The organism is Ruoffia halotolerans (assembly GCF_014049385.1).
In the GTDB taxonomy this organism is placed as follows: domain Bacteria; phylum Bacillota; class Bacilli; order Lactobacillales; family Aerococcaceae; genus Ruoffia; species Ruoffia halotolerans.
In genome coordinates this window covers 1-115343 of sequence record NZ_JACAOA010000001.1, presented here as the reverse complement: position 1 = coordinate 115343, position 115343 = coordinate 1, and the positions used below count along the sequence as shown (strand labels likewise).

At 35.9% G+C, this 115343-nt stretch carries 101 protein-coding genes, 1 tRNA gene and 3 pseudogenes (1 of these 105 running past the window's edge); 85 read left to right on the top strand and 20 right to left on the bottom strand.

From position 1 onward, the window contains the following. The 10 genes and pseudogenes from mutY to HW423_RS00480 form a co-directional block, all read left to right on the top strand. Positions 1–323 carry the 3' portion of an A/G-specific adenine glycosylase gene (gene mutY, locus HW423_RS00525; protein ID WP_218930008.1) on the top strand. Its footprint begins 862 nt before the window's first position, so the window shows 323 of its 1185 coding nt (coding positions 863–1185); its start codon lies off the left edge, out of view; it ends in the stop codon at positions 321–323. Between the two features lie 20 nt (positions 324–343). Continuing rightward, positions 344–2074 carry an ABC transporter ATP-binding protein gene (locus HW423_RS00520; RefSeq protein ID WP_218930007.1) on the top strand — a complete coding sequence of 577 codons (1731 nt, stop codon included), beginning with the start codon at positions 344–346 and terminating at the stop codon, positions 2072–2074. Continuing rightward, positions 2074–3828 (top strand): ABC transporter ATP-binding protein, encoded by a 1755-nt coding sequence (locus HW423_RS00515; RefSeq protein WP_218930006.1) that lies wholly within the window; start codon positions 2074–2076, stop codon positions 3826–3828. The genes HW423_RS00520 and HW423_RS00515 overlap by 1 nt, the downstream gene beginning before the upstream one ends. Positions 3829–4165: 337 nt before the next feature. Next, complete coding sequence (locus tag HW423_RS00510) at positions 4166–4717, top strand: DUF402 domain-containing protein (RefSeq protein ID WP_138405463.1); 552 nt, start codon at positions 4166–4168, stop codon at positions 4715–4717. Between the two features lie 274 nt (positions 4718–4991). Further along, positions 4992–6941, top strand: a complete 1950-nt coding sequence (pulA, locus tag HW423_RS00505; protein WP_218930005.1) for a type I pullulanase — start codon at positions 4992–4994, stop codon at positions 6939–6941. Between the two features lie 391 nt (positions 6942–7332). Continuing rightward, positions 7333–7803 (top strand): annotated as a pseudogene (locus tag HW423_RS00500) (phosphoribosyltransferase family protein); the annotation flags it as partial. Between the two features lie 119 nt (positions 7804–7922). Next, positions 7923–8420, top strand: coding sequence for a flavin reductase family protein (locus HW423_RS00495; protein WP_218930003.1), 498 nt, complete (start codon positions 7923–7925; stop codon positions 8418–8420). A gap of 386 nt (positions 8421–8806) precedes the next feature. Continuing rightward, positions 8807–10615 (top strand): glutamine--fructose-6-phosphate transaminase (isomerizing), encoded by a 1809-nt coding sequence (gene glmS, locus HW423_RS00490; protein WP_218930002.1) that lies wholly within the window; start codon positions 8807–8809, stop codon positions 10613–10615. 101 nt (positions 10616–10716) lie between these two features. Then, positions 10717–11304, top strand: a complete 588-nt coding sequence (locus HW423_RS00485) for an acetate uptake transporter (RefSeq protein WP_235956165.1) — start codon at positions 10717–10719, stop codon at positions 11302–11304. Between the two features lie 173 nt (positions 11305–11477). Beyond that, positions 11478–12239, top strand: a complete 762-nt coding sequence (locus tag HW423_RS00480; RefSeq protein ID WP_218930000.1) for a VOC family protein — start codon at positions 11478–11480, stop codon at positions 12237–12239. Positions 12240–12325: 86 nt separating this feature from the next. On the opposite strand, the gene HW423_RS00475 is transcribed toward HW423_RS00480, so the two are convergent. From HW423_RS00475 to HW423_RS00460, 4 genes are all read right to left on the bottom strand, one after another. Further along, positions 12326–12613, bottom strand: coding sequence for a nitroreductase family protein (locus tag HW423_RS00475; protein WP_218929999.1), 288 nt, complete (start codon positions 12611–12613; stop codon positions 12326–12328). Between the two features lie 7 nt (positions 12614–12620). Next, on the bottom strand, positions 12621–12836 hold the full coding sequence (locus HW423_RS00470) for a nitroreductase family protein (protein ID WP_218929998.1): 216 nt from the start codon (positions 12834–12836) through the stop codon (positions 12621–12623). 224 nt (positions 12837–13060) lie between these two features. Continuing rightward, positions 13061–14869, bottom strand: coding sequence for a muramidase family protein (locus HW423_RS00465; protein WP_218929997.1), 1809 nt, complete (start codon positions 14867–14869; stop codon positions 13061–13063). Between the two features lie 317 nt (positions 14870–15186). Then, positions 15187–16827, bottom strand: coding sequence for a phosphoenolpyruvate carboxykinase (ATP) (locus HW423_RS00460; protein ID WP_218929996.1), 1641 nt, complete (start codon positions 16825–16827; stop codon positions 15187–15189). A 343-nt stretch (positions 16828–17170) separates the two neighbouring features. Between HW423_RS00460 and HW423_RS00455 the strand changes: the two genes are divergently transcribed. Both HW423_RS00455 and HW423_RS10980 read left to right on the top strand, forming a co-directional pair. Next, positions 17171–17371: a cold-shock protein gene (locus HW423_RS00455; RefSeq protein ID WP_218929995.1), complete on the top strand. Its 201-nt coding sequence runs from the start codon at positions 17171–17173 to the stop codon at positions 17369–17371. Positions 17372–18033: 662 nt separating this feature from the next. After that, on the top strand, positions 18034–18372 hold the full coding sequence (locus HW423_RS10980; RefSeq protein ID WP_235956163.1) for a GyrI-like domain-containing protein: 339 nt from the start codon (positions 18034–18036) through the stop codon (positions 18370–18372). Positions 18373–18443: 71 nt separating this feature from the next. On the opposite strand, the gene HW423_RS00445 is transcribed toward HW423_RS10980, so the two are convergent. Then, complete coding sequence (locus HW423_RS00445) at positions 18444–19202, bottom strand: NADPH-dependent oxidoreductase (RefSeq protein WP_218929994.1); 759 nt, start codon at positions 19200–19202, stop codon at positions 18444–18446. A gap of 196 nt (positions 19203–19398) precedes the next feature. On the opposite strand from HW423_RS00445, the gene dhaK reads away from it, so the two are divergent. The 17 genes from dhaK to HW423_RS00360 all read left to right on the top strand — a co-directional run bounded on the left by dhaK (position 19399) and on the right by HW423_RS00360 (position 37095). Beyond that, positions 19399–20391: a dihydroxyacetone kinase subunit DhaK gene (gene dhaK, locus HW423_RS00440; protein WP_218929993.1), complete on the top strand. Its 993-nt coding sequence runs from the start codon at positions 19399–19401 to the stop codon at positions 20389–20391. 12 nt (positions 20392–20403) lie between these two features. After that, positions 20404–20985, top strand: a complete 582-nt coding sequence (gene dhaL / locus HW423_RS00435; RefSeq protein ID WP_218929992.1) for a dihydroxyacetone kinase subunit DhaL — start codon at positions 20404–20406, stop codon at positions 20983–20985. Then, entirely contained in the window at positions 20985–21359 is a 375-nt protein-coding gene (gene dhaM / locus HW423_RS00430; protein WP_138405103.1) for a dihydroxyacetone kinase phosphoryl donor subunit DhaM, read from the top strand. The genes dhaL and dhaM overlap by 1 nt, the downstream gene beginning before the upstream one ends. A 17-nt stretch (positions 21360–21376) precedes the next feature. After that, positions 21377–22090 carry an MIP/aquaporin family protein gene (locus tag HW423_RS00425; RefSeq protein ID WP_138405104.1) on the top strand — a complete coding sequence of 238 codons (714 nt, stop codon included), beginning with the start codon at positions 21377–21379 and terminating at the stop codon, positions 22088–22090. 41 nt (positions 22091–22131) lie between these two features. After that, positions 22132–23649, top strand: coding sequence for a glycerol kinase GlpK (glpK, locus tag HW423_RS00420; protein WP_218929991.1), 1518 nt, complete (start codon positions 22132–22134; stop codon positions 23647–23649). Continuing rightward, on the top strand, positions 23649–25484 hold the full coding sequence (glpO, locus tag HW423_RS00415) for a type 1 glycerol-3-phosphate oxidase (protein WP_218929990.1): 1836 nt from the start codon (positions 23649–23651) through the stop codon (positions 25482–25484). The genes glpK and glpO overlap by 1 nt, the downstream gene beginning before the upstream one ends. A gap of 136 nt (positions 25485–25620) precedes the next feature. Further along, entirely contained in the window at positions 25621–26916 is a 1296-nt protein-coding gene (locus HW423_RS00410) for an alpha-amylase family glycosyl hydrolase (RefSeq protein ID WP_218929989.1), read from the top strand. Positions 26917–27032: 116 nt separating this feature from the next. Next, positions 27033–28280, top strand: a complete 1248-nt coding sequence (locus HW423_RS00405; protein WP_218929988.1) for an extracellular solute-binding protein — start codon at positions 27033–27035, stop codon at positions 28278–28280. A gap of 88 nt (positions 28281–28368) precedes the next feature. Next, on the top strand, positions 28369–29676 hold the full coding sequence (locus HW423_RS00400) for a carbohydrate ABC transporter permease (RefSeq protein ID WP_218929987.1): 1308 nt from the start codon (positions 28369–28371) through the stop codon (positions 29674–29676). 2 nt (positions 29677–29678) lie between these two features. Continuing rightward, positions 29679–30527, top strand: coding sequence for a sugar ABC transporter permease (locus tag HW423_RS00395; RefSeq protein WP_218929986.1), 849 nt, complete (start codon positions 29679–29681; stop codon positions 30525–30527). Between the two features lie 16 nt (positions 30528–30543). Then, positions 30544–31371, top strand: coding sequence for a hypothetical protein (locus HW423_RS00390; RefSeq protein ID WP_218929985.1), 828 nt, complete (start codon positions 30544–30546; stop codon positions 31369–31371). A 51-nt stretch (positions 31372–31422) separates the two neighbouring features. Beyond that, complete coding sequence (locus HW423_RS00385) at positions 31423–32529, top strand: ABC transporter ATP-binding protein (protein ID WP_218929984.1); 1107 nt, start codon at positions 31423–31425, stop codon at positions 32527–32529. 165 nt (positions 32530–32694) lie between these two features. Beyond that, positions 32695–33843 carry an N-acetylglucosamine-6-phosphate deacetylase gene (nagA, locus tag HW423_RS00380; protein WP_218929983.1) on the top strand — a complete coding sequence of 383 codons (1149 nt, stop codon included), beginning with the start codon at positions 32695–32697 and terminating at the stop codon, positions 33841–33843. A gap of 18 nt (positions 33844–33861) precedes the next feature. Next, a complete protein-coding gene (locus tag HW423_RS00375) occupies positions 33862–34779 on the top strand; it encodes an aldo/keto reductase (RefSeq protein ID WP_218929982.1) in 918 nt (305 codons plus the stop codon). A 70-nt stretch (positions 34780–34849) separates the two neighbouring features. Further along, a complete protein-coding gene (locus tag HW423_RS00370; RefSeq protein ID WP_218929981.1) occupies positions 34850–35350 on the top strand; it encodes a PTS sugar transporter subunit IIA in 501 nt (166 codons plus the stop codon). A gap of 116 nt (positions 35351–35466) precedes the next feature. Further along, entirely contained in the window at positions 35467–36294 is an 828-nt protein-coding gene (locus HW423_RS00365) for a metallophosphoesterase (protein ID WP_218929980.1), read from the top strand. A gap of 96 nt (positions 36295–36390) precedes the next feature. Beyond that, positions 36391–37095 carry a FadR/GntR family transcriptional regulator gene (locus HW423_RS00360; protein ID WP_218929979.1) on the top strand — a complete coding sequence of 235 codons (705 nt, stop codon included), beginning with the start codon at positions 36391–36393 and terminating at the stop codon, positions 37093–37095. Between the two features lie 82 nt (positions 37096–37177). Here HW423_RS00360 and HW423_RS00355 read toward each other — a convergent pair. Beyond that, positions 37178–37363, bottom strand: a pseudogene (locus HW423_RS00355) (IS3 family transposase); the annotation flags it as partial. A 4-nt stretch (positions 37364–37367) separates the two neighbouring features. Between HW423_RS00355 and HW423_RS00350 the strand changes: the two are divergent. Further along, positions 37368–38393 (top strand): annotated as a pseudogene (locus HW423_RS00350) (glycoside hydrolase family 3 N-terminal domain-containing protein); the annotation flags it as partial. Between the two features lie 210 nt (positions 38394–38603). Beyond that, positions 38604–39068, top strand: a complete 465-nt coding sequence (locus tag HW423_RS00345) for an S-ribosylhomocysteine lyase (protein ID WP_218929978.1) — start codon at positions 38604–38606, stop codon at positions 39066–39068. A 63-nt stretch (positions 39069–39131) separates the two neighbouring features. On the opposite strand, the gene HW423_RS00340 is transcribed toward HW423_RS00345, so the two are convergent. Further along, positions 39132–41417, bottom strand: a complete 2286-nt coding sequence (locus HW423_RS00340; protein ID WP_218929977.1) for a glycogen/starch/alpha-glucan phosphorylase — start codon at positions 41415–41417, stop codon at positions 39132–39134. Between the two features lie 89 nt (positions 41418–41506). Next, positions 41507–43147 (bottom strand): 4-alpha-glucanotransferase, encoded by a 1641-nt coding sequence (malQ, locus tag HW423_RS00335; protein WP_328803103.1) that lies wholly within the window; start codon positions 43145–43147, stop codon positions 41507–41509. A gap of 247 nt (positions 43148–43394) precedes the next feature. On the opposite strand from malQ, the gene HW423_RS00330 reads away from it, so the two are divergent. Further along, entirely contained in the window at positions 43395–44393 is a 999-nt protein-coding gene (locus HW423_RS00330) for a LacI family DNA-binding transcriptional regulator (protein WP_218929975.1), read from the top strand. 70 nt (positions 44394–44463) lie between these two features. On the opposite strand, the gene HW423_RS00325 is transcribed toward HW423_RS00330, so the two are convergent. After that, positions 44464–45309 carry a DUF368 domain-containing protein gene (locus HW423_RS00325; protein ID WP_218929974.1) on the bottom strand — a complete coding sequence of 282 codons (846 nt, stop codon included), beginning with the start codon at positions 45307–45309 and terminating at the stop codon, positions 44464–44466. A 175-nt stretch (positions 45310–45484) separates the two neighbouring features. Here HW423_RS00325 and HW423_RS00320 point away from each other — a divergent pair, with 175 nt between their 5' ends. The 3 genes from HW423_RS00320 to gloA all read left to right on the top strand — a co-directional run bounded on the left by HW423_RS00320 (position 45485) and on the right by gloA (position 46731). Further along, positions 45485–45751: a glutaredoxin gene (locus HW423_RS00320; RefSeq protein WP_138405436.1), complete on the top strand. Its 267-nt coding sequence runs from the start codon at positions 45485–45487 to the stop codon at positions 45749–45751. A gap of 124 nt (positions 45752–45875) precedes the next feature. Next, entirely contained in the window at positions 45876–46283 is a 408-nt protein-coding gene (gene cdd / locus HW423_RS00315; RefSeq protein ID WP_218929973.1) for a cytidine deaminase, read from the top strand. Between the two features lie 67 nt (positions 46284–46350). Then, positions 46351–46731, top strand: a complete 381-nt coding sequence (gene gloA, locus HW423_RS00310) for a lactoylglutathione lyase (protein ID WP_218929972.1) — start codon at positions 46351–46353, stop codon at positions 46729–46731. 68 nt (positions 46732–46799) lie between these two features. Here the strand turns inward: gloA and HW423_RS00305 are convergent, their stop codons facing one another. Next, positions 46800–47960, bottom strand: a complete 1161-nt coding sequence (locus tag HW423_RS00305; RefSeq protein WP_218929971.1) for an ABC transporter substrate-binding protein — start codon at positions 47958–47960, stop codon at positions 46800–46802. Between the two features lie 1035 nt (positions 47961–48995). Between HW423_RS00305 and glgB the strand changes: the two genes are divergently transcribed. The 10 genes from glgB (at position 48996) to HW423_RS00255 (ending at position 63599) form a co-directional block, all read left to right on the top strand. Further along, positions 48996–50903: a 1,4-alpha-glucan branching protein GlgB gene (glgB, locus tag HW423_RS00300; protein WP_218929970.1), complete on the top strand. Its 1908-nt coding sequence runs from the start codon at positions 48996–48998 to the stop codon at positions 50901–50903. Positions 50904–50974: 71 nt separating this feature from the next. Next, the gene (locus HW423_RS00295) at positions 50975–52126 is read left to right on the top strand and encodes a glucose-1-phosphate adenylyltransferase (protein WP_218929969.1); all 1152 of its coding nucleotides are present in this window, start codon (positions 50975–50977) and stop codon (positions 52124–52126) included. Continuing rightward, the gene (gene glgD, locus HW423_RS00290) at positions 52110–53258 is read left to right on the top strand and encodes a glucose-1-phosphate adenylyltransferase subunit GlgD (protein WP_235956162.1); all 1149 of its coding nucleotides are present in this window, start codon (positions 52110–52112) and stop codon (positions 53256–53258) included. Before HW423_RS00295 ends, glgD begins: the two co-directional genes overlap by 17 nt. A 10-nt stretch (positions 53259–53268) precedes the next feature. Beyond that, on the top strand, positions 53269–54705 hold the full coding sequence (glgA, locus tag HW423_RS00285) for a glycogen synthase GlgA (protein WP_218929968.1): 1437 nt from the start codon (positions 53269–53271) through the stop codon (positions 54703–54705). 309 nt (positions 54706–55014) lie between these two features. Further along, a complete protein-coding gene (locus tag HW423_RS00280) occupies positions 55015–57141 on the top strand; it encodes a transglycosylase domain-containing protein (RefSeq protein ID WP_218929967.1) in 2127 nt (708 codons plus the stop codon). 124 nt (positions 57142–57265) lie between these two features. Then, positions 57266–57625 carry a YlbF family regulator gene (locus tag HW423_RS00275; protein ID WP_218929966.1) on the top strand — a complete coding sequence of 120 codons (360 nt, stop codon included), beginning with the start codon at positions 57266–57268 and terminating at the stop codon, positions 57623–57625. A gap of 119 nt (positions 57626–57744) precedes the next feature. Next, a complete protein-coding gene (locus HW423_RS00270) occupies positions 57745–59016 on the top strand; it encodes a metallophosphoesterase family protein (protein ID WP_218929965.1) in 1272 nt (423 codons plus the stop codon). Continuing rightward, entirely contained in the window at positions 59006–61891 is a 2886-nt protein-coding gene (locus HW423_RS00265; RefSeq protein WP_218929964.1) for an ATP-binding protein, read from the top strand. The genes HW423_RS00270 and HW423_RS00265 overlap by 11 nt, the downstream gene beginning before the upstream one ends. A 170-nt stretch (positions 61892–62061) precedes the next feature. After that, positions 62062–63003 carry a 3'-5' exoribonuclease YhaM family protein gene (locus tag HW423_RS00260; protein WP_218929963.1) on the top strand — a complete coding sequence of 314 codons (942 nt, stop codon included), beginning with the start codon at positions 62062–62064 and terminating at the stop codon, positions 63001–63003. 29 nt (positions 63004–63032) lie between these two features. Then, positions 63033–63599 carry an SRPBCC domain-containing protein gene (locus tag HW423_RS00255; RefSeq protein ID WP_218929962.1) on the top strand — a complete coding sequence of 189 codons (567 nt, stop codon included), beginning with the start codon at positions 63033–63035 and terminating at the stop codon, positions 63597–63599. A 40-nt stretch (positions 63600–63639) separates the two neighbouring features. Here HW423_RS00255 and HW423_RS00250 read toward each other — a convergent pair whose 3' ends face one another. Beyond that, on the bottom strand, positions 63640–65625 hold the full coding sequence (locus tag HW423_RS00250; protein WP_218929961.1) for a DUF438 domain-containing protein: 1986 nt from the start codon (positions 65623–65625) through the stop codon (positions 63640–63642). Then, complete coding sequence (locus HW423_RS00245) at positions 65618–65860, bottom strand: DUF1858 domain-containing protein (protein WP_218929960.1); 243 nt, start codon at positions 65858–65860, stop codon at positions 65618–65620. Before HW423_RS00245 ends, HW423_RS00250 begins: the two co-directional genes overlap by 8 nt. Positions 65861–66006: 146 nt before the next feature. On the opposite strand from HW423_RS00245, the gene HW423_RS00240 reads away from it, so the two are divergent. The 12 genes from HW423_RS00240 (at position 66007) to HW423_RS11350 (ending at position 80614) form a co-directional block, all read left to right on the top strand. Next, a complete protein-coding gene (locus tag HW423_RS00240) occupies positions 66007–66366 on the top strand; it encodes a metal-sulfur cluster assembly factor (RefSeq protein ID WP_138403990.1) in 360 nt (119 codons plus the stop codon). Between the two features lie 171 nt (positions 66367–66537). Continuing rightward, on the top strand, positions 66538–68796 hold the full coding sequence (gene pflB, locus HW423_RS00235; protein WP_218929959.1) for a formate C-acetyltransferase: 2259 nt from the start codon (positions 66538–66540) through the stop codon (positions 68794–68796). A 41-nt stretch (positions 68797–68837) separates the two neighbouring features. Beyond that, a complete protein-coding gene (gene pflA / locus HW423_RS00230; RefSeq protein ID WP_218929958.1) occupies positions 68838–69608 on the top strand; it encodes a pyruvate formate-lyase-activating protein in 771 nt (256 codons plus the stop codon). A gap of 313 nt (positions 69609–69921) precedes the next feature. Beyond that, positions 69922–72564, top strand: a complete 2643-nt coding sequence (adhE, locus tag HW423_RS00225; protein WP_218929957.1) for a bifunctional acetaldehyde-CoA/alcohol dehydrogenase — start codon at positions 69922–69924, stop codon at positions 72562–72564. Between the two features lie 295 nt (positions 72565–72859). Beyond that, on the top strand, positions 72860–73453 hold the full coding sequence (locus tag HW423_RS00220; RefSeq protein ID WP_218929956.1) for a helix-hairpin-helix domain-containing protein: 594 nt from the start codon (positions 72860–72862) through the stop codon (positions 73451–73453). Positions 73454–73487: 34 nt separating this feature from the next. After that, complete coding sequence (locus HW423_RS00215; protein WP_218929955.1) at positions 73488–74681, top strand: DUF998 domain-containing protein; 1194 nt, start codon at positions 73488–73490, stop codon at positions 74679–74681. Between the two features lie 87 nt (positions 74682–74768). Next, the gene (locus tag HW423_RS00210) at positions 74769–76040 is read left to right on the top strand and encodes a metallophosphoesterase (RefSeq protein WP_218929954.1); all 1272 of its coding nucleotides are present in this window, start codon (positions 74769–74771) and stop codon (positions 76038–76040) included. 55 nt (positions 76041–76095) lie between these two features. Then, positions 76096–77007 (top strand): AEC family transporter, encoded by a 912-nt coding sequence (locus tag HW423_RS00205; protein WP_218929953.1) that lies wholly within the window; start codon positions 76096–76098, stop codon positions 77005–77007. Between the two features lie 84 nt (positions 77008–77091). Further along, complete coding sequence (locus tag HW423_RS00200) at positions 77092–78237, top strand: AI-2E family transporter (protein WP_218929952.1); 1146 nt, start codon at positions 77092–77094, stop codon at positions 78235–78237. A 143-nt stretch (positions 78238–78380) separates the two neighbouring features. Then, a complete protein-coding gene (locus HW423_RS00195) occupies positions 78381–79724 on the top strand; it encodes an MATE family efflux transporter (RefSeq protein ID WP_235956180.1) in 1344 nt (447 codons plus the stop codon). Positions 79725–79843: 119 nt separating this feature from the next. Further along, positions 79844–79909 carry a MerR family DNA-binding transcriptional regulator gene (locus HW423_RS11460; protein WP_218930052.1) on the top strand — a complete coding sequence of 22 codons (66 nt, stop codon included), beginning with the start codon at positions 79844–79846 and terminating at the stop codon, positions 79907–79909. A gap of 6 nt (positions 79910–79915) precedes the next feature. Next, positions 79916–80614 (top strand): MerR family transcriptional regulator, encoded by a 699-nt coding sequence (locus HW423_RS11350; RefSeq protein WP_328803102.1) that lies wholly within the window; start codon positions 79916–79918, stop codon positions 80612–80614. A 17-nt stretch (positions 80615–80631) separates the two neighbouring features. Here the strand turns inward: HW423_RS11350 and HW423_RS00180 are convergent, their stop codons facing one another. Continuing rightward, positions 80632–81570 (bottom strand): IS30 family transposase, encoded by a 939-nt coding sequence (locus HW423_RS00180; RefSeq protein ID WP_218929949.1) that lies wholly within the window; start codon positions 81568–81570, stop codon positions 80632–80634. Between the two features lie 189 nt (positions 81571–81759). On the opposite strand from HW423_RS00180, the gene HW423_RS00175 reads away from it, so the two are divergent. From HW423_RS00175 to nrdG, 4 genes are all read left to right on the top strand, one after another. Continuing rightward, a complete protein-coding gene (locus HW423_RS00175) occupies positions 81760–82596 on the top strand; it encodes a hypothetical protein (protein WP_218929948.1) in 837 nt (278 codons plus the stop codon). 90 nt (positions 82597–82686) lie between these two features. Then, a complete protein-coding gene (locus HW423_RS10970; RefSeq protein ID WP_235956161.1) occupies positions 82687–82926 on the top strand; it encodes a VOC family protein in 240 nt (79 codons plus the stop codon). Between the two features lie 526 nt (positions 82927–83452). Further along, entirely contained in the window at positions 83453–85696 is a 2244-nt protein-coding gene (nrdD, locus tag HW423_RS00165; RefSeq protein WP_218929947.1) for an anaerobic ribonucleoside-triphosphate reductase, read from the top strand. Then, the gene (nrdG, locus tag HW423_RS00160; protein WP_218929946.1) at positions 85693–86265 is read left to right on the top strand and encodes an anaerobic ribonucleoside-triphosphate reductase activating protein; all 573 of its coding nucleotides are present in this window, start codon (positions 85693–85695) and stop codon (positions 86263–86265) included. The genes nrdD and nrdG overlap by 4 nt, the downstream gene beginning before the upstream one ends. 47 nt (positions 86266–86312) lie before the next feature. Here the strand turns inward: nrdG and HW423_RS00155 are convergent, their stop codons facing one another. Beyond that, positions 86313–86996, bottom strand: a complete 684-nt coding sequence (locus tag HW423_RS00155) for a YggS family pyridoxal phosphate-dependent enzyme (RefSeq protein ID WP_218929945.1) — start codon at positions 86994–86996, stop codon at positions 86313–86315. A gap of 337 nt (positions 86997–87333) precedes the next feature. Here HW423_RS00155 and HW423_RS00150 point away from each other — a divergent pair, with 337 nt between their 5' ends. The 5 genes from HW423_RS00150 to HW423_RS00130 are packed head-to-tail and all read left to right on the top strand — an operon-like array spanning position 87334 to position 90930. After that, positions 87334–87765: a MarR family winged helix-turn-helix transcriptional regulator gene (locus tag HW423_RS00150; RefSeq protein WP_218929944.1), complete on the top strand. Its 432-nt coding sequence runs from the start codon at positions 87334–87336 to the stop codon at positions 87763–87765. Positions 87766–87779: 14 nt separating this feature from the next. Continuing rightward, positions 87780–88745 carry a VOC family protein gene (locus tag HW423_RS00145; protein WP_218929943.1) on the top strand — a complete coding sequence of 322 codons (966 nt, stop codon included), beginning with the start codon at positions 87780–87782 and terminating at the stop codon, positions 88743–88745. Between the two features lie 48 nt (positions 88746–88793). Further along, positions 88794–89708, top strand: a complete 915-nt coding sequence (locus tag HW423_RS00140) for a VOC family protein (RefSeq protein ID WP_235956158.1) — start codon at positions 88794–88796, stop codon at positions 89706–89708. Then, positions 89695–90309 (top strand): flavin reductase family protein, encoded by a 615-nt coding sequence (locus HW423_RS00135; protein WP_218929942.1) that lies wholly within the window; start codon positions 89695–89697, stop codon positions 90307–90309. Before HW423_RS00140 ends, HW423_RS00135 begins: the two co-directional genes overlap by 14 nt. A 15-nt stretch (positions 90310–90324) precedes the next feature. Next, positions 90325–90930, top strand: coding sequence for an alpha/beta hydrolase (locus HW423_RS00130; RefSeq protein WP_218929941.1), 606 nt, complete (start codon positions 90325–90327; stop codon positions 90928–90930). A 33-nt stretch (positions 90931–90963) separates the two neighbouring features. Here the strand turns inward: HW423_RS00130 and HW423_RS00125 are convergent, their stop codons facing one another. Further along, complete coding sequence (locus HW423_RS00125) at positions 90964–91647, bottom strand: YwaF family protein (protein WP_218929940.1); 684 nt, start codon at positions 91645–91647, stop codon at positions 90964–90966. A 158-nt stretch (positions 91648–91805) separates the two neighbouring features. On the opposite strand from HW423_RS00125, the gene HW423_RS00120 reads away from it, so the two are divergent. Further along, positions 91806–92171, top strand: coding sequence for a DUF1622 domain-containing protein (locus HW423_RS00120; RefSeq protein WP_218929939.1), 366 nt, complete (start codon positions 91806–91808; stop codon positions 92169–92171). Between the two features lie 87 nt (positions 92172–92258). Here the strand turns inward: HW423_RS00120 and HW423_RS00115 are convergent, their stop codons facing one another. Both HW423_RS00115 and HW423_RS00110 read right to left on the bottom strand, forming a co-directional pair. Then, the gene (locus HW423_RS00115; protein WP_218929938.1) at positions 92259–92705 is read right to left on the bottom strand and encodes a VOC family protein; all 447 of its coding nucleotides are present in this window, start codon (positions 92703–92705) and stop codon (positions 92259–92261) included. Next, on the bottom strand, positions 92706–93902 hold the full coding sequence (locus HW423_RS00110; protein ID WP_218929937.1) for an amidohydrolase: 1197 nt from the start codon (positions 93900–93902) through the stop codon (positions 92706–92708). 374 nt (positions 93903–94276) lie between these two features. Between HW423_RS00110 and gcvT the strand changes: the two genes are divergently transcribed. From gcvT to HW423_RS00075, 7 genes are all read left to right on the top strand, one after another. After that, positions 94277–95392 carry a glycine cleavage system aminomethyltransferase GcvT gene (gcvT, locus tag HW423_RS00105; protein WP_218929936.1) on the top strand — a complete coding sequence of 372 codons (1116 nt, stop codon included), beginning with the start codon at positions 94277–94279 and terminating at the stop codon, positions 95390–95392. Between the two features lie 14 nt (positions 95393–95406). Beyond that, complete coding sequence (gene gcvH, locus HW423_RS00100) at positions 95407–95787, top strand: glycine cleavage system protein GcvH (RefSeq protein WP_218929935.1); 381 nt, start codon at positions 95407–95409, stop codon at positions 95785–95787. A 56-nt stretch (positions 95788–95843) separates the two neighbouring features. After that, the gene (gcvPA, locus tag HW423_RS00095) at positions 95844–97199 is read left to right on the top strand and encodes an aminomethyl-transferring glycine dehydrogenase subunit GcvPA (RefSeq protein WP_268951444.1); all 1356 of its coding nucleotides are present in this window, start codon (positions 95844–95846) and stop codon (positions 97197–97199) included. Further along, a complete protein-coding gene (gcvPB, locus tag HW423_RS00090; RefSeq protein WP_218929933.1) occupies positions 97192–98664 on the top strand; it encodes an aminomethyl-transferring glycine dehydrogenase subunit GcvPB in 1473 nt (490 codons plus the stop codon). The genes gcvPA and gcvPB overlap by 8 nt, the downstream gene beginning before the upstream one ends. Positions 98665–99012: 348 nt before the next feature. Further along, positions 99013–99534, top strand: a complete 522-nt coding sequence (locus HW423_RS00085) for a GNAT family N-acetyltransferase (RefSeq protein WP_218929932.1) — start codon at positions 99013–99015, stop codon at positions 99532–99534. A gap of 13 nt (positions 99535–99547) precedes the next feature. After that, positions 99548–100186: a DsbA family oxidoreductase gene (locus HW423_RS00080; protein ID WP_218929931.1), complete on the top strand. Its 639-nt coding sequence runs from the start codon at positions 99548–99550 to the stop codon at positions 100184–100186. A 32-nt stretch (positions 100187–100218) separates the two neighbouring features. Then, positions 100219–101607, top strand: a complete 1389-nt coding sequence (locus HW423_RS00075) for a L,D-transpeptidase family protein (RefSeq protein WP_218929930.1) — start codon at positions 100219–100221, stop codon at positions 101605–101607. Between the two features lie 74 nt (positions 101608–101681). Here the strand turns inward: HW423_RS00075 and HW423_RS00070 are convergent, their stop codons facing one another. Together HW423_RS00070 and trpS are read right to left on the bottom strand one after the other, a co-directional pair. Beyond that, complete coding sequence (locus tag HW423_RS00070; protein ID WP_218929929.1) at positions 101682–102779, bottom strand: FUSC family protein; 1098 nt, start codon at positions 102777–102779, stop codon at positions 101682–101684. Between the two features lie 234 nt (positions 102780–103013). Beyond that, entirely contained in the window at positions 103014–104000 is a 987-nt protein-coding gene (trpS, locus tag HW423_RS00065; protein ID WP_218929928.1) for a tryptophan--tRNA ligase, read from the bottom strand. A gap of 376 nt (positions 104001–104376) precedes the next feature. On the opposite strand from trpS, the gene spxA reads away from it, so the two are divergent. The 8 genes from spxA to HW423_RS00025 all read left to right on the top strand — a co-directional run bounded on the left by spxA (position 104377) and on the right by HW423_RS00025 (position 112247). Then, positions 104377–104775, top strand: a complete 399-nt coding sequence (gene spxA, locus HW423_RS00060) for a transcriptional regulator SpxA (RefSeq protein WP_218929927.1) — start codon at positions 104377–104379, stop codon at positions 104773–104775. Between the two features lie 168 nt (positions 104776–104943). Further along, positions 104944–105636, top strand: coding sequence for an adaptor protein MecA (locus tag HW423_RS00055; RefSeq protein ID WP_218929926.1), 693 nt, complete (start codon positions 104944–104946; stop codon positions 105634–105636). A 110-nt stretch (positions 105637–105746) separates the two neighbouring features. After that, entirely contained in the window at positions 105747–106835 is a 1089-nt protein-coding gene (locus tag HW423_RS00050) for a competence protein CoiA (protein WP_218929925.1), read from the top strand. Positions 106836–106905: 70 nt separating this feature from the next. Next, complete coding sequence (gene pepF / locus HW423_RS00045; RefSeq protein WP_218929924.1) at positions 106906–108708, top strand: oligoendopeptidase F; 1803 nt, start codon at positions 106906–106908, stop codon at positions 108706–108708. A 285-nt stretch (positions 108709–108993) separates the two neighbouring features. Continuing rightward, positions 108994–110310, top strand: coding sequence for a CitMHS family transporter (locus HW423_RS00040; protein ID WP_218929923.1), 1317 nt, complete (start codon positions 108994–108996; stop codon positions 110308–110310). 33 nt (positions 110311–110343) lie between these two features. Then, positions 110344–111336 carry an isocitrate/isopropylmalate dehydrogenase family protein gene (locus tag HW423_RS00035; RefSeq protein WP_328803101.1) on the top strand — a complete coding sequence of 331 codons (993 nt, stop codon included), beginning with the start codon at positions 110344–110346 and terminating at the stop codon, positions 111334–111336. A gap of 102 nt (positions 111337–111438) precedes the next feature. Beyond that, positions 111439–111510, top strand: a tRNA-Arg gene (locus HW423_RS00030). Between the two features lie 167 nt (positions 111511–111677). Next, a complete protein-coding gene (locus HW423_RS00025; RefSeq protein ID WP_218929921.1) occupies positions 111678–112247 on the top strand; it encodes a Gx transporter family protein in 570 nt (189 codons plus the stop codon). A 56-nt stretch (positions 112248–112303) separates the two neighbouring features. On the opposite strand, the gene HW423_RS00020 is transcribed toward HW423_RS00025, so the two are convergent. Continuing rightward, positions 112304–113062 carry a hypothetical protein gene (locus HW423_RS00020; RefSeq protein WP_218929920.1) on the bottom strand — a complete coding sequence of 253 codons (759 nt, stop codon included), beginning with the start codon at positions 113060–113062 and terminating at the stop codon, positions 112304–112306. A gap of 225 nt (positions 113063–113287) precedes the next feature. Between HW423_RS00020 and HW423_RS00015 the strand changes: the two genes are divergently transcribed. From HW423_RS00015 to HW423_RS00005, 3 genes are all read left to right on the top strand, one after another. Then, positions 113288–113719: an HIT family protein gene (locus HW423_RS00015; RefSeq protein ID WP_218929919.1), complete on the top strand. Its 432-nt coding sequence runs from the start codon at positions 113288–113290 to the stop codon at positions 113717–113719. 14 nt (positions 113720–113733) lie between these two features. Beyond that, a complete protein-coding gene (locus HW423_RS00010) occupies positions 113734–114087 on the top strand; it encodes a YtxH domain-containing protein (protein WP_218929918.1) in 354 nt (117 codons plus the stop codon). Positions 114088–114214: 127 nt separating this feature from the next. Beyond that, positions 114215–115267 carry a peptidylprolyl isomerase gene (locus HW423_RS00005; protein WP_218929917.1) on the top strand — a complete coding sequence of 351 codons (1053 nt, stop codon included), beginning with the start codon at positions 114215–114217 and terminating at the stop codon, positions 115265–115267. Positions 115268–115343 lie beyond the last annotated feature (76 nt).

Here is a 115343-nt window from a genome sequence, read left to right as displayed (position 1 = left end):
TGGAAGGCGCAACGAGTTCGGAATTGATAGAACCTTTAGTGGACCATTTAGATGAGAGCATTGATGTCGGCGAACTGAAGCTAGACCGATCATTGATAATGGAGGAAGAAGAAGGCTTTGAACTTCTACCAACATTTGCCAAAGTGAAGCATGTATTCTCACATCGGATTTGGCAAGTACAAGTGATTCCGTTTTTATTAGATGGGGCACCGGATTTGAGTGAGGAAGATTTCAAATGGGTAAGCATTCAAGCGCTAGAATCCCTACCAGTATCAACTTTACAACAAAAATTGTTTAATAGTATCGTATCAGATCGAGAATAAAGAAAAAGTAGAGGAATAATATGAGTAGATTATTTAGATATTTTGAAGGCCACAGGCTTAGTAGTATCTTCGGACCTTTAATGAAGTTAGTCGAAGCAGTTTTAGAATTGCTAGTCCCAATGATTGTAGCATTAATTATTGACGTTGCCATTCCAACAGGAGATGTGACGAATATAATCAAATATATTTTGGTGATGTTTGGTATTGCTGCAGCAGGACTAGCCTTTTCAATTACAGCACAGTTTCTATCAGCAAAAGCAGCTGTAGGTTTTGCTGAAAATTTAACCAATGATTTATTTGAATTTGTTTTACAATTACCAAAAGAAGTGTATGGAACGATTTCTCCAGGGAGTATCGTCACTCGATTAACAAGTGATACGTTCAAAATTCAAAGTGGATTGAATACATTTTTCCGCTTATTCCTTCGTTCACCTTTTATTGTATTCGGTTCTTTAATTATGGCCGCACAAATTGATGGACGAATGACACTTATATTTTTAGCTATGATTGCCATTTTATTTGTTGTAGTAGGTGCCATTATTTATTTAGCAAATCCATTATATACACAAATACGAGAGCAATTTGATTTGTTAGTGACATTAACACAAGAACAAATGAAGGGCATGCGAGTAATCCGCGCTTTTCAACAAAAAGACCGTGAAGTGAATGAATTTAAAGCTCAAAATAAAAACGTCACTACAGACCAAATACGTGTAGGTTTCATTAATGCCTTCACTAATCCACTCACTTATATAGTGGTGAATGTTGCTTTAATTATTGTCCTTTGGCAAGGTGGTAATTTTATTAATTCCGGATCATTGACCCAAGGTCAGCTAGTCGCTTTAGTGAATTATTTATTAGCTATCTTAGTGGAATTAGTGAAGATTGCATTAGTCATTACACAATTAAATCGAGCATACTCAAGTGCTAAACGTGTAGTGACTGTCTTTGAACAACCACTAGAATCTGAAGAGTTTGAGAATAGTAGCCAGCAAAATGAAGAGAAGCATACAGTTTTAAGTTTTCAAGATGTGACTTTTACATACCCGAATGCAACGAAACCATCGCTATCAAATATTGATTTCTCAATTAAAGAGGGCGATTTTGTTGGGATTATCGGTAGTACTGGTTCTGGTAAATCAACCTTACTTCAATTAATTACAAAAACTTACGATGCCCAAGAGGGTGGCGTTTTCTTCCAAGAAGAATACTTTAATACGGATTCAAGACGTGCCTTAAGAGAGAATATAAGTGTTGTTCCAAGTAATGTAGCCTTATTTAAAGGAACAATTCGAAGTAACTTATTATTAGGAAATCCTGAAGCGACGGAAAAGATGATGTGGCAAGCACTAGAAGATGCGCAAGCATTGGACTTTGTTCGCTCATATCCAGAAGGTTTAGATAAAGAAGTCGCTACTTTTGGACGTAATTTCTCTGGTGGTCAAAGACAACGTCTAACGATTGCACGATCACTAATTAAACCGTCATCATTATTAATCTTTGATGATTCAACAAGTGCATTGGATTATGTTACTGAAGCAAATTTTCAAAAAACATTGAAAGAAAAGTATAACGACCGTACGATTATAATGATTTCTCAAAGAACACATAGTTTACAACAAGCTAATAATATCGTGGTCTTAGAAGAAGGAAGTCAAATTGGTTATGCTACCCACGATGAGTTACTAGCAAATAACCCCGTGTACCAAGAGATTTTACCAATCGCAAAATGTGAAGGAGGTAGTAGATAATGGAGAACACTAATAAGAGCAGTTCGAGTATTTTGAATCGATTATTCTCTGATTTATCAGGACACAAATTGCTTGTTGTTCTATCGTTAATATCAACAGTTATCCAAGTAGGATTGACTGTTTACCTCCCAATTTTAATTGGACAAGCCGTGAACCAGACGATTGGTGAAGGACAAGTGAACTTTGATGTCTTGTTACAAACCCTTATGAATATGGGGATTGTGATTGGACTCAATGCGATTGTTCAATGGGTTAATCCAATTTTATTCAACAAAATTACATATGAAGTAATTGAATCGCTTCGTAACCGAGTGCTTGAAAAAGTTCACTCATTGTCATTAAATTTTATAGATCAACGCAGTACCGGAGATTTGGTGAGTCGAGTTACAACAGATACCGAGCAATTAGGTGACGGATTGATAATGATATTCAACCAATTCTTTATTGGAATTTTAACTATTTTCATCACCATCTTTACGATGGCACAACTTGATTTAACCATGATGTTACTTGTTGTTGTGTTAACGCCGATTTCGTTATTCATCTCCCGCTTTATTGCTAAGAAAAGTTACTCGCTCTTCCGACAACAAACGAAGGCACGTGGGGAACAGGCGGATTTTATCGAGGAAAATATTCAACAAGCTGATATTGTTAGGTTGTTTAATTCTCAAGAAGAAGCGACGGAAATTTTTACTAAACTCAATGCTGATTATAGTGAAAAGTCTAAATGGGCAATTTTTTACTCGTCGACAATTAACCCAGGAACGCGTTTTATTAATGCTTTGATATACGCAGCGTTAACTTTTTTAGGAGCCGTTCGAATTGTAAATGGAACATTCACTGTAGGGGAATTAACGACATTTTTAAATTATGCGAACCAATATACGAAGCCATTTAACGACATTTCAAATGTGCTCGCGGAAATTCAAAGTGCTCTGGCTTGTGCGGATCGACTATATACAATTATCGATCAGTCAGAAGAGGTAGAAACTGGACATAGATTGATTGATTCAAGTAATGTCGATGGAAAAGTAAACTTTAATCGTGCTTCATTTAGCTATACAAAAGATAAAGAGTTAATTACTGACCTGACTTTATCAGTTAAAGCAGGTGATACGGTGGCAATTGTTGGACCAACGGGCGCAGGTAAATCAACTTTAATTAATTTACTGATGCGTTTTTATGACTTAGATCAAGGACAAATTTTAATTGATAATGAACCAATTACCGACTTTACTCGCGAATCCGTTAGAAAGCAATTTGGGATGGTACTACAAGAAACTTGGCTAAAAGGTGGAACAATTCACGACAATATCGCCTACGGTCACCCAACTGCTTCTCGAGCTGAAGTCGTGAAAGCAGCCAAAGCAGCTCACGCCCATCGTTTCATTGAATTGTTACCAGATGGATATGACACAATCTTAACAAGTGGTGGTGCTGGGTTATCAACGGGCCAACAACAGTTACTATCAATCGCGCGAATTTTTGTTTCAATTCCGACAATGTTAATTCTAGATGAAGCAACGTCGTCTATTGATACAAGAACGGAAATTCTAATTCAAGAAGCGTTTGATCGCTTGATGAGAGGGCGCACGAGTTTTATTATCGCCCACCGCTTATCAACAATCATGAATGCGGATATGATATTAGTTATGAAAGATGGTTCCATCGTTGAACAAGGAAACCACGATACCTTAATGAAGGCACGCGGCTTGTATTATACAATGCAATCATCTCGCTCGCCCGAGCAATAAAAATAAACCTTACTATGTATGAGAAATCATATGTAGTAAGTTTTTTTTGATGGGTGTGGTAGTTGGGTGTGCGTCGTGAGGGAGACGAATGCGGATTTCTGGGTTAACAGGACATGTCATGAGGTGACAAGGGAAATTAACATACTAAACCAAAATTACCAATCAATAAAGCAGTGACTACAGTGATAAATTATAAATCAAATCAACTTTTTATATAAAACGTCAATACTTAAATCATTTTGTAACACAAGTGTAAGTATTATGTTATAATAATCGAGAATAACCATACAGTCGATAGACTGGAACGTATTATATTATATTGAAAGTGGGTTAAGTGATGAAACAACCGAAAGAAGGTGAATTCATCACTATTAAAAGTTATAAACACGATGGATCGTTGCACAGGACATGGCGCGATAATATGGTCTTAAAAACTAGTGAGCAATCAATTATTGGTTGTAATGATCATACATTGGTTGTCGAATCAGATGGGCGTAGATGGGTTACACGTGAAGTTGCACTCGTCTACTATCATAAGCATTTTTGGTTCAATATCATCGCAATGTTACGTAAACGAGGTGTTACATATTACTGTAACTTAGCCTCACCATATGTGATGGATAACGAAGCCTTGAAATATATTGATTATGATTTAGATATCAAAGTTTTTCCAGATGGGGAGAAACGTTTATTGGATTTAGATGAATATGAAATACATGGGCGTCGGTATCATTATTCAGATGAGATAGATCGCATTATCAAATACCAAATACAAGAATTAGTGAGATGGATTGACGAAGGTCGCGGACCATTCTCTCAAGAATTTATTGATATTTGGTATGAACGTTATTGTCAACTAACACATCGCAACAAAATAAATAATAACTAAATAGTAGTGAATTCGCTTAACGGGAGATTATTGAATCGCCATTGAAAGAGCGATATGCGATGATATCCCACGATACTGAGCCTCTTAGAAGATAACTATCTTTTAAGAGGTCTTTGTTTTGACAGAATTTATATTTTGTGTATTATATACTAACTATGATTAAAAATATATCGCCCAAAAATCACCCACAAACTAACATAAATTAAGATAATTGAGATGAATTAAACCAACTGAAACTTTTGCCTGATAAGAAAGAAATTATAGGAGTAATTTAATGAAACAATATAATCCAACGTCTCAAAGTGAAATAAAATATGATTATAATTATTTAACTACAATTATAAATCAAATTAGTCATGATTCAGTCTTTGTTGAAAGGAACTATTATCCAGGAAAACTCGGCGCAATTTATAGTAAAGACAAAACTGAATTCAAATTATGGGCTCCAACCGCATCTCAAGTTGAAATTTTAATTTATGATGGTCATTATGGTGTATTAAAAGAAAATATCGTAATGGCGCGGTCTAACGATGATAAGATATTTACCCATACAATTGAAGGGGATAATCATGGTCTAACGTATCGTTACCGGTTAATATTTTTTGATGGAAGAGTAAATACGTCAAATGATCCATATGCGAGAGCTGTGACTGTCAATGGCCAACGCTCAGTTGTTGTTGATTTGGACAGAACGAATCCTGATAACTGGGGGGAGAGAATGCCCGAGATGGATGATATTAGTAAAGCAGTGATTTATGAACTGCATTTGCGCGACTTCACAGTAGACTCGGATAGCGGTGTCACTCATAAAGGAAAATTTCTTGGGGCTATTGAAGAGAATGCAACGAATCCCAACGGCTCATCAACTGGTATCGACTACTTAAAAGAATTAGGTGTGACTCATGTGGAGTTTTTACCTTTATTTGATTACCAAACCGTAGATGAGACCGTCGAAAAGCCACGCGAATATAATTGGGGTTACGACCCACAAAATTATGGTGCACCAGAGGGATCTTATTCAACCAATCCTTATGATCCATTTACACGAATTAAAGAAATGAAACAAATGATACAAGCCTTTCATGATGCGGGCTTGCGAGTGATTATGGATGTTGTTTATAATCACGTATATGAAGTGGACAACCATAGTTTTCATCTCACTGTACCGGGTTACTTTTTCCGATATAATGACGTTGGACAGTTTACGAATGGAACGGGTGTCGGAAACGATACAGCTTCAGAACGTTATATGATGCGCAAGTACATTGTTGACAGTGTATCTTATTGGGCTAAAGAATATCATATCGATGGTTTCCGGTTTGACTTAATGGGAATCCATGACACAACCACTATGAATACCGTGCGAAAAGCATTGGATGAAATTGATCCAAGTATCTTACTTTTCGGTGAGGGCTGGGATTTATACACACCCTTAAGTGAAAATATGGTAGCCAATCATAATAATGCAGTATTAATGCCAAGAGTCGGGCAATTTAACGATGGCTTAAGAGAAGCATTAAAAGGAAATGACTTCGAAGCAACCGCTCGAGGCTTTATTAATGGAGCTTGGCATATGGAACAACAAGTTGCTCAAAATGTCTTGGCCGGTGTTGACTTTGGTTCATACAACGATCCTCAACAAGTGATACAATATGTTGAAGCGCATGACAACTTCACCTTGTATGATAAATTAAGAGCAGCGGATCCGAATTTAGATGAGAACACTATTACGAAACGCCATGAATTAGCGACGACAATTATTCTGTTATCACAAGGAATACCTTTCATTCATGCGGGACAGGAGTTTCTCAGAACGAAAAATGGTATCCGAGATAGCTACAATAAACCAGATGCAATTAACAAACTTGATTGGTTAAGACAAGATGAGTATCGTGAGTCAGTCGAGTTAGTTAAAAATCTTATTAAATTAAGAAACCAAGAACCTTTATTCCATTTATCAACTTATGAAGAGATTAAAGAAAGAATTGAAGTAACTAGAGCAGATTACCAAATTGTTCAATTGACTTATAGAGGTGACGGTTATAAGCTGTTTGTAACATTCAATGCTCAAGGAAATATGTTAAATGTTCCAGTTAAAAAAGGTGAGTATATTAAAAAAGTGAATAATCGCCGCGTTTATCTAGATGATAACAATTTAACAGGCGAAATTGATAATGTACTTATCGATTCTTACACCACTTTAGTCTTAAAGAAATTCGACTAATCACTCATTTATAGAACAGACCACTACATTTGTTAGATATATCTATGCAAAAAATATAGTGGTTTTTTGTGCAGTATTTATGACTCATGAAGAATCGATAACGTCAGTTGTTATATCTTTTTACTAAAGAGTGTTCGTGTTTTTAAAAGAGATGGATTCGAAAGCGTAAGTAATTGAACTTTTTTAATATTATCACGAAATATACTGATACTATGGTATATTTTAAGTATTCATAAACATATTTTATGTGACAGTGGATAAAGATAATAACCAGGCGTTATATTGCTATTACAGAATTGTAGGCGATATCTTTAGAAAAGTATTTGTGAGTTATTCAAGAAAGGGGATAGATGATTCGATTCATTGATACAGAAGATGCGCAAAGCAATTAACAGAAAAGATAAGGGTGAAACCTTCAAAAAATGCAATAGTATTGGCGATGCCACGTGGTGGAGTACCATTAGGGCTGACAATAGCCGATGAATTTAATATTCCATTAGATGTCATCTTAGCCAAAAAGATAGGCCACCAAATGAACTCTGAATTTGCAATTGGAGCGATAGCAGAAGGTGGCGAACCACTTATGAATGACGATAAATATGTTATCCTAGTTGACAATGGAATAGCGACTAGGCATACAATGTTTGCGTCAATCGAGTCTGTCTGCTCTAAAAAACCATTAAGTAATAGTGCGGCGGTTCCGATTATTCCTGAAGACACATTTAAAGCTCTGGAAAAAGTCGAGGATAATATTTACTTCGTACAAATTCCAGAAGCATTTTTAGGCTCAGTTAGTGCCTACTATGATAACTTTCCGCAATTTGATGGTTATAATGTCCAACATTTACTAGTAAAAAAATAATCCGATTATTTAACGCGCACCCCCTTAAATTTAGGGAGGATTGTTTTTGTTTACAAACATTCCAATATATGTTAGATTGACCTGGAAACGATTTAATAAATAAAAAGGGAGGTACAAAGTTGGAAGATAATACAGTTCAGTTATTTAAAGATGCAATGGCAAATTACCCCTCAGGCGTTGTGATTGTTACGACGACAAATGATGAAGGACTCCCTGTGGGCATTGCTGCTAACTCTTTCACATCACTTTCGATAGACCCGCTATTAGTATTATGGTCAATCGGTAATAAGTCATCATCTTATGATATATTCAATCATAGCAAGCAATTTGCGGTTCATTTATTAGCTGGAAGCCAACTGGAACTTGTAAATACTTTTTCGCGCAAAGATATTGATCGCTTCGAACAGATTGAGTGGAGTTTATCAGAAAGTGGCTTACCTATTATTGAAGGCGCTTATGCGACGTTTGAATGCGATACCTTTGAAACAATAGTGGCGGGCGACCATGCGATTATTACTGGAAGCGTCAAGCACATCACAACAAATATTCAAAATCCATTGCTATACCACCAAAGAAGAGTCGGACCATTACCACTTACATTTCATGGAAATATATAGATAGACACCTCGAGTTGCTTAAAAGTTTCTCGAGTTTTTTTGTTTATATCTGAATTAATTGACTGAAATTAAATCGATTTACAATGTTGTTAATACTATATAGTTAAGGTTATCAGCTTAAATAAATAAAAATTATTTTGACAAATGGACTTCTATAAGATAAAGTAATATAGCTTTTAGAAAATAATTAAAAGGAGTATAAACATATAGGATAGCGCCAGGCCTTAAATATAAGGTGACGAGGATTGAACTTATCGAGATTTCGGCGGATGGTTCAAGGTAGTGTAATCTTTAGAGTTAATAAAAACCATTGTGTAAATATTGGTACAGAGATTAACTTACACACCTAAAAGCAAAATAATTAGGTGAAAAGAGGAAATAAATCAATGTGTGGAATTGTAGGATTTATTGGAGAAGGTAACGTACAAGAAGTTTTAATTGGTGGTTTAGAAAAATTAGAATACCGTGGATATGATTCAGCAGGAATTTTTGTTGTTGATAAAGAAGCCAATGGGCATCTATTTAAAGAAGAAGGTCGCATTGCGAAATTAAAAAGCGAAGTCAACTTTGATTTACAATCTGTAGTTGGAATTGGACATACACGTTGGGCTACTCATGGACCAGCAGCAACTTATAACGCTCATCCACATCGCTCAGCCAACCAACGATTTGTTCTTGTTCATAACGGTGTTATTGAGAATTATAAAGAGATTAAGGAAGAATATTTACAAGGTGTTGAATTATCTTCTGATACAGATACTGAAGTGGCGGTTGCTTTAATTGAATATTTTGTAGAAGCGGAAGAATTATCAACGAAAGAAGCCTTTAAAAAAGCTCTATCAGTGATCAAAGGTTCGTATGCTTTTGGTTTAGTAGATCAATTAGATCCAAACGTTCTTTATGCTGCTAAAAATAAAAGTCCTTTATTGATTGGTAAAGGTGATGGCTTCAATGTCATCGTCTCAGATGCGATGGCAGCCATTGAACATACAAATGAGTATATCGAAATTAAAGATAATGAAATGATCACAATTACTCAAGATAACGTAATCATCGAAGACGTTGAAGGTAATGTTATTGAGCGTGAGTCATATATTGCCGAATTAGATGCCAATGATTTAGAAAAAGGTGCTTATCCTTTCTATATGATTAAAGAAATCGATGAACAACCTGCAGTATTACGCCGTTTGGTTCAAGAATATCAAAATGATCAGCACGAGTTTGAAATCGATACAGATTTAACAGATGACTTGTTAAACAGTGACCGTGTGTACGTTATCGCTGCAGGTACAAGTTATAATGCGGGTTGGGCAAGTAAAGCCATCATGGAAAAAGTAGCTAAAATCCCAACTGAAGTACATTTAGCAAGTGAATTTGCTTACGATATTCCATTACTAAGCGAAAAACCGTTCTTTATCTTCTTAACTCAAAGTGGTGAGACGGCAGATAGTCGCCAGGCCTTAGTGAAAGTAAATGAATTAGGTCATCCATCATTAACAATTACAAATGTTAAAGGATCTACACTTTCACGTGAAGCAAGTCATACTTTACTACTTCATGCTGGGCCTGAAATTGCAGTTGCTTCAACAAAAGCTTATACTGCTCAAATTACAGTGATGGCAATTTTAGCGGATGCGCTTCGTGCATTAAAATCTGAAGAAGCATCGTTTGATATGGCTAAAGAAATTGGTCTAGCAGCTTCAGCAATGGAATCAATCTTATCAGAACGCGATGATATAAAAACTTGGGTTGACTCAAACTTAATGGAAACACGTAATGCTTTCTATATTGGACGTACTGCAGATTATTACGTAGCGATGGAAGCGGCTTTGAAATTAAAAGAAATTTCTTATATCCAAACTGAAGCATTTGCCTCAGGAGAATTAAAACATGGTACCATTGCTTTAATCGAAGAAGGTACACCAGTCATTGCTTTGATTAGTGGCGAACTAACTTCAGCTCATACTCGCGGTAATATCGAAGAAGTAAAAGCTCGTGGAGCGAATACGATGGTAATTTCAACACATGCTTTATCTAGAGAAGATGATCAATTCATTGTTTCTAACTTGAACGAGTTATTAGCACCGCTAGTTATGGTGGTTGTAACACAGATGATTGCATACTATACAGCCTTAGGTCGCGGTCTAGATGTGGATAAACCACGTAACCTTGCTAAAAGTGTAACAGTTGAATAAGCTTTATTTAAGTAAACCTTAATAATCATTGCTAAAGGCCAGTATAATAGGTACAATAAGAGACAGTGTGTAAAATATTGTATTGTACTGGAGATATGGAATTGGAAAAAGAAAAAAATGTTTTATTTAGTGAGATTACTGCAAACCCGGCACCTTTAGGGTTAATGGGCTTTGGTATGACAACAATACTGTTAAACATTCATAATGCAGGCTTCTTCCCGCTAGATTCAATGATCCTAGCTATGGGACTTTTTTATGGTGGCTTAGCACAAGTTGTTGCGGGTATTATGGAATTTAAGAAGAATAATACATTTGGAACGACAGCTTTCACTTCATACGGATTCTTTTGGATGGCTTTAGCAGCTCTGAACATCCTTCCAGAAATGGGATATGGAGTACCAGCTAATTCACTTTCAATGGCTGCATTTTTATTTATGTGGGGCTTCTTCACAGTGTTTATGTTTATCGCTACTTTACGCATCTCAAAAGCATTACAAGTAGTCTTTGGAACATTGACACTTTTATTCTTCTTATTGGCAATCGGTAACTTTACCGGATCGACTTTAATTTTAACAATCGCAGGTTATGAAGGAATTATTTGTGGATTTACTGCAATTTATGCAGCAATGGCACAAGTAATTAATGAAACATATGGTAAAGTGGTATTACCAATTGGCGAAGTACAATAAGTAATTAAGTTTATAATTGGGCTACTTTTGATCAGTAATTTACTGATTCAAGGTAGCCTTTTTCGCATTATTTCGAACAATATAATGAAAGGGCTTTCTCTAGACATCCTCATTCATTCATTATACACTTTGAACAGATAGTCACTTTGTCAATTTTAAAGGAGCATATTGTAATGAGACAATTAATTTCAGCTCTATGGTTTGATAAGGAAGCAGAAGAAGCATTTAATGGTGGTGAACACGTTGATTTTAACTCATCAATATCGATCATGGTTTCGATGGATACAGCTAAAGAAGTTGATGCTTTATATGCGAAGTTATCCGTCGGTGGTGTGGATCTAATGCCGTTAGATAGTTATCCTTATAGTGAACGTTATGCCTGGGTTCAAGACAAGTACGGTGTGACATGGCAAATTATGGTTGATGAAAATAGTGCGGTAAATCAAAAGCTCAAGATAAATTTATTATTTAGTGGTGAGAGTTGTGGTAAGGCAGAAGATGCTTTAAATTATTATCATGAAGTTTTTAACCAGTCAGAAATCGAAGCGGTATCTTATTATAATGAAGACGAAGCCGATGATCGCCACGCAAAAGTAAATTATAGTGAATTGTCTATTAATGGTCAAAAGTTAACATTGATGGATCATGGAATGGGCGGCGGCTTTAATTTCAATGAAGCTTATTCATTGATGATTCTGTGCGGTTCACAAGCGGAAGTCGATTATTACTGGGATAAACTATCCCATGATTCAGACTTCGAGCAATGTGGTTGGGTGAAAGACCAATTTGGTGTCCATTGGCAAATAATACCTGTGAGGTTATATGAACTGATGAAAAATGGTTCAGAAGAACAGAGGCGGGTCACACAAGCGATGTTAAATATGAAAAAACTCGATATTGAAGCATTAGAAAATGCAATGTATGAGTTGAGTTAAACAAAAGGCGATTTCCCAATTTGGGAAATCGCCTTTTGTTTGGTAGATTATTCACCGATAACAGTCACACGTACTTCGTCATCAATTTATTCTTTTTCGCCTGGTGTACCTTCGATTGAACCAAATGGCATTTGTGCAACCATTTCGTATGAAGCAGGCAAGTCTAATATTTCTTTAAATGATTTATCAAAGCCTTGTTCAAAACCAATATTCATATGTGGTAAGCTAGCTCCTAAGTTTAATTCAGCTAAAGCAACCCACATTGAGAATTGCATATTTGCATCGTTGTGATGTTTGTAAGTATCTGCACGAACAACTTCACCTAGACCAGCTTTAACTGCATCACGGTCTTCGAAGAATAAGATTGTACTCACTGCGCCTTTAGCACCTTCCATAAACGCTCAAGAACATATCCCACATAGTACCTTGCATAACATCTTTTTGAACATCTAAGATATGGTCCCAGAATTTAACGATATCTTCGCCAAATAATACAACTAGACGAGTTGTTTGGCTGTTACTTGCAGAAGGAATTTCTCTTGCTCCTTCGCGAATGCGACTAACAATTTCCTCTTTTGTTAAAAGTGTTTGAATCAAAGATATCAATATTCGAATGTTAAATGAAAATAATTAATTCGAATTCGACATAAAATCTAAAATTAGCTTATTATAGCTGTTTTGTTAACTTTATTTCATACGTTTCTAATTTTGAAAACTTACGCATAATTTTTTTGAATTGATTTTTTAGTATTATAATGAACGGATAATATTATATTTAAATAAAAAAATACTCCATTTCGGGAGTATTTCATTGTTATAAACTATTTAGGTTGGAAGTATAGAACAAAACTCCCTTTAAAGTAATTCACAAAATAATTTATGTGTTCATTATAATCAAAATTTTTTTCAGCATAAGTTACTGCACTGTTAACTGTTGGGAAATATTTTTCCACTAAAGTCATGCCAGGCATATAAGCTAGGTCACCAGGTTTGGGTGCAACAAATTCAGGTGTTTCTGGATCTTCTTCAGATCCGTTAGGGATAAGTAATACATCCCCGATTTGTAGGTTATTGTTAGTTAAATCATTTGCATATTTAATGGCTTCAACGGTAGTTCCAAATTGTTGTGCGATTTTGTATAAGTAATCTCCTGCTTGAACTGTGTAATAAGTTTCAGACGGAGTTTCTTCGTCGTCATCATTGTCTTCTTCAGAACCCTCAGGGATAAGTAAGACATCGCCAATTTGTAAGTTGTTGTTAGTTAAATCATTTGCTTGTTTAATGGCTTCAACGGTAGTTCCAAATTGTTGTGCGATTTTGTATAAGTAATCTCCTGCTTGAACTGTGTAGTAAGTTTCAGACGGTATTTCTTCGTCGTCATCAACTTCTTCAGATCCGTTAGGGATAATTAATACATCCCCGATTTGTAGGTTATTGTTAGTTAAATCATTTGCATATTTAATGGCTTCAACGGTAGTTCCAAATTGTTGTGCGATTTTGTATAAGTAATCTCCTGCTTGAACTATGTAATAAGTTTCAGACGGAGTTTCTTCGTCGTCATCATCATCTTCTTTAGAACCCTCAGGGATAATTAATACATCCCCGATTTGTAGGTTATTGTTAGTTAAATCGTTTGCTTCTTTTATGGCTTCTACAGTTGTACCGAATTGTTGTGCGATTTTGTATAAGTAATCTCCTGCTTGAACTGTGTAGTAAGTTTCAGACGGAGTTTCTTCGTCGTCATCATCATCTTCTTCAGAACCGTCAGGGATAAGTAATACATCCCCGATTTGTAGGTTATTGTTAGTTAAATCGTTTGCTTCTTTAATGGCTTCTACAGTTGTACCGAATTGTTGTGCGATTTTGTATAAGTAATCTCCTGCTTGAACTGTGTAGTAAGTTTCAGACGGAGTTTCTTCGTCATCATCAGCGTCTTCTTCAGATCCGTCAGGGATAAGTAAGACATCGCCAATTTGTAAGTTGTTGTTAGTTAAATCATTTGCATCTTTAATGGCTTCAACAGTTGTTCCAAATTGTTGTGCGATTTTGTATAAGTAATCTCCTGCTTGAACAGTGTAGTAAGTTTCAGATGGTGTTTCTTCGTTACCATTATCTTCATCGTCATCTTCAACAGAATCAGAAGGGATGAATAAGATATCTCCAATCTGTAAATTATTACTTACAAGATTGTTTGCTTCTATTAAATCTTCAGTTGTCATTCCAAAGCGATTTGCTATTTTATATAAGTAATCCCCAGGTTTAACTACATAATAATGACCATTTTCCGAACTAGGTTGCACCGTTTGAGTTTCATCAACCGTATTATCAGTCTTTTTATATGTCGTTTCTTGAGTTATTTCAGAAGAAGTTTCTTCTGCAGTCTTTTCCTCATTAGGAGATTGAACAATTAATTGATCTCCAATTTGTAAATCATTTGAGGATAAATTATTCCATTCAATCAATTCATCTACGGTCACATCGTATTGAGGAGCAATATTATATAAATACTCCCCAGCCTCAACAGTATGAGTTGCTTGTTGAGCCTGAACATCTATTGGACCAATGCCTAGTACTGCTACTACCGCCAGTGCGCTCATCGATGTTGTTAAAATTTTTCTTTCTAATTCCATTTCAATTGCTCCTTTTCTTAAAGCTTATTGTTACGTAAGTGTTACATTAATGTTAACTATAATACAGGACCATGTCAATTGATAAACACGAAAACTCTTACAATATTCTTAAACTTCTTAAATAATTCATAAATATTAACAAAAAATAGAATTTAAAGTGTATTTGCTGAGTGAAAAAGAATGATGAGCAATCTAATTTCCCATGTCACTGAACGGCGCGTCTTGTTAACCGTCCAATTTCCCGTGTCATTTGATGACCTGTTCCATTAACAAAAAAATCCCCATTGTCATTTCATGACAATGGGGGTATTCAAATCCTAGCCTAATGAATCAACTAACTCTTTTAGTGCTTGAGTAATTTCTTCAGGTAAGCTATCTTCAGGATTTTTTTTGTTGTAATTTTGAATGTAGTCTAAACGAACTTGCATTCTGTCTTTTAATAATTTTGTATATTCAGGATCATCGAATGGAACAGGGAACTTATCTAATGGAAGGAACTCGAAACTTTTAATTGATCCAAAGTTTTCAAACTCTGCTTTACCTTTAACAATTGCTTCGATAACTCCGAGCGAGTCTTCGGGAGTTACTTTTTCACCAAGGAATTCGCCTGTGTTGATGATATAGGCATCTACGCCGTCTTCAAATAATGACTTAAATTTGTCAAAATCTTCAACTAATGGATATGCCCGGAATGGATTTGCGTAAGGTTCAATAACTAATTGGTCTAAACTATCTGTTGTGTTCTCAGCACTTGTTCGTTTTGTAGCTAAAGTACAACCAAATGTTGATGCAAGTAGTGGATCCGTTATTTTGATTAAAGGTGGTAATGCGTCATCTTTCATAATCCAGTAGATAGCATTAATTGGATCTTCAATCTTATCAACCCGGTTAGGTGTCGAATATCTAGACTTCACAGTACGTCCATTCCCATTTCGAATATCTTCTGTGACAAGCACACGTTCATTATTTTCATTTAATGTAACTCCAACGTTTTGAACAGTGACAAAATAATCTTGTTCCACATGTCCAGTAGGGTAGTCACTTGTCTTATCAAAGTATGATGGCTCTAAAGCGACAGATGATCCGTCTTCAGTACTAATAATAAATGCATCGTCATGAAGGACTTCGATTTCGTATTTGTCGTCGTGTTTGGCATGAGTTAAAGTAGATTTCCCTGAACCAGACAGTCCAAAGAAAGAAGCAACATGATTTTCGATGTCTTTTGACTTAAATTTCTTTAAACCACCATGACAAGCCACGTAGTTATTACGATGAGCAGATGCCCAAGCCAGCGTTAACGTTCCTTTTTTAATTTCACCAAAGTAGTTCATACCTAAGATACAGGCAGCATTTTGATCTGCGTCAATATATGACAAGCCCAGAGGATAATCAGGATGAGTCCAATCAGGATCATAGAAGATATAAATATCATTCTCGTCATATTCCTTAGAATTTTGGTAACGATTTGCATACGACTCATTTAAAATTTGGAAGTTCATTAACCAAGAATACATATTATTACTTTCTTTTTCTGGCATTGTAATATGAGCGCGCACCATAAAGTCTTCATCCAAACCAACGATACCGGTCGTTTTTATAAAGGGTCTAAAGCCCGCATCGTAAATCGCCTCACGAACAATAGGGAAGAGTTCTTTATCTTCCTTTGAATCTAATCCCACGATTCGTCTGGCTTGTGCGGTTCTACCTACTGTAGCACCATCATTTATAAGTAAAATATTTGCGTCTTGCGGCAAATCTAATTCCTCAGCATGTTTAACCGTGGCATCTAATACAATTGTTTGCGGTGCATTTTTGGCCAATTCATACGCATCTTTGACAGAAGTAATTTCTCGTGTATTATTTGAATAAAAGGCAGTTTCAACGGTTGTCTTTAAAGAAGAGAAGTGCGGGTTACTTTTGCGAATAGTTTCAGTCGAGTGATTCCTAATAGTTCCCATAATTACCAACCTTTCAAATTTTATTTAAATAATATTGCTGACATAAAGAAACGTAAAATATTAAAACATTCCTATATAAATTTATTATATCCCTGTTCAAGTCTTTTGTTAAGCGTTTTCAACTATTTAATTAAAAAATCAGCTCTGACATAGAATTGTAAAAAGTTAAAACTATTTTGTTAAAAAGCTTTACATTTTCTAGATCCAATGTTATAGTATTAATTGTAGTATTATTAGTTAACAAATTAATTGGCTTTTTATTCATTTTAGATTAAATCCAACAATTTTAAAACGATATATTGCAAATACAACGTGCATAAAGCACACATGGAGGAAATTTTTTATGAATACAGGTACAGTTAAATGGTTTAACGCAGACAAAGGTTTCGGATTTATCGAACGCGAAAATGGTGGAGATGTTTTCGCACATTTCTCAGCTATCCAAGGTGAAGGGTTCAAAACTTTAGAAGAAGGACAACAAGTTTCTTTTGATATCGAAGAAGGACAACGTGGAGAGCAAGCGACTAACATCGTTAAACTATAATTCACATTAAAAATTCAGGGCAGCCTACCAATAGGCTGCTTTTTTATTTTGTAATAATTTCCTAAATGCGACATTATTTGTATTAGGAATATCAAGTGGAAGCCAAAGATACTCGTTATTATATAGATGTGAGGAGGAATAAGATGTTACAGAGTTTTAATGAAATCATGGGCTATGTAGAATTGCATATTGAAGGAGATTTAAAAGTTGACGATCTCGCAAAAAAGCCGGCTTGTCCGCCTTTCATTTAAGAGAACATTCTCATTCATTGTAGGTATTTCAATCGGCGAATATATAAAAAATCGAAAATTTACACTCGCTAATGAACAACTCACCGAAAAGAAAATGTTACAGATGTAGCATTAAGATTTGGTTATCAATCCGTGGACGGTTTTTCAAGATCTTTTCGGGAGTCGAGTGGTTATCTTCCTTCCGAAGTCATTAAGAATAACATTTAAAAGTCGTATTCCAAACTCACATTCTATATAGATATTCGAGGAGGAGAAACAATAAAATTTTAAATCAAACATAAAGAAGCGTTTAATATCGTTGATGTTAAAGCAACAGTACCCATTCAATTTGAAGGCGAAAATAATCATATTGCCAATTTAGCCAACTCCATTACAAAACAACAAAAAGCAGAAATGCACTAACTAAAAGGATTGTATCCAAATAAAGTCGTCAACGCATCATTTAATTTTGATGACAAACGATTTGATGAAAAAGGGGAACTCACTCATATGATTGGCTTTTTAACTACAGAGGACAATACCTTTGAGGATTTAGAACAAGTAAATGTGGAAAAAAATACGTGGGCAATATTTCCAAATAAAGGACCTTTCCCTAAAACATTGCAAGATACATGGGCGAAGATATATTCTGAATGGTTACCATCATTGAAATTTGAATTAGTCGAAGCGCCTGAAATTTCGTTTACACAATTTGATCGTTTCCAAGATAACGTTTATAGCGAAATTTGGTTTGCAGTCAAAGAAAAATAGAACCACCAAATTCACACTTTAATAGCCCAGTCTTCCAATCAATCAGGAAGACTGGGCTATTTTTGTACCAATTATTCATCAACCATTAAATCAAAGCCTTGCTTCTCCACAACTTGTAGCAATTTTTGACGCAATGGATTCGGTGTGCTTAATTTACGAACTAGTTGATCTGTATATGTATCAGACCGGCGATTTTTTTCACGGGTATCATAATAATACGACATCTCTTCATCATAATCTTTCAGTTCAGTAGTTATATTAGCCACATAAGGATATGAATTTTTTCCAACTTTAAATTTCAAGTCCATTCTCGGCTTTAATTGAGGATTGTCATCAGGATAACCAAACAACATGCCTACTATTGGGAACGTTAATTCAGGTAGCTCTAAAATATCGATAATTTCTTGCGGGTCATTTAGAATACTCCCTAAGTAAACTGCACCGAGATCGTATGATTCAATAGCATTTGTTATGTTTTGGGCAGCTAAGTAAGCATCCGCCACACCTTGGAAGAAGACATCCATCGTTCGGTAACTCTCACCTTCATAACCTTTCTCTTCAGCAATTTGCTTCATACGGAAAGTATCCACCACAAAGATTAATAATTCAGGTGCTTCGGCTACATAAGCTTGTTTACAAACTTCAGCAATTTGATCCTTTTTCGCTTGGTGTGTGATACGAATCACGGAAAAAGTTTGCATTCCAGAACTTGTCGCTGTTCGGTTCATAATAGTGAATAAATTATTTCTTAAGTCGTCATCAACCGGCTTATCTTTAAAGAAGCGCATCGTTCTGTGTTCTAATTGATGATTTGTTGTATAATTTTGCATTTGGTTATGACCTCTTTCTTCTAAACATTGAAATAATCGTAGCACAAATATTTTCATAAAACTTTTACGAAGCTTAGAAGTCCACCTTAAGGCTTACATAAACTATTTTAATAAGCAAGAATGGTTGAAATAATTGCTATAAGCGTTTTCATCTAGTAAGATTAAGACATCAAAAGAATAAGGAGAGTGTCGTTTCATGAAGAAAATTATGAATAATCCGAGTCAAATTGTTGATGAAATGTTAGAGGGATTAGCATATGCACACAATGAGATTGTAGAAAGATTATCTGGGTTTGATGTGATTGCCCGTACTTCTGAGAAAAAGAATCGAGTGGCAGTTGTATCTGGTGGTGGTGCAGGTCATGAGCCATCGCACGCAGGTTTCGTAGGTGAGGGTATGTTATCAGCAGCGGTAAGTGGTCCAGTATTCACTTCCCCAGCACCAGATCAAATTCTAGAAGCAATTAAGGCAGCAGATGAAGGTGCAGGAGTTTTCTTAGTAATCAAAAATTACTCAGGAGACGTAATGAACTTCGAAATGGCACAAGAATTAGCTGAAATGGAAGACATTGAAGTAGAAACAATTATTGTAGATGATGATATTGGAGTCGAAGACTCACTGTACACTCAAGGTAAGCGAGGGGTAGCAGGTACAGTTTTAGTGCATAAGGTAGTTGGCTACTTTGCTGATCAAGGGAAGTCTTTAGCAGAAATCAAAGAAATAGCAGATGCACTTGTACCAAATATTCATACAATTGGTCTCGCTTTAACTGGGGCAACAACGCCTGAAGGTGGTAAGCCAAGCTTTAATTTAGCTGATGATGAGATTGAATATGGTGTTGGTATACACGGTGAGCCAGGCTATCGTTCTGAGAAGCTAAAACCTTCAAAAGACTTAGCTACAGAACTAGTTACTAAATTATTAGAATCATTCGAGATTAAAGAGGATGAGTCGATTGGTGTCTTCGTTAACGGTATGGGTGGTACGCCATTAATGGAACAATATGTCTTTATGAATGATGTTCGTGCAATACTCGAAGATAAAAATATTGATGTTCGCTTCAAAAAAGTAGGCGACAATATGACGTCTCTTGAGATGCAGGGACTTTCATTAACAGTGATTAAGTTCGAAGACGAGAAATGGTTAGAAGCATTAAATGCACCAGTGAAAACAATTGCTTGGAAATAGGAGAGATGGTTTATGGAATTAGAAGTAGTATTAAAATGGATGGAACTTTTCAATGAAAAAGTTCAAGCAGAAAAAGTTAAATTAACAGAACTAGACACACCTATTGGTGATGCAGACCACGGGAATAATATGTCCCGTGGGATGAAAGCTGTTATGGAAGGCTTAGAAACCGATCAACCAGAAACAGCAGCAGACGCTCTAAAAGTGGTAGCAAAAAATCTCTTGAGTAATGTTGGAGGGTCTGCGGGTCCTTTATATGGTTCTGCAATTTTAGGTCTAGCTAAAGGTGTGCAAAATGAAGCAGAGTTGGCAGAGTCAATGAATGATGGATTGGAGGCAATAAAAAAACGTGGTAAATCCACTGAAGGCGAAAAGACAATGATTGATACATGGTCACCCGTTGTGAAAGCACTCAAAGAAGGAACTTTAACTTCTAATGTGATCCAAGATGCCGTTGAGAACACAAAAGATATGAAAGCAACGAAAGGAAGAGCTTCCTACGTTGGCGAGCGTTCAATTGGACATATTGATCCTGGTGCATACTCCTCAGGATTATTATTTGAAGCATTTATAGAAGCAGGAGGTATAGAATAATGTCGGAATATGGAATTGTCATTATGTCACATTCGAAAGATATAGCTCAAGGAATTCATAATTTATTAGATGAAGTAGCGAAAGATGTCAGTATTACCCATGCTGGTGGAGACGAAGATGGCGAGATTGGAACAACGTTTGACGCCGCTTCAGAGATGATTGAAAAGAATCCAAAAGATAAACTGCTCGCGTTTTTTGATCTTGGAAGTGCAAAGATGAATTTAGAAATGGCAGTCGAAATGTCAGATAAAGAAGTGAAAGTATATGAAGTTCCAGTAGTTGAAGGAGCATATACAGCCGGTGCACTCTTACAAGCAGAGGCAGACATAGAAGTAATTGAAGCACAGCTTGATGAGTTAAAAATAAACAAATAAAAAAATGGAGGTAGGCAATTATGGATTTTGTAGGAGAATTATTAGGGACGTTTATATTGGTATTATTAGGTAATGGTGTTGTTGCAGGTAATGTGTTAAAAGGAACTAAGGGCGAAAACACAGGTTGGATTATGATAACACTTGGTTGGGGTCTTGCGGTAACTTTAGGGGTACTTGTGTCAGGTTTCTATAGTCCAGCTCACTTAAACCCAGCAGTTTCGATTGCTTTCGCAGTCCTAGGACAAGTATCTTGGGGTACAGCATTTATGTATATTATTGCTCAAATGATTGGGGCAATGTTAGCGCAAGTCGTTGTTTGGTTACAGTATTTACCACATTGGGATATGACACCAGATCCAGAAACTAAATTAGCTGCATTCTCGACAGCACCCGCTGTTCGTGATACAACGTCAAACTTCATTGGTGAAGTTGTTGGTACAGCAGTCTTAGTGATTGGTGTAATGGCAATGGGACCAAATAACTTATCATCAGGTTTTGGACCATTCGTCGTTGGTGCAATTGTAGCTTCCATCGGACTTTCACTTGGTGGAACAACCGGTTATGCGATTAACCCAGCTCGTGACTTAGGGCCACGTATCGTTTATCAATTCTTACCAATGAAAAACAAAGGAAACGCTGACTGGGGTTATGCTTGGATTCCAGTATTAGGACCAATCGTTGGTGGTATCGTTGGAGGTTTAATTTATAATCTAGTTTTAGCAGGTATTTAATTTTTTGAGACGCATTGAGTTTAAAAAAGGAGAGAATATGAATGGCTGAAAAATATATTATGTCAATCGACCAAGGGACAACAAGTTCACGTGCAATTATTGTTAATAAAAAAGGTGAAATCGTTGGAAGTGGCCAGGAAGAATTCGAACAAATTTACCCACAAAGTGGTTGGGTAGAGCATGATGCGAATAAGATTTGGAACAATGTACAAGCGGTAATTTCAAAAGCAATTATTGAAAGTGAATTACAACCAGAAGACATTGAAGCCATCGGTATCACAAATCAACGTGAAACGACTGTTATCTGGGATAAAGAAACTGGAAAACCAATCTACAATGCCATTGTGTGGCAATCTCGTCAAACGGCTTCAATCGCTAATCAATTAATTAAAGATGGACATACAGATACGATACAAGAGAAAACCGGATTAGTTATCGATGCGTACTTCTCAGCAACTAAAGTTCGTTGGATTCTTGATAAAGTTGATGGCGCACAAGAACGCGCTGAAAACGGCGAATTATTATTCGGAACAATTGATTCATGGTTAGTTTATAAATTAACTGGTGGAGACGTTCACGTCACGGACTATTCAAACGCAGCTCGTACGATGTTATTTAATATTCATGATCTAAAATGGGATGACGAAATCCTAGAGTTATTAAATATTCCAGCATCAATGCTTCCAGAAGTTAAATCAAACTCTGAAGTTTATGGATACACTAAGACATATCATTTTTATGGACAAAAAGTGCCAATCGCAGGGATGGCAGGGGATCAACAAGCAGCCTTATTTGGACAAATGGCTTTTGAACCAGGTATGGTTAAAAATACTTACGGAACAGGTTCATTTATGATTATGAATACGGGTGAAGAAGTTAAAGCTTCTGAGAACAACTTAATTACTACAATTGGTTACGCCATTGATGGTAAAGTGCACTATGCATTAGAAGGATCGATCTTCGTTACAGGAGCAGCGATTCAATGGTTACGTGATGGTCTTGAGTTATTCAAACAATCACCTGAAACTGAAGAGATGGCATATAAATCAAAAAGTGAAGATGAAGTATATCTAGTACCAGCATTTACTGGTTTAGGTGCGCCGCATTGGAACTCAGAAGCACGAGGTTCAGTTTATGGCTTAACGCGCGGTACTACTAAAGAAGACTTAGTTAAAGCAACATTACAGTCAATTGCTTACCAATCACGAGACATATTAGAAACAATGAAGAAAGATACTGGTTTAGAGATTGAGGAATTACGTGTTGATGGTGGGGCAGCAATGAACCAATACTTAATGCAATTCCAATCTGATATTGCGAACGTAAAGGTTGTACGTGCAAAATTATTAGAAACGACTGCTCTAGGTTCAGCTTACTTAGCTGGTTTAGCTGTAGGTTATTGGAAAGACCAAGAAGAACTAAAACAATTAATTGAAGTCGGGGAAACATTCGAACCAGATATGGCAGACGACAAGCGTAAAGCCTTATATGAAGGATGGGAAAATGCAGTAGACGCAACAATATATTATGCTAAGAAATCTCAAGGAGGAGATGAGTAGTGGCAGTTCTATCATATCGCTCAAGATCTGAAGTAATTGAACAGTTACAAGCAGATACATTTGATTTAGTAATCATTGGTGGCGGTATTACTGGGGCTGGACTGGCGGTACAAGCAGCGGCGAGTGGAATGAAGACGGCCTTGCTCGAAATGCAAGATTTTTCTGAAGGAACAAGTAGCCGTTCAACGAAATTAGTACATGGTGGCTTACGTTACTTGAAACAATTTGATGTAGAAGTTGTATCTGAAACAGTTCAGGAACGTGCAGTTGTTCAAGGCATTGCCCCGCACATACCGAAACCAGATCCAATGTTACTACCATTATATGACGAACCAGGCGCATCTTTTTCTCAATTAGAGTTAAAAGTGGCGATGGATTTATATGACCGTTTAGCTGGTGTCGAAGAGACGGACTTTGCGAATAAACTCTTATCAAGAGAAGAGGTTATCGAAAGACAACCAAACTTGGCCAAAGAAAATTTAATTGGCGGTGGATTTTACTTAGACTATCGCAATAATGATGCACGCTTAGTTATTGAAAACATTAAGCAAGCCCATGAAGATGGTGCAGCGGTCTTGAGTCGGGCAAAAGTGACAGGCTTTGAATATGATAATCAACAAAGAATTCAGTCTGTCATTGTTAAAGATATGTTAAATCAAGAATCATTTAAAGTGAAAAGTCAGTTAGTTATTAATGCAACCGGACCATGGAGTGATACAATTCGAGCACTTGATACGGAAGTTGAATCAACACCTCAAATGCGCCCAACTAAAGGGGTTCATTTAGTGGTCGATTCTAAGAAGCTACCTGTTAATTCACCCATATACTTTGATAGTGGTGAAGGTGACAAACGAATGGTATTCGTACTACCAAGAGAAACTAAAACGTATTTTGGAACAACCGATACAGATTATGATGGTGATTTAAAACACCCTCAAGTCAGCTTACATGACGTTGAGTATTTACTTGAGATTGTGAATCGCCGTTTCCCAGAAGCGAAGATTACAATTGATGATATTGAAGCGAGTTGGGCAGGTCTTAGACCGCTCATTTCAGGAAATAGTGGATCGGATTATAATGGTGGGCATAATGGCGCATTATCAGATGAAAGCTTTGACGAATTAGCTTTATTATTCACTGAATATAATGAAGGAAGAGTTCCAAGAGTCGAAGTTGAGAAGGGAATTCGTGACGCGAATCGTAATAATGCAGAGTCTGGAAACGACCCATCCGCCATTTCTCGTGGAAGTGATTTATCTGTCAGTGAAACTGGACTTCTGACCCTTGCTGGAGGAAAGATAACTGACTACCGAAAAATGGCCGAAGGCGCGATGAAAGTTATTATCGATACATTGAACAAAAAGACCGATAAAGAATTTACTTTAATTGATTCTAAAGCGTACCAAGTGTCTGGTGGACATTTTGACAAAACGCGTGTCGATGAATCCATTCAAGAATTTGCTAAATTATACGAAGAAGCTGGTTTGAATTCAGAAGAGGCTGATTACTTAGCAAACCTGTATGGTTCAAACGCTGAACGTGTATTACAATATTTAGATCAAGCTAAAGAATATGCAGATAAATTATCATTGCCAGTCAAAGATGCAATAAGTTTACTCTATGCAATTCATGAAGAAGCAAACCTAACAAGTGAAGACTTCTTCTTAAGACGGACAAACTACATGCTCTTTAGATCGGATGAGATGCATAGCTTAGTTGAGCCAGTCCAAGCAATCATTACTGAAGAGTTAGGATTAAGTTCAGAAGAAAGTGAAAGACAAGCCCAAGAATTAGAAGAATCAATGAGTGAACATGCACTCAAAGATTTAAAATAGTTAAACTCAATCATCCCCTTTGTAAAGATTATAACTCAGGTTAATTATTTTTTATTTAACATTTAACTTTACAAAAGGGGATTATTTTTGTTAAAATTTATGCAAACGTTTTACTAAACGAAGAAAGGAAAATTGAATGGCAAAACAAACAAGTATTAACTTAAGAAAGTTTGTAATTTACAGTATCTTTGTTAGAAATTTTACTGAAGAAGGTACATTCAAAGCTGTCGTTTCTGAGTTAGATCGAATCAAAGATTTAGGAACAGATATCGTCTGGTTTCTGCCGATGTATCCTATAGGTGAGAAGAACCGCAAAGGAGAAGATGGCTCACCATATGCGATTAAAGATTACCGCAGTGTCGATCCAAATTATGGTACAATGGAAGACTTCGAAGAATTAATCGAAGAAATCCACAAGCGTGGGATGAAAGTTATGATTGATATTGTCTATAATCATACATCGCCTGATTCTATTCTTGCTAATGAACATCCTGACTGGTTTTATAAAACAGCCGAAGGTCATTTTGGAAACCGCGTCGGTGATTGGAGTGATATTGTTGATTTAGATTATAAACATCCTGAACTATGGAATTACCAAATTGAAACACTAGAACAATGGGTTAAACGTGGGGTAGATGGTTTTAGATGTGATGTTGCACCTTTAGTACCGATTGAGTTTTGGTTACAAGCACGGGAAGCCGTGGAGGAAATTAATTCAGAAGTGATTTGGTTATCCGAATCAGTTCATCCTGGTTTTATTCGCGAATTAAGATCAAAAGATATGATTGCACTAAGTGACAGTGAAATTTATCAAGCCTTTGATATGACTTATGACTATGATGTTCATGATCATTTTGAACTATATATAGAAGGTAAGATTGGTATCGAAGCATATATTGAACGTCTTAAAGTACAAGATTACACGTATCCTTGGAATTATGTGAAGATGAGAAACTTAGAAAACCATGATCATCTACGAATTAGACATCGTATTCCAAAAGACAGTGAATTGATGCAATGGACGGCTTTCACCTTTATGCAAAAAGGATCGTCGTTAATTTATAACGGACAAGAAGTATTAGCGGAGATGACACCAAGTTTATTTGATCGCGACCCAATTGATTGGGGCAGCGGACATGACATTAGCGATTTTCTAGCTAAGTTAGCCCATGTTCAGAAAGAATATGTGCCTTTAGATGGTTTATATTCACTTGAAGCAGATAATGATACTAATACAGTGACTTTAAATTTTAAAAATGCTCAACAGACATTCTATGGAGTGTTTAACTTAAAAGACTCAGAAGGGTCCATCGATTTCCCTGTTGCAGATGGCGAATATACGAATTTAATATCAGAAGAAAAAGTAACAATTACTGACGGAAAGCTAGATATAGCCAATACCCCTCTAGCTTTACTTGTGAATAATTACTAATTATGAAATAAATGTGAATTTTCTACTTGAAAACGCTTGATTTACGCAAACGATTGCGGTATTATAATTATAGTAATTTAAGCGTTTACAAAAACGCAAAAATAGGAGGGAAATCAATGAAGTTTGATTGGAAAAAAATTATTACTGGTGCTACAACTGCGATTCTAGGAGCATCTTTTGCTGCAAGTGTATTACTACCTGCACAGGAAGTATTAGCACAAGAGGAAACACTCATTGTCTCTGCCGCTGGTCATTATGACTATGTTATTGAAAATATCGAAGCTTTTGAAGAAGAGCATGGTGTAAGTGTTGAAGTTTGGGACACAGACATGTTCGAAGTATTAGACGGTTTAGCATTAGATGGGCCAGCTGGAACAGGAGCGGACGTAGTTATCGCACCTTATGACCGTATCGGTTCATTAAGTATGCAAGGTTTAATCCAACCTGTGACTCTAAATGAAGACGCAGGCTACGATGAAACGGATCAGCAACAAGTAACAATGGACGGTCAAATTTATGGAGCGCCAACTGTTATTGAAGCACTGGTAATGTTCTATAACACTGAATTACTAGATGCTGCACCTGAAACATTTGAAGAATTAGAAGCGATTTCTCAAGATGAGCGTTTCGCGTTCGAAGGCGAAGAAGGACGTAACGTTGGTTTCTTAACTAACTGGGTTGACTTCTATATGACTTATGGTCTATTAGCTGGTTACGGTGGATATGTATTTGGTGAAGATGGAACAAATACTGAAGACATCGGATTAAATAGTGAAGGTGCTATCGAAGCAATTGAGTACGCAACAAACTGGTACCAAAATACTTGGCCACAAGGTATGTTAGACATAACAAGTGCAACAGATTTCATTAACCAATCATTCATGGAAGGTAAAACTGCTGCAGTAATTACTGGACCTTGGATGGCAAATGATTTCAATGCCTCTGGAATTCCTTATGCTACTACAACAATCCCAACATTACCTAATGGTGAAGAATACAAACCATTTGGTGGAGGGAAAGCATGGGCAATCTCAGCCTTTACTGAAAAAACTGAATTAGCACAAGAGTTCTTAAACTGGGTAACTAGTGAAGAGCAACAAACAATTATGTACGAACGCTTAGGCGAAGTTCCTGCGAACCAAGTAGCTCGTGAGCAAGCAGCTCAATCAGACAGCGAGTTAACAGCAGCTGTAATTGATGTATATGAAAACGCAGTACCAATGCCAAAAATCCCTCAAATGGCCGAGGTATGGGTAGGAGCTGAAAGTTTAATGTTTGATGCAGCTTCCGGAACTAAAACTGCAGAAGAATCGGCAAACGATGCAGTAGAGTTAATTACGCAAACAATTCAACAAAATTATTAATACTGAAATTAACTAACAATGTCTGGTTGGCCTACGCCAGCCAGATTTTTTAATCATTAGTTTGGGAAGTATTAGAGGAGGCTTTATGATGGAAGTAGAAAAAAAGTCAATTAAAAATGAGAAATTGGCGGCTGCCTTATCGATCATCCCAGGTCTAGGGCAACTTTATAATAAGCAAATTATAAAAGGTATCTTATTTTTAGCTGTTGCTATTTTATTCGTTTATGAATTAAATGTATTTGGAATTCAAGCCATATATGATTTAGTAACACTTGGAACAACACCGATGGAAGATCATTCATTATTTATGATGATTCGAGGAACATTACAAGTATTAGTTACAGTCATATTTTTATTTTTCTACATATACAACATATATGATGCGAAGAAAGTGGCGTCACACTGGAACACTGGTATTCACGTAAATAAAACTTTCCGTGAACTATTCGATAATGTATATAAAAATGGATTTCCATACTTACTAATTGTACCGGCATATTTAGCAATGATCTTTGCAATTATATTCCCAGTTCTTGTGACGATATTTATAGCTTTTATGGATTATAGTATTATGAATATGCCACCAGCTAAATTATTAAATTGGGTAGGCTTGGAGAACTTTCTAAAAATATTCACTTTAAGTACTTTTCGTGATGCTTTTACATCGGTATTCTCTTGGACAATTATTTGGACACTTTGTGCGACAACATTACAAATTGTTTTAGGAGTGTTTACAGCAGTTATTGCCAACCAACCGTTCATTAAAGGTAAACGTATTTTTGGGGTTATTTTCCTATTACCGTGGGCTGTGCCTGCGTTCATTACAATTATGTCATTCTCGAATATGTTTAACGATTCAGTTGGAGCCATTAACACGCAAGTTATTCCCTTTCTAAATAACTTTATTCCATTCATGGATATTGGGCGTATTGCTTGGAAGACAGATCCTTATTGGACCAAAGTTGCAATTATTATGATTCAAGGCTGGTTAGGTTTCCCTTATATTTACGTTATGACGACAAGTATTTTACAAGCGATTCCTGAAGATTTATATGAAGCAGCCAAAATTGATGGTGCCGGAGCGTTTAGACGATTCCGTGACATTACAATGCCGACAGTCTTTGCTGTAGCAGCTCCAGTATTCGTCACTCAATATACTGGGAATTTTAATAACTTCACTATGATCTATCTATTTAATGATGGTGGACCCGGGAGTGCGGGTGGTGGGGCCGGGCAAACGGATATCCTAATTTCTTGGATATTTAAGTTGACGACGAATAATTCCCCTCAATATTCACTTGCAGCAGCTTTGACAATCATCGTGTCATTTATCGTTATTGGTGTGACGCTGATTGTATTTAAACGGACAAATGCATTTAACATGGAGGATGAATAATTATGAAGAAGAAAGGTTCAGCGAAAGCAAAAAGACTCATCGGACAGATCTTAACGTATTTATTTATGATTGTCTTATCGATTATTATCATGTACCCGCTTTTAGTAACAGCGAGTTCGGCCTTTCAGGCAGGTAACATCACGTCCTTTTCATTAGATTTAAATGCAACATGGACTTTAGATAACTTTAGAAGACTTTTCGAAGAGACGATGTACGGTAGATGGTATGTCAACACATTGATCGTAGCCTTCAGTACAATGATTGTACAAGTTACCATTGTTACTTTAGCGGGTTATGCATACAGTCGTTACCGTTTTATGGGACGCAAAAATAGTTTAATGATGTTTTTAATTATCCAAATGGTTCCAACAACCGCGGCTTTAACAGCCTTCTTCGTAATGGCTTTCTTATTAGATGCGATTAATGAGTTTTGGTTCCTATCATTCCTTTATATTGGTGGGGGTATTCCAATGAATACTTACTTAATGAAAGGATACTTTGATACAGTACCTTATGACTTAGACGAATCCGCAAAAATTGACGGTGCCGGACATATTAGAACGTTCTGGGAGATTATAACACCATTAGTCAGACCAATGATAGCCGTTCAAGCTTTATGGGCATTCATGGGACCTTTCGGGGATTTCATGTTAGCTAGATTTTTATTAAGAAGCCAAGAATCATATACGGTCGCTGTTGGTTTACAAACTTTTATTAATGACACACGAAATCAACGTGTCGCACTATTTGCCGCTGGTGCAATCTTAATTGCGGTCCCAATCTCCATCCTATTCTTTATGTTACAAAAGAATTTTGTATCTGGATTAACGAGTGGCGGTACTAAAGGTTAGATAAGGAATGATTTATATGGCGCATGTATTTCCAATTAATTTTTTTATCACTGCATTCTCTGCAGTAAAAAGTTTTACACATAGACAGTATTTAAAACATTGGCAAAAGTTAATTGTCATGATTCTGCTAGCTTCGTTAATGATGATACCTTTATCATTACAGTTGGGTAGAACAACTAGCGCAGACTTAACAAACTACGTACCTGAAGTGATGGATTATATCGATGAATCAGTCGTTCGAGAGTTAAATGCTCTTGAAAATAATGGAACAGATCTTGGGATTACGGAAGAAAAAATCATTAAAGAAAATGACGAACTTATTATTGGCTTAACACCTTCAATCGAAGCAGCTGAAACATTATTGAGTGATCGAGGAGGTATTATTTATACTTCTGATCAAACCATCTTTGGTGAAGACATCTCATCTCTGTTTTATCAACCTTATACAGGTGACAAGCCGATGAATGAAGTTGAAGACGTAGAGAATCTAAAAGAATTGATGTCACAACAATGGTTTTGGAGTAATCGAACCTCAATTGTATTAATGAATTATATTCAATTAAGTGTTCTTATCTTAGTAAGCCTGTTATTATTAATATTAGGATCAAGTTTCTTCCTATCCTTTATGCGAAAAAATGAAACGTATGACATTAATTCATTTTCAGAAGCTTTAACCATCGTCTTAAATTGTTTAGGATTACCAACTGTCATGGCTATGGTGATTGGTTTAATCAGTGGAAATCCAACAACCATGCTGACGGTTCAAGGATTATTGTTTGTTCTGATGTTAATGTGGGTTTATTGGAAGACACATTTTAATGATGCTTATGTACAGAATAATTAAAGGATAATTAAAGGATTGCTACTATCAAAAAACTAAAGGAGTTATACTATAATGGTTAAGTTAAATTTAAATAATATTTATAAACAATACCCAGGAAATGATACTTATTCTGTTTCTGACTTTAATTTAGAAATAGATGATAAAGAGTTTATCGTCTTTGTCGGACCATCAGGATGTGGAAAATCAACAACACTTAGAATGATTGCTGGTCTTGAAGACATTACAAAAGGCGAGTTAGTTATTGACGATGAAGTGATGAATGATGTTGAGCCAAAAGATAGAAACATCGCTATGGTCTTCCAAAACTACGCTCTTTATCCACACATGACTGTATTTGATAATATGGCTTATGGTTTAAAATTACGTAAATATTCAAAAGATGAAATCAAAAAGCGTGTTGATTCAGCAGCTGAAACTTTAGGTTTAACGGAGTTCTTAGAACGTAAACCAGCAGCTTTATCTGGAGGGCAAAGACAACGTGTGGCACTTGGTCGTGCGATTGTTCGTGACGCAAAAGTGTTCTTGATGGATGAGCCTTTATCAAACTTAGACGCGAAGTTACGTGTTCAAATGCGTACTGAAATCGCTAGATTACATAACACATTAAACACAACAACGATTTACGTTACCCATGACCAAACGGAAGCGATGACTTTAGCAACACGCATTGTCATTATGGATCGTGGGCTTATTCAACAAATTGGTTCACCAAGAGAAGTATATGATCACCCAGTGAATATGTTCGTGGCTGGATTTATGGGGTCACCTGCAATGAACTTCTTTAATGTAACTTATTCAAATGGACGGATCACCGATGGTAAAGAAATTGATGTTGAAGTATACGAACCTGCTCGTCGTCTATTAGAAGAGAAAGGATACGAAGGAAAAGATGTCGTATTCGGCATTCGTCCAGAAGACATTAATGCAGAGCAAGTGGCACTAGACTTATATTCTGGAGCACGTGTTAACGCTGAAGTTGTAGTGTCTGAGTTAATGGGATCTGAAACAATGCTTCATTCGAAAGTAGGAGATACTACGTTTGTTGCCCGTGTAGACGCTCGTGATACTCATGGACCTGGTGAAACGGTAGAACTTGCTTTTAATATGAATAAAGGTCATTTCTTTGATGTAGACACAGAAGAAGTAATTAAAAAATAAAAGATTTACACTCGTTTAATGAATGTTTGACAAAATTACTAATTGTCACCGATGCATTCTTTAACGAGTGTTTTGTTATAAATAGATGTAAAATGAAGGCATTTTCAATCGAAAAAATGGTAAGATAATCATATAAGTAAATTGAAAAGGGAAGGGTTGAAATACATGACACGATATGTACACGCTAAAAAAATAATTTTAACCGACGAAGTCATTGAAGATGGCTACTTAGCTATAGAAGATGGCAAGTTCAATGGGATAATATTAGAGAAACCAACGGATGGCGAAATCTTAGATTATTCTGAAGATACGATTGCACCTGGGCTTGTGGATACACATATCCATGGGTATGTGGGACATGATGTGATGGATAATGATTTCAAAGGGATTCAAAAGATATCAGAAGCACTACTAGCATGTGGTGTGACATCTTGGCTACCTACGACGTTAACAGCGTCAACAGAGCAGTTAAACGATGTATGCCAAACAATTGGAGACAACTATGAAGATGTGGTAGGCGCAAAGATCCGAGGTATCTTTCTAGAAGGTCCATTCTTTACTGAAAAGTACAAAGGCGCTCAAAACCTAGCTTACATGAGTGATCCATCGATTGAAAAGTTAAAACATTGGAATGACTTATCGAATGATTTAGTTAAAAAAATTGCAATTGCGCCGGAACGTGATGGAGTTAAAGAATTTATCGAATTTGCTAATACTATTGGCGTAAAAACTGCCTTAGCGCATAGCGATGCAAGTTATGAAGAAGCGAAAGAAGCCGTAGATGCAGGAGCAAACATTTTTATTCATACTTACAATGCCATGAGTGGACTTCATCATCGTAACCCTGGAATGGTTGGAGCAGCACTAGGCTTGGATAATGTCTTTGCGGAACTAATTAGTGACGGTCATCATGTACATCCTGGCGCAGCTCAAGTCGTTGTTAAAGCTCGTGGACCTAAACAAACGGTCCTTGTAACAGATTGCATGCGTGCAGGCGGCTTAGGTGACGGGGAATCAATATTAGGAGAACTTGAAGTCGTAGTAAAAGACGGACAGGCTCGTCTGAAAGATGGAGGAAATCTAGCTGGATCGATCCTTCGTTTGAATGAAAGTGTACGTAATATGTTTGAATGGGGCATTGTGTCTCAAGCAGATGCTTTAAGAATGGCATCTTACTCCCCAGCTAAGTCAGTCGATATCGATGACGTATGCGGCCAAATTAAAGCAGGTTTAGATGCTGACTTTATAATTGTAGGAGAAGACCTAGAATTAAAAGCAACATTTTTAAATGGAGCACTAAAATATAAACAATAAATATAAAGGTGGATTGTAATGGAAAAGATTAAGATAGGATCTTCACAACTGTTAGCCAGTCAATTAGGCTTAGGGTGTATGAGAATGGCAGATGAATCAAAAGAGAAAGCTGTTGAAGTCATTAATACGGCCTTTGAACAAGGAATTACACTCTTTGATCACGCAGATATTTATGGAAAAGGTCAATCGGAAATACTGTTCGCCCAAGCACTTAAAGATTCAGATGTTAGACGAGAAGACATTATACTACAATCTAAAGTAGGTATTCGTGATGGCTACTTTGATTTCTCAAAAGAACATATTATGAAGGCGACAGACGGTATCTTAGAAAGATTGGATACAGAATACATAGATATGTTATTACTTCATAGACCCGATACTTTAATGGAGCCAGAAGAAGTGGCAGAAGCATTTGATGTATTATATATGAGTGGTAAAGTGAGATATTTTGGTGTTTCAAACCAAAATCCTGGGCAAATCAAGTTATTACAAAAACACTTGAATCGTCCACTCATAGCCAATCAATTACAATTTGGACCCGCTCATACACCCATGATTGATGCAGGGTTTAATGTGAATATGACGAATGACTTGTCAGTTAATCATGATGGAAGCATTCTTGAGTATTGCCGCTTAAATAATATTACGATTCAACCGTGGTCGCCGTTTCAAGTTTCATTGAGTGAAGGATTATTTATTAATCATCCTGACTATCAAGAAATGACTAAGGTGATGAAAAATTTAGCTGAACACTATAACGTTTCACTAGAAGCGATTGTGATTGCCTGGATTAATCGTCATCCAGCTAAAATGCAGACGATTGCTGGATCGATGTCACCTAAACGTATTAAAGATATGAGTGAGGCTTTTTCAATTAATTTGACTAAGCAAGAATGGTATGACATTTATAAAAGTGGCGGAAGAAAGTTACCCTAAGTGATATTATTTTGTAATAGAGCGCTTTAATCGTATAATTAAAGTGAATAATAATAGGAGGTAAAGAGATATGTTTAATTTTTTTAAGAAGAAAGATAAAAAAGAAGTAGTAAAAGAAGTTAATGTCTATGCAATGTGTGACGGGGAATTTGTCAATATTGAAGATGTACAAGATGAAGTTTTTGCTCAAAAGATGATGGGAGACGGCTTTGCGATTAGACCTACACATGGGACAATTAATTCACCTGTTGATGGTCAAGTTGATAATATCTTCCCAACAAAACATGCCGTGAGCTTCACTGTTGGTGAATTAGAAATCTTATTACATATGGGAATTGATACTGTATCATTGGAAGGTAAGCCATTTACAATTCACGTAAATGAAAATTCGCAAGTATCAAAAGGTGATAATATTGCCGATGTTAACCTAACTGAGCTTGAAGAGAACGACAAAGATAAAGATATGATTATAGTATTTACAAACGGTGCAGAAGTTATTGATAAAATCGATGTTAAAGCAAGCGGAACAGTGTCTAAAGGTGATTTAGTAGCCACTATTAAATTAAAATAATAGATAATTAATTAGGAAACGGTTCTTAATTTGTTATATACTGTGCTTTAAGAGCATATTTATAACAAACAAGGACCGTTTTTATATTTCACAAGATTATAAATAAAAGGAGGCGAATGAATATGCGAATAGGCTTTATTTCAGATTTACATGTAGACAACTTTACGTATGAAGTACAAGACTATGTTGACGTATTGACAGAAGAAATAAAAAAGAATGAATTGGAAATGTTTGTTATTGGTGGCGACATTGCGAATAGTTATAAGGCCACGACGCATTTTGTCGAAGCCTTACAGGAACAAGCGAATACTTTGGTGTACTTTATTCCAGGCAATCACGATTTGTGGGACCGTGAAACGGATAGAGCAAATATTAACACAATGGCTATCTACCAAAGATACAAAGAACATCCTCAATGTCTCATTGAATCTCCTATAATGTTGACCAAACGCGTTGGCTTGGTCGGTCATACAGCTTGGTACAATTACGTGAAATATAATAAAGAAAAATTTAGCTTAGACAAAATTAAAAAAGGACGCTATAAAGGTGTGACTTGGCAGGATAAGAAATATATCCAATGGCCAAAAGAAGATCCAGAAATGTCGAAGTACTTTGCAGAAGTCATCGAAAAAGATATTCAAAAACTGCATGCTGAAAGCTACATTTTAGTCACTCATATGATTACTATTCCAAAATTTACGATGCCATTACCTCATCGAGTCTTCGATTTTTTTAATGCTTATATTGCTACAGATGATATAAATCTCATATATGAAAAATATCCTATAGAGAAAAGTATTATGGGACATGTTCATTTTAGAGGGGAAGTTGAAAGAAAAGGAACGTTATACATCACGAATTCATTAGGTTATGTCAAAGAATGGCGCTCCAAGGATATGCGTAAAGAAATCCAAAATTCCCTATACATATATGATGTAAAATGAGGTTAAAACCGATAAAAACACACTGAAAGCATTTGCAATAATGTAAAAAAAGTGTAATATAAGATTGAAGTCATCAGATGATATGGAGGAAGGGTAATGGAAGGGACTGCTAAGTCTTTAATTGAACAAACAAGTGAGTCTATCTTAAACTATATAATTACGAATAATTTAACCACAGGAGATAAGCTTCCAAACGAATATAAGTTAGCGGAAGAAGTGAATGTCGGGCGAAGTACATTAAGAGAAGCTGTCCGTGCGCTTGTGTCACGTAATATTCTTGAAGTAAGACAAGGCTCAGGAACTTATGTCAGTGAGAATACAGGAATTGTTGATGATCCACTTGGCTTTAGCTTCGTTAAGGATACACTTAAACTAACAGAAGACTTATTTGAGATTAGATATCTTTTAGAACCACGTGTTGCTGCCCTAGCTGCAACAAATGCAACAGACGAGCAAATTGAAGAATTAGACAAAATACGTTTGGAAATTGAAGAAAGAATTGGCGCATTTAGTGATGAGCATATTGAGAAGGATATTGAATTTCACAAGTTAGTTTCTGAAATGAGTGGCAACGTAGCTATGTCAAACTTAGTTTCGATAATTAATCAATCGATTTCTCGTTATTATGATTACTACACAAGTAACCGAATCAAAGACGAAACAATTGTATCGCATAGAGAGATTATGGATGCAATTAAAAGTAGGGATCCGATTTTAGCGGAAGATGTGATGCGAATTCATATTGTAACGAACCGCAGAAGTTTATCACAAAATAAGAAAAACAACTTGAAAAAAGAATAAAAAGTAGACAAACTTGAAAACACCACTGAATGTAGTGAACCTTAAAAAAGGACTTTAATCGAATATTTTTCTAAGTGGCCTGTCACCTATATTGAATAGGTGACAGGCCGTTTAGTTTTGTTTTAATACATTCGTGATTGTACCAGTAAATATATGATCTGATTCGTGCTTCTAACTCCCCGATACTTTCAATTGTTTCACCGTAGTAAATTTCTTGCTTCAATAAACCAAAAAAGTTTTCCATCGGTGCATTATCTAGACAGTTCCCTCCTGGACATATTCACTTACCAGAATAAGAAAAAGCATTACACCCAGAACGTGATGAAGATGATTTCTTACCAGCGTCATTAAACAAGACTTTATTAGACGAATTATTACTTGGTAAAGTTGGATTTAACGGTATTATCGTAACAGATGCTTCACACATGGTAGCGATGACTGCTTCATTACCTCGTCGTGAAATGTTACCAACAACGATTGAAGCTAGATGTGACTTATTCTTATTCTTCAATGATCCAGATGAAGACTTCCAATAGATGAAAGAAGGACTAGAAAACGGTCTATTAACTGAAGAACGACTACACGATGCAATTCGTCGTACTTTAGGTCTTAAAGCTAAAATCGGTTTACATAACACTCCACGTGAAGAAATTATGTTACCAAAAGAAGAGGCTCTATCAAGAATCGCATCAGAAGCTAACACAGAAGTTGTTCGTGAAGTTGCAGATAAAGCAATCACTCTAGTTAAAGATAAACAAAAAGATCTATTCCCAGTTACACCAGAATGTTACAAACGTATCTTATTACTACCAATTTCAGGTATTAAAGGTGGATTCGGTGCTATGATCGCTGGTAATAAACCAAAAGCACATGACCACTTGAAAGATTATTAGAAGAACGTAGACATGAAGTATCATTTTGGGAATCAACTCAAGAGAAAATCATGAAGTTACCTGAAGAAGAACGTTGAGCAGCTATTTCGAACGTTTATGCTCAAAAACAACCCATTTTTAACTTAACTGTAAATTATGATTTAATCATTAACGTAGGTGATGTTAACAGTGCTTGTACTATCCAACGTACTTTTGGCCAGCATCTAAAGGTACTCCAGATAGCTCATTCTATGTACATGAAATCCAACTATCTATGTTTTAGTACAAAATTCATTCGATTTAGCTGACGTTCCACAAGTAGGGACTTACATTAATACTTACGATGGTATGTTAGTAACAATGGAAGAACGAGTTAAGAAATTAGCTGACAAATCTGAATTCAAAGGTGTAAGCTCAGTAGATTAATTTTGTGGTTTATGGGATACAAAACTTTAAAGAGATAGAAAATAATATAACTAAATCATTCAAAATCTCCGATCCAGCAAGCATCTCCCCGGTGCTTGCTGGAATTTTTTCTCAAATATTTCTTAAATGACCTTTTATTCTAGGATATGTTAAGATATGATATGAAAGAAAATAAGAATTCGTCTATATAAAACAAGGAGGACAATGATAATGGCTAAAGTAGAAAGTTTTTCGTTAGATCATAACAAAGTAATAGCACCTTATGTAAGATTAGCGGGTAAAGAAGAGCATGAAAAGGGAGCAGTAATTGAGAAGTATGATTTAAGATTCCTACAACCTAACAAAGATGCTTTACCAACAAGTGCTGTTCATACATTAGAGCACTTCTTAGCAATTCATATGCGTGATGAAATCGAAGGTCTTATTGACATCTCGCCAATGGGATGCCGTACTGGTTTCTACATGGTTGCTTGGAATGATCACAGTCCAGAAGAGATTGCAGAAGCATTAGAGAAAGTCTTAAATATAATTATTGAAGCAGATGTGATCGAAGCAACAACAGCAATCGAATGTGGAAATTATAAAGACCACTCGTTATTTGCAGCAAAAGAATATGCAAAACAAGTATTGAATGACGGAATTAGTATCGATCCATTTGAACGTAAAGTTATTTAATTGAACAAAAAAAGGGCAAATCCAAACGGAATTGCCCTTTTGCTCATGTATCAAAACATTATATTAATTTACGTTTTTAATATCTTGTTCTAAATGCCAGATGTCACGGTTGTATTCATTAATTGTTCTATCTGAAGAGAAGAATCCTGCTTTAGCAATGTTAATTAATGCTTTACGAGTCCACGTATCGTGGTCTTCGTAATCTTCATAAACTTTCTCTTTGATTTCAATGAATTCTTCAAGGTCAATTAAAGCCATGAAGTAATCTTTGTTAATCATGTCATACTGTAAGCGAGATAAGCGATCTTCGTTACCTAGTTCAAGCATCTTAGGACTCATTAAGAAATCAACTAATGGTTTAATTGTTTCGCGTTCATAGTAAGAACGAGCGTTGTAACCATTTGTAGCATATAAATCGACAATTTCTTCACTTCGTTTACCGAAGATATAGATGTTTTCCTCACCAACTAAATCAGCAATCTCAACGTTAGCACCATCTAAAGTACATAATGTTAAGGCACCATTCAGCATGAATTTCATGTTACCTGTTCCACTTGCTTCTTTAGATGCGAGCGAAATTTGTTCTGAAATGTCTGTAGCCGGAATTAAGTACTGTGCATGCGTTACGTTATAGTTTTCTACCATAACTACTTGGAAATGCTCATTGACCTCATCATCATTGGCGATAATTTCAGATACAGTTAAGATAGCATGAATAATATCTCTTGCGATTGTATAAGCTGCTGCAGCTTTACCACCAAAGATAATTGTAATTGGTGTTTTTGGAATGTTACCATTCTTAATGTCATTGTATTTATGAATGATATAAAGTAATAACATTTGTTGACGTTTGTATTCATGAATACGTTTGATCTGAACATCAATAATTGAATGTTCGTTAATCGTAACATTTTGCATAGTTTCTAATCGATGACTTAGACGTTGTTTATTATTAAACTTTATTGCACGCAATTTAGTAAGGACATTTTCATCATCTTTAAAGTCTAATAATGGTTCTAGATTCGCTGAAGTTCTCCACTCATCTGAAATTAGGTCATCAATGAAGTCAGCAAGTTCTTTATTTGCGTCCATAATCCAACGACGGAACGTAATACCGTTTGTTTTGTTAATAAATTTATTCGGATAAATATCAAAGAATGCTTTTAATTCTGAATTTTTTAAGATTTCAGTATGTAATGCAGCCACTCCATTGATACTGTAACCATAATGAATAGCCATATGTGCCATATGTACACGGTCGTGTTCATCAATAATTGATACGGCGTGATTATTAGGGAATTCATCTTTTTTACGATTATCTAATTCACGGATAATGTTCGCAATTTCTGGCATAACTTGTTCTAATTCATCTATTGGCCATTTTTCTAAAGCTTCAGCTAAGATTGTATGGTTAGTGAATGCTGTCAATGATTGAGTGATTTGAATGGCTTCATCAAAATCGATACCACGTTGTGTTAATAGACGAATCATTTCTGGAATAACGAAAGCAGGGTGGGTATCGTTAATTTGAATGACTGCATATTCTGCTAAATCGTGTAAATTACTTCCACGAGCAACTGCTTCATCAAGTATTAACTGCGCACCGTTCGATACCATAAAGTATTGTTGGAAAATTCTTAATAATTCTCCTTCACGGTCTGAATCATCAGGGTATAAGAATAATGTTAAGTTCTCTTCAATATTTGTCTTATCAAAGTGAATCGTTCCTTCTTCAATAATATCGCTTGTTACTGAATCTAAGTCGAACAGACGTAAACGATTTCGAGTATCACTATTATATCCTAGGACATCGATATCATATAAAGTTGATTTCAAAGTAAAGTTATTGAATGGCACTTCATATGATTTTTCGTTTTTAATTAACCACGATTCTTCCGTAATCCATGGATCAGGGAGTTGAGTTTGTTGGTTATCTTTAAAGACTTGTTTAAATAAACCAAAATGATAATTCAGCCCTACACCATCACCATTAATACCTAAAGTTGTAATTGAATCGACAAAACATGCTGCTAGACGACCTAATCCACCATTACCTAATGAAGGTTCTAATTCTGCTTGTTCAATGTCCATGATGTTTTTACCATTGGCGATTAACTCATTGTTTACTTCATCGTAAATACCTAAGTTTAATAAGTTATTTGATAATAATTTACCAATTAAGAATTCCGCACTAAAGTAGTATAATTTCTTCTTTTTGTCATCATTTGTAGGTAATTCACGAGATTTGTCACGAACAAGATCTAATAACACCTTATACATCTCTTGATCCGTACACTCACGAATCGGCTTATCAAAGTTATCTAAAACATAATTTTCTAAAATACTCATTTTGAACTCCTTTATGGGTTGATCTATTTTAAGTAACGCACTACATTTATATATTACTGATTATAAAAGTAAATAGATAATAATAACTCTTATATATCGGTTTCCACATCATCTAATTCTGGTGCTGGGTGATACTCACCTTTAGCGTCTGATGCTTCCAACTCAACGTATTCATCTGTGTTTTCTTCAGTTTGCTCAGGGTTATATTGTCGAGGTGCACGGAAGTACTCGACAGTGAGTTTAGTTAATGACTCTTTAAGAGGTTCATCAATCGCACCGTCTAACATACGCCATTGCCAGTTATGCCCAATGGTTGATGGTTCATTCATTCGGGCACTATTATCTAAATCGAGTAAGTCTTGCATTGTGTAAATGGCGAAATCACTCACAGAAGAAGCGATTCCACGGTTTAATGCTTCAGAGATTTTTTCTCCAGGACGTCTGTTTAAGTAAGAATCTAATTGGTCTCTCATTGCTTGGTTCGTAGTATCTTCATACCATCCACGAGCAGTCATATTATCATGCGTTCCCACATAAGCTACAGTATTTGGAATATAGTTATGGGGTAGTTCGATACTATCTTCGAAACCATTGAAACCAAATTGTAAAATCTTCATACCAGGATAACCAGTCTTATCACGCATATCAATAACTTCTTGAGTCATGAAACCTAAATCTTCGGCGATAATATTTAATTCACCAAGGGCATCAGTAATATGTTTGAATAAGTCATAACCAGGACCTTTTGTCCATTGACCCGCTGCCGATGATTTTGATCCGTAAGGAACTTCCCAGAAAGATTCAAATCCACGGAAATGGTCAATACGAACAACATCGTATAGATTAAAGCTTTCTTTTAATCTCCAAATCCACCAGTCATAGCCATTTTCCTTCATATATTCCCAATCATAAATCGGATTCCCCCAGAATTGTCCGTCATCTGAAAAGCTATCTGGCGGTGTTCCAGCAACGTGCGTTGGTTCTACTTTGTTCTTCATTTTGAAGTATTGAGGTGTTGCCCACATTTCTACACTATCTCTAGATACGTAGATAGGGATATCCCCAACAATTTGAATGTGATTGTCATTCGCATATTTCTTTAATTGATTATATTGTTTAAAGAATAAATATTGAGTCACTTTATGATAAGTAATTTGATCACTGAGCGTCTCACGATATTCCTTCATTGTTTCAGGTTCTCGATTAATACTCGCTTCATCCCAGTTATACCAAGGTTCTTCATTGAAACTTTCTTTAATACTCATAAATTCACTAAAATCAATGAGCCAATCCTTATTTGTTTCTTCAAAGTGGTAGTAATCGTCAAAATCGCCCAGTTCAATAAACCGTTTCACAGCTTTTTCTAAGATAGGGCGTTTAACTTTGTAAATTAAACTATAATCCACTTTTTCAGGATCATCTCCAAAATTGACTGATTCGTAATCATTTTTCTTTAATAAACCATCTTCTTCCAAAAGAGTATAGTCTATAAAATAGGTATTACCCGCAAAAGCTGAAAAGGACTGATAAGGCGAGTCACCGTAACTGGTTGTTGTTAACGGAAGAATTTGCCAGTGTGTTTGTTTCGTCTCTTTTAGAAAATCAACAAAATCATAAGCAGATTGTCCAAACGTTCCAATGCCAAAAGGGCCTGGCAATGATGATATGTGCATTAATACACCACTTGTACGTGTCATATTGTGTAACCTCCTACTAAAAAAATTTCTTATATCCTTTCCGTTATGCAAAAGCTTTCGCTAAGATAACTGAAAACTCTTACATAACGAAAAGGAGATGTAATAATTAATGCAATTCCATTATACGAGAGAAACAAATAAAAAACAAACGTTTTCGTAGTGAAAGCGATTAAAATATTTTATTACAGTCTATGATTGCTTTAAAGACAATGTTTCAGTATAATTAAAAAAACGCAATCGTTTGCGTAAAAGGGGCAAATTATCAGATTGAGGTGTAAAAATGTCAGTAACAATAAAGGATGTTGCTAGAGTAGCAGGAGTTTCTCCCTCTACTGTTTCTAGGGTTATATCAAATAGCCCATCAATCAGTGAAAAGACAAAGACAAAAGTTAGAACAATTATGGATGAATTAAAGTATTATCCAAATATGAACGCAAGAAGTCTTGTTAATAGTACCTCACGTATTATTGGCTTAGTATTGCCTGATAATACAGATACATTCTATCAAAATCCATTCTTTCCAACTGTATTACGTGGTATGAATGAAGTGGCGAATGAAGAAAAGTATACATTACTTTTAAGTTCAGGAAATACGGAAGATGAGAGACTGGATCGAATTAAAACTATGGTATTTGGTAAACAAGTCGATGGATTGATTTTTCTTTATTCAAAAATAAATGATAAAATTATTCACTTCTTAAAAGATATTAATTTTCCCTTTGTTGTTATTGGAACGCCATCAATTAAAGCAGTGAACTCAGTGGATAATGACAATGAGGACATGTCATACGAAGTAACTTCTCAAATTATTAAGCAAGGCGGGAAAAAGATTGCTTTTGTTGGGGGAGAGAAGTCGTTAAACTTTATCGAATTAAGATATGAAGGGTATCGTAAAGCGCTTGAAGAGCATGGGATAGAAGTGGATCAGTCGCTTGTATTTAATGAGTTTCAATTCCTATCAAACGTAGGATATCAGTTAGTTGAAAAATTATTAGAATTGCCCGAACTAGATGGGGTGGTCATAGCTGACCAGCTGGTTGCTCGGGGGATTCGTTCTGGCTGGGAAACAGCTGGAAAAGAGCCTATTCCAATGGCAACTTTTAAAGCATATGAGTCTCATAAAACTCGTGAAAAGCACGAGTTATTCATGGATATTAATGCTCAAAAATTAGGAAATAGCGCACTGTCGATGCTTTTAGACATAATTACATTTAAGCATGCTGAGAATAATACACAAAGATATTTCCAAGAAATTGTCGAAGCAGAATTAGTCTTATAATCAGCTGTACCAAAAAGCTCCTCAGTTAATCCACTATCAGGATAAATGAGGAGCTTTATTAAATATTAGTTTACTTATAACGATTTTCTAGTTGTGACATCCACCAGCCTAAAAGAGCACCCAGTGTGAATAATACAAAACACATCAAGAATTGTAAAAAGCCAAAGCCAGCGTATGCTGAACCAAGAGGTACAATCATTAAAGTTGATGCCAACACAATTCCAACGATAAAGTGGAAGAATTCACTATAATTTGTACTGAAAATCTTCTCGATCACTTTAGCAAGTAATAAAATAGTGATTAAACCACCAATTCCGATTGGAATAATGATAACCAAATCAAAAGTTTTAAATCCGTCTGCCATTGCTTGATATAATCCCATATATAGAATAAAGTTTGATGGGCTCATTCCGGGGATTAAGATTCCCAAAGCAATTAAAGCACCACAGACCATCCAAGCAATAAAACTTGGTTGAACCGCACCATTGAATAGCTGATTCCCAAAACCAAGTAGAATAATACCGAAAACAAAAGCGATGATCATAATTATATAATCTTTTCTATCACGGCCTTCTTTTCCAGCTTCAGCCCAAAGAGCCGGAGCAGTTCCAACAATAGCACCAATAAAGAACCAAGTAATAATGACTTCGAAAGAACCAAGTAAGTAACTAATACCCCAAGAAAGAATGGCGATACCTACCAACGCCCCAATACCAACTGGTAAAAAGAAGCGAACATTTTCTTTAAAGTTTTTAGTGATGTTAGCTAAAAAATTAATAATTCTTTCATAGATACCGAAGATTGCTGCGAGAGCACCCCCGCTGACACCAGGAACAATAAAGCCTGATCCAACAAACATCCCTTTTACGAAACGAAGCAACCAACTTTGGTTATCGTTTTTTTCATTTTTTTCCATTGTTACCTCCATTAATATGACAATAAATATTAAATAGAATTCAAGTTTTTTCTATCGAATTTTATCACTCACTGTCCAATTATACTTAAAAGTTGAATGATGAGCAAATCAAAATAGTTGAAATTATGATGAATGTAACGTATAAATAAATTAGGTAAAAAATAGGAGTGAAAAAATGGAAAACAATATTTTATATTATAGTGATGTATGTCCAGACACCAAATCGTTTCTAAATGAGTTGAACCGTTTAGAGGTTCGTTTCAAAAGTGTGAATATCACTGAATCGATTTCTAACCTAAAAGAATTCTTGGCAGTTCGTGATAATGAAGCTGTCTTTAATGATAAAAAAGAAACAAATCAAGTAGGTATCCCAGTTTTAGTAACAGAAGATAAAGAGTACCTTTTTGATGGAGAACAATTAAGAAATAAATTTGATAACTAGTCATGTATAAAGTTTTTTAAGTGAGGGGTAACTTCTTCACTTAAAAGACTTTCTTTGACAAAAAATAATTATTTTAACTGATAATAAGCTATAATATAGTTACAAATAAAAGGATGGTGTTAGTATGAAGCAAGAAAAGATAGATAATTTAGTTGAAGAAGCAATAAATATTAAACCTAATTCGTATTCTCCTTATTCAAATTTTAGAGTTGGTGCAGCGATCGAAATGAACGATGGAGAATTATTTACTGGGGTCAACATTGAAAACGTTTCCTTTGGTGCAACTAATTGCGCAGAACGTAGCGCAATTTTCACAGCAATCAGTCAAGGCTATCAACCTAAAACAATTAAAGCGATTGCGGTTTCTGGAGATACAGATGATTTTCTACCACCTTGCAGTATTTGTCGTCAAGTGATGGTCGAATTTTGTGAACCCGAGACACCAGTATACTTAACGCGTAAAGATGGTAAAGTTTTAGAAACTAGTGTGGAAGGTTTAGTACCATTTGCATTCTCAACGATGGATATGTAAAGCCAATAATTTGTTTGTCATTCGTTTGTCTGATATATTTAATTTATTATAAATGAGGAGTGAGAGAATGGCACAAACATTACTACATGCTTGTATTCGTGTGCAAGATTTAAAAGCATCAAAAGAATTCTATATGGGTGTATTTGATTTTGAAGTGAGTCGTGAGAAAGATTTTCCAGAAGATGAATTTACTTTGTCTTACTTAACGGTTCCTGGAAGTGATTTTGAATTAGAGCTTACTTACAATTATGATTCAGAACCTTACACAATCGGTAATGGATTCAGTCATTTAGCTTTAGGTGTTGATAACTTAGAAGAAACTTTCGAAAAAGCGAAAGCATCTGGCTATGAAATGACAGAAATGAAATCTTTATCAGATAATTCAACTACATACTTCTTTATTACAGATCCAGATGGATACCGTTTAGAAGTAATGTCTAACAAATAACAAGACACCAAAAAACCGCTACAAGCTTGAATTCAAGCTTGTAGCGGTTTTTTTGGGTACTTCTATTTTTAGTCAAAGACAACTTCATGAACTGCAGTTTCTTCAGCATTTTGAATTTCAATCATATTTACAACATTTTTTGTCGGGTTATGGTTTTCATCAAAGATAAAGTCGCCGGTAATTCCAGAGAATTCTTCAAGATTTTCAAGCGCTTCATTGACTGCAACTGGGTCATCACTATCTGCTTGTTCAATGGCACTCTTAAGCATATAAATTGTGTCGTAAGCTAGAGCAGCAAACATATCTGGATCTGAGTCAAATTGATCACGGTATTTTTCAACAAATTCGTCTTCATCTTGAATAGGGTAAAGTGAAGCATAGTAGACATTATTCATGTTCTCAGCGCCAGCCAATTCATAAATAATATCATTACCAAATCCATTCGATCCTAGTATTGGAGCGTCGATGCCAATCTCACGTGCTTGTTTAACAATAGGACCAGCTGTTTGATAAAAGGCTAGTATAGTAATTGCATCAAAATCTTGAGCAGCGATGTTTGAGATAATCGCACTAAAGTCATTCATCTCTGGTGTGAAAGTTTCAGTATGGACAATTTCTCCTTCATAACCTTCAACAAAATTATCATATAGCCCAGAACCATAATCACTTGAGTTATCATATAGAACGACCATCTTTTCTGCTTCCATATTTTCGTATCCAAATTTAGCAATCCCAGAACCCTGGAATGAATTTGGCCATGATGAACGGTATACGAAGGGATGAACATTTCCATCGTCATCGAAGGTAATATCATTATTAGTCACTGGTGGAGAGATTAATGGAACTTGGTATTCATTTGCTGCTGGAATCGCTGCTTGCATTTGACTTGTCGTCGCAGGGCCAATCATAGCAACTACATCATCTTGAGTTGCTAAACGAGTCGCAATCATGGCAGCTTCTGTATCATCTGATTTAGTATCGTACTCAACGATATTAAAAGGACGCCCCATCACTCCGCCATCTTCATTAATTTCTTCAACCGCCATCTTAATCGCGTTGGATTGTGTAATTCCGTATGCTGCTACGGCACCAGATAATTCATAAATAACACCTAGATTAATTGGATCTTCATCTTGGGCAAAAGCAGTAAAGGCAGGCGTGAACGCACTAGTAGCAATGGTAGCAGTAGCAATAATTTTTGTAAGGTTTTTTCTAATTGAATTGAACATTTAAGTTCCTCCTAGTTTATTTTGGTAAATTGTGTATTTTAAAGTCATGTATAAACCTGATAAGTCCGATAAGTCTGATAGGCTATCCACGTTTACCACCTCATTTATTTAGTAATAGTCAACAAAAAAACGAACCTGAGTTAATCAGGCTCGTTATTTGACATGAGCCCGAATTCACGAGGAATAGGACTCTAATCATTAATGATTAAAATCCTATCACATGTCTAATAATAATAAAGCTATATTTTGGATGGCATAGCATCGCTGACTGTTAGATTGAATGTTTGGGTTAGACTTTTGCATACTACTTTGCCTCCTTTTTTGTTGGTAAAGTTAGTGTATAATAAGTAAAATTAAAAATCAACACTAGTTTTAATCTTATTCTAATAAAAAAGATATATTGCAGACAAAGACTGATAGAAATTGTTTACTAACTTATAAATCGAGAGTAAAATAAATAAAAAGTATAAATGAAATAGCTTTCATCACCGAATTAAAATCTTTTATGAAAACTTTAAGTATATTAGTTAAATAAAACTCAAGATTAAATTAGATTAATGAGAATAAATGAGGATCGTTTTAACCATAATATAATTAGAAAAGCTAAAAAAGTAATTGTAAAAAAATGATAATGCTATATAATAGTAATATGCGATGAGTCGAAAAGCGATCAGGTAGATTGCAAGGTGATATACTAGGGATTAACATCAACGTCGGGAAGACGAGTATAGCAAGCTCTCTGCTGTGAACAGAGACTTCGATTAATTATATTAATTTCACCGTTCGAAAAAACCACGAAGAATTAATTCTTCGTGGTTTTTTTTGTGCCATAAACGAATTTAATTATTAAGAAAATGTAAATTTTCATTTTTTAATTAAATAAAAATGAGATATAGGTTATAATGAAAATATGAACAGTGTTAAATATATTTTATTACAAAATATTGTTACGGGAGCTAATAGAATAATACAGAGTAAAGCGCTTTCATGTTATAATAAAACCATACTACTAGAGGATAATAAGGAGGGGAGTAAATGAAAAGTGAACTTGCCAAAGCTTCGAATTTTGAAAAGGATATTTATTTTTTCAATCAAGGAACCCATAGACAAGCCTATAAATTTTTAGGAAGTCAGCGGGTTGAAGACGGCAATAAGATTGGTTACCGATTTAATGTTTGGGCACCAAATGCGTATCAAGTATTTATTCAAGGTGACTTTACAAATTGGAATCTGAAGGAATTAGAATATATTGATGGCGGCATTTGGTCAATATGCTTTAATGAAGATTTAAAGGGGCAACATTATAAATATGGTATCGATAATGGTGTCGGACATATTGAATATAAGATGGATCCCTTTGCCTACCGACACGAGACGGCACCGAAAGATGCATCAATTGTTTGGGATTTACCCGACTATGAGTGGAATGACTCAAGTTGGATTAAAGAGCAGCGCGAGAAGAACATTCTAGAAGAACCTTTACAAATTTATGAGGTGCATTTTAGTTCTTGGCGTCAACATCCCGATGGAAGCAATTATAGTTTCCAAGAACTTGCTGAAACATTAATACCTTATGTTAAGAAGATGGGTTATACGCATATTGAATTAATGCCGTTAATGGATCACCCCTTGGATGCCTCTTGGGGTTATCAAATTACTGGATTTTATGCAGTGTGTGGACGATATGGAACGATTGATGAATTAAAAGAATTCGTCGATTACGCTCATCAAAACGGCATCGGCGTTCTTGTTGATTGGGTTCCGGGCCATTATTCACGAAATTCAAATGGGTTATCATATTTTGATGGTACTCCAACGTTTGAATACCAAGATCTGAATAAAGCGAATAATGTTGGCTGGGGAACACTTAATTTTGACTTAGGGAGAACTCAAGTTCAAAGCTTCTTAATCTCTAACGCATTATTCTGGTTAAAAGAGTTCCACATAGATGGTATTCGAGTGGATGCCGTATCTAATATGCTTTACTTAGATTTTGATGAAGGACCGTGGACTCCGAATGAAGAAGGAACTAACATTAAGCTCGAAGGTGTTGATTTCTTACAGAAATTAAATACTGTTGTTCATGAAGAATGGCCCCAAGCGATCATGATGGCTGAGGAAAGTACTAATTGGGACGGCATCACAAAGAGTGTCGATGAAGGTGGCCTTGGATTTGACTTTAAATGGAACATGGGTTGGATGAATGATACGTTGAAATTCTTTGAGATGGATCCGCTCTATCGACCAAAGAATTTAACGCTAATTACTTTTGTTTTCATGTATCAGTTAAATGAAAACTATATCCTTCCTTACTCGCATGACGAAGTTGTGCATGGTAAACATTCAATGTTAGGAAAGATTCAAGGAGACCGATACAATCAATTTGCAACATTAAGACTTATTCATGGCTATATGATGGCGCAACCTGGGAAAATATTGCATTTTATGGGTAATGAAATTGGTCAATACTTAGAGTGGCGATATTATGATGAATTAGAGTGGATTGATTTAGAAAGAGAATTTAATAGCGAATATCAACACTACATGAGCACTTTAAACCATTTAGGTCTTAAAGAGAAATCACTGCATGAATTGGATCATTCCGCAGATGGTTTGACGATATTAGACGCAGATAATTATGATGAAGGTGTTTTAACCTTTATTAGACATAGCAAAAAAACAAATGATTTCTTAATAATCGTTTGTAACTTCGTTCCTGTACAAAGAGAAGATGTTCGCATTGGCGTTCCATTCGAAGGTACTTATGAAGTTTTATTAAATTCAGAAATGATAGAATTCGGTGGTACTTGGGTTGACCCAATACCAGATATAGAAACCGAAGCAATCGAAACAAATGACCAACCTTTTTCGATTAAAACAATTATTCCTGCTACTTCAGTCCTTTACATCCGTCCCAAACGTATTTCAGGCGTAAAGAAATAGGAAAGGAGATAGAATATTGGTTAACATAGTTAAACCGTCTCGCCAACGTTCAACAATATTCTAACTGTATAATGAAACATGAAATGATCGCAATGGTTTTAGCTGGTGGACAAGGAACTCGATTAGGAGTTCTAACGAAGAACATCGCTAAACCAGCCGTACCTTTTGGTGGAAAGTATCGTATTATTGATTTTGCTTTAAGTAATTGTGCTAACTCTGGAGTTAAAAACGTTGGGGTTGTTACGCAATACCAACCGTTAGAGTTAAATGAACATATCGGTAAAGGTGGTCCATGGGGCTTAAATAGCCGTAATGGTGGAGCAACCATACTACAACCTTACTCAAGTTCAGATGGCGAAAAGTGGTTTAAAGGAACTGCGAACGCTATTTATCAAAACATAAGTTATATAGATTCTTTAAATCCTGACAACGTCTTAATTTTATCAGGAGACCATATTTACAAGATGGATTACAGTGAAATGTATAATTTCCACGTTGAGAATAATGCAAGTTTAACAGTTGGGGTTATCCCAGTTGATATGAGCGAAGCATCACGTTTCGGAATTATGAATACAGATCACAGTAACCGCATTATTGAATTCGAAGAAAAACCAGCAGAGCCAAAGAGCAACTTAGCTTCAATGGGAATTTATATCTTTGACTGGCCAACACTTCGTAGATATTTAGTGAAAGATTCAGCTAAAGACCGTGTATTAGAAGACTTTGGTCATGATGTTATCCCAACATATTTAGATAACGCTGAGAACTGTTTTGCTTATTCATTCGAAGGTTACTGGAAAGATGTAGGAACTATTGAAAGTCTATGGGAAGCGAATATGGAATATTTAAACCCTAACCACCCATTAAATGAAACACGTAATACATGGAGAGTGTATACTTCAAACCAAGTGACAGGTGCACAATTTTTAACTGAAGATGCAGAAATATCAAATGCATTAGTGGTAGATGGAAGTTACATTGCTGGGAAAGTGACAGACTCAATTATTTCACAAGATGTTACAGTTTCAGGTGGTTCAACAGTATCGAATTCAGTTATTATGTCGGATGCTGTTATTGGAGAAAATTGTGAAATCGAATATGCAATCATCGGTGAAGGTGCAGTGATTGCAGACGGAGCGAAGGTTGTGGGAACAAGAGAAGAAATTGCTGTAGTTGGATTTTATGATAAGGTAGGAGGCCCAAAGAATGATGGCGAAAAATAATATTTGTGCAATTATAAATTTAACGGAAGATACAACTCAATTAAAACCCTTAACAAACAATCGTCCTATCGCTGGATTACCATTCGCAGGACGCTACCGTATTATTGACTTTATGCTTTCAGACTTAGCGTATGCTAAGATTGAATCTGTAGGGTTATTCATTGGTAAATCGGGTCGTTCTATTTATGACCACGTTCGTTCAGGAGCTGCTTGGGATTTACAATCTGAAGTCAGTGGAGGTATCTTTACATTCTCACACCAAGATTGGAAGAAAAACCATCCAAAATCTGATGAACATGAAGATTTTTATTACAACCACCGCTTATTTCTAGAGAGATCAAATGCAGGTTATGTCTTTGTTGCCGGAAGTAAAATTATTGCTAACGTTGATATTCGTGCAGTTAGACAACAACATATCCAAAACGATAAAGATGTAACTGTTGTTTACAAACACTTCGATGAGAACCAAGTTTCAGACGATGAAATGTTAGCACATGGTATTGTCTTTAATGGCGATGAGATTGAGAAATTCACAGACTATGTTGTACCAAGTCAAGAAGGGAAAGTAAATCTTGGTTTAAATATGTACTTCTTAAGTGTTGATAAGATGCTAAATATCTTAGATCAAGCCACTGAAGACGAAGTTTATCTAGAACTTAATGAATTATTACAACATTACGCGACAGCTTGTTCATTAAACGGATTTGAATATACTGGTTATGCTTCAAATATTGATACAATTGATAAATATTACAAAGCGAATATGGATTTATTAAGTTTCCCAACTTTTTCTTCATTATTCCAAACGAGCATTCCAATTTTAACAAAATCAAAACACGGGTCACCGACTTACTATGCTCCTGAATCAAAAGTAAGAGAGTCATTTGTTGGGAGTGATACATTTATTTCAGGAACAGTTAAACGTTCAGTTTTAAACCGTCGTGTGGTTGTAGAAAAAGATGCTATTGTACTTAATAGTATCCTTTTACAGGGAACAAAAGTCGGTGAAGGTGCTCAAATCGAATATGCAATCATCGATAAGAATACGGTTGTGGAACCAGGTGCTAAAATTATTGGAGCACCCGATGATATAAAAGTTATTGGTAAAAATTCACACGTATTAGCAGACTAGGAGGGTAAAAATGAAGGTTTTATTTGCTTCAGCTGAATCAGCACCATTCTTTAAGTCTGGAGGACTAGGGGATGTTGCTTCGGCATTACCTAAGGAATTAGTCAAACAAGGCGTTGATATTCGAGTTGTATTACCGAATTACACAATAATGCCAGAAAAATACAAAAGCCAGTTAGAGGAGCATTCTCATTTCCGTTTTCAATTAGGAAACAAAAACGTATACTGTGGAATCAAAACATTGAAACATGATAATGTCATGTACTACTTTATAGATAATTTAAGTTATTTTGATCGACCCGATTTATACGGTGAGTGGGATGATGGCGAGCGCTTTGCTTACTTCTCAACTGCTATTATAGAAATGATGGAAGTAGTAGACTTCATTCCAGATATTATTCACTGTAATGATTGGCAAACTGCTATGATACCAGCCATGTTAGTGGATAGATATCATTGGAAGGATACCTTGAAGTCAATTCGTAAAGTGCTGACGATTCACAATATTCGCTTCCAAGGAATTTATGACCCAAATATATTAACGAATGTCTTTGGTACGAGTTACAATACTTTTACAGATGACGGCGTTAAATACCATGATTTAGTAAATTACTTAAAAGGTGGGATTAATTTCTCTGATCGTGTAACGACAGTTAGCCCAACTTACGCGAATGAAATTACGACACCTGAATTTGGGGAAGGTTTAGACGCGGTGATTCATCATAATCGTTGGAAATTACGTGGGATTATTAATGGTATTGACTATGATTCGAATAATCCTGAATCAGATCCACTAATTCCACATCATTTTTCAACGGAGGATATATCAGGAAAAACAAAGAATAAACTTGAACTTCAACGACGTTTAGGTTTACCAGAGAATCCTGATGTACCAATCATCGGAATGGTAAGTCGTTTAACAGATCAAAAAGGCTTCCAGTTAATTGAAGAAAAATTAAATGACTTGCTTCAACAAGATGTCCAAGTTGTCCTACTTGGTACGGGTGAAGAACAATTTGAAAACTCATTTAGATATTTTGAAGACGTTTATCGCGATAAGATGCGTTCATGCATTATGTTTGATGTTGAGCTAGCTCAATTGATTTATGCGAGCTCAGATATGTTCTTAATGCCAAGTGCTTTTGAACCATGCGGTTTATCACAAATGATGGCTATGAGATATGGAACTTTACCTATTGTTCACGAAACAGGTGGCCTAGTAGATACAGTGCAGGCATATAATCAATTCACTGGTGAAGGGACTGGTTTCAGCTTCTCACCATTTAATGCTCAAACAATGTTGGATGTAATTAATCTAGCTTTACATATCTACCGCAATGATCAAGAAACTTGGAAACAGCTTGTAGAGCAAGCAATGAAGAGTGACTTTAGTTGGGAAGGTCCAGCGCAGGACTATATTAAATTGTATGAAGAGTTACTCAATGAATAATTAAATGAATAAAACTACTGGATATCTTGTTTGTATCCAGTAGTTTTTTTATTTTGCATTAATTGCTTAGGCAATATCAATAGATATCAAATATCTTAAAAGACGTTTACCTATTAAAGATAGCGAATATTTCATTTATTTTTCACACTTATTGCTTATAATGTCCTTAAGTTAAATTAGTGTAATCTGACTTGTCTTGCTGGAATTTATCTATATAATAAGTAAGACTATCATTCCTTAGGCTGATAGCAAATCAGTAAGATAATACTATATTAATTTATACAATAATAAAATGAAAGGAGGCAAACTATGGAAGAAAATAACAATCAACCAACGAAACCAACGAGAAAAAATAATGCAACATGGAATAAAATAAAAACCATGTGGCAATATTACCGTGGTTGGAAGTGGTTAATCTTTATTGGCTTAACGTTTGCCTTACTGCTATCAAGCTATTCTGTTCTTATTGCTAAGACAACGAGTGTCGCTACCTTGCAAGAAGGACTTATGTCTCAAACAACTATTTATGCTTACGATGATACAAGTGCTGGAACTTTAATGTCTCAAAAAGGGACCTATGTTCCTTTAGAACAAATCTCGCCCCAGATGCGAGAGACGCTAGTGGCCGTTGAAGATAAACGCTTCTATGAACATAACGGTTTCGATACTATCGGGATCGGACGTGCGTTTGTTAGGTTATTAATCAATCGAGACACGAGTGGTGGTGGTGGAAGTACGATTACCCAACAACTTGTGAAGAATGCCTTCTTAACGCTCGATCAAACCTTCCAACGGAAGATTAAAGAACTCTTTCTATCTATAGAAGTTGAAAAGCATTATACAAAAGACCAGATTTTAGAAATGTATTTAAATAATTCCTATTATGGTAACGGAGTTTGGGGGATTGAAGATGCTTCTCAGAAATACTTTGGTCATCCAGCTTCGCAACTTAACTATAATGAAAGTATGGTCCTAACAGGTACTCTTAAGGGGCCTTCAATATTTAACCCGATTGATGATTATGAAGCGGCGATTGAAAGACGGAATGTTGTAGCTCAATTGATGGCTTCAGATAATGTCATCACCCAAGAAGATGCTGATGCCATAATGGCTGAAGGAATATATCTTTATGATAATTACTATGTCGAGGATAGTTACACTTATCCGTATTACTTCGATGGTGTCATTAATGAAGTAGTGGCAGTGACTGATATTCCAGAAGATGATTTATTATCAAAAGGTTATAAAATTTATACGAATTTAAACCCTGCATATCAAAATGCCATCGACAGTTCATATGATAATACATGGATATTCCCAGGTGATGGGACAGGTGAACCATTAGTTCAAAGTGCAAGTGTCGTTATTGATCCAAATACGGGTGGGATTATGGCAGTCTACGGCGGCCGAGGGGATTATGTCTATCGCGGCTTTAACCGCGCTACGGACATGTACCGCTTACCAGGATCAACACTTAAACCAATGGCTGTCTATGTACCCGCCTTAGAGAATGGTTACAATATGCATTCAATCGTTCCGGATGTCGTGGAAGGTCATGGTGCAAATAACTATGCGCCAAATAATTATAATAATTATACGGAACCGGGTGGCGAAACTGAATTATACTACGCCTTAGCGCAAAGTAAGAATACAACGGCTGTTCACTTAATGGATGATATTGGAATTAGTGAATCGGTCAGAAAATTAAGACAATTTGGTATTAATGTCCCGCAAGAAAATCAAGATTTATCCTTAGCACTTGGAGTTATTAATCCAGGGCTTTCACCACTACAAATAGCGAATGCTTATTCAGCCTTTGCTAATGAAGGTATTCGTTATGAAAGTAGTTTTATTCGTCGAATTGAAGATGCAACGGGACGAGTGGTCTACAACAATGAATCACCAACGAAACATATGGTAATGACTTCTAATGTCGCTGCAGATATGACAAGCATGATGTTAGATACTTATGGTGGATACGGGACCGGTTATGGGTCCGGACCAGATTATGGTATGTTAGCTGGTAAAACCGGAAGCACCGAAGTAGCAGAAGGAAATATGGATACACGTGATCGATGGATGGTTGGTTACACACCAGACTTTGTCGTCGTGTCATGGTCAGGCTTAGACGAAGTAGACGTCGAAGGCCAACCGTCTTTAGATGAACTCATGCCAACTGGTATGGGTGCTTTATTCAATCTTCAGACAACCGCACTAATGAATCAATCACCACAGACGCCTTTCGATGTCACTTATGCGTCACAAACTCAAGAGTCTACAAACATTGTGGAGAATGCGAATAATTGGCAAGAACAAGCAACGTACTTCTTGAATGATGCGGGTGAGTTTATAACTGAACACGGTGGGAATCTACTCAATGAGATAGGTAGAATTGGTTCGAATGTAGTTGAAGAAGTTTCGGGTTGGATAAATTAGTTTAATCTGTGTGGAAAAATAACTACTGTAACTTTCAAATTAATTCAGATTTATAACCGTTTCTGGTAGTAAAGAGAGTCTAATTTTGCTAATATTAAGATAGAAGTTAAGAAGGAGAGAGATTATGACAGAAAATAACAATATTTATGATACTGCGAATCAATTGGAGCGCGACTTAAGAGCATTACCAGCATATAATGATTTAAAAGAATCAGTGGCTGCCATTGAAGCGAACGATGAGAGTCGTGAGTTATTCAAAGAATTCCGCGCGATTTCGCAACAATTACAACAAAAACAAATGCAAGGTGAAGCACCTACAGAAGAAGAGATTGCAAACATTCAAGCAATGTCTGTTAAAGTTCAAGAAGATGAGAATATTAACCGTTTAATGGCTAGTGAGCAACTAGTAAGCCAAACGATTAATGACATCAACCAAATCATTACGAAGCCATTAAATGAAGTTTATCAAAACATGAGCCAGTAATTATTTGCTGAACTTTATTGCCAGCTGGAAGTTTTCGAGACGATCGATGCTTTTGGCTGGTTTTCTTTACGTAAATTTTCTCTCTTATATAAAACTATTCAATGAAAGGAGCAAACAAGATGAAATTATTACACGTCAGCGATTTACACTTAGATAGTCCTTTTGTAGGGCTAGGTAATGATTCACCTCAATTACAGAAAGAGTTAATCAATGCCCCGTTTAAAGCGTTTGAGCGCTGTGTAAGTATTGCGATTAATGAAGACGTTGATGTCATGCTAATTTCAGGCGATGTTTATAACAGCGAGCGGCAATCAATCGTTGCTCAGCATTTTTTTATGAAACAAATGGAACGCTTAGATAAAGTGGACATTCCCGTTGTACTTATACATGGTAATCATGATTATATTCGTCCAGATAAAGCACGCATGGTCTATCCCAACAATGTGCATGCTCTAGATTCCCGACAAGTATCAAGTTATGAATTCAATCTAGAGGATGGACGTTTAGTTCAAATTCATGGTTTCAGTTATACAACTAAATGGATTCACGAACGCGTGGTTAATGATTATCCAATGAATAACAACCCAGACGCTTTCAATATCGGGCTGTTACATGGAGCTTTAGAAGGTATTGAATCAGATTCAGGAAATTATGCTCCTTTTAGTATCGAGGAACTACTCTCAAAAAACTATGATTATTGGGCTTTAGGACATATTCATAAATCTGAAGTAATGAACCAAGAACCATTGATTCAATATGCTGGGACAATTCAAGGACGTCATCTTAATGAAACTGGCGATAAAGGTTGCTATATCGTTGAACTAGAGAAGGGTCAAAAAACGACAAACACGTTTTATTCTCTTGCTTCAATTGTTTGGGAAAATGCTAAATTAGAATGTCAATCTGATTGGCAAGCTAATGATATTATTGAAGAATTAAAGCAAATCATGGCCAATTTCCAAGATGAAGCCGAGGCAAATCAACAAACTTACTTCATCAATGTAGAGTTAACTCAAGCACAAAGACTTGAATCTGAACTCCTTGAACAAATTCAGGATGGTGAGTTTTTCCAAGTTCTAGATCAAGATTATCAGGAGAGTCCATTTGTATTGATTCATCGAATGACACCCAAATTAAATGTATCTTTAGATGTCTTTCATTTTGATCCAGGTTTGGAGGAAAGTTTTAATAAAGTGGTGGAAGAATTAGAAGAGGGCGACCGCTTTAAGACAGTCGTGTCTGATTTGTATCAACATCCCCTAATCAAACGTCACTTTAACTTAGAACATGATGAATCCTTACAAGAAGATATGATTTATTCTGCTCGACAATTAATAGCACAAATGATCGGGCTAGATAAAGAGAAGGAGGATGAGACTCTTGAGAATTAAAACATTAGATATCTATGGATATGGACGTTGGATTAACCAAAAGTTTGATATTAACGATGACATTCAATTGTTTTACGGTCGTAATGAGTCAGGTAAATCAACTTTACAATCGTTTGTTCGTTCAATTCTCTTCGGTTTTCCAAGTCGACGTAAAAAAGTAAACCAACCTAATCGGTATGAACCTAAGAATAGTGATGTATACGGTGGACGCATTCTATTAACAGAAACAATCTATGGTGATGTTTGGATCGAAAGAACGGATAAAGAATTGAAACTTTATACAGATTCAGGCGAAGAATTAGCTATATCTAAACTGAATGAAATATTAGGTGGCTTAGACGAGTCATTATTTGATAACTTTTATGCTTTTAACTTAGCGAATTTACAAGAATTAGCGAATGTTGGAGCGGATCAGTTAAATGATTACTTTCTAAGTATTGGAACCCTTGGAAGCGATAAGTTCTTAAGCATCTCTAAGGATCTTGAGAAACAAACGGATGAATTATTCAAACCTAGGGGAGTTAAACCTGAACTAAACCGTCTGCTTAATGATTATGATCATCTTTCTGAACAAGCGAATGAAGCTAAAAGAAACACTGGACGCTACAATGATTTAACTAGACGTCGAGACCAAATTGATGTTGTTATCAAAGAAACAAATCAACAACTCAATCAAGTTGAACAAGACATACGAGAAAAAGATAAACTCATCTCTCGTTATGACACTTACTTGAAACTCAAAGCGACAGAGAAAGCCTTACAGGGACTTGTATTTACGACTATTCCGGAGAACGCGCCAAAGAAATTGAAAGATAATGTGGACTCCATCCAAAACTTGGAGGAAGAGAATATAGCTTTAACAGAACGGATTGCTCACATTCAAAACGAATTAGGCCAGCTAACACGATTTAACTGGGCGAAGAATCATGAACAAGACCGTAAGAAATGGCTAGCTCAAACAGAACAAATTAAAGAAGTTCAAACCAAATTCGAGCAAATGAATCAGCGTATTCACGAAACAAACGAATCTATGACTCAATTAGCGGTTAAAGGACAATTCTATCCAGAAAAGATTGAGAACAGCCAAGCATATGAAGAAAAAGTTGAAAAAGGCCTAATTATCCAAACTAAATTAATCGACAGCAATTCTGAAATTGAAACCATTCGAATTCAACGTAAGATGCTTTTAGAACAGAGAAAAAATCTGCAAAATAAAAGCGCAAACTTGCGTCAAAATGTGGCGAAGATTGAGAATCAGCGTGTAAATGAAGAAGAAATTCTAATCCAAAATACGCGATTATCAGAGTACTTTATCGGATTAACACTGTTAGTTGTTGGGCTCATTGTCGTATTCTTTAATTTAGTTAATGAAGCAAGCATGGCGAATATAATATTCTGGTTGGGTGTTTTTATGACCCTTATTGGAATTGCATCAATGTCTTACGTGTTTGTAAAACACCGTAACTTAATGAATGAGTTTAATAATAGTCCAGTTCTCGATCGAGCAAACCAGCTGAAAGAAGAAGAGAAACAAGTGAGTGAGCAAAGTCGTGAACTTGGTAAAGAAATCAATGAAAAAGAAGATACAATTAATGAATTAGAAGAAGCGAAAGCTGAAATTGTAAAAGATCAAAATCATTGGTTAACTGAGATTGGTTTTTATCCAACAGCTGATCCAGAATGGATTCTAAAGACAAATCCAGTGAAAAGCTACTTCTCTGAGATGGAAAAACGCGAGACTTATGAGGCTGAATTGGCCAAATTAGCATCGCAAATTGAAGATTGGAAAGATGCAATTTCGCCACTTCTAGAACGATTCCCAGTCAATGATGTAACTACCCGCGTGTTAATTCGTCACGTGGAAGAAGTCGAAGCGTCATTAATTCAAGCGCAACAAAGAGGGAATAGCTTGAAGGAGCGTTTAGTTGAGGCTAGAGAACGCATTGAGAAAAACAAAAGCAAAATTGACGCACGACAAGTTGTGATTCAAGACATCTATAATAAAACGGATGTTACAAATCGTTTAGAATTTGAACAACGTGTATCGATTAACCAAGAAATTGAAGACTTAACGAATAAAAAAGAACTTTATAAAGAACAAATTACTGGCTTCGAAGACGATTTAGCTTCGATTGAAAGTAAACAAAGTCTTAACGAGTCATTCCATGAATCAGAACGTGAGCATTCAATTCTGAAAGGAAAATTAGATCCGAATATTCGTGAAAGAGCGAATCTCGTCGTTGAGATTCAACAACTTGAGCAAGACGGTACTTTCCAAGAATTATCTCAACAACTTGAGAATAAAAAGACAGAAATTCTTGAAGTGATTCATGAATGGGGAACTAAACGTTTGGCAATGGATATGATTAATCAAACACTTCGTAAAGGTTTAGATAATCCAGTCAATGAAATGAATGAAATTGCCGACCGCATCTTTAATATCTTAAGTTTCAGTCGCTATACACAAATTAAAATGAATAAGAAAGATATTAAAGTAAAACAATTTAGTGACGTCTTATTCTCACCACACGAATTATCACAAGGTACTTTGGAGCAATTATATGTTGCCTTAAGATTAGCCTTTGTCATTAGTGCTCAGAGAATGATTAAGATGCCAATCATCATTGATGATGCCTTTGTAAACTTTGATGAATTCCGTAAAACTAGCATGTATAAAGTGCTTCAAGATATAAGTGAAGACATACAAGTGCTATTCTTTACTTTTGATCAGCAAGCCAATGAAACATTCCATCCGAAATTTATTATTAATCTAGAGGAAATTAACTCAATTGATTTACCTAATGAGAACACTCAAAATTATAATGAAGCTTTGGATGAATCGTTAGAAGCAGCAAAGGAAGAAGTATCTCAATAAAAGATTGAATTAGACGAGTTAGTATCTGAGTCTTCAAATAGTAATGAATTCATTATTATTTAAGGGCTCGGATATTTTTTTATCAGTATAATGTGATAGAATAAAAGAGTGATTATTATGTATATCTATCTAACATAACTAGATGTTTAATATATACAAGGAGGTATATTGTGGCACAATTATTTGAAATTAAAAATGGAGAACAATTCGGTATTTTTGTTCTAATTAAAGCAGCGGATATCCGTACAGCGCGTAATGGGAAACCGTTCATAGCCTTTCGATTCCAAGACCGTTCAGGTTCAATGGACGGGATGTTCTGGTCAGCAACTGAAGAAGAAGTGAACTTGTACCAAGCAGGTAAAGTTGTTTTTCTGAGAGGAAAGAGAGATACATATCAAGGAACACCGCAAGTAAAGATTGAATCCATGCGCTTAGCAGAAGCGGGTGAGCCGGATGATCCAACGCTTTATGTAGAGAAAGTGAAAGTTAAACGTGAAGACTTGGAAGCAGAACTTGATGATGCGCTATTACTTATAACTGAGGCAAACATTGCACGTGTCGTTCGTAAAATCATTCACCAAACGCAGGAAGACTTCTTTGTCCATCCAGCAGCCAAACGATTACACCATGCCATGGCAGGTGGACTAAGCTTCCATACATTATCAATGGTTAAAATCGCGCGTAATTTATTATCGATTTATCCACAACTGAATCCAAGTTTATTAATTGGAGGAATTATCCTTCATGATATTGGTAAAACCGTTGAATTAAGTGGCGCGATTTCAACAGAATATACCCTCAAAGGGAAAATGATGGGACACATTGTCATTATATCAGAGATGATTGACCGCGCATGTTCTGAAATTGGCATTGATCCTGAGAACGAGTCAATCTTATTACTGAAACATGTGGTATTAGCTCACCATGGTAAAATGGAATTTGGTAGTCCCGTCTTACCGCAATTACTAGAAGCAGAGATAATTCACTATATTGACGATATGGACGCTAAAATCAACATGATTACTGAAGTGCTAGATAAGACTGAGCCAGGTGAATTTACATCGCAAATCTTTGCACTAGACCGCCGACAAATCTATAAACCAAAATTCTAAAAATAATCTAAAGAGAAAAGAGAGAGAATATGGATTCACATAAAGACGAACATGCACTTGAACATGGCCATGATCACGGTCACGACCACCATCATCACTCTGAATTAGATGATTTACACCATAATCAAGGAACGGATATTGTGTTACAAGGTGAGTTGAATGCAAATATTGAGCGAGTTTGGGAAGTGTTAACTTCGAATGAATACGTCAAACAATGGTTCCCTGAACTTGAATATGAATCACTCAAAGCCGGCGGGAACTTGATGTTTAATTCAGGAGACATGCATTTAGATATGATGATTTATGATGTTGAAGTGCCGTCTCACTTGTCATTTGAATGGGGAGAAGGAAATATCGTAACCTTTGACCTTGTTAGCAATGATGACTTAACGACTCAACTGAATTATACTCAATGGATTTATCATATTGATGAAGAACATAGTCCGAAAGATGTGACGGGTTGGTTAATTTGTATGCAAAAAATTGCTGCGATCATTGATAACAAACCTATTCCAGATACAATGGAGTTATACAATGAGTATTATGATGAAGTAGAACAGTTGATAAAACAACAAACGTCGGCTGAGTTTGAATAGAAAAAATCGGTTATTACAAAAAATGTAATAACCGATTTTTTTAATACAATCGTTTCTCTGTTCCGTCCAATTCAATATACATTGAAGCATCCTGAACGGTTTCCAGTATACCATGATAGTTATCATTTTGATCTTGCGCACCTATATATAAGATATAAATGAGTTTGTTCCCAGGTGAGAACCACATAGGTTCAATAAAGCGACGTTGTGCTTGAAGGTCTTCAGACAAGCGTTTAACCTTTGGCCAAACTCTAGCTGGGTGACAATTTTCTAAGTCCCGTCCAATTTCTAAAGGTGATCTTTGGAAGAGCATCTCGTCATAAGGACCAATATTATTAAAGTATTTGAACTTATGATCACCATCAACGTAAGTAATTTCAAAAGGCATTGAATCAAAAATGAGCCTCACTTGCTTTAAACTTAAATAACCTTCGCCAATACTAATCAATTGCTCGTTAGAAAAAACATTTGGATCATTGACTACAGTTTCATTTCTTGTAGTCCAGTTGAATTCCAACTGTCCTTCACCAAATTGAAGTACTTGTGATTCTTCTTGAGACTGATGTTTGTGATTAATTTGAGTTAAATCAGCTGGTTTTTTAAGTGTTAAATCAACCTTGCTTTGAGGGAGTAAATTACGCCATTTGTCCGTTTGAATATCTAAGATAGGTTGGATGTTTTGTACAATTTCAACAAAGCCTTGATATTGCCCGGCTTCATTAAAGAGTGCTTTATACGAAATATATAAGAATTCTGATTCATGTTCAAACCAAAAGTTTTCTTCAGTTAATGTGTTATTTTTGAAAGCTTGAACAATGGGTTCTAATGTATCCCAGACAGCTTCTGGATAGACATCTTCTACCTTAGCACCGATATTTTCAGCGTGTCGTGGTAATATTGATGACTCCTTCTTGTGATTGAAGTATTGTACGATATCATTTTGATCAACAAAAGTAACTTTCACTGGGATGTAATCAAAGATGACTTTGATTTGTTCTAAGCTCAAGTAACCATCACCAATCGAAAGAGGCACTGTTGGGTTCATGATATGGTTACTGCTTGAGTCAAGTGTCTCATCTGGTTCCCAAAGAACGGTAAATTGACCGCCATTAACGGTAATTTTTCGTGTTTCGATTGTTTTACTTTCCACTGTATTCATTGTTTTTTGAGCTGCCTTAGTTGGTATCGGTACTTCTAGAATCGACAATTCTTCAGCTTTTTTCGAATCTTCTTTAAGTAAGTCTGCCAGGTTTTCTGGCTCCCAAGTTTCGTGTGGACGAATAATTGCATAGCCGTAATTATCACTTTGCTGGGCGATGTTGTACCAATCCAATTGATTGAAACTCTCCAGTAAGATATTAATTAATATGGCTTCTTCTTTAAAAATCATTTCATTGAATTCAAACTTAAAATCCTCATAAGTGTCTCTTACTTTTGAAAACTTAATATCTGGGAACTTTTCCATGGCTTTATAGGCGCGTTTGAATAAGTCACGGATCTCATCATCTTTTGCCCACATAACTTTTGGTGGAGCGTCGTGGCCGTAACTTTCCATCACCGGGAAGAATAAATGTTCTTTCCGTTTGTAATGGTTATCAAATTGCCCGATGATATCATATTGACGTTTAAGTCCTTTAATCATTCCATCAGACAATTCTTCAGCCGGCATTTCTTCAAAGGTATCCAGAATATTGTTAATCCGTAGCAGGGCAGAGCGTAACGCCATATTCTCTTCTTTGAATACTGTTACGGGGTGTCCGGGGTGATCAGCATCGGGTGCTTTACCATCTTCAATCGCACCTTTGAACAGATTCGCGTGAACATTACATAGTTTCAGAACATCTTGAAACGTAATTACACTATCCCCATACATTAATTGATGTTCCATCATGGAGATTTCAATGGCACTCACACCCGTGAAATGCTCATTAAATTCATCCTGAACTGAGTCAGGATCTGCTCCATGATGCAGTTTAAGAAGAATACCTTCTAATATATCTATGCGATTATCTGTATTATTACTCATTCACGTCACCTCCGATGACAATATAGCCGTTCCATTGTAGTTCATTCACTAATTGTTCCAATGGAAGGTTGATTAATTTGCAGCCTTGTTTTAGTGTAACAACTTTTCCAACCGATTGTCTCATGGCTGGATTAGCTAAAGGTTTAAAGCCTAAATCGACAAGAATGTCGAGAAGTTCAGGGTGTGAATCAAGGACTTGTTTCACAGGTCTATTAAGGTCTACTTGATTTTCCATTTTCTTACTCCTTATAAAATTCGATTGATATTAATTCTATTTATGTATAAACTAAACGTACTATATTACATAATACTAGCGAACAAAAAGTTCATAAGCAATATGAATAAAATAAATATATTATTTAAACGAAAGGAACATCTTTTATGAATGAAGAATTTGGTATTCTATTCAAAAACGAAGCATTAAAGTACGAAGAAGAATTACTAGAGCAATTAACAGGAGTCATCGATCCAGAGTTAGGCATAGATATTGCGAACTTAGGCCTAATATATGAAGTAGATATGGATGAAGCAGGGAAGGTTGAAGTCATAATGACTTTAACAACTGCCGGTTGTCCCTTAGCAGACTTCATTGATAGTGACGTGAGATATCAATTAGCTAACTTTGATAAAATTACTGAAATCGATATAAAAGTTGTCTTTGAACCGCATTGGGATTTATCTCGCATCTCACGCTTTGCTCGTATTGCTTTAGGTATTCCGAGTGATTTTATTCCGAATTAAATTAATATTTAAACGTCCTGTCTAACGATGGGGCTATTTTTGTACAATGTTTTAAAATATACATAAATAATTGTTATATCCTATTGCTTTAGGTATAAAAATAGTTTATCATATATGTGTAACAATTCACAAGTATAGATGTTTGCTTCGAATTTATATGGAGGGGATACCATGGAAAAATTAAAAAACGAAAAAATGAATGTTAATCCTTGGGAAGGTTTTACAGGGACTAAATGGCAAGAGTCAATTGATGTTAGAGATTTTATTCAAGAGAATTATACTTTGTACGAAGGTGATGATTCATTCTTAGAAGGCGCAACCATTGAAACTTTCCAATTATGGGATCAAGTAATGGAACTAACAAAAGCAGAACGTGAGGCTGGTGGCGTTCTAGATATGGATACTAAAGTTGTATCAACAATTACGTCACATGATGCGGGTTACTTGAATAAAGACATTGAAAAAGTAGTGGGTGTTCAAACTGACAAACCTTTCAAACGTAGTTTACAACCATTCGGTGGAATCCGTATGTCTGTTCAATCTGCAGAAGCATATGGCTACAAGATTGATCCAGAAATTGAACATATCTTTACAAAGTACCGCAAAACTCACAACCAAGGAGTATTCGATGTTTATACTCCTGAGATGCGTGCGGCTCGCCGTTCTGGAGTAATTACAGGACTTCCAGATGCATATGGTCGTGGACGTATTATCGGAGATTACCGTCGTGTTGCATTATACGGAGTAAACCGTTTAATGGAAGAGAAACAAAAAGACTTCGCAAATATTGGTAACGGACAAATGAACGAAGAAGTTATGCGTCTACGTGAAGAAGTTAGTGAACAATACCGTGCCTTACAAGATTTAATTGAATTAGGTAATATTTACGGCTTTGATTTAACGCGTCCAGCTGAAACAGCGCAAGAAGCATTCCAATGGTTATACTTAGGATACTTAGCGGCAATTAAAGATCAAAATGGGGCAGCAATGTCATTGGGTCGTACATCTACATTCCTAGATATCTATATTGAACGTGATCTTGCTACAGGTGTGCTTTCAGAAAAAGATGCGCAAGAATTAGTTGACCATTTCGTTATGAAATTACGTCTAGTTAAATTCTCACGTACACCTGATTACAACCAATTATTCTCAGGAGATCCAACTTGGGTCACTGAAGCAATCGGTGGTGTTGGGATAGATGGACGTCCACTAGTAACTAAAAACTCATTTAGATTCTTACATACATTATCAAACTTAGGACCAGCACCAGAACCAAACTTAACTGTGTTATGGTCACCAAGCTTACCAACTCATTTCAAACGATTTGTTGCGAAGATGTCTATTGACACATCAGCCATTCAATATGAAAATGACGACATTATGCGTCCAATTTACGGTGATGACTATGCCATCGCATGTTGTGTGTCAGCGATGGAAGTTGGTAAACAAATGCAATTCTTCGGTGCGCGCGCGAACTTAGCAAAAGCATTATTATATGCAATCAACGGTGGTGTCGACGAAATGTCGAAAGCACAAGTTGGACCAAGCTATCGAGCAATTACTTCAGAATACTTAGAATATGATGAAGTGATGGAACGTTATGATGACATGTTAGAATGGTTAGCAGGATTGTATATCAATTCATTAAACGTTATCCACTACATGCACGATAAATACAGCTATGAAAGTATTGAAATGGCTTTACATGATACAAATGTAAAACGTACGATGGCTACAGGTATTGCTGGATTCTCAGTTGCAATTGATGCTTTATCAGCAATCAAATATGCAAAAGTTAAAACAATCCGTGATGAAAATGGTCTAGTTGTCGATTATGAAATCGAAGGGGAATTCCCACAATACGGTAATAACGATAAACGTGCCGATGAGATCGGTGTTGATTTACTTAAAGCATTCATGACTAAAGTTAAGAAACATCCAACTTACCGTGATGCTATCCATACAACATCTATCTTAACAATTACTTCAAACGTTGTTTATGGTAAGAAAACTGGTAACACGCCAGATGGACGTCGTGAAGGAGAGCCATTTGCACCTGGGGCGAACCCAATGCATGGACGTGATACTCACGGAGCGTTAGCAAGTTTAATTTCAGTTGCTAAAATGCCTTACGAATATGCTTTAGATGGAATTTCAAATACATTCTCAATCATTCCAAAAGCATTAGGAAAAGATGAAGAAATTCAAAAAGATAACTTAGTGAATATGTTAGACGGATATATTAAAGAAGGTGGACACCACTTAAACGTTAACGTGTTTAACCGCGAAACGTTATTAGATGCGATGGATCACCCAGAAGAATATCCACAATTAACTATCCGTGTATCTGGTTATGCTGTAAACTTCATCAAATTAACTAGAGAGCAACAAATGGATGTTATTAACCGTACAATGCACAGTTCAATGTAATCACTTAAGTTTTAGATATCTTGTTGAAAGGGGGATATATCTTGTCAGAAGTTAAAACACCAATTATTGGGAACGTCCACTCGACTGAAAGTTTCGGATCAGTTGACGGACCAGGGATACGATTCATCTCTTTTATGCAAGGATGTCGTCTACGCTGTCAGTTTTGTCATAATCCGGATACTTGGAATATGCGTGGGGGAACACCTTATACTCCGCAAGAATTATTCGATGAAGCCATACAATACCGTTCTTTTTGGGGTAATAGCGGCGGGGTAACTGTAAGTGGCGGAGAACCTTTACTACAAATCGAGTTTCTGATAGAATATTTCAAAATTTGTAAAGCACATGGTGTTCACACAACGATTGATACGTGTGGCGCGCCCTTTACTTTAGAGGAACCATTCCGCTCACAATTTGAAGAACTGATGAAGTATACTGATCTGTTCTTATTTGATATTAAGCATATTGATCCAAAAGGTCATGCGAAATTAACAGGCGTGCGTAATGAGAATATCATGCAAATGGCTGAGTTACTTTCAGAGTTGAATATACCTGTTTGGATTCGACACGTACTTGTTCCAACGCGTACGGATTACGATGAGTATCTGATCCGATTAGGCGATTATGTTGAAACTTTATCGAATGTTCGCAAGTTCGAGGTACTTCCATATCATAAACTAGGTGTCTATAAATATGAGGCACTCGGAATTAAATACCGTTTGGAAGGAGTCGAACCACCGACTACAGAACGGGTCGAAAATGCTAAAAGATTATTGAGAACAGAACGCTATAAAGGATATTTAGATGATTAAATAAAGCGACATAATTAAAGCGTAACACTATAAAACAGTGTTGCGCTTTTTTTGTATTTCTAGCAAATATTACCAGTATAATCAAAGAAATATTAATATCAATAAAACAACATCAATGTTGTTATATAACAGAGCTGCGATTATGTTCAACTAATCACATATAGAGATTTGTCGTTGAATGAAACAGCATAGATAACTGTTACAATACTTTATAAAAACCTATTACAGTAGCATTTATAATAATTAACCTCTTTACTTTTGTTTGTGAAAAGAGTAACATATAATCAAAGATAAAGAAAAGGGGAGCGTAACAATGACGGAATTAATTGAAAAAGAAGTTATTGGAAATGTTAATTACATGATTAATGGTTTAGTAGAAAAAGGTTTGGTTGCTTTAGAGGAATACGATCATTTTAATCAAGAGCAAATTGATCACATTGTAGCGAAAGCTTCAGTTGCAGCTTTAGATCAACATGGTACTTTAGCAAGACATGCAGTTGACGAAACTGGCCGTGGTGTATTTGAAGACAAGGCGACAAAGAACTTATTTGCTTGTGAGCACGTTGTAAATTACATGCGAGATATGAAGACTGTTGGTGTTATCAGTGATGATGAAGTGACGGGGATTACAGAAATTGCTGAACCTGTTGGAGTTATTTGCGCCATCACTCCGACAACGAATCCGACGTCAACAACTATTTTCAAAGCGCTCATCGCATTAAAAACTCGTAACCCAATCATTTTTTCATTTCACCCGGCAGCACTTGAGTCATCAGCCCACGCTGCTCAAATCGTTCGAGATGCAGCGATTGAAGCAGGTGCACCAGAAAACTGTGTGCAATGGATTACAGAACCATCGTTAGATGCAACGAATGCATTAATGAATCACGATGGGGTTGCAACAATCTTAGCCACTGGTGGAAATGCCATGGTTAAATCGGCTTATTCATGTGGTAAGCCAGCTTTAGGGGTTGGGGCAGGAAATGTGCCAGCTTACGTTGAAAAGACAGCAAACGTTAAGCAAGCAGCTTATGACATCGTATTAAGTAAATCATTCGATAATGGAATGGTATGTGCTTCTGAACAAGCCGCAATTGTTGATAAAGAAATCTATAAAGAATTTAAAGATGAATTAGTAAGCTATCATGCTTATATCGTAAATTCAAAAGAGAAAGCACTATTAGAGGAATTTTGTTTCGGTTCTAAAGCATTCAGTGAAAACTGTGCTGGCGCAAAATTAAATAATGAAATTGTTGGGAAACCAGCGACATGGATTGCAGAACAAGCAGGTTTCACCGTTCCGGAAGAAACAAATATTCTAGTAGCAGAGGTGTCAGAAGTTGGACCAAACGAACCATTAACACGCGAAAAACTATCTCCAGTCTTAGCTTTATTGAAATCAGAAACAACTGAAGATGGAATTCAAAAAGCTGCACAAATGGTTGAGTTCTTTGGATTAGGTCACTCAGCTGCGATTCATACAAAAAATCAAGAATTAGCGAATGAATTCGGCCGTCAAGTTAAAGCCATTCGAGTTATTTGGAACTCTCCTTCAACATTCGGGGGAATCGGAGATGTATACAATGCCTTCATCCCATCATTAACTCTAGGTTGCGGATCATACGGACGAAACTCAGTTGGTGGAAACGTCGGAGCATTGAATTTACTTAACATTAAAACAGTTGGGAGACGACGCAATAACATGCAATGGTTTAAAGTACCTTCAAAAATCTATTTCGAACGTGACTCAATCCAATATTTAAAAACAATGGCTGATGTTGAACGTGTCATGATTATTACGGATGAATCAATGATGAAACTCGGCTTTACTCAAAGAATTATCGACCAACTTGAGGCACGCCAAAACAAAGTAAATTACCAAATCTTCCATAAAGTTGAGCCAGATCCAGATATTACAACTGTTAGAAGTGGAGCTGAAGCGATGGCTCAATTCCAACCCGATACAATTATCGCCCTTGGTGGTGGATCTGTTATGGATGCGGCTAAAGTCATGTGGTTATTCTACGAACAACCAGAAGTAGACTTTAGAGATTTAGTTCAAAAATTCCTAGACATTCGTAAAAGAGCAGTTAAGTTCCCAGAACTTGGGTCTAAAGCGAAGTATGTAGGTATTCCAACGACATCAGGAACAGGATCTGAAGTGACACCATTTGCAGTTATCTCAGATAAAAAAAATAATATGAAATACCCATTAGCGGACTATTCTTTACTACCAACAGTCGCAATCGTAGACCCTGCTTTAGTTGAGACTGTACCAGATTTTGTTACAGCTGACACAGGGATGGACGTGTTAACACACGCGATCGAAGCTTATGTATCAGTGATGGCTAACGACTTTACTGATGGACTGGCTTTACAAGCAATTAAGATTGTATTCGAAAACTTAGAAGCTTCAGTAAAATATAACGATCCAGAAGCACGTGAAAGAATGCATAACGCTTCAACTATGGCTGGGATGGCGTTTGGTAATGCTTTCTTAGGAATTAACCACTCAATGGCTCATAAGATTGGTGGAGTTTTCCACACAGTTCACGGTCGAACAAATGCGATTTTACTTCCATTCGTTATTTGCTATAACGGAACACGACCAGCGAAACAAGCGAACTGGCCAAAATACAATTACTACAAAGCGGATGTAAAATATCAAGACATCGCTAAATTAATTGGACTTGATGCAAAAACTCCAGAAGAAGGCGTGAGAAACTTAGCTCAAGCTGTGTTCGAACTCGGAGAACGTGTTGGAATTCAGATGAGTCTTAAAGACCAAGGCGTTGATGAAACAGCCTTCATGGATAAAGCTGAAGATATCGCCTACTTAGCCTTTGAAGACCAATGTACTCCAGTGAATCCGCGCTTAGCTTTAGTAAGCGAAATGAAAGAAATCCTAGAAGATGCTTATTACGGATATAAAGAAAGACAAGCAAACTACAATTAATATTATCCAACGAATCTAGTAATACCTAAATTTGATCCCCTTTATATACGTATAAGCCTTGCTTGCGCAAGTTAGGCTTATACGTTTTTTTGTTTTGAGTTGCATCTAGCTAGAAGAATAAAAATAAATTGTTTCAGCTGAGGTGCTTAAGTGGAATATTATAAACTAATTCTTCCACTTGTTGAGGTAAGCTTATTCACGCTTATCTTTGAATTCAGGCATTTTCTCCTTTTAGTATGGGCTTATATATATTAATATAGTGATATACAGTGAAAAAACTGAAGGAGAGGGTAATATGTCACACGCTTTACCTAATATTGGAAAAGTTGCTACCAACGCACTTCAAACAATTGATGTAACACAGCTTGAGGAAGTAGCTGATTTTAGTAAAGATGAATTATTAAAGCTACATGGAATGGGACAAAAATCGATCAACATATTAGAATCAGCCTTAACTGATATCGACTTAACATTTAGTGACGCCGAACCACATCCATATAAGCCAGATTTTTTATTGTTAGGTGATTTAAGTTGTGACAATGCGCCGAAAAGACGTGTTATTAGAGACTTTATTATAGGCATTTTTGTTGGAAAGCAATCTAATCTAGAGGAAACACTTAATCCTACTGTAGAAACGGAAATTAACGGCGATCAAACAATAAATGGGATTGATGAATTAATCACTTATTTTGATAAAAAAGATATACAGTTAAGTAGTTTAAATTTACTGAGTATTTTATCCCATGGGAAATATGGAGCAGCGGATGGTGTTGTCATTGCAAAATCAGGACAGAAAATACATTTTGCTTCATTTTGTACATTTGAAAATACAAAAAAAGAAGCTTTAATTAAAGCAATTAGATTTTATATGATTGAAGTAGTTGAATAAGGGAGCATAATATTAATAAAATACGAGGTGCATAATGGGAAGCCATGAGGATAAAGAACTAAGGGTTATAGTGAATGATGAAGTGTCTGGCGTAAATCAATTCAATCAAGCGATACTTAAGATAGATGGTCAAGAATATGTACTAAAGTCAAATAATCATTCAAGCAATCATCAGAAACTTGCTTTACGTAATTTCTTAATACCTGCAGTGATTGGAACTTTGATATATTTTCTTTTTTTCAATTCCCGAGAGCAATTATTTATTCAATTAATGGGACGTATTTCGATTGCGAGTGCGATTTTGCTGATTGGGTCGATAAGTGGAGTCATTACTTTTGCGATTGCTTTTATCGTAGGTAAAAGAAAAAGATTATCCAATTTGGAGAATATTTATTGGCGGAATGTTCCAACGATATTATTATCTTTCGCCATCATCATTGCTTTAGCCATATTATTCTTTTTCTACCTCTTAGATTTATTATTTGAAGGCTTAGTTTTAGATATTTATTTATCAACCTTACTGACTTTTATCTTTATATCAATTGTTAATTATGTCATGATCAGTTTTGTGATGATCCTTTCGACGTCTTTAATGACCAAATTATTAGTTTTGGTCATTTTAAGTGGAGTGATTATCTCAATGATTACCAATAGTGAGGCACAGTGGTGGCAGCGAAATTTAAGTTTCTTAGGAACGCAAGAGGCGAGTGGTGCTTGGCAATTTAACTTCACTTTAATGTTGTCTGCGTTTATGATGATCGCTTTAGTGGATAATTTATTTGTTGGTTTAAAGAAGATTTATCTAAAACACCGTCCACTAACAATCCTAAGAATATTACTTACGATTACAGCAATTTGCCTAGGACTTGTTGGTTATTTCCCAAGTGATGGACCGGGAAATATGCCTAAATATCATAACCAATCTGCAGGCATGCTAGTATATATGATTATCGCAATGATTATCAGCATCAAGTGGTTTGTGCCTAAGGTGTCACGAGAATTTGTGATTACATCTTATGTGTTAGGTATTATGTTGTTCGTTGTTACTTATTATTATTTAACTGGCTGGTATATTACTTTAACAGGATTTGAAATTGTTTCATTTGCCCTTGCTTTTACTTGGTTGATGCTACTACTACAAACACTTGATAAAGCGAGTCGAGAGCCCATCCCCGTGTATGATATAGATATTGAGTTTAATAAAGAAACAGAATCTAGAGATATATAGATTGAATTCATTCAATAATATAGGATAATAAGATTATGAGATTTCTCATAGTCTTTTTTGTTTGTTCTTGAAAGGAGGAGGTTGATAATGAGAAAGGTTTTTAAGTTTTTAGTATTCTTTCTTTGTATTTTCTTTGCAATGACTGGCGCACAGGCGTCTAAAGCGCAGTCCGATTTGAGATTATGGGTTGTGGCCGATGTCCATCATTTATCACCAAGCTTATATGTTGAAGGGCGCCGCATTCAGAAATTACAAGATACTGGTGCTGGTCTGGAAGTTTTTTACTCCAATGAACGGCTTGAAGCCCTTGCTTATCAAATCGAAAAGGCAGAACAGCAACCGAATGCTTTATTAGTTGTAGGTGATTTGACTTTAAACGGAGAGTATCAAAGTTTAGTCGAACTTCAGAAAGCATTTGCAAAAATCGAAGCTTTAGGTACGGAAGTTTTTGTGATACCTGGCAATCATGATATTAACAATGGTTGGGCAAGTTCATTTACTGATAGTAGAGCTGTGAGGGATAAACAAATTACTCCCGCAGAATTTAAAAAATTAATGAATTCCTTTGGCTATGGAGAAGCAACTTACCAAGATGATGCGAGCTTAAGTTATATTACTCAATTAATGAGCGATCATTGGTTAGTAATGTTAGATAGTAATATTTATCATGGAGAAGGCAATGACCAACCGCCCGTATCTAAAGGAGAATTGAGAGACGAAACCCTCATTTGGTTGGAGGATAAATTAAGGACTATTACGGAAGCAGACGTTGAAGTGACGGTTGTTTTACACCATAGTTCTATTCCGCATTTTGAATTGATGGGTCAGAATTTTGTGTTGGGTAATTATGATAGCTTGAAGAATATTTTAGAAAAATATCAAATACCTGTAACATTGAGTGGGCATATGCATGCTCAACATATCGCGCAAGAAGGGCAAGTGACTGACATTGCGACAGGAGCGTTTGCTGTTCAACCGAGTGTGATTGGCGAAGTTGTGATTGATAAGAACCAGAAGTCGTATCAACAAATAAAATTAGATATGGATGCTTGGTCAAAAGAGACTAAGACAGAAGATCCAAATTTACTCAATTATGATACTTACCTCAAACAAGTCTTTACTAAAGCAAATGAGAAATTGGATTCCAATAAAGATCGAAAAGATGAATTAAAACAGTTAACACAGGAATTAAATTTAGCTTTCTTTGCTGGAAATATCTCGAATATTTGGGAAGCAACTGTCTCTGCCTACGAAGATACTTTTGAGAAACTAATTAGTCCTTATACAGAGTCGATGAACCGTTATCTACAAGTTTTAATTGATCAAGCAAATTATAATCACCAAGAGTATAGATGGTAATTTGGCATGCATGTACTTACGACGCACATATCAAACGGATAGAAAGGACAACATAATGGTCGAAACAATTATTAAAGCGGCAGTTCTAGTGTCAGTTATTATATTGGCAAATGTCTTAACAACTCGAGGTTACTTTGTCAGGGAAAGAGATTTTGATACGATTTCTAAATTAATTTTTTATCTAACGTTACCGAGTGCAATTATTTCAAATTTAAATGGATTGAGCTTTCCTCCAACACTGATTATTATTAGTATTATTGGATTTTTATGTAATTGGGTGTATATTATATTCTCGCATTTGTTAGGTAAAACACCAACAGAGAAAGGTTTTTTAATGTTGAATATGAATGGTTATAATATTGGAAACTTTTCTTTACCTTTTATTTCTTTCTTTTTCTCTGAAGTAGCGATTTTGGCAGTAAGCTTGTTCGATGCCGGGAGTGCTTTCATGGTTTTAGGAGGAAACTATGGTATGGCAAAGAGTGTCAGGGACGGGGAGAGTAAGATTAATATTGGGTATATCTTCCGCACGATGATGAGTTCACCTTCAGTTATTGTCTATATTGTGATGATTACCCTATCGCTTTTTTCACTACAATTACCAAGTTTTGTTACGGATGTGACCCAAATTATTGGGAATGGGAATACGTTCTTGTCGATGTTTATGATTGGTGTTGCCTTAGATTTAAGGATTCATAAGGAACATGTCCGGCTCTTAATTAAGACATTATCTGGTCGTTATGTTGTAGCAGCAGGGATTTCAACATTATTATATTTTTTATTACCATTTAGTTTAGAAATTCGGCAAACCTTAGCGATTCTTGCCTTTGCGCCGGTTTCAGGCGTTGCAACAATGTATACACGGATGTATGGGGAGAATTTTGAATTATCAGCAATTATAAATTCATTATCTATTATCATTTCGATTATTATTATGTCAATGTTATTAGTTGTCTGGCAAGTATAAAATAACTCCACATTGTAATGAAACTGTTCGTAATCGCTAATAAAAACATGGTATAGTATATGTGCATATAGAGGGGGGGATTTAATGGATAAATTAGGCCGTTTAGATCGAATGGTCATGAAGTACGTTAGTTTAGCTGCAGTATTTATTCTAGTTATTTTTAATTATCAGCACATTTTTGCTGGCTTGAGAGAGCTTTGGGATGTAATTTCTCCTGTTGTTTATGGGTTTGTATTTGCATATATTTTGAATTTAATTATGGTGATGTATGAGGGGTTCTGGTTTCCAGAAACGGATAATGAGCTACTTATTCGTGCAAGACGTCCAGTTTCGATATTACTGGCACTGATTACAGTTATTATTGTTATTGTTCTAGTGTTATGGCTCATCATTCCACAATTAATTTCCCTAGTACAAACTTTATTAGAAAACTTACCATTAATGGTTGAATATATTCAAAGGTGGATTGAGGATCTTGAAGAGATTTATCCTCAAATTGATACATTGATTAACAACTTAAATATTAATTGGGAAAATATTGCCCGAGATGCGGCGAGTTTTGCTAATAACATTTTAGGGTCAACGTTTACGACTTTCCAATTATTAACGTCATCTTTATTTAGATTAGTTGTTATATTAGTCGTCGCAATTTACGCCTTACTTTCAAAAGAAAAGATACAAAGACAAGTTAAACGCGTACTGCGTGCTTATATGAAGAGAGACCACTTCCGACGTTTGAAGTATGTCTTAAGAGTGACGAATGAATCATTCTCTAGTTTTATTACGGGAATGTTAATCGAAGCGATTATTTACGGAACGTTAGTAACTGTGGGTATGATGATATTTAACTTCCCTTATGCAGGTATGATTGGCGCTCTATCAGGAGCACTGGCCTTAGTACCAATGGTCGGGGCGATCTTATCAGCTGTTATTGGAACGATGCTAATCTTCGTTCAAAACCCGATTCAAGGACTCTTCTTCCTTCTATTCAATATCGTATTGCAACAGCTTGAAAGTAATGCGATTTATCCAAGAATTGTTGGTGGATCGATTGGTTTACCAGGTATCTGGACTTTCATTGCGGTAACGATTGGTGGGGGGCTCTTAGGACCTGCCGGCTTCTTCCTAGGAGTGCCTATTGCATCGGTCATATATAAACTCATTCGTTCGAATGTTGAATACAAAGAACATTACTATGAGTTAGATCTTGAAAGTGAATTAACATTCTAATTTAAAAGTTTAGACCTAATGATTAACCTAGTTGCTATCATTAGGTTTTTATATTTACATTGATTAATGTTGTAACCTAAAAACTTTTAACATATACTTACGTAAGAAATAAATAAAGTAGGAGGAACACGTTTGTGAAAGATATGACGTCGGGAACACCGATCAAACAAATTCTATTATTTTCTATACCTTTAATTATAGGTAATATTTTTCAATTATTCTATAACATGGTGGATACCTTCATTGTCGGACGGACGTTGGGCGTGAATGCTCTAGCAGGTATTGGTGCAGCAGGGAGTGTCATGTTCTTTGTGGTTGGTTTCTCGCAAGGGTTCACTGCTGGAATGGCAATTCCAACGGCGCAAGCGTACGGGGCACGTGATTATGAAAAGGTCAGTCGAAGTGTCGCAATCAATGGGGTACTATCGACTTTAGTCGTTATTGTGATGACGGCATTGAGTATGTTTTTCTTATGGGATATTCTTTATTTAATGAATACGCCGGCTGAAATCATTCAGTACACCTATGATTATTTAATTATTATCTTTGGATTTATGGCTATTACCATTCTATTCAATATGTTAAGTAACTTAATGAGAGCTTTAGGAGATAGTCGGACACCGGTGATTGCTTTAGTCATTGCGGTTGTGATTAACATTATCTTAGATTATATCTTTATCCTAGTTTTTGATATGGGAGTAGCTGGGGTAGCGACTGCGACAATGGTATCACAATTAATCGCCTCTTTAATTTGCTTATTCTATATTCAAAAGAAAGTTTATTTATTAAAAGTTAAAGCAAGACATTTTAAGATGCGTAAAGATGAAGTGATTCAACATTGCCGGATTGGATTCCCAATGGCGTTTCAATCTTCAATTATTGCGATTGGATCAATGTCTGTAACAATTGCCTTAAATACATTAGGAGCTGAAGCCGTTGCAGGTTACTCAGCAGCTCAAAAGATTGATCAAATTGTCGTCTTTGTTCTAATGTCATTTGGAGTATCAATGGCCACGTATGTTGGACAAAACTTCGGTGCCAAAAAATACGACCGTATCTTAAGAGGCGTAAAGCAAGTGCTTGTTCTTTCGATATCCGTGTCAATACTCTTCTCAGTTGTTTTATTCTTATTCGGTGGAGAATTAACGAGTGTCTTCGGAGACAGTTCTTCCAAACAAGTTCTGAGAAGTTACGGACAATACTATTTCCAATTAACCGGTCCATTTTATTGGATTTTAGCGATTCTATTTATCCTTCGTTACACTCTGCAAGGTTTAGGAGATAGTTTTATCCCGACAGTCGCAGGAGTGATGGAATTAACGATGAGAATCATTGCGGCGTTTGGTTTAAGTGGGCTTATTGGCTTTGCCGGTCCAGTTATCTCCAATCCAATGGCGTGGTTAGGTGCTGTACTTACTTTAGTTCCAGCCTATTACAAACGCAATAAGAAGTTAGTTGAATTGCAACAGCAAAAAGCAACTCAATAAAGTTAAGTCAGTCGATGCATTGAATGCACCGGCTGATTTTTTATTATTTTGGATAACATTTTAAAAGCGCTTGACCTTGACGTAGCGTTAAGGTGTAATCTGTATGAAGAGGTGAGGAAATGAGTTATTCAATTGGAGAATTAGCAAAATTAGCCGGTATTAGTACAAGGACTTTGCGTCATTAGGATACGATTGATTTATTAAAACCTGCGTATGTCGAAGAGAATGGGTATCGAGTTTATAGTGAAGATGAAGTGAAAATGTTGCAACAAATAATGTTTTACCGAGAATTTGGCATCACATTAGAGGAAATTCATGCGATTATTAATTTTTCCGAATTTGATCGTATTAAAGCGTTGGAAACACATTACCTACACCTCAAATCGGAAAAAGACCGTATTAGTCAATTGATGAATACAGTCGAAAACACAATTAAAATTTACAAGGAGGACTTAACAATGTCTAAAGAAGAATTTGAAGGATTTAAAAAACAACAAATTAACGCCAATGAAGAAAAATATGGTAAGGAAATCAGAGAAAAATACAATGAAGCTGTCATTGATTCATCAAATAAAAAATTTGGTAATTTAACGCAAGAACAGTATGAACGTATTGAAAAGCTTAATGAAGAAATCAGTAAGGCTTTAGTTAATGCTGTACCAGAAGGGAAACCTGAAAGTGCAGATGGGCAACATGTTGCTGAATTACATAAAGAATGGCTAATAATGGTTTGGCCAGATGATTTATACTCTGAAGAAGCACATATTGGCTTAGCTCAAATGTATACACAAGATGAGCGTTTCAAGAAATACTATGAAGATATTACTGAAGGTGCAGCAGATTACTTATACGAAGCAATCAAGTTTTTTTTACAAGTTGAATTGCAATAATTATTGCGACAATTTATTTACTCAATTAATAAGAGTTCGTGTAAAAATACTTCCAAGGGTGTTTGGTAATCTAAGCATTTCCTAGGACGATTATTCATTAACCACAAAGCTTGGTTGAGTTCTTGGGTAATCACTCTAGCGAGGTCTGTTTTCTTAGGAAAAAACTCACGTAGTAAACCGTTAGAGTTCTCATTGGTTCCTCTTTGCCAGGCACTATAAGCATCGGCAAAATAAAAATCAATCCCTGCTGCTTCGACCTCAGGATAACAAGCAAATTCTTTTCCTCGGTCTGAGGTAAAGGACTTTAAAGCTTCCTTAGGTAAGTTTTCTCTCAAATCTTCAATCGCAGTTTGCATAGCAACTTTAGAGCGATTTGGCATGGGTAAAGCAATATACATACGGCTTTTTCGTTCTGCAAAGCTCGCAAAACAACCTTTACTCTTGCCTCGTGAAGAAACAACGGTGTCGAGTTCCCAATGCCCGAACTCTTTTCGATTCTTCACAGATTTGGGGCGTTTTGAGATGGGAGTGCCGATATTAAACTTTCCTCGCGTTTCTTGAGGCTCTCGACTTTTTCCTTTGTGTCTTAAGACAGTTAGGGGCACCTTTAAGATATCTTGGTAAATCCAGTTATAGATGGATTTAAAGGAAAGTTTTCCCTGATAATCTCGTCCAACAATTTGTTCAGGTGACCATGTACGTTCTAATTTATCTTGAATGTCTTTAAGTAGCTCAACCGTGTACTTAGGATTTCTACCCTTAAGACGTACACGTTGATTGGCACCTTCATGGGTATTCTGAGCTTGGTATTGATCTGAAAGGCATCGTTTAAGTTCTCGATAAATCGTTGACCGATGGCGCCCGATTAATTGAGCAATGCGATTAATTTTATAGCCTTCTTGATAGAGTATTTCTATTTTTGAACGTTCCTCTATGGTAAGATGTGTGTAGCTCATAACAGACCTCCGTGTTTATGTTTTTGTCGTTACTAACATTTTACACGAACCTGTTATGGGTTTCTTTATTTGTCGCACTTAATTTTACAATTCATCACAATAAATAAGCGAAGACAATAAGTATTTAGAAAAATCGTGGGCTATGCTATACTTGTCTAAAGTAACAATCTGAAGTGAGGATGGATAGAGTTGAGTCATAGAAATAAAGGGTTTTTAGTAGCGATGTTATTCGTGATGCTAATCAGCCCAATAAGAATAGCAGCATCAGAAAGTAGTTCTAGTACAAGTGATGAAGAATTGGAACAAGTTGAATTAACTGAAGAGGATAAAGTGAATTATATTCGCTGGTTTAGAGCCTATGACGATCTGTCCCAAACACCTCTAGATGAATTGAAGTCTACGTTTGAGACGCTCATTTCCGAAGGTTCAACCGGAATGACTAAAAAAGAAGTGATTGAATTAGCGGGCGAGCCTGCTGAAACGTTTGATGCAGGTGCAAGTGAATTCTTATTGTATTATTCAATAAATGATGAAGAATCAGCTATTCTATATGCACAAATCTTCTCAGAAGAAAAGGCAGCGGAAGCAAGTAATGCACAAGCAGCTTCGACAGAAGCTGTGGAAAGTACAGAACCAGAAGAGGGCTTCGCTGCGCCTTATTTAACAGAAGTGAATTTATTGCTAGTGAATGAGACGGCCTTTGAGCCATTAAACATTACCTTAGAAGAAATTGAAACTTGGCAAGATGCAGAGAGTGACAATCGTGAGTTTACTACATTTGAAGAGTTACAGGAATTAATTGGTGAGCCCTCAGAGATAACATATCGATTCGAAGATGAAAGCTGGCTGTATGCTTGGATTCGAAATAGTAATGAAACTGACTCAATAGATTACGTCATGGCTGAAGTCGATGCTGACGGAAATATTGTGGAACTCAATACAATTGAAGATAGCGAAGAGAGCAGCGAAAGTGTCGAGAATTCGAGCCTAGAAGCATCTAACAACACTGACGAAACAGCTGAGTAAGCCGTTGGAACTGATTACCGCTTAGGTATACAACAATCATTGTGTAGGTCTAAGCGTTTTTTTAGAAAAATTAATAAGCGAGTCATGAATATGAATCGAATTAACTTAATTGCTTTAGGTGTCAAAAATATTGGTAAGGCAATGAAATTCTACAAAGAAATCAGTTTTAAAACCTATGAAGAGGCTGATAACCCACCGATTGTATTTTTTGATATGGAAGGGACAAAATTAGAGTTATTCTCACTGGAAAATTTAGCTAATGAAATAAATCCAACCAACCCTCCAGTCATTAATACAGGCTTAGTGGAATACATTAGCAATCAACTTTAAAACTAAAGTTGAAGTGGATGAATTTGTTAAACTGGTTGAGTCTGCTGGTGGGCCGATCGCGAAATATCCTAAACCTACGGATTGGGACGGGTATAGTGGTTGCTTCTAAGATCTTGACGGTTATTATTGGGAGGTTGCATATGGTGATAGCTGGAAGTTCGATGATAATAACATGCTAGTCATAGAATAATAAGTGTTGATTGAAGGAGCTGTGGTTGCAGCTCTTTTTTTGTTGGGAAAATGGGCAAACCTGCATTCGGGTTCAATTCGAGTACTCGATTCCGGCACTATGCTAGTTTTATAATCGTGGACAACCAGAGACATACTCGGTTTATTCATGGACTACGTTTATTTCTGTCATTATCATCGTAGACAAAATATCATTCCTCCCAATCCCTTCACACCGCAATTACTTTGAATTTTAGATAAATATTATTTATAGAATCATTGAAATCCCTAGACTCACACAATATATGTGCTATTATTATTAAGTGTACACTATATATTGTGTTTGAGGAGGATGGAAATGGATATAATATTTAAAGATATCAAGGAAAGTATAACAAATTGGATCGTCATCAAACGAGACGGGCGAGTCGTTAATTTTAATCCTAACAAAATAAAATCTGCGATTAACAATGCGTTTATTCATGTATATTCAAATAATAAAACAATGATAAATACTGAATTATCAGAATTAGTTGAAGAAATCATTACAAAACTATCAAGTAGATACGGTCAAGAATTGACGATTAATCAAATACAGCGCGTAACGGAAGAAGTACTCGTTGCTTCTGAATACTATGAGGTTGCTCAAGCTTACATTAGCCACCGGGTTCAAAGAGATCAGGAACGTATAAAAGCTGTTGATATCAATGAAAGTATCAAAGCCCTAACTGGAAAAGAAAGTACACTTGTGAACGAGAATGCGAATAAAGATAGTCGTGTCTTTAATACACAAAGAGATTTGACTGCCGGTGTCACAGCTAAAGCCATTGGGTTAAAGATGTTACCACCTCATGTCGCTAACGCTCATTTAAAAGGGCAAATACACTACCATGATTTGGATTATCAACCCTATGCACCGATGACAAATTGTAGCTTAATCGACTTTGAAACAATGTTTAATGAAGGATTTACAATTGGAAATGCACAAGTCGAATCACCCCAATCGATCCAAACGGCTACGGCTCAAATGGCTCAAATCATTGCCAACGTTGCAAGTAGTCAGTACGGCGGAACAAGTGCCAACCGAATTGATGAGATTTTAGCTCCATATGGTGAGAAAAACTATCAAAAGAATTTAAAGATGGCGCATGAGTGGATTGAAGATGAGGATAAACAAAAAGCATTTGCGATGAGTAAAACGAAAAAAGATATTTATGATGCGATGCAAAGTTTAGAATATGAAATCAATACACTGTATACGTCTCAAGGACAAACCCCTTTTACAACACTTGGCTTTGGTTTAGGAACTTCGTGGATTGAAAGAGAAATCCAATTCGCGATTTTGAAAGTCAGATTAGAAGGCTTGGGTAGCGAGAAAAGAACCGCAATCTTCCCTAAACTTGTTTTTACATTAAGAGACGGAGTGAACTTAAAAGAAGTAGATCCTAATTATGACATCAAACAACTAGCGATTGAATGCACAGCTAACCGTATGTACCCAGATGTTCTAATGTATGACAAATTAGTTGAGTTGACAGGCAGTTTTAAAGTGCCGATGGGGTGCCGATCATTCCTTCAAGGTTGGAAAGATGAGAACGGAAAAGAAGTCAATGATGGTCGAATGAACTTGGGAGTTGTCACACTGAATTTACCAAGAATTGCGATTGAATCTCGTGAGAATAAAGAACAATTTTGGTCATTATTAAAGGAAAGACTTGATATTATGACTGACGCTTTAGTGTATCGTGTGGAGAGAGTGAAGGAAGCTTTACCAGAGAACGCACCCATCTTATATCAGTATGGAGCATTTGGTGAACGATTGAATGAAGAGGATTCCGTCGATACATTATTTAAAAATAAACGCGCAACAGTGTCGCTGGGTTATATCGGATTATATGAAGTGGCGACAGCTTTTTATGGTTCGGCTTGGGAAGAGAAAGAAGAAGCAAAAGAATTCACACTAGAAGTGATTAAAACGCTTAAAGCTAAAGCTGACGAGTTAGGCGATCAGTATGGCTATCATTTCAGTGTTTACAGCACTCCATCTGAGAGTTTAACAGACCGATTTTGCCGCATGGATAAAGAACAATTTGGTTCGATTCCTGACATTACCGATAAAGATTATTATACGAATTCTTTCCATTATGATGTCAGAAAGAACCCGACCCCATTTGAAAAAATTGAATTCGAAAAAGACTACCCACAATACTGTAGTGGCGGGTTTATCCATTACTGTGAATATCCGAATATGCGCCAAAATTTAAAAGCATTAGAAACAGTATGGGACTTCGCTTATGACAAGATTGGGTATCTAGGAACGAATACACCGATTGATCATTGTTATGAATGTGACTTTGATGGAGAGTTTGAAGCGACCGAACGTGGTTTTAAATGCCCTCAATGTGGCAATCAAAATCCTGACACATCAGACGTTGTAAAGAGAACTTGTGGCTATTTAGGTAATCCACAGAAAAGACCGATGGTGCGTGGAAGACATAAAGAAATTAACGCGCGAGTGAAACATATTCCGGAGAGTGTCGTGAAATTGAAACGCAATCAGAAAGCGAAATTAGCAAATGATTCAAGGAGCGTACTCGAATGAAAAATCCCAAACCCAAAGAATGGCTAGCCAAAGATTTGAGTCTAGAAAAGATTGCAGATTACAAACCATATAATTTTGTAGATGGCGAAGGAGTCAGATGTAGTCTTTACGTCAGTGGTTGTCCCTTTGCCTGTGTCGGTTGTTACAACCGTGTCGCACAAAACTTTAACTACGGCACACCTTATACGCAAGAATTGGAAGAGCGAATCATTGAAGATCTCGCGGCATCATATTGCCAAGGCTTAACTTTACTAGGCGGAGAGCCTATGTTAAATACCAATATCGTAGTCCCTTTATGTAGAGCAATCCGAGAAAAATACCAGCAGACTAAAGATATTTGGTCATGGACTGGTTATACATGGGAAGAATTACTTTTAGAATCTGAAGATAAGTTGGAACTATTATCCCTTATCGATGTTTTAGTCGATGGGCGTTTTGACATTAATAAAAAAGACCTCACAAGGCAATTCAGAGGCAGTACAAATCAACGTATTATCGACGTCCAACAGAGTTTGGCGCAAGATAAAGTTGTGCTTTGGACACAATCGAATGGTCAACCATATTATTAATAAACAAAAAACAACAGCTCGATTTTTTTGAACTGTTGTTTTTTTACTTATAAAGCATCTTTGAAAAAGGCAGTACCTACACGTATGAAAGTAGTTCCTTCTGAAACAGCGATGGGATAGTCTTGGCTCATGCCCATGCTAACTTCTGTACAAGGAGCATTTGTAAAGTTACTTTGTTCCACTTCAACTTGTAACTCTTTTAAAAAGCGGAAATATTCATGAATTTCCTCTTGGCTGGCATCAATAGGAGCCATTGTCATTAGGCCAATGATATTTAACTTATCATATGCTTCTAACTCTTTTAAAGTGTCAGCCAACGCGTCGGGTTGGAAACCAGATTTACTATCTTCACCACTCACATTAACTTGAATGAAACAGTTAACCGGCTGCTCAGCGCGTTTTTGAATTTCTTTTGCTAAAGAGAGACGGTCCAGAGAATGGAGATAATCAATATCATTAATAATCTTCTTCACTTGTCTCGTTTGTAAATTACCAATAAAATGCCATTGAATCTCGTCATTAATATCTGCTAAATTTTCATATTTCTTTAAGAATACATCGGGGCGATTCTCCCCAAAGTGTTTTACTCCAAGAGCGTGCAAATCACGCATCGTTTTTTCATCAACGGTCTTAGTGACTGCAACTACAGTAGGTTCCTCGTTTCCAGCGGGTAGATGATTTTCAATCGTTTCTTGAATTACATTGATATTTGTTTTTAACGTTTGTTTCATTGTCACTTCGTTCACCAATCCTTTAATTATTCCTCTATTGAATTTATCAATAATGATGGAGGGTGTCAATTTGAAGACATTCAAACGAATTCAAGAATAATACTTGCATTGAACAAATATCCATGTTAGTATTATTTCGGAGTCGAGATAACACTTCATTGATCACTAATAAAAGTGAAAGACTTGACCTCTAAATTGATTCATGTTAACATTAATTCGAAATCGAGATGTAAACATTTAAAGTAAAATTTTAAATGCTTTTGCTCGGTTATAATTTTTAACTTATAATTCGAAAACGAGATAATAAAATATGAACAATCTTTTAGGAGGAGCAACAATGAACAGAACCGAAGAATCATTAAAAGCATTTGTAGGGATCCAAAGAACAAGCGAAACTTTAGATAGAACAGTTAGAAAAGACTCAAGAAAACACGGTCTAAACTTAAATGAGTTTGCCGTACTAGAATTATTATTGAATAAAGGGCCACAACCTATTCAACAAATAAAAGAGAAAATTCTAATTGCGAGCAGCAGTACTACTTACTTAATTGATAAATTATGTGAAAAGGGACTTGTTGAGCGAATTGTAAATGAACAAGATCGTCGTATCATTCGTGCCTCTTTAACACCTAGCGGGAAAGAGTTAATTGAACGCATCTTCCCATCGCATGCTGAATTGATTAGAGAATCATTTGATAAATTATCGGATAATGAACTCGCACAACTACGGTTCTTATTGAAGAAAATGAATGGCATAGACAACAAATAAAGGAGAGTTTTATTATGACAAACAATTTTGAACTTAATGGAATTCACCACGTTACAGCGATTACGAATAGTGCTGAAAGAAACTATAAATTTATCACAGATATTTTAGGTATGCGTTTAGTTAAAAAGACAGTAAACCAAGATGATATCCAAACGTATCATACATTCTTTGCGGATGACATCGGATCACCAGGAACAGATTTAACATTCTTTGATTTCCCGAATATCCCTTCAGGAACTTATGGATCAAACTCAATTTCGCGTATTGGCTTACGTGTTCCTAACGATGCAGCTTTAGAATATTACTTAAACCGTTTTAAAGAATTTGATGTCAAGCATGGTGAGATTGAAGATTTATTCGGTACAAAAGTTTTAGAATTTGAAGAAGAAGATGGTCAACGCTACCGTTTATTCTCTGACGAGAATAATGAAGGGGTAGAAGCTGGAACACCTTGGCAAGATGGACCAGTACCAACAGATAAAGCTATCTACGGGCTTGGACCGATTGAAATTACTGTAAGTTATTTTGATGACTTCAAACATTTATTACAAGTAATCTATAATATGAAACCAATGATTGAAGAAGAGGAAGTTGCCGTCTTTGAAGTTGGTGAAGGTGGAAACGGTGGTCGTGTTATCTTACGTAAAGATGAGGAAACACCCGTTGGAATCCAAGGTTACGGAGAAGTTCACCACGTTTCATTTAGAGTTGAAGACCATGCCGCAATTAAATCATGGGAAGCAAAATATGACCAAATCGGCGTTCGCCACTCTGGTTGGGTAGATCGTTTCTTCTTTGAAGCAATATATGCACGAATTGGCCACATCTTAATTGAAATATCTACAGATGGACCAGGCTTCATGGGTGACGAACCATATGAATCGTTAGGAGAAAAATTATCATTACCGCCATTCTTAGAAGAAAAACGTGACGAAATCGAAGCATCTGTACGTCCATTTGATACAACGCGCAATAAATAATAGCCAGGCGACTTTGAAATCATTAATACAATATAAGGAGCTGATAATATGGAACCAGTGAAACATTTACACCATATTACTGCGATTGCAGGTCCCCCTCAAGAAAATTTACACTTTTATCGTGATGTTTTAGGCTTAAAATTAATTAAGCAAACAGTTAATTTTGACGATGTAAATACATATCATTTTTATTTCTCAAATAAGGGTAAGGATGATGGAACAATCTTAACGTTCTTCCCATGGGATACGCGTAATCGTGGTGTTAAAGGTAGTGGGCAAGTTGGAAGAATTGCTTTCTCAGTACCTAATGGGTCATTAGAACATTGGAAGAAACATTTAGAAACTCATGATGTTATTTTTGAAGAATCGAATATGTTTGGAAATCGTGGAATTATCTTTGAAGATAACCATACTTTACGCCTAGCAATCGTCGAAACTGATGAAGAGAATAATAATTCAGATATCTTAGGTTACTACGGCGTGGAGTTGCTATCAAGCCAACCAGAAGCAACAAGAGATACATTACGTGACCAACTCGGTTTAGAGGAATTAGAAGCCACATTAGAATTCTTCCACTTAGAAACAGTGGAAGAACAACGTCATCACATTATTATACCTAAAGAAGCACCAGCGAGAGGTAGAGACGGTGTTGGAACAGTTCATCACGTGGCTTGGTCAATGGAAGACGATCATAAACAGCAAGAATGGTGCGAATATCTACAAGATGAAGGTTTCCATGTCACAGAAGTAAAAGACCGTAATTACTTTAAAGCGATGTACATGCGAGAAAAAGGCCATGTTCTATTCGAATATGCGACCGATGGTCCAGGCTTTGCTGACGATGAACCTTTAAATGCTTTAGGACAAAACTTTTGCTTCCAGAACAATATGAAAGCCAGTGAGAAGAAATTGAGAAAGCTTTACCAAAATTCGAAATATAGGAGGATTTATGCATTTTTTTAAAGCAGATAATATGTCCTCAAAGGACAATAAAAAGAAGTTAGCAGGTACAACTATTCCAAGGCCGATTGCATTAGTGATGACGCAATCAGATGAAGTCATTAATATTGCACCTTTTAGTTACTTTAATATTGTTTCTAACAACCCACCTCTCGTTTCGATTGCGATACAACGATCGAATGGTCAACTAAAAGACACTTCAAGAAATATTCTCGCAAAGAAAGAAGCGACGGTTCATGTTGTAGATGAGCGAATCGTAAAGGATGCTAATGCAACATCAGCAACATTGCCTGCATATGAGAGTGAGTTAAGTGTATCAAACTTTAACTTTATAAACTCAGAATTGATTGGCACACCAGGGATTAAAGAAGCCCTCGTCCGCTATGAGACACAGTTGTATAAAGCTGTTGAAATTACGGATGCATCAGGGTTAATCGTTGCGGATTTAATCATCCTAGAGGTGGTTGGTTTTCATCTTGCAGAAGAGATTTACGATGTTGACACAGGCTATATTATAGCAGACAAACTGAAACCTGTGAGTCGATTAGCCGGTGCGGATTATGCCAAATTAGGTACGCAATTTGATTTAGTCCGACCAGATTAAAGGAGTTAATAATTTATGGAACATATCTTTAGAGAAGGAAAAGCAAACCATCCTGTATTCATTATGTTACATGGAACGGGTGGAAATGAAACAAATTTACTACCCTTAGGTGAGATTTTAGATCCTGAGGCAGCAATCTTAGCCATCCGTGGAGATGTCGTAGATAATGGCATGTTACGCTACTTTAAACGTAAAGAAGAAGGCGTATATGATGTTGAAGACTTAAATCAACGCGGAGAAGCTTTACATCAGTTTATCGTTGAATCGAGTAAAGAATATAACTTTAATTTAGATGATGCAGTCTTTGTTGGCTTTTCAAACGGATCAAACATTGCAATCAATATCTTATTAAGAGAAGACAGTCAAGTGAATAAAGGGGCACTCTTTGCACCAATGTATCCAGTGGACGTGTCTCATAATACAAAAGATATGAAAGATGTTTCAATTTATTTATCAATGGGAGAAAATGATCCCATCGTTTCGTTAAATGATAGCGAGAATGTTGTTGATATCTTCGAGACACGCGGCGCAGAAGTCACAACGTTTTGGGTAAATTCCCATGAGTTAAATGGTGAAACAGCTATGCAAGCAAAAGCTTGGTTAAATAGAGTTTTTAAATAATATAATAACAGAGGGACGAGATCATAATAGAACTCATCCCTCTGTTTGTTTGTGAATAAATTTGCTTTGAACTAAGTGAAATATCTGTTCAATAATAAAGAACAGCAAGATAGATACTAAAATTGAGCCCGGATAATAAAAGATATTAGGTACGGAAGAAAAGATGGGTTTATCTCTAAGATAAAAGTAATTACCATTAACAATTGGATTAAATAACGTCACGAAGACAAAGTATACTAAAAACAATAGAATGACACGCTTAAGTGCGGATGCATAAACTTTATAGTTATAGGCAATCATACCGTAGAAGGGTAGTAGCAATGTAATAACATGATTCGTTAAAAAACTCACCCCTCTAGGATGCGTAATCGGTTCAATGTTTGATGGTACTAAGAAACTTAACCAAGCAAACACTGAGAAATAGGCAACGATGTTAAATAATTTATCAGATTTAGTAAATAAGAAAATGATACCTAGAATGGTATTAATCCGACTAATGTGGAAGGGTAAGGATTCTTGTAATGTAAATTCACCGAGTAGGACATAAGAACCGTATAATAAAATTTGTTGAAGGATTGAAATAGTCAGAATGTATTTTGATATGGTTTCACGGTGATTGCTAATATACGTTTGATTCATAAACAAGAGGCAGGTAAAGAAGATTAAAACGGAAATATATAATAAGTGATTTGGACCAAAAATTTGAATGTATTCCATGATAGTTACCTCCCTTTATAATATATTAGTTATAAAAAAATAGTTTAATATGCATTCATTTTAAGAATCTCATTTCTTTTTGTCAAACTCATTTTTCATTTGTACTTTTAGATAGATATCGGTAAAATTAAATAAAAAGTATAAGGAGTTGTGAATCAGTGTTCCTAGAAGAATTGATTCAAATTGTTAGCCCACCCATTATTCATATATTAGAATTAATCGGAATTTTTATTATTTTTTTCGGTAGTTTAAAGGTACTTTGGATTTTTATGAAATCTGGCTTTAACTTTCATGATAAGGCGATTACGATTACTTTAGGTGAAGTCCTCGCTTTGAGTTTACAGTTTAAACTTGGGGCAGAGGTTATTAAGACGGTCGTTATTCGAGATTTACAAGAACTGATTGTATTAACCGTAGTTGTAATTCTAAGAATAGTTCTAAGTGTTGTCGTTCACTGGGAAGTAAAGAACGCGAATATGGAAGAACGAGAGCGTTTAATGACCGATTCAGACAGTTTCGATTAATCAGCACTTATTATATACATACAAATACACCTTGTTATTCAAGATTGTTAGTCAATTGAATAATAAGGTGTATTTGTGTAAAAATTACTAATCTAAATTAAATTCATCTTTGAAAAATTCTTCGCGTTTCTCAAAACTAACTTCTTCATGGATTTCATGTAACATCCAAATGTAATTTGCTTTGTCTAAGAACATACCATTGGTTATACCCATTTCAGGCATATGCGAGAGTTCCTGAATGACAAAAGCGCCATTATCAATCGCTTTTTGGAAGGTATCCTTAATGTTAGGCACCATTACATTAAACCATAAAGTTTTAGGCTCATCTTCTGTAGGAGCTAATAAATTATACTCAGCGTTTGCATCCAAAAGGTGGAAGCGAGTGCCGTATAAAGTAAACACCGCTTCGTTTAAACCTGTTGGGAAACTTGTCTTTTCAATGACTTCTAAAGCATCAGTAAAAATTGCTTGATACATTTCAAGTGCTTTTAGAGAGTCTTCAACAACGAAATCAATTTCTACGCCTGTAATCATTTATTTGTTCTCGCGTTGATCATTACTGAAGTAATCAGCTACAACGGTTGCCATTGAGCGAGCAGCAATCATCATTGAGCCTTCTTCGATATCTAATTTAGGATGGTGATGTGGGAAAGCTTCTTTATCTACTGGGGCTGCACCAACATAAAAGAAAGAACTTGGAACTTCTTTAGCGTAGTAAGCGAAGTCTTCTGATGGAGACATTGGTCCTGCTTTAACAACTCCTGTAACATCTTCAAGATTAGCTTCAGATAAAATTGCACCAATGTGTTCTGTTAATTCGGGATCATTGTATAGAACAGGGTAGTCATTTGCGTAGTCAAGTTCGCAAGTAACGTTGTACATAACTTCAAGACCTTTCACGATACGTTTTACTTCGTCTTCTATTTTTTTACGTACTTCTTCAGACATACCACGAACGTCACCTTCAAGGACTACTGAATCTTTAATAGCGTTGAACGACCCTTTACCGTCGAAAGAACCGATGGTTACAACACCTGTATCGAATGGACTTAAACGACGTGAAACAACTGTTTGTATCGCTGTTACAAAGTAACTAGCCGCAACAATCGCGTCATTCGCTTCGTGAGGACTTGAACCATGTCCACCAACACCTTGTACTTTAAGAACAAATTTCGCACGACCATTTTGAGCTTCACCTGATACGTAATGAATTTCTCCATATGGTTTGTTCGACATTACGTGGATACCAAAGGCATTATCAACACCGTCTAAGACACCGTCTTTAATCATACCGATAGCTCCTCCTGGTGGAACTTCCTCAGCATCTTGATGAATTATAACAATCTTACCTTCGAACTCATCTTTTAATTCGATTAGAGCATCAGCTAGGATAAGCATGTAAGCAGTATGGGCATCATGACCACATGCATGCATCACACCTGGGTTTTTAGATGCAAAGGGTAAACCAGTGGCTTCTTCGATAGGTAGTGCATCAAAGTCGGCACGGATAGCTAACGTTTTACCTGGTTTACATGAATCAATCGTTACTTTAACCCCGTGATTACCAACATTTGTTTGAATATCTACATCTTTATCTTTGTAAAAGTCCGCGATGTATTTAGAAGTATTCACTTCTTCAAAAGATAGTTCTGGATTTTCGTGTAAATAGCGACGAATATCAATCATCAGATCTTTATTTTCTTCAATTTTTGCTAGTAATTTCTCTAACATTGTATGCCTCCTAAGGTTTTTCTAACTTAAATAATCTTATTCCTATTTCAGTGTATTTTCAAGCTTTACCGCTTGTGTTTCCTTTATTGTTAGTCGATTAAAAATTGGTTATAATACAATTGAGAATGTGTAAAGTCGGCTACTAAAATTTACACACGAGATTTTAAAAACGCTTATACTACAATAGGTTTTCTGAAAAAAAGTAAGTTATAACGAACAATATGATTGTTTAATTAATATTCGTGCGTAGAAGTAATGCAAGGTTTACTATGTGCCTTATAATTAGAAAACAGACAGGGATTTTATTAGATTCTAATATGAAGAATATTGTTGACAATATAAAAGCTGTAATAATACGATGGAGGTGGTTAAGAATGGCTGAAAAAAATTTAAAACAGACCCCACTTTTTGATTATTATGTTGAGAAAGGGTTAAAATTAACTGATTTTGGAGGCTGGGCACTGCCAATCCAATTCACAAAGATTCAAGAAGAACATGATGCGGTTCGTCAAACGGTTGGGATTTTTGAAGTTTCTCATATGGGGGAAATTTTAATTAAAGGTTCAAATGTGCTTGAATGGTTTAATCAAATCATCACGAACGATACACAAAAGACTTCATTAAACGACGCACAGTATACTGCCATCGTGAATGAGAATGGCTATACTTTAGATGATTTGATTTATTACTATGTTGCAGAGAATACATTATTTGTCACTCCCAATGCTGGAAATAAAGACAAAATTCTAGCATGGTTGAATGAACATAATTCCGATAACACAGTTGAGATCGTCGATCAATCAGCAGAATACGGATTAATTGCGGTTCAAGGTCCAAATTCTGAAAAAGTATTAAAGGAAATGGCAACACCTGAAGTGTTAGAATTAAATAATTTCCAAATGTTCAGTGAACAAACTATTGCTGGTGTTGAATCAGTGCGTATTTCTAAGACAGGATACACAGGTGAATTGGGTTATGAATTATATATTCCATGGTCAGAGACAGCCGAAGTTTGGGAGACGTTGCTTAACGTAGGTGAGTCTTATGGACTGAAAGAATGTGGTCTAGGAGCAAGAGACACTTTACGACTTGAAGCTGGTATGGCTTTATACGGCAATGATCTTAGCGAAGAAATTACACCGATAGAAGGTGGGATTGCTTTTGCAGTCGATTTAAATAAGGAGAACTTTATTGGTAAGGAAGCCCTTGAGACAGTGAAGAATGATCCGAATCGATATATGTCTCGTGGCTTTGAACTTACTGGAAAAGGAATTGCCCGACAAGGATATAAAATCTATGAATCAGAAGAAAGTACGAAAGTCATTGGGGAAGTAACATCTGGAACAAAATCACCAACCTTTAAAAAAGCACTCGGTTTTGCGCAAATAAGAAAACCATATGCTAAAATAAACAATCAAATTTTTATTGAAATTCGAAATAAACGCGTACCAGCGATGATTACTAATAAAGATTGGTTAAAAAATAAGTAATTGGAGGAAGTACAATGGATAAAAATACATTATTTTACACAGAAGATCACGAATGGGTTCAAGTATTAGATGACAATACTGTTCGTATCGGAATTACAGATTACGCTGTAGAACAATTAGGGGACATCGTCTATGTTGAAGTACCCGAGTTGGATGAGAAATATGATTTAGAAGAAGCATTCGCAAACATTGAGTCAGTGAAATCTACGTCAGAAATTTACGCACCGATTGCTGGAAAAGTGACTGCAGTGAATGAAACTTTAGAAGATGAACCTGAGAACGTTAACGAAGACCCTTATGAATTAGGGTGGATTTGCGAATTAACAAGTGAATCAGCTGTTGATACATCTCATTTAATATCATTAAAACAATATACTGAATTTGTAGAAGATTAAGTTTATTTTCAATCCAGTAATCTGAATGAATGTTTAAATGTGAGAGGATGAATGAGTTGAAAAAATTTCGTTATTTACCTCATACAGAGGAAGACAGAGAAAAAATGTTAAATACCATTGGCGTTAAGTCAGTGGATGAATTATATGAAGACGTCCCAAAAGCAGTTAGAACCCAGGAAAGAATGGATTTACCTAAAGAGTTAAGTGAATTCGAACTAATTAAACACGCTCGAGAGCTAGCTGGTAAGAACACGAATGCTACGCAGATGCCTTACTTTATCGGGGCAGGAACGTATGATCATCACATACCTTCAATTGTCCAAGCAATAATATCTAGACAAGAATTTCTAACAGCATATGTTCCGTACCAGCCAGAAATTAGTCAAGGAGAGCTACAGGCTTTATTTGAGTGGCAATCTATGATTGCAGAGTTGACTCAGATGGAAGTGGCAAACTGTGGGATGTATGACGGATACAATGCTATTGCTGAAGCAGCGAATTTAGCGATTAGTTCTATAAGAAAATCAGCAAAAATCTTAATATCACACGGGGTTAACCCACAAGGGATTGATGTCTTAAACACCTATGGCTTTGGTAAGGAATATGAAGTGAATGAAATACCTTTAACAAACGATGTGACAGATATTGAAAAGCTCAAAGAACAATTAGATGAGTCTGTTGCTGCTGTCATTATTCAATACCCAAATTTCCTTGGATCTGTTGAAGATTTGAAAGAAATTAAAGAAGCCATGAGTGGTACAAAAGCATTACTTATTGTATCAGCAAATCCACTTGCTCTAGGTGTTCTAGAAGCGCCTGGTAAGTTAGGTGCAGATATTGTTGTTGGAGACATACTACCATTTGGTATTCCAATGTCTTATGGTGGTCCTCACTGTGGATACTTTGCAACTAGGAAGAAATTAATGCGTAAAATACCTAGTCGTATTGTCGGCCAAACGAAAGATGAAAATGGCGAGCGTGGTTTCGTTATGACTTTAGCTACCCGTGAACAACATATTCGTCGTGAGAAGGCGATAAGTAATTATAGTTCAAACCAAGCTTTATATGCTTTAGCTTCTGCCATAGCTATCTCTGCTTTAGGGCGAGAAGGTATTGTTGAGATGGCAAAGCAAAATATTAATAAAGCTCATTATTTAAAAGACCAATTAGAAGCGCAAGGCTTTAAAGTTCTTAATCAAGTGCCTTTCTTCAATGAGTTTGTAATTCAATTAGAGCAACCCGTTAAAGAAGTTAATTTGGCATTACACCAACTAGGCTTTGTTGGTGGTTATGATGCAACTCGCTCAACGGGTATTGAGAATACTTACTTATTATGTGCAACGGAGAAGCGCTCGAAGTCAGAAATCGATGCTTTTGTTTCGAGTTTAGTAGAGGTGACACGTCATGCTTAAAGAATATAATGAATTAATATTTGAAATCTCTCAACCAGGTCATGTCAGTTATGATTTACCAGAGAACGATGTCCCAACATATGATTTAACTAAAGATTTACCTGAATATTTAAATCGACAAGAAGTAGCAAAATTACCAGAAGTGTCAGAATTGCAACTGGTACGACACTATACAGCCCTATCGAATAAAAACTTCGGTATTGAGTCTGGACCATATCCGCTTGGGTCATGTACGATGAAATATAACCCAAAAGTGAATGAGACGATTGCTGCTTTAGACGGATTCAGTCAAATTCATCCTCAACAAGAACCAGAGACAGCTCAAGGAGCCTTAGAATTATTGTATAACTTACAAGAATACCTTGCTGAAATTACAGGGATGGATCATATTTCTCTTCAACCTGCGGCTGGAGCTCATGGAGAATTAGCTGCAATATTGATGTTTAAAGCTTTTCATGAAGTGAACGGTGAAGGCGTCCAACGTAAGAATATTATTGTTCCAGACTCTGCTCATGGGACAAACCCTGCGACAGCAACGGTTGCTGGCTATGAAACGATTGAAATCCCTTCAACTAAAGAAGGCATTATAGATATTGAAGCATTGAAACAAGTAGTCAATGAAAAGACTGCGGGTATTATGTTAACGAATCCTAATACAGCAGGTTTATATGAACGTGATATTCAACAAATTGTAGACATTGTTCATCAAGTAGGTGGCTTAGCATATTACGATGGTGCTAATTCAAACGCGATTATGGGAATGTCTAATCCGGGCACAATGGGCTTTGACGCTGTTCACTTGAATTTACATAAGACTTTTACAGGACCTCACGGTGGTGGCGGGCCAGGATCAGGGCCAATTGGCGTGAAAGCGAACTTAGAAGCTTTCTTACCTGTTCCTAGAATTGAAAAAGTAGACGAGCATTACGTTATTAACTCAGACTACCCTCAAAGTATTGGTCGAATTAAAGGTAACTTTGGAAACTTTGGTGTGAATGTGCGTGCCTATTCTTATATTAGAACTATGGGTGCAGATGGCCTAACGCAAGTGTCTAAAGATGCCGTCTTGAATTCTAATTATTTGAAAGCACGTATTAAAGAATATTACGACGTTCCTTTTGCCCAACATTGTATGCATGAATTTGTTGTGAGTTGTAAGCGACAAAAAGTTGAGCATAATGTCAATGCGAAAGATATTGGGAAACGTTTGTTAGACTATGGTATTCATTCACCAACGACATACTTCCCACTAATTGTAGAAGAATGTCTGATGATAGAACCGACTGAAACGGAATCAATCCGTGAATTAGACCAAATTGCAGATGCTTTTATTTCAATTTCAAAAGAAATTATGGAAGATCCAGAAATGGTTAAACAAGCACCTCACTTGACATCAGTTAGAAGATTAGATGAGACAACCGCTGCACGTAAGCCAGTGTTAACTTATCAAGCGAGTCTTCAATGATAAATAATAAAGTTTGACGGCAGATATTCATTTTCTGTCGTCCTTTTCATTTCAAAATAAAACCAAAAAAATATATATTTTAAAAGTCTCTTTGTCAAATAGGGTTGATGACTCATTTTAATCAAGATCAAGCAGCATAAGTTGTTGCTTGATCTTTTTTATTTATCTGAGGGACATATAATCGCGTCATGAGTAAAATGTAGAGCCTTTTAAAATCATGGGATAAAAGAGCATAAAGTCAAGCTTTATCATGGTATCGAAGCCAATACTATGGTAAATTAATTGATAAGTAGATTTAATTACTTAAACAAAATTAATGACGATGATTACATAATAAGAGGTGGATGGATGTCGATTCGATTAGCAACACAAAGTGATTTTGATATCATTATGGACAATTATAGAGTGATGACCGAATATCCGGGGCAAGTTGACGCTGGGGCGGGTTGGGTACTTGGTATTTATCCTGATGAAACAATGATTCAAGAAGCGATTAATCTTAATCAATATTATGTTTATGAACTAGAAGACAAAATCTGTGGTGGAATGATTATTAATGAAGCCTATACAGAAGGTTACGAAAAGGTAAACTGGCAAATACAAGCCGATGAAGGCGAATTCATATCGATACACGCTCTAGGTGTCATGCCCGAAGCAAGAGGCAAAGGCATTGCAAAAGCATTAGTGCAATTTGCCCAAGCTTACGGGAATGAACACAATTATAAAGCCATTCGCATTGATGTTTACGGTGTAAATAGAGCTGGAAAGAAATTATATCCAGCAACTGGCTTTGTTTTGGTTGATACCACTGAACTGTATTATGAAGATACAGGTTTAGGAAAATACTTAATGTATGAGTACATCATTTAGGGGGACTTTGTTTATGGAAATTACTATTTGGTCGGATTTTGTTTGTCCTTTTTGCTACATTGCTGAGGAGCACTTAAACCAAGCTTTATGTACTTTTTCTGAGAAGGACGATGTGACTATTGAATATAAAAGTTTTCAACTAGATCCAGTGGGAACTTACCAATCTGAATTGAACTATTATGAAACCTTTGCGAAATTAAAAGGGATGCCAATGGATAAAGTCACTCAAATGATGGATAGTGTCAAAAACATGGCAAATGAAGCCGGTTTAACAATAAATTATGACGATGCAAAGTACTCAAACACGTTAAAAGCTCACCGAGTCTTCCAGTATGCAAAAGAAGAAGGACGAGGGAACGATTATTTCCATCGCTTTTATCGAGCGCATTTCGTCGAAGGTTTGAATATAGAAGATAATGAAGTCATTGAAAAACTCAGTCAAGAACTAGAACTAAACTTAGCTGATGTTCAATCGATTCTTAATGATAGTCAAACTAATCATCAAAAAGTCCAAGATGATATTGCTACAGCGGGCTCGATTGGTGTTCAAGGGGTTCCATTCTTTGTGTTTAATAATAAATATGCTGTTTCAGGAGCTCAACCAATTGAGGTATTCAAAAATGTCCTTGAACAAGTTGCAGCTGAGTCATAAAATGAAGTATATATTTATAGGAGGTGGATGTATTGGAAAAAATTAGACAATTCCCTAAACGATATGTGATTACTGCCATCGTAGTTCTTTTAATTTTACTAATTTATTTTGTGGGTGCTTTTTACTTTCAATCTCATTTCTTGCCCCGCTCTTATGCAGGACCAGTGGAAATTAGTCAAATGACACCACAACAAGCGACCGAAACGGTGGAGCAGAACCTTGAATCAAAAACTTTGATTTTTAATGAAAATGAAAATAATATTGGCTACATCGAAATGAACCAAATTGGTATGTCAGCTGAAGTAGATGAACTTATGGGTCAAGCCATTCAAAATCAGAATGGCTGGAGTTGGCCAATTGCCTTCTTCAATGGCGATAAAGTCGTTAATATTCAAAATCAGATTCAAATTGATGAGAATATTGTAGCTGGCTTGGTTCCTAGTCTTGGAATTAATAATGAAGAAAGAGAACCATCCGTTGATGCTCAATTAGTGAAGAATGACAATGGTGAAATAAGTGTTGCAGAAGAAACATACGGAAACCAAGTAACTTCGGATAGTTTAGCTCAAGCGATTGTTGAGTCAGTGGGAGCAGGAGCGGGGCGGTTAAATATCGAAGACGCCTATGTTAAACCAACAGAGTTAACTAAAAGTGAGAGCTTGATTCAAAGAGCAGATATCATTGAACAAATGAAAAGTACATCTATTACATTGGAATTCGACGGAAACTCTATTACAATCCCGCAAGAGCAAATTAACGCTTGGATTTATTTAGATGAGGATAATAACCCACAAGTGGATCAAGAAGCTGTGGAGGAATATATTCTTTCACTAAATGAACAATTTGCAGGTTTATTCTTACCTCGTAATTTTAATAGTACTTATCAAGGAGAAGTTCAAGTACAACCTGGTACTTATGGTTGGTTTATCGATCGTTATGATGAAGCAGAGTTGATTGTTCAAGATATACATAACGGAGCTCAAGTCACTAGAGAACCTGTGATCGGTGGAAGTGGTTACGGTATGGGAGATTATGTCGGAGAGGATTATGTTGAAGTCGATATTGCTTATCAAATGATGTTTATTTACCGTGATGGACAACTCGTATTAGACACACCCATTGTTTCAGGAATCATTGGGGCAGAAACAGTTCCAGGCGCGTATCAAGTTTGGAATATGGAACAAGATACGAACTTAGTTGGCTACAATACAATTACTGAACAAGATTATGTTCAACCTGTGTCATATTGGATTGCTTTTGATGACCAAGCGCAAGGTATTCATGATGCCTCATGGCAGTCATCTTTCGGTGGGAATGCGTACCAAACAGCCGGATCACTTGGTTGTATTAATACGCCGCCCGGAATGATGGGGCAAGTATTTGAATTAGTTGAATATGGTATGCCAGTCATTATTTTTTAAATCTAGACTATAAAAAGAAATCGGGCTATCTTTAGTTCTCACTAAGGATAGCCCGATTTTTTGTTGTTATGTCATTATAGATGTTCGTTACCAAGTTGTTCATCTTCATCATGATACTCAAAATAACGTTCTTTGTAGATACGTATAATGCTATTGAGTTTCACTAAAGACTCTTCATAATTATAAGTTGCTGATAAGATATGAATAACCCCATTACTATCATTCTCATAGCTCGTATCGGCTTCCAGTTCATCCCAAGCTTGATCAAAGAATCGCTTCATAAATTCTAATTTAAAATCTTTTTGAGAATGAATAAAATTCACTTCTGATGCTGAAACTCGACCACTAAATTTAAGTAAAATTTGTTCGTGCCCAACCATTAATGTTTCAATGTGTTCGCGGAGCATTATTCTTAAATCTACTGGGAAACTTTGAAAGACGTGATCATTCGAATGAAGGGCATCAAGTAAATCAATGACTGATTTAGTTGTTTTAATCATTTGACGATAAATAACTAATCGTCTTGCTTTACCCATTCTCTCTGTCTTAGAGAATGTTACTTCATTGTTCATTAAATCAAATAGAGTTGTTAGAGTAGAATATTCTTTTCTTGCCCATTGGATATCTCGATGTAGAATCGAGAAAGTGACATTCTTTCTGAGTGTCGCACGAATGAATATTAAAACTTCATTCGTCAAATTGACCAGAGTTGAGTAGAAAGGTTTGTCATGTTGCGGAGGGTAGACTAACCAATTAATAATGAAAGAAACAATCACCCCAATCGTTGTTTCTAACACACGGTATAGTGCAGCTAGATAATAATTGTCTGAAGTCGTTAACATTACTGCTACAACTGTGATAACTGCTAATGTTAACACATCTGATAAGTTTAAGGCATTTAATACTGCAATCGTAACTACGGCAGCAATACCGATGGCTACAGGGTTACTCCCGATGGCAAAAAGCATGAAGACCGCAACGAGACCACCGATGATGTTACTTACTAATCGACGAGTAAACATGTCGAAAGATTTTCTTACTGATGGCATCGTTGTTGTAACTGCGGCAATCGCTGCAAGCGCTGCACTGTTATCAGGAATCAGTAGTATAGATAAATATGTCGCAAGTGAAATCGCTAGTCCTGTTTTTAAGACCCGCGCGCCAATTTTCATTTTTTTATTCTCCTAATGTAGATTTTAATTAACTTAATAGTACTTGATTTTCAGAAATATTCAAGATATAAGGTCCAATAATAATAGAGGATATTGTATTAAAGAACGATAGATTAGTAAAGGGTATTTGGACTACAATTAGATTACAAAAACAATAAATTTCTATAAATAAATACGCCCAGATTAATTCGCGTTAACTGGGCGCATAAATATGATAATGATTAAAAAATGTAATTAATAAGTTAAGCCAATTGTTTTTTCGACACGACTCAATGTAGACTCAGCGATAGCAGAAGCTCGTTTCGCTCCGTCTTGTAAGATATCGTCTAAATCTGAACTTGTTAATAGTGATTCATAACGTTCTTGGATAGGTTCTAGTGTTGAAACAACTAAGTCAGCTAAATCACCTTTGAAGTTACCATAGCCTTGGCCACTATAATCAGAAACAATTGAGTCAATAGATTTTCCACTGAAGCTTGCGTAGATTTGTAATAAGTTCGCTACAGCAGGTTGATTTTCTTTATCATAGTTCACTTCACCAATAGAATCCGTTACGGCACTCTTAATTTTCTTAGTGATTTGTTTTGGTGTATCTAACATAGATACAAATGATTTTGTATTTGTATCTGACTTACTCATCTTGCTTGTTGGATCTTGCAAGCTCATAATACGTCCGCCTTCTTCAGGTATAAGTGGTTCAGGTTTAACTAATAGATCATCATTATAGCGAGAATTAAAGCGGTCAACAAAGTTACGTGTTAATTCTAAATGTTGCTTTTGATCGTCTCCGACTGGAACAAAATTAGCATCATATAAGACAATATCTCCAACCATTAATGTTGGGTAAGCTAATAAACCAGCATTAACAGCTTCTTGCTTTCTAGCTTTATCTTTAAATTGAGTCATACGTTCTAACTCACCTAAACCAGTCATACATTGAATAATCCATGCCATTTGAGCATGAGCAGGGACATCAGATTGAACGAATAGAATCGCTTTTTTTGTATCAATACCAATGGCTAAGTATAAAGCAGCCAATTGACGTGTCATTTGTTTTAATATTTTTGGATCTTGTGGTACTGTGATGGCATGCTGATTAACGATAGAATAGATAGCGTCGTAAGAATCTTGTAAGTCAATAAAGCCTTTCATAGCACCGATATAATTACCAATTGTGGGGATTCCCGAAGGTTGCACTCCAGAAAAAACTTTTTCTTTCATAAAAATGCCTCTTTTCAAATATTAAATATTTATTAAATTATATTAGCATTATAACGTATTTATTGACAAAGAACAAAAATAAAAAATCTTAATGACCTGTAAGTCTTAGTCTGTTAACGAATAATGACTTTGTGAATTAATGATGAATTCTTAATTTTGTCTAAAGAGCTGATTAGAAGTAAGATTGATTTTTTCATTTGAAAATGCTATACTATTAAACATAAAGCGATACAGATTGTGAAAACATACTTCGTTAAAAGTATAACACTATTGTTTTTGTATCACTTTATTATTTCACAAAAGAGCTGCTAACGTACTAAACAGGAGCCGCAAAGTTTTAGCTAACTTTGTCAAAATTGAAAGGAGCAACTATATTATGGTTACTTTATACATCACTCCAAGCTGTACCTCATGTCGAAAAGCTCGTGCATGGTTAGAAGAAAATGAAATTCCTTATGAGGAGCGTAATATTTTTACTGAACCATTATCAATCACAGAAATTAAGTCAATTTTACGAATGACAGAAAATGGGACAGAGGATATTGTTTCTACTCGTTCAAAAGCATATTCCGAATTAGATGTAGAATTAAGTGAGATTCCTTTAAATGATTTCTTCGAAATGATTCAAGAGCAACCTGGACTGTTGCGTAGACCAATTATCATTGATGATAAAAGACTACAAATTGGATACAACGAAGATGAAATTCGTCGTTTCTTACCACGTGCAGTTCGTGCATTAGAATTACAAAAAGCACGCGCATTGGTTAACGAATAAAAACCATTTTTTATTATAACTATGACCGATTATTTATTAATCGGTTTTTTTGTCTTTTTTACTTGAAACATGACATTCTGATTGGTATGATAACGTAACACTAATGAATTGTGTATTGCTAGATTATTCGTATAATAGATGTAAGAAGATCTGAGGAGGTGTACGGATATGGAAATGGAACACATTAATGAAAATTTAATTAAAGTGTTAATTAGACAGGAAGACTTGGAAGAGCGAGGAATTGATTTCCTAGATTTAGTTGGTGATCAAAAGACGATTGAAAGATTTTTCTACTCAATTTTAGAAGAGGTAGATGTTGATAAGCACTTTCAGGAATCAGAAGCTGTCACTTTCCAAGTAATGCCTAATAAAGAAGGTTTGGAATTATATATAAGCCGAACAAATTTTGATGAAATGGATGAAATATGGGAAGATGAATTAACTAAACATCTCATAGAGCGTAAACGAGAAATGAATGAAAATGAAGCAAACAAAGATGATAATAAAAAAGAGAAGACAATCTTAGATTTATTTGAAAATGAAGAAAGTATTCAAGAAACTGAAGATGTAAAATCAGTTGAAGGTGAAATTATTAAATTTGCTGACTTAGAGGATTTTCTTAAGTTATCGAGAGAAGTAACCACTGATTTGATTCATGCAGACTTTTACCATATGAATTCAAATTATTACTTAGTGATTAACTATGTTGATTCTTCAATTGTTGAAGAATACGCGTACAACAAACTTTTAACTATGTTTGAGTATGGTGAAAAAGTCAAAGTAACTGAAGCAATCCTTCAAGAACATGGAGACATGTTACGAAGCAAGGATGCATTGAAGTATTTTGGAGAAAATTTCTGATAATATTTATAGAAGCCAATGGAAAATTTCCATTGGCTCTTTTTTTAATGAAATTGTAATAATGGAAAAGCCTCTTTTTTGTGTATTTATAAATAAGGGGGATTGATTATATGTTAGTTGCTATGTCAAAAGAAGGCGAGTTAATTTATGCTAGTGAAGTTAAATTTAAGTATCCATATTTAATGGAATTTTATTGCCCGACTTGTGCCCAAAAGGTATTTTATAAAGATAGTCATAAAGGTAAAGGGTTTTTTAGTCATTATTCAAAGTGCCAATTAGAAGAGAGTCGAAGGAGTCCTCTTGAATCATATGAACACAAACGTGGGAAAGAAATAATTATTGAGGAATTGCAAGGTATACAGAAACTAGTTCTTCAAACTGAATTGTATTTTCCAGAAATTAATCAATTTGCAGATGTCTATGTCACAGTAAAAAGTGCGAGTAGCGAATCTGTTATTTATGAATTTCAAAGATCCGTCATTCCAGCTGCCGATGTTATAGTAAGAAATCAAAATTATAAACAGCTAGTGAATCAAGTGCACTGGCTGATGGATGATTACACAACACGTAGCACCGCCTTGAATCAAAGATGGAAGCAGACAATGTTAAATTATAATGATGACTGGGGCTTTCATTTGAAATTTCTTAACTTAAAGAAGAAAGAAATTATTATTCAACGTCACCTACCAATCATCTATCAGAAAAATAATTATAGGCTGAAACAAAATAGAATGACCATTCGTGAGTTCCATCAACTAGATAGCTTACACGATGAATATTGCGAGTTAATTTCAGTGGGAAAGCGAACTAAAGCGAGTTTAAATTATAATCGTCAATTAAATGGCATTATGAATAATGAAGCGTATAGAAATACCATTTACTTATTATATCAACAAGGTACTGTATTAACTGATATACCAGAATGGGTCTTTACAGAACAGTGGGAAGTATTATTAACTCAAACACCCAGTTGGCTTGTCTTTTCTTGGTCATTGACAATCATCAGACAGCTTAACTATACATTTACCACTGACGCCTTTATGGAGAAATTTCGAGCTTGTTCTGAAATTAAAGTAGCTCGAACACCGCTCATTCATAGTGATATCTATCCAGTTTTATGTCTTGCAATACTTATATTACTGTTTCAAAAAGGGATATTAGAAAAAGTGAGTAATGTGGAATGGGTTTCTAAATTATGATTCTTCAAATTGGTTTAGAAATAGTGCATGTGATACACTAGTTATATGATTTTAAATGAGGAGGATATTGATGACAGAATCAAATGTAAAAACAAGAGAACAAATGGATGCAACATATCAATGGGATTTAACACCATTATTTGCATCCGACGAAGAGTTTGAAAGTGGGTACGCTAAAGCTGAAAATAATCTAGATAAGATTACAGCTTACAAAGGCAGATTAGGGGAAAGCCCAGAAGTGCTTAGTGAAGCTATCGATACGTTATTAGAGTTAGGACGCGAAGTTTCTAACTTAGGTGTGTATGCTCATTTGAAAAATGATCAAGATCAAACAAATCCGACATACCAAAAGATGAATGCTCAAACCGAGCAACTATATTCTAAATATAGTCAAGTGACGTCATTCTTTAGACCAGAATTACTTGCTATTCCTGCTGAGCAACTAGAAGAAATGACAGCAAACAATGATAGACTGAAAGAATTAGATCAGTTTATTAACGATATTGCACGTAATCGCGAACACGTTTTACCACCAGAACAAGAATTATTACTAGCCAGTGCGAGTGAAGTTTTTGGTGGAGCAACACGTATCTTCGGTTACCTAAATAACGCTGACTTCCAATTCCCAACTGTGAAAGATAGCGAAGGTAATGACGTTCAATTGACTCATGGTTTATACGGTAAATTATTAGAAAGTACAGATAGACGCGTCAGAAAAGATACTTTTGAAGGGTTCTATTCTGTGTATCAACAATTTGAGAATACTTTAGCTCAAACTTTAACAACTGAAATTAAGACACATAATTACAATGCTAAAGTCAGAGGGTTTGAATCAGCCAGAGCAGCAGCTTTATTCACTAATAATATTCCTGAATCTGTCTACGATACATTACTAGACACTGTTGGATCTCGATTAAACTTATTACATCGTTATGTAGACTTACGTAAATCATTGTTAAATATCGATGATTTAGAAATGTATGACATGTATACACCATTACTTGGTGAACCTCCAATTGCCTTTACTTATGAAGAAGCAAAAGAAATTACTTTAAATGCGCTTCAACCATTAGGTGAAGAATACTTAGAAATCATTCGCAATGCGTTTGACGAGCAATGGATTGATGTTTATGAGAATAAAGGGAAACGTAGTGGAGCATACTCATCAGGAACATATGACAGCAAACCATATATTCTAATGAACTGGCAAGATAGCCTAAATTCATTATATACACTCGTCCATGAATTAGGACACAGTGCCCACAGTTACTTAACCCATGCGAATCAACCGTACGAATACGGTAGCTACTCAATTTTCCTAGCAGAAATCGCATCTACAACAAATGAAAACTTACTAACGAATTATTTATTGAGAACTTATGCTGATAAAGATATTCAACGCTATGTTCTAAATCATTTCTTAGATGGATTAAAAGGAACAGTCTTCCGTCAAACTCAATTCGCAGAATTTGAACACTTTATCCACGAGCAAGATGCTAACGGTCAGCCGTTAACAGCTGAGTTTCTGTCAGAAAACTATCAAAAATTAAATGCGAAATATTATGGTCCATCTGTGAATTCTGAGTCTGAAATTAAGAATGAGTGGAGTCGTATCCCTCACTTCTATATGAATTACTACGTATTCCAATATGCGACTGGATTTGCTGCAGCAACTGCCTTTGCAGATCGTATTGCTGGTGGTGATAAAGAAGCATTAAATAGCTATTTAGGTTTCTTGAAATCAGGTAAAAGTCAGTATGCCATCGATACGATGAAGACTGCTGGTTTAGATATGACAAAACGTGATTATATCGAACAAACTTTAGATGTATTTGAACAAAGATTAGCTGAATTTGAAGCACTATTAGATTAAGTATAAGGAGAGCGATTTGTAACTAGAACGTTTGAGCGTTCTGTTACGAATCGCTTTTTTTGTATTCGAGATAAATGAATATAAAAATATGTTCACGTCGATAAAACAATATTGATATATATAAACGGCGAAAATAACGCTTACCAACCACAAATTTATGACTAAATTTTAAAAGTTAACTTGTCAAAATTTATTGGGTTATATATACTAAATGAATATTTAAAAAAAGATGATTAAATAACTTTTTGTTCATCTAAAATTAACATAAAATAATGAGGTGTATAAATGGTTGCTTTAATGGGTTATTCATTAATAATTGTTTTTATGATTCTAATTATGATGAAAAAGATATCTCCTTTCGTTGGCTTAGTTTTCCTACCAATTGTATGGGCGATTGTGGGTCATTTATTTGGCTTATGGAATATTGATATTGGACAGGCTGCAATGGATGGTTTACTAGGTACAGCGCAGACAGGTATCATGCTATTCTTTGCAATATATATGTTCACAATTATGATTGATGCTGGTCTATTCGACCCGCTTTCAAACGCTATGATTCGTTTTGCAAAAGGAGATCCATTGAAAGTGATGATTGCAACAGTCGCATTGACTGCCGCAGTATCATTAAACGGTGATGGAACAACGACAATGATTATTGTATGTACGGCTTTTGTGCCAATATACAAACGTCTAAATATGAAGATGTTAGATTTAGCTGTATTAACAATGACATCACATTCAATTATTAACTTGCTACCATGGGGTGGACCAACAGCGCGTGCGATTGCAGTTATGAATGTAAGTGAAGCAGATGTTATGCGTGGTCTAACACCAATGATGATTGCTGGAATTATTTACATGTTTATCGTAGCTTATGTGATTGGTCGCGGTGAGCGTAAACGTCTAGGTGTCGTGAATCTATCGAATAATGAACTTGAGAAATTAATGGTTATCGAAGATCAAGAGACACTTGATATCCGTCGACCAAAGAATGTTTGGATCAATGCGATTACTGTATTTGTTGCCATAGGGTTATTAATCGCCAATGTCATTCCATCAGCAATCATTTTTATGGTTGGTACAGTTGTTGCGTTACTTGTAAACTACGGGTCGTTGACACTGCAAAAAGAACGTATTGACAATAATGCAAGTGAAGCTAACCAAGTTGTTATGACAGTATTTGGTGCTGGAGTATTTATGGGGGTTTTACAAGCAACTGGAATGGATGATGGGATTGCATCAAGTTTGATTTCAATCATTCCAGAAAGCTTAAGTGGCTTCTTTGGTATTATTGTTGCTATTATATCTGCTCCAGGTACATACTTCTTACATAATGATGCATTCTATTACGGAATGATGCCAATTCTTGCTGAAGCAGGAACGGCTTACGGCTTTACTGGCCTAGAGTTAACTTTTGCATCTTTAATGGGACAAGCTTTTCACTTATTCAGTCCATTAGTACCTTTTGCTTATGTATTATTAGGTATGACAAATGTGGAATGGGGCGACTGGCAGAAAAAAGGCCTTCTCGTTTCACTAGGAATATTTATTGTTTTTGTTATAGTTGGTGCAGTTACAGGGATAATGCCAATATCCTTGTAGAATCAATTTTAGAAAATGAAGGGAGCAATTGATGTGAAAATTACATTAATACCAGGCGACGGGATTGGTCCCGAAATTACTGAAAGTGCACGCAATATTGTAGATGCGTTAGATATTGGAATTGAATGGGAAGTTGTTGCAGCGGGTGAAGCTGTCTTTAATAAACAAGGTACATTAATTCCAGATGATGTTTATGAAAGTATAGAAAAGAATAAGATCGTGTTAAAAGGACCCATTATGACACCAATCGGAAAAGGTTTCCGTAGTGTTAACGTAGCCTTACGTAAGAAATACGATTTGTACGCGAATATTCGTCCTGTAAAAAGTTTAGGAACCATCCCATCTTTAACCAAAGATTTAGACTTAATTCTCTTTAGAGAGAACACAGAGGATTTATACGCAGGTGTCGAAAAGCAAATTTCAGATGATGAAGCTCATAGCATTAAGATCATCACACGATCCGCATCAGAACGAATTGTTCGCGAAGCCTTTGAATATGCAAAAGCGAATGATCGTCAAAGTGTGACAGTTGTGACAAAAGCAAATATTATGAAGCTGACAGATGGATTGTTCCTAGATGTTGCCCGAGGCGTAGCTGAAGAGTACCCATCCATAGAATTCAAAGAAATTTTAGTCGATAATATGGCGATGCAATTAGTCATTAATCCTAAGCAGTTTGATGTTATAGTTACTGAGAACCTCTATGGTGATATTCTGTCTGATTTAATGGCAGGTTTAGTAGGTGGTTTAGGCTTAGTACCTGGAGTAAATATTGGCGAAGATATTTCAATTTTTGAAGCAGTACATGGTTCAGCCCCTGATATTGCAGGCAAAGGCCTAGCAAACCCCACTGCGATACTCTTGGGGGTTTGCCAGATGCTGGATCATATTGAGCAAAAAGATGCGTCAAATCGCATAAGAAACGCATTAGACACCGTCTTAAGTGATTCAAATAACTTCACTAAAGATTTAGGTGGAGAGATGACTACTAAAGGCTTTACTGATGCCGTCATAAAAGCTTTATAGTCTTAATAAAGAACATCTTTGAAAGAAGTAGTGCAACAGCGCTGCTTCTTTTTTTTTGTATCTTGAAATATAAGCTAAAGATGGCTATAATAGAGAAGTTAAGCCGCCATAGTGTAATGGATATCACATAAGATTCCGGTTCTTAGGATGGGGGTTCGATTCCCTCTGGCGGCGTTTAAATTAATAAGATACTTAACAATTCATTGTATTCAATTGTTAAGTATCTTTTGTTTTATTTTTGCATGAACGGTTAACAATATAAATAAATGCGTGTATACTGTGAGAATAGTTATGAGAAATAATTGGAAGTATATAAATAAGTTGTTTAATGGAGGAATGAGATGAGACGAAGTCGTTATCAAATTATGGTGTACATTGCCATGCTAGCTGCACAGGCAGTAGTTATAAGTATTCTTGAAGGAGCGATCCCTTCACCTCTTTCCTTTGCTCCAGGAGCTAAATTAGGTTTAGCGAATTTAATATCTGTGATTGCTATATTCACACTACCTTTTTCAAAAAGTATTCAAGTCGTGTTAATTCGAATTGTACTCACTGCTTTAATAGGTGGGAATATGTCAACGTTTTTTTATAGTTTGTCGGGTGGATTATTAAGTTACTTTGCAATGTTTTGGTCGAAAAAACTAGGACCTAATAAGGTGAGTATTATTGGAATTTCTGTTCTCGGAGGGGTAATGCACAACATTGGACAACTAAGTATAGCAGCCTTATTTGCAAGATCATTCTCCGTGATGAATTATCTTCCGGTTTTATCAATTTCTGGGATTTTAGCTGGCTTTGTTGTCGGCTTCCTTGGGAATTTTTTACTCGAACGTATCTCAGTTCTTCAGATGTATCATAAAGAACTCGTCGCAAATACAGACCAAAAAAATTGGTTATCAAATCATAAATAAAAATACCTTCTAACGAATTTACTTGAAAAAGTACTCATCGTTAGAAGGTATTTTGCTTATTGACTTGAACCTTGAGCAGAAATTAATTGTAAGACACGTTGCGTTGTACCATCTGAAGCAGTTCGTTCAATTACAATAATACCGACAGTTGGGGCAAAGTAGTAATTATAAGTAACAGAACCACTATCTTCTTGCGCCTGTTCTTCAATACGAAGAACATCATTAAAAGTTTGGCCACCTACATCATATGAACTTATTAATTCGGATACCTTACGTCTTTTTTCTTTGTTGTACCCACTTGAAAAGCTTGATCCAATAGTTAAATCACTCGGTAAAATGAGCGATTCATTATTATCACTTGCTTCTGGTGAGTAACGTAAATCTTCTACAACATAATAATCATTGAAAGAAGCGAGTTCATAAAAGCCTGTATCACGGATTTGATACACATAAGCGATAGCTTCTTGGCCAGAGAATGACGTCACTTGAAAAATTCCGTTACTATCAGGCGAATATTCCATAATAATATCTTGGGCATCAAAGTAAACTTGATCACCTTGATATTGATAATTTATAAAATTTGCATAAGGAACAAATTCCTCAAAAGAAATGCTTATCTGTTGGCTCATACTTTCATCATCTACATTGTTATTTATTTCTTGATCTTCAGAAGAGTCAGGCAATTCATCTTGTTGGGAATCATTTATATTATTTTCTTGGGCTTGAATAACTTGTCCATTACTAATGCTTAAAAACATGATTGATAGAACAAAAGTTATAAACTTACGCATATTCAAATTAAAACTGACACGCAAAATTGCACCTACTTTCCATTTACTTCTTGTGTAATAAAAGTATAGCACATCAAAACTATATGTGTGTAAAGATTTCGGGGAATAAAGATTGAAGAATTTACTAATTATATTCGGGTTTATGAATTATTTATGAAATTGATCTCCAATTACCTAGTTATTTTTTTGTAATTTCGATAAAATCTAGTATGATAAACAAGATAAGAATTATATGAGAGGAAGATAAAGATGACAGATTGTATTTTCTGTAATATTATAGATGGTGATATACCTTCAGCGAAGGTATATGAAGACGATGAAGTATTTGCATTCTTAGATATGTCGCAAGTAACTCCAGGGCATACTTTAGTAGTACCAAAAAAACACGTTGAGAACATCTTTGAATATGATGAAGACGTTGCGGTAGCAGTCGCGAAACGCTTACCTAAAATTGCGAATGCAATAAAAGAAGCATTTCCAGATGTTAAAGGAATGAATATCGTAAATAATAATGGTGAATTAGCATATCAATCCGTTTTCCATACTCATTGGCACCTATTACCACGTTACACTGAAGATGATAAATTCGCTATCGAGTTTAGTAATAATCAAGACAGCTATACACAAGAAGAGTTCAATGAAAGAGCAGCATTAATTGCGTCACAAATCAAAGAAAGTTAAAGAGGTGTATTTATATGGTTGGATTTAAATCAGGATTATTTTGGGGAGCTTTCTTTGGAGGACTAGCAGGGTTAATGAATGCGCCCAAGAGCGGTAAAGAAACGCGTGAAGATTTGAAGCACTTTATCGATATGACAACGGATGATGTGAATGATGTTCGTTATAAAGTAGACAATTTAAGAATGTCAGTGCAGAAATTAACTCAAGAAGGCATGGATAGTATTAAAACTGCGACAGATGGTATTCAAACATCATTACAACATTTCGAAGAAGAAACCACGCCAAGAATTAATCGGATTCAACGTCATATCGAAGATTTAACCGAAGATATTGAAGAACAAGCAGAAGAAATTAATCTTAATAATTAATTAATTTAATTGAACTTAAAACAATTTGTTTGAATTTTCCTAGATTAATATATTAACATGGAGTTCAAATAGATAAAGTATGATATATTTGTAACATATTTTAAAATAGTTAGGAGCCAAAAACTTTATGAAAAAAACGCTAAAAAAAGTATCATTAGTTGCTTTAACATCAACATTATTACTTTCAGGACTAGGTAGTATTGCCTCAGTAATGGCACAAGAAGAATCAGCAGGTGAGGTCATTGCAACTGTAGGTGGCGAAGATATTACTAAAGAGGAATTATATGAATCAATGAAAGCTATCGCTGGTGATACGACATTGAGAACAATTATTCTAGAAACTGTCTTAGAACAAAATGTATCGGATGCTGAAGCACTAAGAACTGCAGCGGAAGAAGAAGTCCAAGCTCAGATTGACGAAGCGGGTGGGGAAGAAGTTTTCCAACAATTATTAGCATACCAAGGCTTAAGTGATATCGAAACATATACTTACCAAATCTTTGTAAGAAACATGTTCCAAGAAGTTGTAGAAAGCCAAATTGATATGTCAGATGAAGCTATTACAAACTACTATGAAAATGAATATTCACCTTTAATGGAAGCTCAACATATCTTAGTTGAAACAGAAGAAGAAGCTTTAGATGTGATTGAACGCATTAATAATGGCGAAGAATTTGATGCAGTAGCACAAGAAGTGTCATTAGATTCAACTGCACAAAACGGTGGATTATTACAACCATTCCCGGCTGGACAAATGGTTCCAGAATTTGAAGAAGCAGTAATGAACTCAGAGAACGGTAAAATGACAGAAATGCCTGTAGAATCACAATACGGTTTCCACGTTATTCGCACAATCAATAATGGTGAAAAACAACCATTAGAAGATGTTCGTGAAGATGTTGAAGAACAATACGTTACTTCACGCTTTGCTGATAGCCAATTCGCTTATGGAGTGATTGGTAAATTACTCCAAGATACTGGATATGAAATCCATGACGAAGACTTACAAAACGCTGTTCAAGACTTAATTGATCTTGCAAATGGAAACAATGAAGCAGCAACTGAAGAAGAATCAACTGAGGAGACAACCGAAGAATCTACGGAAGAAACTTCAGAAGAAGCAGCTGAGGAAACAGCAGAAGAAACGACTGAAGAGACTGCCGAAGAGCCTGCAGAATAATTTATAACATATAATAGACAGCTGATTATTAAAGGCTCTTTGTCAAATAAGGTTGATGAAGGATCATGCTAAGATT

Excerpts from the sequence above, each read along its gene's own strand:
- HW423_RS00325 (WP_218929974.1), bottom strand. The coding sequence starts at position 45,309 with ATGGAAAAAAATGAAAAAAACGATAACCAAAGTTGGTTGCTTCGTTTC.
- HW423_RS00395 (WP_218929986.1), top strand. The coding sequence starts at position 29,679 with ATGAAGAAGAAAGGTTCAGCGAAAGCAAAAAGACTCATCGGACAGATC.
- HW423_RS00085 (WP_218929932.1), top strand. The coding sequence starts at position 99,013 with ATGTCGATTCGATTAGCAACACAAAGTGATTTTGATATCATTATGGAC.
- glgD (WP_235956162.1), top strand. The coding sequence starts at position 52,110 with ATGATGGCGAAAAATAATATTTGTGCAATTATAAATTTAACGGAAGAT.
- pepF (WP_218929924.1), top strand. The coding sequence starts at position 106,906 with ATGACAGAATCAAATGTAAAAACAAGAGAACAAATGGATGCAACATAT.
- HW423_RS00140 (WP_235956158.1), top strand. The coding sequence starts at position 88,794 with ATGGAACCAGTGAAACATTTACACCATATTACTGCGATTGCAGGTCCC.
- HW423_RS00370 (WP_218929981.1), top strand. The coding sequence starts at position 34,850 with ATGTTTAATTTTTTTAAGAAGAAAGATAAAAAAGAAGTAGTAAAAGAA.
- HW423_RS00195 (WP_235956180.1), top strand. The coding sequence starts at position 78,381 with ATGACGTCGGGAACACCGATCAAACAAATTCTATTATTTTCTATACCT.
- HW423_RS00080 (WP_218929931.1), top strand. The coding sequence starts at position 99,548 with ATGGAAATTACTATTTGGTCGGATTTTGTTTGTCCTTTTTGCTACATT.
- dhaK (WP_218929993.1), top strand. The coding sequence starts at position 19,399 with ATGAAGAAAATTATGAATAATCCGAGTCAAATTGTTGATGAAATGTTA.
- HW423_RS00015 (WP_218929919.1), top strand. The coding sequence starts at position 113,288 with ATGACAGATTGTATTTTCTGTAATATTATAGATGGTGATATACCTTCA.
- HW423_RS00405 (WP_218929988.1), top strand. The coding sequence starts at position 27,033 with ATGAAGTTTGATTGGAAAAAAATTATTACTGGTGCTACAACTGCGATT.
- cdd (WP_218929973.1), top strand. The coding sequence starts at position 45,876 with ATGAAGCAAGAAAAGATAGATAATTTAGTTGAAGAAGCAATAAATATT.
- nrdD (WP_218929947.1), top strand. The coding sequence starts at position 83,453 with ATGGATATAATATTTAAAGATATCAAGGAAAGTATAACAAATTGGATC.
- HW423_RS00385 (WP_218929984.1), top strand. The coding sequence starts at position 31,423 with ATGGTTAAGTTAAATTTAAATAATATTTATAAACAATACCCAGGAAAT.
- dhaM (WP_138405103.1), top strand. The coding sequence starts at position 20,985 with ATGTCGGAATATGGAATTGTCATTATGTCACATTCGAAAGATATAGCT.
- HW423_RS00365 (WP_218929980.1), top strand. The coding sequence starts at position 35,467 with ATGAATATGCGAATAGGCTTTATTTCAGATTTACATGTAGACAACTTT.
- HW423_RS00340 (WP_218929977.1), bottom strand. The coding sequence starts at position 41,417 with ATGAGTATTTTAGAAAATTATGTTTTAGATAACTTTGATAAGCCGATT.
- HW423_RS00005 (WP_218929917.1), top strand. The coding sequence starts at position 114,215 with ATGAAAAAAACGCTAAAAAAAGTATCATTAGTTGCTTTAACATCAACA.
- HW423_RS00135 (WP_218929942.1), top strand. The coding sequence starts at position 89,695 with ATGCATTTTTTTAAAGCAGATAATATGTCCTCAAAGGACAATAAAAAG.
- HW423_RS00205 (WP_218929953.1), top strand. The coding sequence starts at position 76,096 with ATGGTCGAAACAATTATTAAAGCGGCAGTTCTAGTGTCAGTTATTATA.
- HW423_RS00295 (WP_218929969.1), top strand. The coding sequence starts at position 50,975 with ATGAAACATGAAATGATCGCAATGGTTTTAGCTGGTGGACAAGGAACT.
- nagA (WP_218929983.1), top strand. The coding sequence starts at position 32,695 with ATGACACGATATGTACACGCTAAAAAAATAATTTTAACCGACGAAGTC.
- HW423_RS00515 (WP_218930006.1), top strand. The coding sequence starts at position 2,074 with ATGGAGAACACTAATAAGAGCAGTTCGAGTATTTTGAATCGATTATTC.
- gcvH (WP_218929935.1), top strand. The coding sequence starts at position 95,407 with ATGGATAAAAATACATTATTTTACACAGAAGATCACGAATGGGTTCAA.
- gloA (WP_218929972.1), top strand. The coding sequence starts at position 46,351 with ATGGCACAAACATTACTACATGCTTGTATTCGTGTGCAAGATTTAAAA.
- HW423_RS00025 (WP_218929921.1), top strand. The coding sequence starts at position 111,678 with ATGAGACGAAGTCGTTATCAAATTATGGTGTACATTGCCATGCTAGCT.
- HW423_RS10970 (WP_235956161.1), top strand. The coding sequence starts at position 82,687 with ATGAATCGAATTAACTTAATTGCTTTAGGTGTCAAAAATATTGGTAAG.
- HW423_RS00330 (WP_218929975.1), top strand. The coding sequence starts at position 43,395 with ATGTCAGTAACAATAAAGGATGTTGCTAGAGTAGCAGGAGTTTCTCCC.
- HW423_RS00245 (WP_218929960.1), bottom strand. The coding sequence starts at position 65,860 with ATGGAAAATCAAGTAGACCTTAATAGACCTGTGAAACAAGTCCTTGAT.
- pulA (WP_218930005.1), top strand. The coding sequence starts at position 4,992 with ATGAAACAATATAATCCAACGTCTCAAAGTGAAATAAAATATGATTAT.
- HW423_RS00455 (WP_218929995.1), top strand. The coding sequence starts at position 17,171 with ATGAATACAGGTACAGTTAAATGGTTTAACGCAGACAAAGGTTTCGGA.
- glgA (WP_218929968.1), top strand. The coding sequence starts at position 53,269 with ATGAAGGTTTTATTTGCTTCAGCTGAATCAGCACCATTCTTTAAGTCT.
- HW423_RS00460 (WP_218929996.1), bottom strand. The coding sequence starts at position 16,827 with ATGGGAACTATTAGGAATCACTCGACTGAAACTATTCGCAAAAGTAAC.
- HW423_RS00200 (WP_218929952.1), top strand. The coding sequence starts at position 77,092 with ATGGATAAATTAGGCCGTTTAGATCGAATGGTCATGAAGTACGTTAGT.
- HW423_RS00115 (WP_218929938.1), bottom strand. The coding sequence starts at position 92,705 with ATGATTACAGGCGTAGAAATTGATTTCGTTGTTGAAGACTCTCTAAAA.
- HW423_RS00280 (WP_218929967.1), top strand. The coding sequence starts at position 55,015 with ATGGAAGAAAATAACAATCAACCAACGAAACCAACGAGAAAAAATAAT.
- trpS (WP_218929928.1), bottom strand. The coding sequence starts at position 104,000 with ATGAAAGAAAAAGTTTTTTCTGGAGTGCAACCTTCGGGAATCCCCACA.
- HW423_RS00465 (WP_218929997.1), bottom strand. The coding sequence starts at position 14,869 with ATGGAATTAGAAAGAAAAATTTTAACAACATCGATGAGCGCACTGGCG.
- HW423_RS00125 (WP_218929940.1), bottom strand. The coding sequence starts at position 91,647 with ATGGAATACATTCAAATTTTTGGTCCAAATCACTTATTATATATTTCC.
- HW423_RS00155 (WP_218929945.1), bottom strand. The coding sequence starts at position 86,996 with ATGAAACAAACGTTAAAAACAAATATCAATGTAATTCAAGAAACGATT.
- HW423_RS00255 (WP_218929962.1), top strand. The coding sequence starts at position 63,033 with ATGGATTCACATAAAGACGAACATGCACTTGAACATGGCCATGATCAC.
- spxA (WP_218929927.1), top strand. The coding sequence starts at position 104,377 with ATGGTTACTTTATACATCACTCCAAGCTGTACCTCATGTCGAAAAGCT.
- gcvT (WP_218929936.1), top strand. The coding sequence starts at position 94,277 with ATGGCTGAAAAAAATTTAAAACAGACCCCACTTTTTGATTATTATGTT.
- HW423_RS00375 (WP_218929982.1), top strand. The coding sequence starts at position 33,862 with ATGGAAAAGATTAAGATAGGATCTTCACAACTGTTAGCCAGTCAATTA.
- HW423_RS00220 (WP_218929956.1), top strand. The coding sequence starts at position 72,860 with ATGTCACACGCTTTACCTAATATTGGAAAAGTTGCTACCAACGCACTT.
- HW423_RS00520 (WP_218930007.1), top strand. The coding sequence starts at position 344 with ATGAGTAGATTATTTAGATATTTTGAAGGCCACAGGCTTAGTAGTATC.
- HW423_RS00320 (WP_138405436.1), top strand. The coding sequence starts at position 45,485 with ATGGAAAACAATATTTTATATTATAGTGATGTATGTCCAGACACCAAA.
- HW423_RS00150 (WP_218929944.1), top strand. The coding sequence starts at position 87,334 with ATGAACAGAACCGAAGAATCATTAAAAGCATTTGTAGGGATCCAAAGA.
- HW423_RS00010 (WP_218929918.1), top strand. The coding sequence starts at position 113,734 with ATGGTTGGATTTAAATCAGGATTATTTTGGGGAGCTTTCTTTGGAGGA.
- HW423_RS00040 (WP_218929923.1), top strand. The coding sequence starts at position 108,994 with ATGGTTGCTTTAATGGGTTATTCATTAATAATTGTTTTTATGATTCTA.
- HW423_RS00345 (WP_218929978.1), top strand. The coding sequence starts at position 38,604 with ATGGCTAAAGTAGAAAGTTTTTCGTTAGATCATAACAAAGTAATAGCA.
- HW423_RS00050 (WP_218929925.1), top strand. The coding sequence starts at position 105,747 with ATGTTAGTTGCTATGTCAAAAGAAGGCGAGTTAATTTATGCTAGTGAA.
- HW423_RS00410 (WP_218929989.1), top strand. The coding sequence starts at position 25,621 with ATGGCAAAACAAACAAGTATTAACTTAAGAAAGTTTGTAATTTACAGT.
- gcvPB (WP_218929933.1), top strand. The coding sequence starts at position 97,192 with ATGCTTAAAGAATATAATGAATTAATATTTGAAATCTCTCAACCAGGT.
- HW423_RS00275 (WP_218929966.1), top strand. The coding sequence starts at position 57,266 with ATGACAGAAAATAACAATATTTATGATACTGCGAATCAATTGGAGCGC.
- glmS (WP_218930002.1), top strand. The coding sequence starts at position 8,807 with ATGTGTGGAATTGTAGGATTTATTGGAGAAGGTAACGTACAAGAAGTT.
- HW423_RS00305 (WP_218929971.1), bottom strand. The coding sequence starts at position 47,960 with ATGTTCAATTCAATTAGAAAAAACCTTACAAAAATTATTGCTACTGCT.
- HW423_RS00110 (WP_218929937.1), bottom strand. The coding sequence starts at position 93,902 with ATGTTAGAGAAATTACTAGCAAAAATTGAAGAAAATAAAGATCTGATG.
- HW423_RS00360 (WP_218929979.1), top strand. The coding sequence starts at position 36,391 with ATGGAAGGGACTGCTAAGTCTTTAATTGAACAAACAAGTGAGTCTATC.
- HW423_RS00400 (WP_218929987.1), top strand. The coding sequence starts at position 28,369 with ATGGAAGTAGAAAAAAAGTCAATTAAAAATGAGAAATTGGCGGCTGCC.
- nrdG (WP_218929946.1), top strand. The coding sequence starts at position 85,693 with ATGAAAAATCCCAAACCCAAAGAATGGCTAGCCAAAGATTTGAGTCTA.
- HW423_RS00240 (WP_138403990.1), top strand. The coding sequence starts at position 66,007 with ATGAATGAAGAATTTGGTATTCTATTCAAAAACGAAGCATTAAAGTAC.
- HW423_RS00210 (WP_218929954.1), top strand. The coding sequence starts at position 74,769 with ATGAGAAAGGTTTTTAAGTTTTTAGTATTCTTTCTTTGTATTTTCTTT.
- adhE (WP_218929957.1), top strand. The coding sequence starts at position 69,922 with ATGACGGAATTAATTGAAAAAGAAGTTATTGGAAATGTTAATTACATG.
- HW423_RS00215 (WP_218929955.1), top strand. The coding sequence starts at position 73,488 with ATGGGAAGCCATGAGGATAAAGAACTAAGGGTTATAGTGAATGATGAA.
- glgB (WP_218929970.1), top strand. The coding sequence starts at position 48,996 with ATGAAAAGTGAACTTGCCAAAGCTTCGAATTTTGAAAAGGATATTTAT.
- HW423_RS00145 (WP_218929943.1), top strand. The coding sequence starts at position 87,780 with ATGACAAACAATTTTGAACTTAATGGAATTCACCACGTTACAGCGATT.
- HW423_RS00270 (WP_218929965.1), top strand. The coding sequence starts at position 57,745 with ATGAAATTATTACACGTCAGCGATTTACACTTAGATAGTCCTTTTGTA.
- pflB (WP_218929959.1), top strand. The coding sequence starts at position 66,538 with ATGGAAAAATTAAAAAACGAAAAAATGAATGTTAATCCTTGGGAAGGT.
- HW423_RS00390 (WP_218929985.1), top strand. The coding sequence starts at position 30,544 with ATGGCGCATGTATTTCCAATTAATTTTTTTATCACTGCATTCTCTGCA.
- HW423_RS00180 (WP_218929949.1), bottom strand. The coding sequence starts at position 81,570 with ATGAGCTACACACATCTTACCATAGAGGAACGTTCAAAAATAGAAATA.
- HW423_RS00445 (WP_218929994.1), bottom strand. The coding sequence starts at position 19,202 with ATGCAAAATTATACAACAAATCATCAATTAGAACACAGAACGATGCGC.
- HW423_RS00070 (WP_218929929.1), bottom strand. The coding sequence starts at position 102,779 with ATGAAAATTGGCGCGCGGGTCTTAAAAACAGGACTAGCGATTTCACTT.
- HW423_RS00510 (WP_138405463.1), top strand. The coding sequence starts at position 4,166 with ATGAAACAACCGAAAGAAGGTGAATTCATCACTATTAAAAGTTATAAA.
- HW423_RS00130 (WP_218929941.1), top strand. The coding sequence starts at position 90,325 with ATGGAACATATCTTTAGAGAAGGAAAAGCAAACCATCCTGTATTCATT.
- HW423_RS00055 (WP_218929926.1), top strand. The coding sequence starts at position 104,944 with ATGGAAATGGAACACATTAATGAAAATTTAATTAAAGTGTTAATTAGA.
- glpK (WP_218929991.1), top strand. The coding sequence starts at position 22,132 with ATGGCTGAAAAATATATTATGTCAATCGACCAAGGGACAACAAGTTCA.
- HW423_RS00250 (WP_218929961.1), bottom strand. The coding sequence starts at position 65,625 with ATGAGTAATAATACAGATAATCGCATAGATATATTAGAAGGTATTCTT.
- HW423_RS00480 (WP_218930000.1), top strand. The coding sequence starts at position 11,478 with ATGAGACAATTAATTTCAGCTCTATGGTTTGATAAGGAAGCAGAAGAA.
- dhaL (WP_218929992.1), top strand. The coding sequence starts at position 20,404 with ATGGAATTAGAAGTAGTATTAAAATGGATGGAACTTTTCAATGAAAAA.